This is a genomic window from Paucibacter sediminis, assembly GCF_030254645.1.
GTDB lineage: Bacteria > Pseudomonadota > Gammaproteobacteria > Burkholderiales > Burkholderiaceae_C > Paucibacter_B > Paucibacter_B sediminis.
The window spans coordinates 4324116-4437696 of the sequence record NZ_CP116346.1; the positions used below are offsets into that span (position 1 = coordinate 4324116).

Annotated in this window: 107 protein-coding genes, 1 tRNA gene and 1 other RNA gene (2 of these 109 only partly in view); 43 read left to right on the top strand and 66 right to left on the bottom strand. The window is 66.0% G+C overall.

The features are described 5' to 3' along the window. The 3 genes in view from PFX98_RS20030 to PFX98_RS20040 are tightly spaced (at most 12 nt apart) and all read left to right on the top strand, a layout consistent with a single transcriptional unit that may run on beyond the window. Positions 1-625, top strand: partial view of an O-acetylhomoserine aminocarboxypropyltransferase gene (locus PFX98_RS20030; RefSeq protein WP_285232245.1) — the 3' end only. The gene continues 680 nt to the left of window position 1, outside the view; the window shows 625 of its 1305 coding nt (coding positions 681-1305); its start codon lies off the left edge, out of view; its stop codon occupies positions 623-625. Between the two features lie 7 nt (positions 626-632). After that, positions 633-1433 (top strand): alpha/beta fold hydrolase, encoded by an 801-nt coding sequence (locus PFX98_RS20035; protein ID WP_285232246.1) that lies wholly within the window; start codon positions 633-635, stop codon positions 1431-1433. A 12-nt stretch (positions 1434-1445) separates the two neighbouring features. Continuing rightward, positions 1446-1766: an Mpo1-like protein gene (locus PFX98_RS20040; RefSeq protein WP_285232247.1), complete on the top strand. Its 321-nt coding sequence runs from the start codon at positions 1446-1448 to the stop codon at positions 1764-1766. Between the two features lie 4 nt (positions 1767-1770). Here the strand turns inward: PFX98_RS20040 and PFX98_RS20045 are convergent, their stop codons facing one another. Genes PFX98_RS20045 through kbl form a run of 3 tightly spaced genes read right to left on the bottom strand, consistent with a single transcriptional unit; the run spans position 1771 to position 4813 of the window. Continuing rightward, positions 1771-2598, bottom strand: a complete 828-nt coding sequence (locus PFX98_RS20045) for a MipA/OmpV family protein (protein ID WP_285232248.1) — start codon at positions 2596-2598, stop codon at positions 1771-1773. A gap of 38 nt (positions 2599-2636) precedes the next feature. Then, positions 2637-3578, bottom strand: a complete 942-nt coding sequence (locus PFX98_RS20050; RefSeq protein WP_285232249.1) for an NAD-dependent epimerase/dehydratase family protein — start codon at positions 3576-3578, stop codon at positions 2637-2639. 14 nt (positions 3579-3592) lie between these two features. After that, complete coding sequence (gene kbl / locus PFX98_RS20055) at positions 3593-4813, bottom strand: glycine C-acetyltransferase (RefSeq protein ID WP_425334630.1); 1221 nt, start codon at positions 4811-4813, stop codon at positions 3593-3595. 95 nt (positions 4814-4908) lie between these two features. Between kbl and PFX98_RS20060 the strand changes: the two genes are divergently transcribed. Further along, on the top strand, positions 4909-5487 hold the full coding sequence (locus PFX98_RS20060) for a helix-turn-helix domain-containing protein (protein WP_285232250.1): 579 nt from the start codon (positions 4909-4911) through the stop codon (positions 5485-5487). Between the two features lie 5 nt (positions 5488-5492). On the opposite strand, the gene PFX98_RS20065 is transcribed toward PFX98_RS20060, so the two are convergent. Next, positions 5493-6746, bottom strand: coding sequence for a YihY family inner membrane protein (locus tag PFX98_RS20065; protein WP_285232251.1), 1254 nt, complete (start codon positions 6744-6746; stop codon positions 5493-5495). Positions 6747-6765: 19 nt separating this feature from the next. Here PFX98_RS20065 and PFX98_RS20070 point away from each other — a divergent pair, with 19 nt between their 5' ends. Both PFX98_RS20070 and PFX98_RS20075 read left to right on the top strand, forming a co-directional pair. Then, on the top strand, positions 6766-7167 hold the full coding sequence (locus PFX98_RS20070; protein ID WP_285232252.1) for a DUF2069 domain-containing protein: 402 nt from the start codon (positions 6766-6768) through the stop codon (positions 7165-7167). Beyond that, a complete protein-coding gene (locus PFX98_RS20075; protein WP_285232253.1) occupies positions 7164-8570 on the top strand; it encodes an FAD-binding oxidoreductase in 1407 nt (468 codons plus the stop codon). The genes PFX98_RS20070 and PFX98_RS20075 overlap by 4 nt, the downstream gene beginning before the upstream one ends. A gap of 74 nt (positions 8571-8644) precedes the next feature. On the opposite strand, the gene PFX98_RS20080 is transcribed toward PFX98_RS20075, so the two are convergent. The 25 genes from PFX98_RS20080 to rpsO form a co-directional block, all read right to left on the bottom strand. Beyond that, the gene (locus PFX98_RS20080) at positions 8645-11857 is read right to left on the bottom strand and encodes an efflux RND transporter permease subunit (RefSeq protein WP_285232254.1); all 3213 of its coding nucleotides are present in this window, start codon (positions 11855-11857) and stop codon (positions 8645-8647) included. 3 nt (positions 11858-11860) lie between these two features. Next, entirely contained in the window at positions 11861-13015 is a 1155-nt protein-coding gene (locus PFX98_RS20085; protein ID WP_285232255.1) for an efflux RND transporter periplasmic adaptor subunit, read from the bottom strand. Positions 13016-13149: 134 nt separating this feature from the next. Beyond that, a complete protein-coding gene (locus PFX98_RS20090) occupies positions 13150-13578 on the bottom strand; it encodes a DUF1178 family protein (protein ID WP_285232256.1) in 429 nt (142 codons plus the stop codon). A 24-nt stretch (positions 13579-13602) separates the two neighbouring features. Next, positions 13603-14199: an NUDIX domain-containing protein gene (locus PFX98_RS20095; protein WP_285232257.1), complete on the bottom strand. Its 597-nt coding sequence runs from the start codon at positions 14197-14199 to the stop codon at positions 13603-13605. A gap of 1 nt (position 14200) precedes the next feature. Then, on the bottom strand, positions 14201-14509 hold the full coding sequence (locus PFX98_RS20100) for a DUF2818 family protein (RefSeq protein ID WP_285232258.1): 309 nt from the start codon (positions 14507-14509) through the stop codon (positions 14201-14203). A gap of 16 nt (positions 14510-14525) precedes the next feature. Further along, complete coding sequence (gene nuoN / locus PFX98_RS20105; protein WP_285232259.1) at positions 14526-16010, bottom strand: NADH-quinone oxidoreductase subunit NuoN; 1485 nt, start codon at positions 16008-16010, stop codon at positions 14526-14528. A 14-nt stretch (positions 16011-16024) separates the two neighbouring features. Then, positions 16025-17497 (bottom strand): NADH-quinone oxidoreductase subunit M, encoded by a 1473-nt coding sequence (locus tag PFX98_RS20110; RefSeq protein WP_285232260.1) that lies wholly within the window; start codon positions 17495-17497, stop codon positions 16025-16027. Positions 17498-17515: 18 nt separating this feature from the next. Next, positions 17516-19561, bottom strand: a complete 2046-nt coding sequence (gene nuoL, locus PFX98_RS20115) for an NADH-quinone oxidoreductase subunit L (protein WP_285232261.1) — start codon at positions 19559-19561, stop codon at positions 17516-17518. Between the two features lie 7 nt (positions 19562-19568). Further along, complete coding sequence (gene nuoK, locus PFX98_RS20120) at positions 19569-19892, bottom strand: NADH-quinone oxidoreductase subunit NuoK (RefSeq protein WP_285232262.1); 324 nt, start codon at positions 19890-19892, stop codon at positions 19569-19571. Further along, complete coding sequence (locus tag PFX98_RS20125; protein ID WP_285232263.1) at positions 19892-20533, bottom strand: NADH-quinone oxidoreductase subunit J; 642 nt, start codon at positions 20531-20533, stop codon at positions 19892-19894. The genes nuoK and PFX98_RS20125 overlap by 1 nt, the downstream gene beginning before the upstream one ends. Positions 20534-20592: 59 nt before the next feature. Then, positions 20593-21075 (bottom strand): NADH-quinone oxidoreductase subunit NuoI, encoded by a 483-nt coding sequence (gene nuoI, locus PFX98_RS20130; protein WP_285235655.1) that lies wholly within the window; start codon positions 21073-21075, stop codon positions 20593-20595. Positions 21076-21079: 4 nt separating this feature from the next. Continuing rightward, the gene (nuoH, locus tag PFX98_RS20135; protein ID WP_285232264.1) at positions 21080-22177 is read right to left on the bottom strand and encodes an NADH-quinone oxidoreductase subunit NuoH; all 1098 of its coding nucleotides are present in this window, start codon (positions 22175-22177) and stop codon (positions 21080-21082) included. Between the two features lie 4 nt (positions 22178-22181). Further along, positions 22182-24506 (bottom strand): NADH-quinone oxidoreductase subunit NuoG, encoded by a 2325-nt coding sequence (gene nuoG, locus PFX98_RS20140; RefSeq protein WP_285232265.1) that lies wholly within the window; start codon positions 24504-24506, stop codon positions 22182-22184. Between the two features lie 14 nt (positions 24507-24520). Next, the gene (nuoF, locus tag PFX98_RS20145; protein ID WP_285232266.1) at positions 24521-25888 is read right to left on the bottom strand and encodes an NADH-quinone oxidoreductase subunit NuoF; all 1368 of its coding nucleotides are present in this window, start codon (positions 25886-25888) and stop codon (positions 24521-24523) included. A gap of 15 nt (positions 25889-25903) precedes the next feature. Beyond that, positions 25904-26422 (bottom strand): NADH-quinone oxidoreductase subunit NuoE family protein, encoded by a 519-nt coding sequence (locus tag PFX98_RS20150; protein ID WP_285232267.1) that lies wholly within the window; start codon positions 26420-26422, stop codon positions 25904-25906. Then, positions 26419-27672, bottom strand: coding sequence for an NADH-quinone oxidoreductase subunit D (locus PFX98_RS20155; RefSeq protein WP_285232268.1), 1254 nt, complete (start codon positions 27670-27672; stop codon positions 26419-26421). The genes PFX98_RS20150 and PFX98_RS20155 overlap by 4 nt, the downstream gene beginning before the upstream one ends. Positions 27673-27676: 4 nt before the next feature. Continuing rightward, a complete protein-coding gene (locus tag PFX98_RS20160) occupies positions 27677-28270 on the bottom strand; it encodes an NADH-quinone oxidoreductase subunit C (protein ID WP_285232269.1) in 594 nt (197 codons plus the stop codon). Between the two features lie 12 nt (positions 28271-28282). After that, entirely contained in the window at positions 28283-28759 is a 477-nt protein-coding gene (locus PFX98_RS20165) for a NuoB/complex I 20 kDa subunit family protein (protein ID WP_046113908.1), read from the bottom strand. A 26-nt stretch (positions 28760-28785) separates the two neighbouring features. Then, positions 28786-29145: an NADH-quinone oxidoreductase subunit A gene (locus PFX98_RS20170; RefSeq protein WP_285232270.1), complete on the bottom strand. Its 360-nt coding sequence runs from the start codon at positions 29143-29145 to the stop codon at positions 28786-28788. Between the two features lie 245 nt (positions 29146-29390). Then, positions 29391-29475 (bottom strand) — tRNA-Leu (locus PFX98_RS20175). Positions 29476-29576: 101 nt separating this feature from the next. After that, complete coding sequence (secG, locus tag PFX98_RS20180; RefSeq protein ID WP_285232271.1) at positions 29577-29948, bottom strand: preprotein translocase subunit SecG; 372 nt, start codon at positions 29946-29948, stop codon at positions 29577-29579. A gap of 64 nt (positions 29949-30012) precedes the next feature. Continuing rightward, on the bottom strand, positions 30013-30753 hold the full coding sequence (gene tpiA / locus PFX98_RS20185) for a triose-phosphate isomerase (RefSeq protein WP_285232272.1): 741 nt from the start codon (positions 30751-30753) through the stop codon (positions 30013-30015). A 15-nt stretch (positions 30754-30768) separates the two neighbouring features. Then, positions 30769-31755 (bottom strand): NAD(P)H-quinone oxidoreductase, encoded by a 987-nt coding sequence (locus tag PFX98_RS20190; protein ID WP_285232273.1) that lies wholly within the window; start codon positions 31753-31755, stop codon positions 30769-30771. Between the two features lie 9 nt (positions 31756-31764). After that, entirely contained in the window at positions 31765-33930 is a 2166-nt protein-coding gene (gene pnp / locus PFX98_RS20195) for a polyribonucleotide nucleotidyltransferase (protein WP_285232274.1), read from the bottom strand. Positions 33931-34144: 214 nt separating this feature from the next. Then, entirely contained in the window at positions 34145-34414 is a 270-nt protein-coding gene (gene rpsO, locus PFX98_RS20200; RefSeq protein WP_285232275.1) for a 30S ribosomal protein S15, read from the bottom strand. A 429-nt stretch (positions 34415-34843) separates the two neighbouring features. On the opposite strand from rpsO, the gene PFX98_RS20205 reads away from it, so the two are divergent. Beyond that, positions 34844-35284 carry an Hsp20/alpha crystallin family protein gene (locus tag PFX98_RS20205; protein WP_285232276.1) on the top strand — a complete coding sequence of 147 codons (441 nt, stop codon included), beginning with the start codon at positions 34844-34846 and terminating at the stop codon, positions 35282-35284. 8 nt (positions 35285-35292) lie between these two features. On the opposite strand, the gene tsaD is transcribed toward PFX98_RS20205, so the two are convergent. The 9 genes from tsaD to uvrB all read right to left on the bottom strand — a co-directional run bounded on the left by tsaD (position 35293) and on the right by uvrB (position 44106). Beyond that, the gene (gene tsaD / locus PFX98_RS20210; RefSeq protein ID WP_285232277.1) at positions 35293-36324 is read right to left on the bottom strand and encodes a tRNA (adenosine(37)-N6)-threonylcarbamoyltransferase complex transferase subunit TsaD; all 1032 of its coding nucleotides are present in this window, start codon (positions 36322-36324) and stop codon (positions 35293-35295) included. Next, on the bottom strand, positions 36325-36663 hold the full coding sequence (fdx, locus tag PFX98_RS20215; protein WP_285232278.1) for an ISC system 2Fe-2S type ferredoxin: 339 nt from the start codon (positions 36661-36663) through the stop codon (positions 36325-36327). A 2-nt stretch (positions 36664-36665) separates the two neighbouring features. Beyond that, the gene (gene hscA, locus PFX98_RS20220; RefSeq protein ID WP_285232279.1) at positions 36666-38522 is read right to left on the bottom strand and encodes a Fe-S protein assembly chaperone HscA; all 1857 of its coding nucleotides are present in this window, start codon (positions 38520-38522) and stop codon (positions 36666-36668) included. Positions 38523-38526: 4 nt separating this feature from the next. Further along, positions 38527-39054, bottom strand: coding sequence for a Fe-S protein assembly co-chaperone HscB (gene hscB / locus PFX98_RS20225; protein WP_285232280.1), 528 nt, complete (start codon positions 39052-39054; stop codon positions 38527-38529). A 68-nt stretch (positions 39055-39122) separates the two neighbouring features. Then, entirely contained in the window at positions 39123-39446 is a 324-nt protein-coding gene (gene iscA, locus PFX98_RS20230; protein WP_285232281.1) for an iron-sulfur cluster assembly protein IscA, read from the bottom strand. Positions 39447-39463: 17 nt separating this feature from the next. After that, positions 39464-39850: a Fe-S cluster assembly scaffold IscU gene (gene iscU / locus PFX98_RS20235; RefSeq protein ID WP_285232282.1), complete on the bottom strand. Its 387-nt coding sequence runs from the start codon at positions 39848-39850 to the stop codon at positions 39464-39466. Positions 39851-39876: 26 nt separating this feature from the next. Next, positions 39877-41097 (bottom strand): IscS subfamily cysteine desulfurase, encoded by a 1221-nt coding sequence (locus PFX98_RS20240; protein WP_285232283.1) that lies wholly within the window; start codon positions 41095-41097, stop codon positions 39877-39879. 18 nt (positions 41098-41115) lie between these two features. After that, a complete protein-coding gene (gene iscR / locus PFX98_RS20245) occupies positions 41116-41649 on the bottom strand; it encodes a Fe-S cluster assembly transcriptional regulator IscR (protein ID WP_285232284.1) in 534 nt (177 codons plus the stop codon). A gap of 357 nt (positions 41650-42006) precedes the next feature. Beyond that, entirely contained in the window at positions 42007-44106 is a 2100-nt protein-coding gene (uvrB, locus tag PFX98_RS20250; RefSeq protein WP_425334707.1) for an excinuclease ABC subunit UvrB, read from the bottom strand. A gap of 168 nt (positions 44107-44274) precedes the next feature. Between uvrB and PFX98_RS20255 the strand changes: the two genes are divergently transcribed. From PFX98_RS20255 to rsxB, 3 genes are all read left to right on the top strand, one after another. Continuing rightward, the gene (locus tag PFX98_RS20255; RefSeq protein WP_285232286.1) at positions 44275-45477 is read left to right on the top strand and encodes an amino acid aminotransferase; all 1203 of its coding nucleotides are present in this window, start codon (positions 44275-44277) and stop codon (positions 45475-45477) included. 199 nt (positions 45478-45676) lie between these two features. Beyond that, entirely contained in the window at positions 45677-46990 is a 1314-nt protein-coding gene (locus tag PFX98_RS20260; RefSeq protein ID WP_285232287.1) for a polyhydroxyalkanoate depolymerase, read from the top strand. Continuing rightward, complete coding sequence (rsxB, locus tag PFX98_RS20265; RefSeq protein ID WP_285232288.1) at positions 46987-47661, top strand: electron transport complex subunit RsxB; 675 nt, start codon at positions 46987-46989, stop codon at positions 47659-47661. Before PFX98_RS20260 ends, rsxB begins: the two co-directional genes overlap by 4 nt. A 6-nt stretch (positions 47662-47667) precedes the next feature. On the opposite strand, the gene PFX98_RS20270 is transcribed toward rsxB, so the two are convergent. From PFX98_RS20270 to PFX98_RS20285, 4 genes are read right to left on the bottom strand one after another with little or no spacing between them, the layout of a single operon-like run. Then, positions 47668-48459, bottom strand: coding sequence for a ChbG/HpnK family deacetylase (locus PFX98_RS20270; protein WP_285232289.1), 792 nt, complete (start codon positions 48457-48459; stop codon positions 47668-47670). Next, entirely contained in the window at positions 48456-48833 is a 378-nt protein-coding gene (locus tag PFX98_RS20275; protein ID WP_285232290.1) for a GtrA family protein, read from the bottom strand. The genes PFX98_RS20270 and PFX98_RS20275 overlap by 4 nt, the downstream gene beginning before the upstream one ends. Beyond that, positions 48830-49834, bottom strand: a complete 1005-nt coding sequence (locus tag PFX98_RS20280; RefSeq protein WP_285232291.1) for a glycosyltransferase family 2 protein — start codon at positions 49832-49834, stop codon at positions 48830-48832. Before PFX98_RS20280 ends, PFX98_RS20275 begins: the two co-directional genes overlap by 4 nt. Continuing rightward, positions 49831-51273, bottom strand: coding sequence for an ArnT family glycosyltransferase (locus PFX98_RS20285; RefSeq protein WP_285232292.1), 1443 nt, complete (start codon positions 51271-51273; stop codon positions 49831-49833). Before PFX98_RS20285 ends, PFX98_RS20280 begins: the two co-directional genes overlap by 4 nt. Before the next feature lie 94 nt (positions 51274-51367). Here PFX98_RS20285 and nth point away from each other — a divergent pair, with 94 nt between their 5' ends. The 6 genes from nth (at position 51368) to PFX98_RS20315 (ending at position 54103) form a co-directional block, all read left to right on the top strand. Next, on the top strand, positions 51368-52027 hold the full coding sequence (nth, locus tag PFX98_RS20290; protein WP_425334631.1) for an endonuclease III: 660 nt from the start codon (positions 51368-51370) through the stop codon (positions 52025-52027). A 24-nt stretch (positions 52028-52051) separates the two neighbouring features. Beyond that, entirely contained in the window at positions 52052-52270 is a 219-nt protein-coding gene (zapB, locus tag PFX98_RS20295; protein ID WP_285232294.1) for a cell division protein ZapB, read from the top strand. Further along, the gene (locus PFX98_RS20300; protein WP_285232295.1) at positions 52267-52572 is read left to right on the top strand and encodes a cell division protein ZapA; all 306 of its coding nucleotides are present in this window, start codon (positions 52267-52269) and stop codon (positions 52570-52572) included. Before zapB ends, PFX98_RS20300 begins: the two co-directional genes overlap by 4 nt. Before the next feature lie 40 nt (positions 52573-52612). Continuing rightward, positions 52613-52795, top strand: a non-coding RNA gene (gene ssrS / locus PFX98_RS20305) — 6S RNA. A 25-nt stretch (positions 52796-52820) separates the two neighbouring features. Then, positions 52821-53288 (top strand): EVE domain-containing protein, encoded by a 468-nt coding sequence (locus tag PFX98_RS20310; protein WP_285232296.1) that lies wholly within the window; start codon positions 52821-52823, stop codon positions 53286-53288. 2 nt (positions 53289-53290) lie between these two features. Further along, the gene (locus tag PFX98_RS20315) at positions 53291-54103 is read left to right on the top strand and encodes a sulfite exporter TauE/SafE family protein (protein ID WP_285232297.1); all 813 of its coding nucleotides are present in this window, start codon (positions 53291-53293) and stop codon (positions 54101-54103) included. Positions 54104-54122: 19 nt separating this feature from the next. On the opposite strand, the gene PFX98_RS20320 is transcribed toward PFX98_RS20315, so the two are convergent. Beyond that, positions 54123-55079 carry a GGDEF domain-containing protein gene (locus tag PFX98_RS20320; RefSeq protein WP_285232298.1) on the bottom strand — a complete coding sequence of 319 codons (957 nt, stop codon included), beginning with the start codon at positions 55077-55079 and terminating at the stop codon, positions 54123-54125. A gap of 324 nt (positions 55080-55403) precedes the next feature. On the opposite strand from PFX98_RS20320, the gene PFX98_RS20325 reads away from it, so the two are divergent. The 6 genes from PFX98_RS20325 to PFX98_RS20350 all read left to right on the top strand — a co-directional run bounded on the left by PFX98_RS20325 (position 55404) and on the right by PFX98_RS20350 (position 60475). Then, a complete protein-coding gene (locus tag PFX98_RS20325; RefSeq protein WP_285232299.1) occupies positions 55404-56615 on the top strand; it encodes a BaiN/RdsA family NAD(P)/FAD-dependent oxidoreductase in 1212 nt (403 codons plus the stop codon). A gap of 204 nt (positions 56616-56819) precedes the next feature. Next, on the top strand, positions 56820-57032 hold the full coding sequence (gene rpsU, locus PFX98_RS20330; RefSeq protein ID WP_012346814.1) for a 30S ribosomal protein S21: 213 nt from the start codon (positions 56820-56822) through the stop codon (positions 57030-57032). A gap of 108 nt (positions 57033-57140) precedes the next feature. Next, the gene (locus PFX98_RS20335) at positions 57141-57587 is read left to right on the top strand and encodes a GatB/YqeY domain-containing protein (RefSeq protein WP_285232303.1); all 447 of its coding nucleotides are present in this window, start codon (positions 57141-57143) and stop codon (positions 57585-57587) included. 8 nt (positions 57588-57595) lie between these two features. Next, on the top strand, positions 57596-57937 hold the full coding sequence (locus PFX98_RS20340; RefSeq protein ID WP_285232304.1) for a protein tyrosine phosphatase family protein: 342 nt from the start codon (positions 57596-57598) through the stop codon (positions 57935-57937). Between the two features lie 158 nt (positions 57938-58095). Beyond that, positions 58096-58695, top strand: coding sequence for a TRAP transporter small permease subunit (locus tag PFX98_RS20345; protein WP_285232305.1), 600 nt, complete (start codon positions 58096-58098; stop codon positions 58693-58695). Between the two features lie 13 nt (positions 58696-58708). Then, a complete protein-coding gene (locus PFX98_RS20350) occupies positions 58709-60475 on the top strand; it encodes a TRAP transporter large permease (protein ID WP_285232306.1) in 1767 nt (588 codons plus the stop codon). Positions 60476-61247: 772 nt separating this feature from the next. On the opposite strand, the gene PFX98_RS20355 is transcribed toward PFX98_RS20350, so the two are convergent. Next, positions 61248-62330, bottom strand: coding sequence for a TRAP transporter substrate-binding protein (locus PFX98_RS20355; protein ID WP_285232307.1), 1083 nt, complete (start codon positions 62328-62330; stop codon positions 61248-61250). A 127-nt stretch (positions 62331-62457) separates the two neighbouring features. After that, positions 62458-63834, bottom strand: coding sequence for a metalloprotease PmbA (pmbA, locus tag PFX98_RS20360; RefSeq protein ID WP_285232308.1), 1377 nt, complete (start codon positions 63832-63834; stop codon positions 62458-62460). Between the two features lie 104 nt (positions 63835-63938). Here pmbA and yjgA point away from each other — a divergent pair, with 104 nt between their 5' ends. Continuing rightward, positions 63939-64517 (top strand): ribosome biogenesis factor YjgA, encoded by a 579-nt coding sequence (gene yjgA / locus PFX98_RS20365; protein WP_285232309.1) that lies wholly within the window; start codon positions 63939-63941, stop codon positions 64515-64517. Then, positions 64507-65088, top strand: coding sequence for a molybdopterin adenylyltransferase (gene mog, locus PFX98_RS20370; protein ID WP_285232310.1), 582 nt, complete (start codon positions 64507-64509; stop codon positions 65086-65088). Before yjgA ends, mog begins: the two co-directional genes overlap by 11 nt. Here mog and cysE read toward each other — a convergent pair. Both cysE and PFX98_RS20380 read right to left on the bottom strand, forming a co-directional pair. Continuing rightward, positions 65081-65839, bottom strand: coding sequence for a serine O-acetyltransferase (gene cysE / locus PFX98_RS20375; protein ID WP_285235656.1), 759 nt, complete (start codon positions 65837-65839; stop codon positions 65081-65083). The two genes, mog and cysE, sit on opposite strands and share 8 nt — an antisense overlap. Positions 65840-65884: 45 nt before the next feature. Then, positions 65885-66628: an RNA methyltransferase gene (locus PFX98_RS20380; RefSeq protein WP_285232311.1), complete on the bottom strand. Its 744-nt coding sequence runs from the start codon at positions 66626-66628 to the stop codon at positions 65885-65887. Positions 66629-66726: 98 nt separating this feature from the next. Here PFX98_RS20380 and PFX98_RS20385 point away from each other — a divergent pair, with 98 nt between their 5' ends. Continuing rightward, a complete protein-coding gene (locus PFX98_RS20385; RefSeq protein WP_285232312.1) occupies positions 66727-67686 on the top strand; it encodes an inositol monophosphatase family protein in 960 nt (319 codons plus the stop codon). Between the two features lie 16 nt (positions 67687-67702). Here PFX98_RS20385 and PFX98_RS20390 read toward each other — a convergent pair whose 3' ends face one another. Genes PFX98_RS20390 through PFX98_RS20430 form a run of 9 tightly spaced genes read right to left on the bottom strand, consistent with a single transcriptional unit; the run spans position 67703 to position 81437 of the window. Next, positions 67703-69148: a glycoside hydrolase family 30 protein gene (locus tag PFX98_RS20390; RefSeq protein ID WP_285232313.1), complete on the bottom strand. Its 1446-nt coding sequence runs from the start codon at positions 69146-69148 to the stop codon at positions 67703-67705. Further along, complete coding sequence (locus PFX98_RS20395; protein ID WP_285232314.1) at positions 69149-70675, bottom strand: tryptophan halogenase family protein; 1527 nt, start codon at positions 70673-70675, stop codon at positions 69149-69151. Positions 70676-70688: 13 nt separating this feature from the next. Then, positions 70689-71762, bottom strand: coding sequence for an ABC transporter ATP-binding protein (locus tag PFX98_RS20400; RefSeq protein ID WP_285232315.1), 1074 nt, complete (start codon positions 71760-71762; stop codon positions 70689-70691). Between the two features lie 4 nt (positions 71763-71766). Beyond that, a complete protein-coding gene (locus tag PFX98_RS20405) occupies positions 71767-72639 on the bottom strand; it encodes a carbohydrate ABC transporter permease (protein WP_285232316.1) in 873 nt (290 codons plus the stop codon). Continuing rightward, positions 72636-73514, bottom strand: coding sequence for a carbohydrate ABC transporter permease (locus PFX98_RS20410; RefSeq protein WP_285232317.1), 879 nt, complete (start codon positions 73512-73514; stop codon positions 72636-72638). Before PFX98_RS20410 ends, PFX98_RS20405 begins: the two co-directional genes overlap by 4 nt. Continuing rightward, entirely contained in the window at positions 73511-74764 is a 1254-nt protein-coding gene (locus PFX98_RS20415) for an ABC transporter substrate-binding protein (protein ID WP_285232318.1), read from the bottom strand. Before PFX98_RS20415 ends, PFX98_RS20410 begins: the two co-directional genes overlap by 4 nt. Positions 74765-74780: 16 nt before the next feature. Continuing rightward, positions 74781-76130, bottom strand: a complete 1350-nt coding sequence (locus PFX98_RS20420) for a GH1 family beta-glucosidase (RefSeq protein WP_285232319.1) — start codon at positions 76128-76130, stop codon at positions 74781-74783. Beyond that, positions 76127-78670, bottom strand: a complete 2544-nt coding sequence (locus PFX98_RS20425) for a glycoside hydrolase family 3 protein (protein ID WP_285232320.1) — start codon at positions 78668-78670, stop codon at positions 76127-76129. The genes PFX98_RS20420 and PFX98_RS20425 overlap by 4 nt, the downstream gene beginning before the upstream one ends. Position 78671: 1 nt before the next feature. Further along, positions 78672-81437: a TonB-dependent receptor gene (locus tag PFX98_RS20430; protein WP_285232321.1), complete on the bottom strand. Its 2766-nt coding sequence runs from the start codon at positions 81435-81437 to the stop codon at positions 78672-78674. 187 nt (positions 81438-81624) lie between these two features. Between PFX98_RS20430 and PFX98_RS20435 the strand changes: the two genes are divergently transcribed. The 9 genes from PFX98_RS20435 (at position 81625) to PFX98_RS20475 (ending at position 90667) form a co-directional block, all read left to right on the top strand. Further along, on the top strand, positions 81625-82302 hold the full coding sequence (locus PFX98_RS20435) for a response regulator transcription factor (protein ID WP_285235657.1): 678 nt from the start codon (positions 81625-81627) through the stop codon (positions 82300-82302). Further along, positions 82299-83780 (top strand): sensor histidine kinase, encoded by a 1482-nt coding sequence (locus tag PFX98_RS20440; RefSeq protein WP_285232322.1) that lies wholly within the window; start codon positions 82299-82301, stop codon positions 83778-83780. The genes PFX98_RS20435 and PFX98_RS20440 overlap by 4 nt, the downstream gene beginning before the upstream one ends. Positions 83781-83901: 121 nt before the next feature. Next, entirely contained in the window at positions 83902-85140 is a 1239-nt protein-coding gene (locus PFX98_RS20445) for an ABC transporter substrate-binding protein (protein WP_285235658.1), read from the top strand. Between the two features lie 11 nt (positions 85141-85151). After that, positions 85152-86027 carry a carbohydrate ABC transporter permease gene (locus PFX98_RS20450; protein ID WP_285232323.1) on the top strand — a complete coding sequence of 292 codons (876 nt, stop codon included), beginning with the start codon at positions 85152-85154 and terminating at the stop codon, positions 86025-86027. After that, on the top strand, positions 86024-86887 hold the full coding sequence (locus PFX98_RS20455) for a carbohydrate ABC transporter permease (protein ID WP_285232324.1): 864 nt from the start codon (positions 86024-86026) through the stop codon (positions 86885-86887). Before PFX98_RS20450 ends, PFX98_RS20455 begins: the two co-directional genes overlap by 4 nt. A gap of 6 nt (positions 86888-86893) precedes the next feature. Next, positions 86894-87973 carry an ABC transporter ATP-binding protein gene (locus tag PFX98_RS20460; RefSeq protein WP_285232325.1) on the top strand — a complete coding sequence of 360 codons (1080 nt, stop codon included), beginning with the start codon at positions 86894-86896 and terminating at the stop codon, positions 87971-87973. A gap of 8 nt (positions 87974-87981) precedes the next feature. Beyond that, a complete protein-coding gene (locus tag PFX98_RS20465) occupies positions 87982-88695 on the top strand; it encodes a response regulator (RefSeq protein WP_285232326.1) in 714 nt (237 codons plus the stop codon). Then, positions 88688-89800, top strand: coding sequence for an acyltransferase family protein (locus tag PFX98_RS20470; RefSeq protein ID WP_285232327.1), 1113 nt, complete (start codon positions 88688-88690; stop codon positions 89798-89800). The genes PFX98_RS20465 and PFX98_RS20470 overlap by 8 nt, the downstream gene beginning before the upstream one ends. Positions 89801-89818: 18 nt before the next feature. Then, complete coding sequence (locus PFX98_RS20475; protein ID WP_285232328.1) at positions 89819-90667, top strand: endonuclease/exonuclease/phosphatase family protein; 849 nt, start codon at positions 89819-89821, stop codon at positions 90665-90667. Here PFX98_RS20475 and PFX98_RS20480 read toward each other — a convergent pair. The 6 genes from PFX98_RS20480 to PFX98_RS20505 form a co-directional block, all read right to left on the bottom strand. After that, the gene (locus tag PFX98_RS20480) at positions 90664-91371 is read right to left on the bottom strand and encodes an SGNH/GDSL hydrolase family protein (RefSeq protein ID WP_285232329.1); all 708 of its coding nucleotides are present in this window, start codon (positions 91369-91371) and stop codon (positions 90664-90666) included. The two genes, PFX98_RS20475 and PFX98_RS20480, sit on opposite strands and share 4 nt — an antisense overlap. A gap of 15 nt (positions 91372-91386) precedes the next feature. Continuing rightward, complete coding sequence (locus PFX98_RS20485; protein ID WP_285232330.1) at positions 91387-93879, bottom strand: family 20 glycosylhydrolase; 2493 nt, start codon at positions 93877-93879, stop codon at positions 91387-91389. Next, a complete protein-coding gene (gene nagE, locus PFX98_RS20490) occupies positions 93876-95582 on the bottom strand; it encodes an N-acetylglucosamine-specific PTS transporter subunit IIBC (protein ID WP_285232331.1) in 1707 nt (568 codons plus the stop codon). The genes PFX98_RS20485 and nagE overlap by 4 nt, the downstream gene beginning before the upstream one ends. A 25-nt stretch (positions 95583-95607) precedes the next feature. After that, a complete protein-coding gene (gene ptsP / locus PFX98_RS20495) occupies positions 95608-98148 on the bottom strand; it encodes a phosphoenolpyruvate--protein phosphotransferase (protein WP_285232332.1) in 2541 nt (846 codons plus the stop codon). A 730-nt stretch (positions 98149-98878) separates the two neighbouring features. Further along, a complete protein-coding gene (locus PFX98_RS20500; protein WP_285232333.1) occupies positions 98879-99403 on the bottom strand; it encodes a hypothetical protein in 525 nt (174 codons plus the stop codon). A 4-nt stretch (positions 99404-99407) separates the two neighbouring features. Then, on the bottom strand, positions 99408-99701 hold the full coding sequence (locus PFX98_RS20505; protein ID WP_285232334.1) for a hypothetical protein: 294 nt from the start codon (positions 99699-99701) through the stop codon (positions 99408-99410). A 240-nt stretch (positions 99702-99941) separates the two neighbouring features. On the opposite strand from PFX98_RS20505, the gene PFX98_RS20510 reads away from it, so the two are divergent. The 3 genes from PFX98_RS20510 to PFX98_RS20520 all read left to right on the top strand — a co-directional run bounded on the left by PFX98_RS20510 (position 99942) and on the right by PFX98_RS20520 (position 102445). Then, positions 99942-101039: a nucleoid-associated protein gene (locus tag PFX98_RS20510; RefSeq protein WP_285232335.1), complete on the top strand. Its 1098-nt coding sequence runs from the start codon at positions 99942-99944 to the stop codon at positions 101037-101039. Next, the gene (locus PFX98_RS20515; protein ID WP_285232336.1) at positions 101036-102025 is read left to right on the top strand and encodes a GTP pyrophosphokinase; all 990 of its coding nucleotides are present in this window, start codon (positions 101036-101038) and stop codon (positions 102023-102025) included. Before PFX98_RS20510 ends, PFX98_RS20515 begins: the two co-directional genes overlap by 4 nt. 69 nt (positions 102026-102094) lie before the next feature. Beyond that, positions 102095-102445, top strand: a complete 351-nt coding sequence (locus PFX98_RS20520; protein ID WP_285232337.1) for an H-NS histone family protein — start codon at positions 102095-102097, stop codon at positions 102443-102445. A 70-nt stretch (positions 102446-102515) separates the two neighbouring features. On the opposite strand, the gene PFX98_RS20525 is transcribed toward PFX98_RS20520, so the two are convergent. Next, the gene (locus tag PFX98_RS20525; RefSeq protein ID WP_285232338.1) at positions 102516-103076 is read right to left on the bottom strand and encodes a pilin; all 561 of its coding nucleotides are present in this window, start codon (positions 103074-103076) and stop codon (positions 102516-102518) included. Positions 103077-103256: 180 nt separating this feature from the next. Next, positions 103257-103529, bottom strand: coding sequence for a hypothetical protein (locus PFX98_RS20530; RefSeq protein ID WP_285232339.1), 273 nt, complete (start codon positions 103527-103529; stop codon positions 103257-103259). Between the two features lie 537 nt (positions 103530-104066). On the opposite strand from PFX98_RS20530, the gene PFX98_RS20535 reads away from it, so the two are divergent. The 5 genes from PFX98_RS20535 to PFX98_RS20555 all read left to right on the top strand — a co-directional run bounded on the left by PFX98_RS20535 (position 104067) and on the right by PFX98_RS20555 (position 108824). Further along, the gene (locus tag PFX98_RS20535) at positions 104067-105116 is read left to right on the top strand and encodes a site-specific integrase (protein ID WP_285232340.1); all 1050 of its coding nucleotides are present in this window, start codon (positions 104067-104069) and stop codon (positions 105114-105116) included. An 81-nt stretch (positions 105117-105197) separates the two neighbouring features. Further along, positions 105198-105533: a hypothetical protein gene (locus PFX98_RS20540; RefSeq protein WP_285232341.1), complete on the top strand. Its 336-nt coding sequence runs from the start codon at positions 105198-105200 to the stop codon at positions 105531-105533. Between the two features lie 98 nt (positions 105534-105631). Continuing rightward, the gene (locus tag PFX98_RS20545) at positions 105632-106288 is read left to right on the top strand and encodes a hypothetical protein (RefSeq protein ID WP_285232342.1); all 657 of its coding nucleotides are present in this window, start codon (positions 105632-105634) and stop codon (positions 106286-106288) included. Between the two features lie 228 nt (positions 106289-106516). After that, the gene (locus PFX98_RS20550; RefSeq protein WP_285232343.1) at positions 106517-108100 is read left to right on the top strand and encodes an Eco57I restriction-modification methylase domain-containing protein; all 1584 of its coding nucleotides are present in this window, start codon (positions 106517-106519) and stop codon (positions 108098-108100) included. Continuing rightward, the gene (locus tag PFX98_RS20555; protein WP_285232344.1) at positions 108054-108824 is read left to right on the top strand and encodes a PaeR7I family type II restriction endonuclease; all 771 of its coding nucleotides are present in this window, start codon (positions 108054-108056) and stop codon (positions 108822-108824) included. The genes PFX98_RS20550 and PFX98_RS20555 overlap by 47 nt, the downstream gene beginning before the upstream one ends. A gap of 2 nt (positions 108825-108826) precedes the next feature. On the opposite strand, the gene PFX98_RS20560 is transcribed toward PFX98_RS20555, so the two are convergent. Beyond that, the gene (locus PFX98_RS20560) at positions 108827-109507 is read right to left on the bottom strand and encodes a hypothetical protein (RefSeq protein WP_285232345.1); all 681 of its coding nucleotides are present in this window, start codon (positions 109505-109507) and stop codon (positions 108827-108829) included. Beyond that, complete coding sequence (locus PFX98_RS20565; RefSeq protein WP_285232346.1) at positions 109504-111045, bottom strand: tyrosine-type recombinase/integrase; 1542 nt, start codon at positions 111043-111045, stop codon at positions 109504-109506. The genes PFX98_RS20560 and PFX98_RS20565 overlap by 4 nt, the downstream gene beginning before the upstream one ends. 348 nt (positions 111046-111393) lie before the next feature. On the opposite strand from PFX98_RS20565, the gene mutS reads away from it, so the two are divergent. Continuing rightward, a protein-coding gene (gene mutS, locus PFX98_RS20570; protein WP_285232347.1) for a DNA mismatch repair protein MutS crosses the window boundary here: on the top strand, positions 111394-113581 show its 5' portion. Its footprint extends 362 nt past the window's final position; 2188 of the gene's 2550 nt are visible here — the first part of the coding sequence; its start codon is at positions 111394-111396; the stop codon falls past the right edge of the window.

The following is a 113581-nucleotide window of genomic DNA, read 5'->3' on the forward strand; positions in this document are numbered from 1 at the left end:
CGCCTTCGACTGGCAGGCCGCGCACGCGCGCCACGGCCGCTTCCCCGAACTGTGCGAGCCCTACGCGGGCTTCCACGGCATGGTGTTCAGCGAGGAAAGCACGGTGGGCGCCTTCCTGCTGCGCGCGCGCCGCGAGGGCCTGCGCGATTTCGGCGCCTGCATGAGCCCGCACACCGCCTGGCTGATCCTGCAAGGCATCGAGACACTCTCGCTGCGCATGCAGCGTCACGTCGCCAACGCGCAGAAGGTGGCCGAGTTCCTGGAGGCCCAGCCCGGCGTGGCGCGCGTGGGCTACCCGGGCCTGGCCAGCCATCCCAGCCATGCGCTGGCGCAACAACTGTTGCCCAAGGGCTGCGGCTCGGTGTTCAGCTTCGATCTCAAGGGCAGCCGCGAACAGGGCAAGCGCTTCATCGAGGCGCTGAAGATCTTCAGCCATCTGGCCAATGTGGGCGACTGCCGCTCGCTGGTGATCCACCCCGCCAGCACCACGCATTTCCGCATGGACGATGCGGCACTGGCCCAGGCCGGCATCACGCCGGGCACGATACGCCTGTCGATTGGCCTGGAGGATGCGGATGACCTGATCGCCGACCTCAAGACCGCCCTCAAGATCGCTGCCAAGTAAGCCCCCCATGAAGCTGCAAGTCAACGCACAGACCGTCTACGCCTATACCGGCGGCAAGGACTTCGACCCCACCCTGCCCTGCATCGTGTTCGTGCATGGCGCCCTGCACGACCACAGCGTCTGGACCCTGCTGGCCCGCTGGTTTGCCCACCACGGCCACGGCGTGCTGGCCTTGGACCTGCCCGGCCACGGCCGCAGCGAGGGTCAGGCCTTGCCCTCGGTGGAGGCGCTGGGGGCCTGGCTCGTACAGGTGCTGGACGCCGCCGGCGTGCAGCAGGCCAGCCTGGTGGGCCACAGCATGGGCTCGCTGATCGCCCTGGAGGCCGCGGCACAGGCGCCGGCACGCGCCGGCCGATTGGTGATGGTGGGCACGGCCTACCCGATGAAGGTCTCCGAGGCCTTGCTGGAAACCGCGCGCACGGCGCCGCTCAATGCCATGGACATGGTGAATGTGTTCTCGCACAGCAGCCAGGCCAGCAAGCCCTCCTACCCCGGCCCCGGCGCCTGGTTGCATGGTGGCAATCTGCAGCTGATGCGGCGCGTGCAGGCGGGCTACACCCATGGCAATCTGTTCGAGCATGATTTCCGCGTCTGCGATGCCTATGCCCATGGCCTCGAGGCCGCGCCAGCGGTGACCTGCCCGGTGCACTTCATCCTCGGCGAGCGCGACCAGATGACCGCCCCCAAGCAGAGCCAGGCCTTGGCCGCGGCGCTGAAGGCGACGGTACATCGCGTGCCCGCCGGGCATTCACTGATGGCAGAGGCGCCGGACCCGGTATTGAATGCACTCCGCACCGCCATCGCCTAGGAGAAGCCCATCATGAGCAGCGCCAGCCAGGTCCAGGACTTCCGCAGCTTCGCCGAGTTCTACCCCTTCTACCTGGGCGAGCACCGCAACCCCACCTGCCGGCGCCTGCACTTCCTGGGCTCGAGCCTGAGCCTTGTTTGCCTGGCCCTGCTGCTGGCCACCGGCAGCTGGCAGTTCCTGCCGCTGGGCCTGGTGGCCGGCTATGGCTGCGCCTGGATCGGCCATTTCGGCTTCGAGAAGAACAAGCCCGCCTCCTTCAAGCGCCCGCTCTGGAGCTTCATGGGCGACTGGGTCATGTACAAGGACATCTGGACCGGGCGCATCCCCTTCTAGGGTCTCAGTTGCGGTAGGCCAGCCCCAGGCTCCAGCCGAAGGCGCTGCGGCGCTGGTCCAGCGGGCTGTCGGCCGCCGGCCCCAGCAGAGTGCTGAGGCTGGCGCCCGCATAGCCCACCCAATGGCTGCCGAAGGCGCGCGTGTAGTTGGCGCCCAGGGTGGCGTCGCGCAGGCCGGCACCGGGCTCGTAGGCGCGGCCATAGCGTTGTGCGGCCGGGCTGTCGGCCGGCACGCCAAAGTAGCTGAGCATGTGGCGGCGATCGCCCGCCGAGGCACTCACGAAGGCGTTCAGCTCGGCCATCGGGCTGCGATAGAGGCGGCGCGTCAGATCGATGGTGGCCACGGCACCGCCGCGTTTGCCCAGCAGATCCTGGCTCAGGGCACCTGAAAGCTGCCATGGCGGCGCCAGCGCATAGCTCGCGTAGAGGCGGCCGCGCAGGGTGCGCTGCACATCCGGCAAGCCCGCCGTGCTGCTGACGGCATCGCTGTTGCGGCCGCTGTCGAAGCGCAGGCCGAAGCCCACGCGCAGCGTGCTGCTGCGGAACAGCTCGCGGCTGGCGCCGGGGCCCGGGCCGACGGCCTCGTTGCCAAAGCCCATCAAGCCCCCCGCCCCCGAGGTGGAGATGCGCCAGCGCCCCCAGCGCAGCGCCCACAAGGGCTTCAGGCTGAGGCTGCGCTGCTCCGAGCCCCAGTAATCGGGGCCGGCGCGCAGGCCCAGGCCCAGCAGGTAGCGAAAGTCTTCCTCATCCGCCGGCAGGGTCTGGGCAGCGGCGGGGCCGGCACCAAGCAGCAGCATGGCGCCAAGAGTGAGCGCAGCAGGGGTCACACGCATGCTGCAAGCTTAGCAGCGCCACGCCGCCGTCCATGCACTCAGGTCAAGAGCGGACGCAATTCCTTGAGCATGTCGCCCACCATGGCGCGCAGGTCGTAGGCCAGCTGCCAGCCCCAGTCGGCCCTGGCCCGGCTGTCGTCGATGGACTGCGGCCAGCTGGCGGCAATCGCCTGGCGGAAATCGGGCGCGTAGCTGATCTCGAAAGCGGGGATCTCGGCGCGGATCGCCGCGGCAATCTCGGCCGGCGTGAAGCTCACGCCCGCCAGGTTATAGGAGCCGCGCTCGCGGATCGCCTCGGCGGGCGCTTCCATCAGCTCGATGGTGGCGCGCAGCGCGTCCGGCATGTACATCATCGGCAAGGCCTGACCCTCTTCGAGGAAGCAGCTGTAGCGGCCCGTCTTGAGCGCGGCGTGGAAGATCTCCACCGCGTAGTCGGTGGTGCCGCCGCCGGGCGGGGTCTTCCAGCTGATCAGGCCGGGGTAGCGCAGGCTGCGCACGTCCACGCCATGGTTGGCGTGGTACCAGCGGCACCAGCCCTCGCCGGCCAGCTTGGAGATGCCGTAGACGGTGCTGGGGTCCATCACCGTGTCCTGCGGCGTCGCCAGCTGCGGCGTCTTGGGGCCGAAGGCGGCGATCGAGCTGGGCCAGAACACGCGCTCGAGCTTCTGCACCCGCGCCAGCTCCAGCACGTTCAGCAGGCCCTTCATGTTCAGGTCCCAGGCCCACATGGGGTGCTTCTCGCCGGTGGCGGAGAGCGCCGCGGCGAGGTGGTAGACCTGGGTGATGCCATGGCGCTTGGCCACCGCGGTGAGCGCGGCGGCGTCGGTCACGTCCAGCATCTCGTGCGTCAGCGTGGGCACGCGGCCCTCGGGGGCCAGGTCGCTGGTGATGACGTTGGCATTGCCATGGCGCAGCGCCAGCTCTTGCGCCAGCTCGGTGCCGATCTGGCCGTTGGCGCCGATGATGAGGATCTTGGTCATACGCGTTGCTTTGTTCAGGCGGGAATCAAACCCAGCTCGCGGCCGGCCTGGGTGAAGGCGGCCACCGCCTTTTCGAGGTGATGACGCTCGTGGCCGGCCGAGACCTGCACGCGGATGCGCGCCTGGCCCTTGGGCACCACCGGGAAGAAGAAGCCCACGGCATAGACGCCCAGCTCCAGCAGGCGGGCGCTGAGCTGCTGGGCCTTCACCGCGTCGTACACCATGATGGGCACGATGGGATGGGTGCCGGGCTTGATCTCGAAGCCGGCGGCCTGGATGGCGGCGCGGAAGTAGGCGGTGTTGGCCTCCAGCTTGTCGCGCAGCGCGGTGGAGGCTTCCAGCAGGTCCAGCACCGCGATCGAGGCGCCGACGATGCTGGGCGCCACCGTGTTGGAGAACAGATAGGGGCGCGAGCGCTGGCGCAGCAGCTCGATCACTTCCTTGCGGCCGCTGGTGAAGCCACCCGAGGCGCCGCCCAGGGCCTTGCCCAGGGTGCCGGTGATGATGTCGATCTTGCCGAACACATTGCGGTACTCATGCGTGCCGCGGCCGGTCTTGCCCAGGAAGCCGCTGGCATGGCATTCGTCGATGCCCAGCAGCGCGCCGTATTGGTCGGTGAGCGCGCGGATCTTGTCGAGCTGGGCGATGGTGCCGTCCATCGAGAACACGCCGTCGGTGAACACCAGGACATGGCGCGCGCCCTTGGCGCGGGCGGCCTGCAGCTGCACTTCCAGGTCGGCCAGGTCGTTGTGCTTGTAGCGATAGCGCTGCGCCTTGCACAGGCGGATGCCGTCGATGATGGAGGCGTGGTTGAGCTCGTCGCTGATGATGGCGTCCTGCTCGCCCAGCAGCGGCTCGAACAGGCCGCCGTTGGCGTCAAACGCGGCCGCGTAGAGGATGGTGTCCTCGGTGCCGAGGAAGCGCGCCAGGCGTGCCTCCAGGGTCTTGTGCAGGTCCTGCGTGCCGCAGATGAAGCGCACCGAGGAGAGGCCGTAGCCATGCGTGCGCAGCGCCTCATGGGCGGCGGCGATCACGTCCGGATGCGAGGACAGGCCCAGGTAGTTGTTGGCACAGAGGTTGATGACGTCGCCGCCCTCGGCGGTGTGCACATCGGCGCCCTGCGGCGTGGTGATGACGCGCTCCTTCTTGAACAGGCCGGCATCGCGGATACCTTGCAGTTCCTGGCGCACATGCGCATAGAAGGCGTCGCCGCTGTTCACGCTGGTGGTCATCATGGGTCTCCTGGTGCACAATCCGTTAAATAGAACGCAGTTCGTTATATCGAACTTTCGTGCAGTATCCAGGATTAACCCCAACCGGTCAAGACAGCATGTCCGTTCCCAATCTCGATACCCTGGAGCCGCCGCGCGTCGGCGCCACCCTGCAAACGCTGCGCCAGGGCCAGGGCTTGTCGCTGGACGAACTCTCGCGCCGCGCCGGGGTCAGCAAGTCGATGCTCTCGCAGATCGAGCGCAACCAGGCCAATCCCACGGTGGCGGTGGTGTGGCGGCTGGCGAACGCGCTGCGCGTGGACCTCTCGGAGCTGCTGGGCGGCGAGCGACCCAGCGCGCCGGCCATCGAGGTGGTGCCGGCCCATGGCACGCCGGGCATGAGCAGCCCGGACGGGCTGTGCAAGCTGCGCATCCTCGGCCCGATCGACCTGGCGGGCCAGTTCGAGTGGTACGAGCTGACGGTGCAGCCGGGCGGCGCGCTGGAATCGGCCGCGCACGAGCCCGGCTCGCGCGAGCACCTCAGCGTGCTCAGCGGTGCGCTGGAGGTGAGCGCCGGCCAGGTGACGCAAAAGCTCAAGAGCGGCGAGACGGCGCGCTATGCGGTGGATGGCCCGCACGCGATCCGCAATCACGGCAAGCAGCCCGCCAGCGCCTTGCTGGTGGTGCTGCATCCGTGAAGCCATCAGCCCAGTAGCTCGGCCAGGCTCAGCCGCTCCCAGTCGCTGCGCCCCCACAGCGCCGCCAGGCTCTCGCTGCGCTCGGCCAGCAGCGCCTGGATGAGCGGCGCCGCGGCCACCTCGGCGGGCGCGCACAGCAGCACCAGGCGCTGCGCGCCGGCCTCTTCCAGGCGGCCCACCCAGTTCAGGTCCAGCAGGCTGTCGATCACCGGCTCCAGTTGCAAGGGATCGACGCGCAGCGCCTCCGCCAGCTGCAGGCCGTGTAAACCGCCCGCGCCGGTATCACGGGCGCGCAGCAGCTCGCGCAGGCTCTCCAGCGCCAGCTCGAAGGCCAGGCCCGGCGCCTCGGTGCGGCGCCGCATGCGCGTCGACAGGCTGGGCGCATTGGCCGCCAGGATCGCGCCCAGCAGCACGATGGCCCAGCCCAGATAGATCCAGATCAGGAAGATCGGCACGGTGGCAAAGGCGCCATAGAGGGTCGAGTAGGTCGGCACCTGCTTGACGTACCAGGCCAGGCCGCTCTTGGCGAGCGCGAAGGCGATGGCGACGAAGGCGCCGCCCATCAAGGCATGGCGCCAGCGCACATGGGTGTTGGGCACGTAGTGGAACAGGCCGGCCATGGCGGCGCCCAGCACCAGCATGTCCACGCTGTTGAGCAGCACGCTGAGGCTGCGCGGCAGATTGCTCACCAGGCCCTGGCCGGCCGAGATCGCGTAGCTGGTGAGCGTGAGGCTGGCACCCAGCAGCAAGGGCCCCAGCGTCAGCGCGGCCCAGTAGACCAACACCCGCTGCGCGATCGGGCGCGGGCGCTGCACGCGCCAGATCGCGTTGAGCGTGCGATCGATGGTGAGCATCAGCATCAGCGCGGTGAAGCCCAGCACCACCAAGCCCACCGTGCCCACCCGGTTGGCCTTGCTGGCGAACTGCGTCAGCGCCGCCAGCACGGGCTTGGCGATATTGGGCGGGATCAGGCTCTTCAGAAAATACTGCTCCAGCGCCGACTGGAAGGACGAGAACATCGGGAAGGCGGTGAACAGCGCCAGCATCACCGTCAGCAGCGGCACCAGCGAGATCAGCGTGGTGAAGGTGAGGCTACCGGCGGTGAGGCCCAGGCGCTCCTGCTTGAAGCGCTCGCGGAAGGTCAAGAGGGTCTGCCACCAGGGCCAGGCGAGCAGCTCGGTGATGAATGCGGACAGCAGCGCGATCGGGTTGCGGACGGGGACGCCGCTGGCGGCGCGCGGGGCTTTTGTTGTGGTCATGCTGGCTATGATGCCAAACATGTCAACAGTCCCCCCTCAGTCACCCGCCCTGCGCAGCCAACCGCGGCCGCAGGAAGCGCGCTCGCGCAACCTCGCCCTGGCCTGCGTGGCCGCGCTGTTCCTGCTCTGCCTGGCCTGGGAGCTGTGGCTGGCGCCCACCGGCCGCGGCACCTTGGCCCTCAAGGCCCTGCCCCTGCTGCTGCCGCTGCTGGGGCTGTGGCGCTACCGGCTCTACACCTTCCGCTGGCTCAGCCTGATGATCTGGCTTTACTTCGCCGAGGGCGCCGTGCGCGCCACCAGCGAGCATGGGCTCTCGCAGGCCCTGGCGGTGCTGGAAGTGCTGCTGAGCGTGGCCATCTTCGTCGCCTGCGCGATGCAGGTACGCCAGCGCCTCGCGGCCGCCAAGCGGGACCAGCCATGACGCAGGCCCTGCTGAGCGAGTTGCGCGCGACCCTGGGGCAGGCCCAGGTGCTCAGCGAGGGCGACCTGTCCGCCTACGAGCGCGATTGGCGCAAGCGCTATGCCGGCAAGGCGCTGGGCGTGGTGCGCCCCGGCAGCACCGCCGAGGTGGCCGCGGTGGTCAGGCTGGCGGCCGCGCATGGCGTGAGCATCGTGCCGCAGGGCGGCAACACCGGGCTGGTGGGCGGCGGCGTGCCCGACGCCAGCGGCGCGCAGCTGCTCTTGAGCCTGCAGCGCCTGAACCGCGTGCGCGAACTCGATGCCGCCAACCTCACGCTCACGGCGGAGGCCGGCTGCATCCTGCAGGCGGTGCAGGCCGCGGCCGCGGCGCAGCAGCTGCTGTTCCCGCTGAGCCTGGCCGCCGAGGGCAGCTGCACCATCGGCGGCAACCTCGCCGCCAATGCCGGTGGCACGCAGGTGCTGCGTTATGGCAATGCGCGCGAGCTGTGCCTGGGGCTGGAGGTGGTGACGCCGCAGGGCAAGATCTGGGACGGGCTCGGCGGCCTGCGCAAGGACAACACCGGCTACGACCTGCGCGACCTCTACATCGGCAGCGAGGGCACGCTGGGCATCATCACCGCGGCCACGCTCAAGCTCTATCCGGCGCCGCTGGCGCAGATGACGGCACTGGCCGCCTGCGCCAGCCTGGAAGCGGCGGTGGCGCTGCTGGGCCTGGCCCAGGCCCGCGCCGGCTCAAGCCTGACCGGCTTCGAGGTCATGAACGGCTTTGCGCTGAGCCTGGTGGCCAAGCATTTCCCGCAGCTCACCCAGCCGCTGGGCCCGCAGCCCTGGACCGTGCTGCTGGAGCTCTCCGACAGCGAAAGCGAGGCGCATGCCCGCGCGGTCTTCGAAGGCCTGCTGGAGGCTGCACTGGAGCAGGGCCTGATCCACGATGCCGCGGTGGCCGAGAGCCTGGAGCAATCGCATGCGCTCTGGCATCTGCGCGAGTCCATCCCGCTGGCGCAGAGCGAGGAAGGGCTCAATATCAAGCACGACATCGCCCTGCCCGTCTCGCGCATCCCCGCCTTCGTCGCCAGCACCGACGCCGCGCTGCGGGCGCGCTGGCCGGGCATCAGGCTGGTGGACTTCGGCCACCTGGGCGACGGCAATCTGCACTACAACGTGCAGGCGCCCGAGGGCATGGACGCGGCGGCCTTTCTGCGCAGCCAGGAGCGGGCCGTCAACGAGCTGGTGTTCGACGCCGTGCTGGCGCATGGCGGCTCGATCTCGGCCGAGCATGGCATCGGCCAGCTCAAGCGCGAGGAACTGGCGCGGCGCAAGCACCCGGTGGCGCTCGAACTGATGCGCGCCATCAAAAAGGCCCTGGATCCCCAGGGCCTGATGAATCCGAACCGGCTGATCTGACTCAGCCTCGGCGCTGGTATCGCGCCAAGGCCTTCGCCAGCCACAAAGCCCCTTCCGGGCCTTTGTGCGCGGGCTCAGTCGGCGCCGGCCGGCTGTACGCCGCGGCGGCCACGCACCAGCCCGCCCAGCTTGAGCAGCATGCGGAACACGAAGCGCAGCAGGGTCAGCGCGAGGATCGCCTCGACCAAGGTCATCACGAAGGCGACCAGGGTGTTCCAGCGCGCATCGCGGCGACGGAACTTGGCGAACATGCGGTCCTTGGCGATCTCGATGCTGTCGTAGAAGCTCGGCACCACCAGCAGGGTCAGCAGGGTCGAGGTGATGGTGCCGCCGATGATGGCTACCGCCATCGGGCGGTAGAACTCGCCGCCGTCGCCCACGCCGATGGCCACCGGCAGCATGCCGGCGATCAGCGCGAAGGTGGTCATCAGAATCGGCCGCAGGCGCTTGCGGCCCGCATGCATCAGGGCCTCCTCGCGGTCCATGCCCTCGGCCTCTTCCTGGCGCGCCGCATCCAGCAGCAGGATGGCGTTCTTGGCCACCAGGCCCATCAGCATGATGATGCCGATGAAGCTCATCAGGTTGAGCGTGCCCTTGGTGAGCAGCAGCGCCACCACCACGCCGATCAGCGACAGCGGCAGCGACAGCATCACCCCCAGCGGCGCGGTGAACGAGCCCATCTGCATCACCAGGATCAGGTACATCAGGCCGACGCCGCTGATCAGCGCGATGAACATGGCGCCGAAGACCTCGTTCTGGGTCTCCGAATCGCCGCCCAGCTCCAGGCCGAAGCCGGGCGGGAAGTCGATCGCCTTGGCGATCTTCAGCGCATCGGCGGTGACCTCGCCGGGCGAGCGCTCATGCGCATTGGCCGACACCGTGATGGTGCGCTTGCCATTGGCATGCTCGATCTGCGAGGGGCCGCGGCCCATGCGGATGCTGGCGATCTGCTCCAGCGGCACCATGCGGTTGGTGCCCGCCACCGACACCGGCAGGCGCTCGATATTGCTGAGGTCCACGCGGTCATCGGGGTGCAGGCGCACCGCCACGTCTCGGGTCTCGCCGGTGGGGTCGACCCAGTCGCCCACCTCCACGCCGGCAAAGGCCACGCGCAGGGCCTGGGCCGCATCGCCCACCGAGATGCCCAGCGAATTCGCCAGCCCGCGGTTCAGCTCGATCTGCAGTTCGTTCTGCGGATCCTGCTCGGACAGGCCCACGTCCACCGCGCCCTTGACCTCGCGCAGCTTGGCGATGAAGTCGTTGCTGATGTCCAGCAGCTTGCGCGCATCGGTGCCGTTGAACTGGATCTGCACCGGCTTCTGGCCGCCGTTGTTGAGGTTGTCCTGCACCGTGTACTCGGCGCCCACCAGGCGCGAGACCTTGCTGCGCAGATCCGCGGCAATTTCCTCGGCCGAGCGCTGGCGCTGCTTGGCCTTGCCCAGGTCCACATAGATGGTGCCGCCGCCGACGCGCACGCGGCTGTTGGTGGCCACCGTCTCGGGCAGGCCGCGCGCCAGCGTGGCGGCCGCCTCCAGCTTGAGCTTGGCGTATTCCAGGTTGGTGCTGGCGGGCGTGCGCACGTTCACCACCACCATGCCGGCGTCCGAGGTCGGCAGGAAGCTGGTGCCGAGGAATTTGCCGGCCAACACCACCGCGGCGACCAGGCTGCCGACCGCAAACACGGCCATCCAGCGGCGGTGATGCAGGGCCCAGGCGATCACGCGGCCATAGCGGTCGGACTGGTGGTCGAACCAGTTGTTGAAGCGCTGCAGCTGGCGGCTGATGCCGGTCTTGGGCTTGTGGTGCTCGCCCGGTGGGTCGCCCCAGAAGGCGGACAGCATCGGGTCCAGCGTGAAGGAGATCAGCAGGCTCACCAGCACCGAGGCCACCACGGTCAGGCCGAAGGGGCGGAACCATTCGCCCGACACGCCCGGCATGAAGGCCACGGGAATGAACACCGCGACGATGGAGAAGGTGGTGGCGGCGACGGCCAGGCCGATCTCGGCCGTGCCATTGAGCGCCGCGGTGCGGCGGTCGGCGCCGCGCTCCATATGGCGCACGATGTTCTCGCGCACCACGATGGCATCGTCGATCAGCACGCCGATGGCCAGCGAGAGGCCCAGCAGGCTCATGAAGTTGAGCGTGAAGCCGCACAGCCAGACGGCGATGAAGGCGGCGATCACCGAGGTCGGCAGGCTCAGCGCCGTGATCATGGTGGAGCGCCAGGAGTTCAGGAACACATAGACCACCGCAATCGTCAGCCCGGCGCCGAACACCAGGGCGTGGATGACGTTGTCGAGGTTCTCCTGCGATTCCTTGCCCTCGTCGCGCGTCACCTCCAGGGTCGTGCCCTTGGTGAGCGTGGGGGCCAGCTTGGTGACCAGCTTGTTGACCTCGGCCGCCACCGTGACGGTGGAGGCGTCGCGCGTGCGCGTGACCGAGATGCCCACATTGGGCCGGCCATTGCGCACGCTGAAGCTGCCGAGTTCGGCAAAGCCGTCACCGATCTGGGCCAGCTGACCCAGGCGGATCGACTCGCTGCCCATCTGCTTGACCACCACCTGCTGGAAGTCGGCGGGCGATTCGATGCGGCCCTGCAGGCGGATGCTCTGGTCCTCCATCTGGCCGCGCACCTTGCCCACCGGCACCGAGATGTTCTGCGCGCGCAGCGCCGCCACCACCTCGGTGACCGAGACGTTGTACTCGCGCAGCTTCTCGGCGCGTAGCAGCACGCTCAGCTCGCGGCGCAGCGCGCCGTTCACCGCCACCGTGGCCACGCCCGGGATGCTGCGGAACTTGTCGGCCAGCTGGTCCTCGGCCAGGCGGCTGATCTCGGCATGGCTCTGGCTGGTAGACGAGAGCGCCAGCTGCATCACCGGCTGTGCCGAGACGTCGAAGCGCTGCAGCACCGGCTCGCGCATTTCGACCGGCAGCTTGTAGCGCACCGTGGCGATGGCGTTGCGCACATCGTCGGCGGCCTCGATCAGGTTCTTGCTGAAGTTGAAGATCAGCTGGAATTCGGCCGCGCCCTCGCGCGAGGTCGAGTTGACCTTGCGCACACCCGACAGGCCCTGCAGCGATTTCTCGACGCGGTTCACCACCTCGCGCTCCACCGTGTCCGGCGAGGCGCCTGGGTAGGCGATGCTCAGGAACAGCATCGGCTCCTGCACATCCGGGATCGAGTTGACGCGCAGCTTCTTCAGGGCCATCAAGCCCAGGCACATCACCGAGATGATGATGACGATCGTGGCGATCGGCTTCTTGATGCTGAAGTCTGAAAGAAACATGGTTTACTTTCCGGTCGGGGAGGATTGCGCCGCCACCTTCAGCAGCTCGACGCTCTGGCCATCCTTGAGCGTGCTGCCGGGCTTGGCCAGCACCTGGTCGCCGGCCTTCAGGCCGGTCAGCACCGCGTAGTTGCCGGTGCGCACATCGCGTGCGCCCAGCTGCACTTCCACCTTGTTCAGCTTGCCGCCCTGCAGGCGCCAGGCATAGCTCTTGTCGCCCACGCGCTGCACGGCCGCGTCTTCCAGCAGCAGAGCCTGGCTGGCGCTGGACTCGACATGGCCCTCGGCATAGAGGCCGGCGGCCTTGGGCTTCTCGCCCTCGGCAAAGGCCACCATCACCTCGACCTGACGCGTGGTGGCGTTGGCCGCCACGTCCACGCGCTTGACCTTGCCGTTGAAGCCGGCAGCGCCATAGCCGTTGACGCGGAAATGCACGCCCTGGCCGACCTTCAGTTCGGCCAGGCGATCGGCGGCCACCAGGCCTTCGAAGCGCAGGCTTTGCGGATCGATCACCTTGACCAGCTCCTTGCCGACCTGGGCGGTGTCGCCGGCCGAGACCTTGCGCTCGCTCACCACGCCGTCGAAGGGCGCGCGCACCTCGGTGCGCTGCAGCTGCTGGCGCGCGGTGGCGGCGCGGGCCTTGGCCGCCACCAGATCGCTTTGCGCGTTGTTGCGGCGGATCTCGGCGTCCTCGGTGGCCTGGATCGAGCTCATGCCCTGGGCCTGCAGGGTCTTGAGGCGCTGGTACTGGCGCTCGGCCTGCTCGAAGCTCTGGCCGGCGGCGCGCGCCGACTCCTCGGCCGAGGCCAGGCTGTCGCGGATCGCGGTGTCGTCCAGGCGCACCAGCAGGTCGCCGCGTCGCACCGGCTCGCCGTTTTCCTTCAGCACCTGCAGCACGATGGCCGAGACTTCGGCGCGCAGATCGGCGCGGCGCTCGGGCTGGATCGAGCCGGTGATCACCGGGCCGCTGGCAAAGCTGCTCAGATCCAGGGCGCGCAGGTCTTCGGCGGCCACCAGCAGCGGCTTGCTGTCGGCGCCGGCCGCCACGGAGGCCGCCTTGGCCTCACCGGCACCGGCGGGCTTGGCAGCATCGTTGGAGGGTTTGCTGCAAGCCACCAGGGCAAGGGCGATGGCAACAGCGAGCAGGGACTCACGCATGTGGGCTCCGAGAGTTCTAGTGAGAGGCAAAGAGTCGCCCGGGCCGGACGGCCAAGGCGCGGGGGGCAGCTTACGTGCGATCGGGAATATAGCCGCAGGTCATGGTGGGGCGGATCCCAAACATGTCAGCAGTGCTACTGCAGGGTGCCCTTGAGCACGTCGGCCATCGGCAGGGGCAGCACGGCGATGCCCTCCTCCACCAGCTCGCGCGTCTGCTCGGCGGTGGCACGGCCACGGATGCCGCGCTCCTCGGTCTCGCCATAGTGGATGCGGCGCGCCTCTTCGGTGAAACGCTCGCCCACGTCCTCGGTATTGGCCATCAGCTGCCGCACCGCCGCCATCACCCTGGCCTGCTCGTCCTTCATGCTGCTGGCCGGCTTGGGCTCGGCACGCAGATGGGAGACATTCAGCCGCGCCGCGGTGGGCAGGCGCTGCACCTGCTGGCTGCCGCACAGCGGGCAGGCCACCAGCCGGCGCTCCTGCTGCGACTCATAGTCCGCCGCGGAGCCAAACCAGGCTTCAAAGCGATGGCCATGTTCACAGGCGAGGTTCAGGACAAGCATGCTCGAATGATAGGCAGATGCCGTTCAACGCGCTGAGCGCGCCGGCTGCCAGTCCAGCGCCCATTGGCCCGCCTGCCAGCGCGCCAGCCAGAGCATCGCCACCAGGGTCTTGGCGTCGGTCAGCGCGCCGGCCTGGGCCAGCGCGTCCAGCTCGGCCGGGCTGTGCGTCACCAGGTCGAGGAACTCGCCCTCGTCGAGCTGGCGCGCGCCCGCGCTGAGGCCGCGCGCGAAGAAGATCTGGATGCCTTCGTCCGAATAGGCGATGGCGTTGTGCAGCACGCCGGCATGGGCCCATTCGCGCGCCTGGTAGCCGGTCTCCTCGCGCAGCTCGCGCTGGGCGCAGGCCAGCGCGCCCTCGCCCGCATCCAGCTTGCCGGCCGGAAACTCCAGCATCACGCGGCCCATCGGGTAGCGGTACTGGCGCTCCAGCAGCAGGCGGCCGTCGTCCAGCAGGGGCACGATCATCACCGCGCCGGGATGGCGGATGTATTCGCGCGCGGCCTCCCTGCCATCGGGCAGGCGGATGCGGTCGCGCCGCACGCGGAGGAAGTGGCCCTCGTAGACCGGCTGGGAGTCGAGGCACTGCTCGCGCAGATGCCCATCGTCGTCCTCGGCCTGCATCTCAGTCCTGGTGCCGGCCGCGGCGCAGATAGCGCCACACAAAGCCCGGGAAGCCCAGGGTGATGAAGAGGCACAGGCCGGCGGCATAGAATTCCCAGCCTTGCGGCTGGCGCTGGCCCATGCGGGCCTCCAGCGCAAAGCCCAGGCCCAGGGTCAGGCAGGCCATCAGCAGCAGTTCCAGCAGGCGCCAGCCCACCGCCTTGGGTTGGCGCCTGGGGCCCAGCAGCAAGATACGCGAACTGAAATACGGCAGGTTGGCCGAGACCAGCGCCACCAGCAGCACCAGCCAGACGGCTGCGGTCTGATTCATCGAACGGACCTGGGGATCAGCTCGCCAGCGTGCGCACGATGGCCTGGGCGCACATATTCATCAGGCCGCCGGGCAGCAGGCCGAACACCAGCACCGCGGCGCCGTTCAGCGACATCACCAGGCGCACATCGGTGGGCGCGGTGAGCGCCGAGCGATCGCTGGGTTCGTCGAAGAACATCACCTTGATGACGCGCAGGTAGTAGAAGGCGCCGACCAGGGACACCAGCACCGCCGCCACCGCCAGCCACAGATAGAGCTGCACATTGGTGGACACCAGGGCCTGCAGCACCGACAGCTTGGCGTAGAAGCCGGCCGTGGGCGGAATGCCCGCGAGCGAGAACATGAAGATGGTCATCACCAGCGCATACCAGGGGCTGCGCTTGGCCAGGCCGGCCAGATCGCTGATCTGCTCGGACTCATGGCCCTGGCGCGACAGCAGCATGATCATGCCGAAGCTGCCCAGCGTCGTCAGCACATAGGTCACGGCGTAGAACATCGCCGAGCTGTAGGCATTGGCGGCCGAGAGCGTGTTGTTGTTGACCACGCCCGAGGCCAGGCCCAGCAGCATGAAGCCCATCTGCGCGATGGTGGAATAGGCCAGCATGCGCTTGAGGTTGGTCTGCGCGATGGCGGCCAGATTGCCCACCAGCAGCGACATCACCGCCAGCACGATCAGCATCTGCTGCCAGTCCACCGCCAGGCCCAGCATGCCCTCCACCAGCAGGCGGATGGTGATGGCAAAGGCGGCCAGCTTGGGCGCACCGCCCAGCAGCAGCGTGGCGGCCGTGGGCGCGCCCTGGTAGACGTCGGGCACCCACATGTGGAAGGGTGCGGCGCCGAGCTTGAAGCCCAGGCCGGCGACCACGAAGACCACGCCGAAGATCAGCACGGACTTGTTGGGGGCGCCGGTGCTGATGACCTCGAACACGCGCGGGATCGACAGCGAACCGGTGGCGCCGTACATCATCGACAGGCCGTAGAGCAGGAAGCCGCTGGCCAGCGCACCCAGCACGAAGTACTTCATCGCGGCCTCGGTCGACACCGCATGGTCACGGCGCAGCGCCACCAGGGTGTAGAGCGAGAGGCTCATCAGTTCCAGGCCGAGGTAGATGACCAGGAAGTTGTTGGCCGACACCATGATGCAGATGCCCAGATAGGTCAGCAGGCTGAGCGTGAACAGCTCGCCCTTGAGCATCTCGCGCGACTCGGCGTAGGGGCGCGCATAGACCAGGGTGACGATGGTGGCAACGGCCGCGAAGGCCGCCAGCAGATGGCCCATGGGGTCGGACACCACCATGCCCTGCATCGCATAGACGGTGCCGCCAGCGTTGAAGTAGCTGAAGTGCATGCCGGCCAGCACCGCCAGCGTCAGCTGGGTCAGCCAGTAGGTCGGCGTGCGGCGCGGGTCGGTGACGAACAGGTCCACCAGCGCCACCAGGCAGGACATGCCCAGCAGGACGATTTCGGGGTAAACCGCGAGCCAATTCATTTGGGTGTTCATTTGCTTATCGGCCCTCAGAGCTTCGAGATGGCCACATGCTTGAGCAGCTCGGTGACCGAGACATGCATCACATCGGTGAAGGGCTTGGGATACACACCCATCCACAGCACCGCCGCGGCCAGCAGCGCCATCATCAGGAACTCGCGGCCGTTGATGTCCTTGAGTTCACGCACATGATCGTTGCCAATGGCGCCGAAATAGACGCGCTTGTACATCCACAAGGTGTAGGCGGCGCCGAACACCAGGGCGGTGGCGGCGATCGCGCCGAGCCAGAAGTCGGCCTTCACCGTGCCCAGGATCACCATCCACTCGCCGACGAAGCCGCCGGTGGCCGGCAGGCCGCAGTTGGCCATGGCGAAGAACAGCGCGAAGGCAGCGAACTTGGGCATGGTGTTGACCACGCCGCCGTAGTCGGCGATCTCACGCGAATGCACGCGGTCGTAGAGCACGCCGATGGAGAGGAACATCGCGCCGGAGACAAAGCCGTGCGAGATCATCTGCACGATGCCGCCGGACACGCCCAGCTCGTTGAAGATGAAGAAGCCCAGGGTCACGAAACCCATGTGGGCGATGGACGAGTAGGCCACCAGCTTCTTCATGTCCTTCTGCACCAGCGCCACCAGGCCGATGTAGACCACCGCGATCAGCGAGAGCGCGATGATGAACCAGGCGTATTCGCGCGCCGCGTCGGGGGCGATGGGCAGCGAGAAGCGCAGGAAGCCATAGGCCCCCAGCTTCAGCATGATGGCCGCCAGCACCACCGAACCGCCGGTGGGCGCTTCCACGTGGGCGTCCGGCAGCCAGGTGTGCACCGGCCACATCGGCACCTTCACCGAGAAGGCCGCCAGGAAGGCGAAGAACAGCAGGGTCTGCGCGTTCAACGGCAGCGGCAGCTTGTGCCAGCTCAGGATGTCGAAGCTACCGCCCGACTTGTAGTACAGGTAGAGCAAGGCCACCAGCATCAAGAGCGAGCCGGCCAGCGTGTAGAGGAAGAACTTGAAGGCCGCATAGACGCGCCGCGGGCCGCCCCAGACGCCGATGATGATGTACATCGGGATCAGCGTGGCCTCGAAGAACACATAGAACAGCATGCCGTCGAGCGCGCAGAACACGCCGATCATCAGTCCCGAGAGCACCAGGAAGGCGCCCATGTACTGGTTCACGCGCGACTGGATCACCTCCCAGGCCGCCAGCACCACGATCACGGTGATGAAGGCCGTCAGCGGCACGAACCACATCGAGATGCCGTCCACGCCCAGGTGGTAGCGGATGTTGAAGCGATCGATCCAGGGCAGGTTCTCGCCGAACTGGGCAGCGGCCGTGCTGGTGTCGAAGCCGGTGATGAGCGGCAGCGTCACCAGGAAGCTGGTGACGGCGGCCACCAGGGCCAGCCAGCGCACGGTCTTGGCCTGGTCGTCACGCCCCAGGGCCAGCAGCACGAGGCCGCTGACGATGGGCAACCAGATGGAAATACTAAGCAAGGACATTCTTGTTCTCCGCCCGGATCAGAAACCCGCCAAGGCTCTGAATTGGGGCCCGATGTAAGGCCACAGCTGCCAGGTCATCAAGCCGATGACGCCCAGAATCATCACCAGGGCATACCAGTACAGGTGGCCGGTCTGGACGCGCCGCACGAGGCCGGCAATGCCGCCCACCGCCCTGGCCGAGCCATTGATCAGCACACCGTCGATCAGCGCGGCATCGCCGCCCTTCCACAGGCCCACGCCGATGGCGCGCGCCGCGGCGGCGAAGATGTTCTCGTTGATCCAGTCCATGTAGTACTTGTTCTCCAGCACGTTCACGACGGGCTTGAAGACGCGCGCGATGGTGGCCGGGATGCTCGGCACCACCATGTAGAACACATAGGCCGTCACCACGCCGCCCAGCGCCAGCCAGAACGGCAGCGCCGTCAGGCCATGGGTGGCCATCGCCACCGCGCCGTGGAACTCATGGGCCAGCTCCTCCATCGCGTGGTGGACCTCGTGGTTCACGAAGATCGCATCCTTGAAGAAGTCGCCGAACAGCATGGGCTGGATGGTCAGGTAGCCGATCACCACCGAGGGGATGGCCAGCAGGATCAGCGGTGCCGTCACCACCCAGGGCGACTCGTGCGGCTCGTGGTGGGCGCCGTGGTCGTCGTGGTGGTCATGCTCGCCCGGGAAGGGCTTGTGATGGAAATGTTCCTTGCCGTGGAAGACCAGGAAGTACATGCGGAAGGAATAGAAGGCCGTCACGAACACGCCCACGATCACCGCAAAGTACGCGAACTGCGCACCCGGCAGGTGGCTGGCGTGCACCGCCTCGATGATCGAGTCCTTGGAATAGAAGCCCGAGAACAGCGGCGTGCCGATCAGCGCCAGCGAACCCAGCAGCGAGGTGATCCAGGTGATGGGCATGTACTTGCGCAGGCCGCCCATATTGCGGATGTCCTGGTCGTGGTGCATGCCGATGATGACCGAGCCCGCGCCGAGGAACAGCAGCGCCTTGAAGAAGGCGTGCGTCATCAGGTGGAACACCGCCACCGAGTAGGCCGAGGCGCCCAGCGCCACCGTCATATAGCCCAGCTGCGACAGCGTCGAGTAGGCCACCACGCGCTTGATGTCGTTCTGGATGATCCCCAGGAAGCCCATGAAGAGCGCGGTGATGGCACCGATCACGAGCACGAAGTTCAGCGCCGTGTCGGACAGCTCGAACAGCGGGCTCATGCGGGCGACCATGAAGATGCCGGCCGTCACCATGGTGGCGGCGTGGATCAGCGCCGAGATCGGGGTCGGGCCCTCCATCGAATCGGGCAGCCAGACATGCAGAGGGAACTGCGCCGACTTGCCCATCGCGCCGATGAACAGGCAGATGCAGGCCACGCTCAGCATCATCCAGTCGCTGCCCCACAGCGGCGCCGGGAACTTGATCTGCGCGAGCTCGCCCGCCTTGGCAAAGGTCTCGGCATAGCTCAGCGAGCCGCCATAGGCGACCAGCAGGCCGATGCCCAGGATGAAGCCGAAGTCGCCCACGCGGTTGACCAGGAAGGCCTTCATGTTGGCGAAGATCGCCGTCGGCTTGGTGTACCAGAAGCCGATCAGCAGGTAGGACACCAGACCCACCGCTTCCCAGCCGAAGAACAGCTGCAGCATGTTGTTGCTCATCACGAGCATCAGCATGGAGAAGGTGAACAGCGAGATGTAGGCGAAGAAGCGCTGGTAGCCGGGGTCTTCCTCCATGTAGCCGATGGTGTAGATGTGCACCATCAGCGAGACGAAGGTCACCACGCACATCATCATGGCGGTGAGGCCGTCGACCAGGAAGCCGACTTCCATCTTCAGGCCGCCCAGCACCATCCATTCGTAGACGGTCTGGTTGAAGCGCGCGCCGTCGATGGCCACCGACTTCAGCGTCATCGCCGAGATGATGAAGGCGATCAGCACGCCCAGGATGGTGAGCGTGTGGGCGCCGCGGCGGCCGATCTGCTTGCCGAAGAAGCCGGCCGCGATGGCACCGGCCAGGGGCGCCAGCGGCACCGCCAGCAGCAGGTTCTGTGAGAGTTGTGCGGACATGTTCTTATCAGCCCTTCAAGGCGTCCAGTTCTTCCACATTGATGCTGGCGCGATTGCGGAACAACACCACCAGGATCGCGAGGCCGATCGCCGATTCGGCGGCCGCCACGGTCAGGATGAAGAACACGAAGACTTGGCCCGCCATGTCGCCCAGGTAGTGCGAGAAGGCCACGAAGTTCAGATTCACCGCCAGCAGCATCAGCTCGATCGCCATCAGGATGACGATCAGGTTCTTGCGGTTCATGAAGATGCCGATCACCGAGAGCGCAAACAGCAGCGCGCCCAGGGTGAGGAAATGTCCCAGCGTGAGACCGGTAGCTACGGCACCCATCATGCGGCTCCTTCGTTCTTGTCGGCAGCGGGGGCTGCGGGCAGTTCCACCGTGGGCTGCATCTTCAGCACGCGCAGGCGGTCGGCCTTCTGGACCTTGACCTGCTCGGCCGGGTCCTGGTAGCGCGAATCCTTGCGGCGGCGCAGCGTCAGCGCGATGGCGGCGATGATGGCCACCAGCAGCAGCACGGCTGCGATCTCGAGCGGATACAGGTATTGCGTGTAGATCGCAATGCCCAGCATCTTGCTATTGCCCAGCTGGGCCGAGACCGGATCCAGCGCCGGTGCCTCGCTGAGGCGGAAACCGCTCATCAGCACCGCGGCCATTTCCAGCGCGATGAAGGCGCCCACCAGGCCCGCCAGCGGCAGATGCTTCCAGAAGCCCTGCCGGATGCTGTCGGTGTTGATGTCCAGCATCATCACGACGAACAGGAACAGCACCATCACGGCGCCGATGTAGACCAGCACCAGGGCGATCGCCAGGAACTCGGCCTTCAGCAGCATCCAGATGCAGGAGCCGGTGAAGAAGGCCAGGATCAGGAACAGGGCCGAATGCACGGTGCTCTTGGCCGTGATGACACGGAACGAAGAGGCCAGCAAGATGGCCGAGAAAACGTAGAACAGCGCAGTGGTTGTTTGCATGGGAATCCTGCAAGCGTCAGCTGTGTGAGGGGCCAGGCGCAAGACCTGACCCTCAGCCATCAGCGGTACTTGGCGTCGGCCTCCTTGGTGGCTGCGATCTCTTTTTCATAACGGTCGCCAACGGCCAGGAGCATGTCCTTGGTGAAGTACAGGTCGCCGCGCTTTTCGCCGTGGTATTCGAAGATCGGCGTCTCGACGATCGAATCCACCGGGCAGCTCTCCTCGCAGAAGCCGCAGAAGATGCACTTGGTGAGGTCGATGTCGTAGCGCGTGGTGCGGCGGCTGCCGTCCTCGCGCACGTCCGACTCGATGGTGATCGCCATCGCCGGGCAGACCGCCTCGCAGAGCTTGCAGGCGATGCAACGCTCTTCGCCGTTCTCGTAGCGGCGCAGCGCGTGCAGACCGCGGAAGCGCGGCGACAGCGGCGTCTTCTCTTCCGGGAACTGCACCGTGATGTTGCGCGAGAGGAAATGCCGGCCGGTCAGGGCCATGCCCTTGAACAGCTCGGTGAGCAAGAAGCTCTTGAGGAAATGTTTGACCATCACGTCACTTCCAGATGTTCAGCGGCGACTGGATCCACAGTCCGACCACAACAAGCCAGATCAGGGTCACGGGAATGAAGATCTTCCAGCCCAGACGCATGATCTGGTCGTAGCGGAAGCGGGGGAATGTGGCGCGCACCCACAGGAACATGGTGACGACGACGAACATCTTTGCGAACAGCCAGAACCAGTTCCAGAACGGCAGCGTGGCTTTGATGAGGGCCGGCGTTTCCATGCCCAGCAGGCTCCAGGAAATCGGTGCCGACCAGCCGCCCAGGAACATCACCGAGGCCATCGTGGAGACCAGGATCATGTTGGCGTATTCGGCCAGGAAGAACATCGCGAACGCCATGCCCGAGTACTCGATCATGTGGCCGGCCACGATCTCCGACTCGCCTTCCACCACGTCGAAGGGGTGACGGTTGGTTTCGGCCAAGCCCGAGATGAAGTAGACGACGAAGATCGGCAGCAGGGGCAGCCAGTTCCACGACAGGAAGTTCATGCCCATCGCAGCGAAGCGGCCGGTCTCCTGCGAGATCACGATCTGGCTCATGTTCATGCTACCGGTGACCATCAGCACCACCACCAGCGCGAAGCCCATCGCGATTTCATAGGACACCATCTGGGCCGAGGCGCGCAGCGCGCCCAGGAAGGCGTACTTCGAGTTGGAGGCCCAGCCGGCGATGATGACGCCGTAGACCTCCAGCGAGGTGATGGCCATCAGGAACAGCAGGCCGGCGTTCACGTCCGCCACCGCGGCCTGCGGGCCGAAGGGCACCACCGCCCAGGCCGCCAGGGACGGCATGATGGTCATGATGGGGCCGAGGAAGTACAGGCCTTTGTTGGCCGCCGTCGGGATGATGATCTCCTTGAAGATCAGCTTCACCGCATCGGCGATCGGGGTCAGCAGGCCGTAGGGGCCGACGCGGTTCGGGCCCGGGCGGATCTGCGACCAGCCGATGGCCTTGCGCTCCCAGAGCGTCAGGTAGGCGACGAACAACATCAGCGGTGCCACCACCGCGATGATCTTGAGCAGGCTCCAGATGACGGGCCAGAAGCCGCCCAGGAGCGCGTTGCCGGATTGATAGAGGCTGTCGATCATGGGTTCACACCTTGGCAATCGTCAGGCTGCCGAACGCGGCGCCGAGGGCGGCCGTTTCGGGCAGGCCGGCCGGCACACGCACCACATTGGCAGGCAGGCCGGCATCCAACTTGGCGGCCAGTTGCGCCGTGCCGGCGCCGTCCTGGCTCACGCTGATGCGGCCGCCCTCGGCCAGGCCGAGTTGCTCCCACAGTGCCTTGGACACGCGGGCCACGGCGGACTGGCGCGCGTCGGTGGTCAGCTGCAGCGAGCTGGCGCGGCGCACCAGGGCATCGGTGGCGTAGATGGGCAGGTCGGCGATGCGCTCGATGGCGGCCGGCTGGCCGAACACCACGGCGGCCTGGCCGGCATTGCTCAGACGCGCACTCAGATCGGCATCCACACCCAGCGCCTCGGCGCGCACCTGCTCGGAGCTCTCATGGCCAAAGCCCTGCAGGCCCAGCAGATTGCCCAGCACGCGCAGGATCTTCCAGCCCGGGCGGGTTTCACCCAGCGGCTTCACCACGCCCACAAAGCTCTGCAGGCGACCTTCGGCATTCACGAAGCTGCCCGAGGTCTCGGTGAACGGCGCGGTGGGCAGCAGCACGTCGGCGTAGTCCATGCCCGACTTGAAGGGGCTCAGCACCACCACCATGTCGGCAGCGTCCAGGGCCTTGGCGGCGGCGGCCGGGTTGGCGGCGTCCAGCAGCGGATCGGTGTTCAGCAGCAGCAGCGCCCGGGCGCCCTTGGCACCCAGGATTTCGGCGGCGTTCGCACCGCCCTGCCCCGGCATCGCCTTCACCAGCTGCGCACCTACCGTGTTGGCGGCGGCCGTCAGGTAGCCGACGCTGGCGCCGGTCTGCGCGGCAATCCAGTTGGCCAGGCTCAGCAGGCTGGCGGCCTGCGGATGCTCGGCGGCGGCGTTGCCCAGCAGCACGGCCTTGCGCGAGCCGCTCAGCAGCGCCGTGGCGATGGCCTTGGCGGCCGCGGTGGCCTGGCCGGCGGCCGGCGCCTGCACGCCCACGCTCTCGGCGATGGCGGCGGCCACATTGGCCAGCTCCTGCACCCAGGCGCTGGGCGCCGCGGTGATGCGCGCGGCCACCGGCAGCAGCCAGTCATCCTCGCTGGCATGCAGGCTCAGCACCTGGGCGCCGTGGCGGGCCGCCTGGCGCAGGCGCTGCGCAAACAGCGGGTGGTCCTTGCGCAGGAAGGAACCGATCACGAAAGCGCGGTCCAGCTCGCTCAGGGACGCAATCGGGGTACCCAGCCAATGCGCCTTGCCGGCCTCGGCCACGTTGTCGAAGGCAGCATGACGCAGGCGATGGTCGATGTTCTCGCTACCCAGGCCGCGCACCAGCGAGGCCAGCAGGTGCAGCTCTTCGACCGTGCTGTGGGCCGAACCCAGGGCGGCGATGCTGGCGGCGCCATGCTGGCTCTTGATGCCTTGCAGGCCCTTGGCCACGTACTCGAGCGCCACGCTCCAGTCGACTTCCTTCCACTGGCCGCCCTGCTTGATCATGGGCTGGGTCAGACGGGCGTCGCTGTTGAGGGCCTCGTAGGAGAAGCGGTCGCGGTCGGCGATCCAGCATTCGTTGACGTCTTCGTTCTCCAGCGGCACCACGCGCATCACCTGGTTGCCCTTGACCTGCACGATCAGGTTGGCACCGGTGGAGTCATGCGGGCTGACGCTCTTGCGGCGCGACAGCTCCCAGGTACGGGCGCTGTAGCGGAAGGGCTTGCTGGTGAGCGCGCCCACCGGGCAGATGTCGATCATGTTGCCGGACAGCTCGGAATCCACCGTGCGGCCGACAAAGGTCTGGATCTCGCTGTGCTCGCCGCGGTGGGCCATGCCCAGTTCCATCTGGCCGGCGATCTCCTGGCCAAAGCGCACGCAGCGGGTGCAGTGGATGCAGCGGCTCATCTCCTCCATGGAGACCAGCGGGCCGACGTTCTTGTGGAACACCACGCGCTTTTCTTCGGTGTAGCGCGACTTGCCGGCGCCATAGCCCACCGCCAGGTCCTGCAGCTGGCACTCGCCGCCCTGGTCGCAGATCGGGCAGTCCAGCGGGTGGTTGATGAGCAGGAACTCCATCACGCCCTGCTGGGCCTTGATTGCTTTCTCGCTCTTGGTGCGCACGATCATGCCCTGCGTCACCGGCGTGGCACAGGCGGGCATGGGCTTGGGCGCCTTCTCCACATCCACCAGGCACATGCGGCAGTTGGCAGCGATGGAGAGCTTCTTGTGATAGCAGAAATGCGGGATGTAGGTGCCGGCCTTCTCGGCCGCATGCATCACCATGCTGCCTTCCAGAACCTCTACCTTCTTGCCGTCGAGTTCGATTTCAACCATATCTCTTCCTGCGCTCAGGCAGCGGCCGGCACCAGGGCCGTCTTGTGTTCGATCAGGTGCACGAACTCGTGCTTGAAATGCTTGATCATGGCGCGCACCGGCATCGCCGCGGCATCGCCCAGGGCGCAGATGGTGCGGCCCTGGATGTTGTCGGCGACCGAGTTCAGCAGCTCGATGTCTTCGGGCTTGCCATGGCCGTTGGCGATGCGCTCGACCACGCGGTGCATCCAGCCCGTGCCTTCGCGGCAGGGTGTGCACTGGCCGCAGCTCTCATGTGCGTAGAAGTAGGACAGGCGCAGCAGGCTCTTCACCATGCAACGGCTGTCGTCCATCACGATCACCGCACCCGAGCCCAGCATGGAGCCGGCCTTGGCGATGGAGTCATAGTCCATCGTGCATTCCATCATCGTCGCGGCCGGCAGCACCGGCGCCGACGAGCCGCCGGGGATCACGGCCTTCAGCGTGCGGCCCTTGCGCACACCACCGGCCAGTTCCAGCAGCTTGGCGAAGGGCGTGCCCAGCGGAACCTCGTAGTTGCCGGGGCGCTCAACGTCGCCCGAGACCGAGAAGATCTTGGTGCCGCCGTTGTTGGGCTTGCCGATCTCGAGGTAGGGCTGGCCACCGTTGCGGATGATCCAGGGCACCGCCGCGAAGGTTTCGGTGTTGTTGATGGTGGTGGGCTTGCCGTAGAGGCCGAAGCTGGCCGGGAATGGCGGCTTGAAGCGCGGCTGGCCCTTCTTGCCTTCCAGCGATTCCAGCAGCGCGGTTTCCTCGCCGCAGATATAGGCGCCGAAGCCATGGTGGGCGTGCAGCTGGAAGCTGAAGTCCGAACCCAGGATGTGGTCGCCCAGCAGGCCGGCGGCGCGCGCCTCTTCCAGGGCCGCTTCGAAGCGCTCGTAGACCTCGAAGATCTCGCCGTGGATGTAGTTGTAGCCCACCTTGATGCCCATCGCGTAGGCGGCGATCGCCATGCCTTCGATGACGATGTGGGGGTTGTACATGAGGATGTCGCGGTCCTTGCAGGTACCGGGCTCGCCCTCGTCGGAATTGCAGACCAGGTACTTGGCGCCCGGGAACTGGCGCGGCATGAAGCTCCACTTCAGGCCGGTGGGGAAGCCCGCACCGCCGCGGCCGCGCAGGCCCGAGGTCTTCACTTCGGCGATCACCTGATCGGGGGTCAGGCCCGCGACCTGCTGGTCGCCTGACGGCTCTGCGCCATCCTTGCCCAGGATCTTGCGCAGCGCGGCATAACCGCCGCGCGCTTCGTAATCCTTCAGGCTCCAGTTGCTGCCGTTCAGGCCGGCATAGATCTGCGGGCCGAGGTGGCGGTCGTGGAAACAGGTTTCGACGCCCTTGGCTTGAAACTTGGAGAGATCCAGCATGCTATTTCTCTTCCCTCAGTTCTTGGCCGAGTTGTTGGAATTGGCCTTGAGCACGTCGACCAGTTCGTCGAGACGCTCATGGCTCATGAAGCTGCACATCTGGCGATCGTTCACCAGCATCACCGGCGCATCGGCGCAGGCGCCCAGGCACTCGCATTTCTGCACGGTGAAGAGGCCATCGGCGGTGGTGCCGCCCTCTTCCACGCCCAGCTTCTGGCACAGATGGTCCAGCGCCTGCTGGCCGTTGCGCAGCAGGCAAGGCAGGTTGGTGCAGACGTTGAGCTTGAACTTGCCCAGCTGCCGCTGGTTGTACATGTTGTAGAAGGTCGTGACCTCGTACACCGCGATGGCCGGCATGCCCAGGTAGGCGGCGATGGCGTCTTCGCTCTCGCGCGACACATAGCCCTGCTCCTGCTGCACGATGGACAGGCAGGCCATCACGGCCGACTGCTTCTGCTCGGCCGGGTACTTCGCGACTTCGCGGTCGAAGCGAGCGCGCGTGGCCTCGCTGATCACATAGGTGGTGGCGCTCATCGATCGATCTCACCAAAAACGATATCCATGGTGCCGATCACGGCAACAGCGTCGGCAATCATGTGGCCCTTGGCCATCTCATCCAGCGCGGCCAGATGCGAGAAGCCCGGCGCACGGATCTTCAGGCGGTAAGGCTTGTTGGCACCGTCGCTGACGATGTAGATGCCGAACTCGCCCTTGGGATGCTCGACGCCCACATAGGCCTCGCCCTCGGGCACGCGGAAGCCTTCGGTGAAGAGCTTGAAGTGGTGAATCAGCTCTTCCATGTTCGACTTCATGTCGACACGGGCGGGCGGTGCCACCTTGTGGTTGTCGGTGATGACCGGGCCGGGGTTGGCGCGCAGCCAGTCCACGCACTGCTTGATGATGCGGTTCGACTGGCGCATCTCTTCCATGCGCACCAGGTAGCGGTCGTAGGTGTCGCCGTTGGTGCCCACCGGGATGTCGAAATCCATCTGGGCGTAGACATCGTAGGGCTGGGTCTTGCGCAGATCCCAGGCGATGCCGGAGCCGCGCAGCATCGGGCCACTGAAGCCCATGTTCAGTGCGCGCTCGGGGCTGACGACGCCGATGCCCACGGTGCGTTGTTTCCAGATGCGGTTGTCGGTCAGCAGGGTTTCGTAGTCGTCGACGTTCTTGGGGAAGCGCGCGCAGAAGTCGTCGATGAAGTCCAGCAGCGTGCCCGAACGGTTCTCGTTCAGCATCGCGATGGTCTTGGCGTTCTTGATCTTCGAGACCTGGTACTGCGGCATGCTGTCCGGCAGGTCGCGGTAGACGCCGCCCGGACGGAAATAGGCCGCGTGCATGCGCGCACCCGACACCGCCTCGTACATGTCGAACAGATCCTCGCGCTCGCGGAAGGCGTAGATGAGGATGTTCATGGCGCCGCAATCGATGCCATGCGCGCCGATCCACAGCAGGTGGTTCAGCAGGCGCGTGATCTCGGCAAACATCACGCGGATGTATTGCGCGCGCAGCGGCACGTCCACGCCCAGCATCTTCTCGATCGCCAGGCAGTAGGCATGCTCGTTGGCCATCATCGACACATAGTCGAGCCGGTCCATATACGGCAGCGACTGGATGTAGGTCTTGGTCTCGGCCAGCTTCTCGGTGGCGCGGTGCAGCAGGCCGATATGCGGATCGGCGCGCTGGATCACTTCGCCGTCCAACTCCAGCACCAGGCGCAGCACACCGTGCGCGGCCGGATGCTGAGGCCCGAAGTTGAGGGTGTAGTTCTTGATATCGGCCATGGTTTTACAGCCCGCCGTAGTTGTCTTCGCGGATGACGCGCGGCGTGATCTCACGCAGCTCAATCGTCACCGGCTGGTAGATCACGCGCTTCTGCTCGGCGTCGTAGCGCATTTCCACATGCCCCTGGGTCGGGAAGTCCTTGCGCATCGGGTGACCGATGAAACCGTAGTCGGTCAGGATGCGACGCAGGTCCTCGTGGCCTTCAAAGATGATGCCGTAGAGGTCGAAGGCTTCGCGCTCGAACCAGTTGGCCGAATTCCAGATCGGCGTGACGGCCGCCACGCAGGGGAAATCGTCGTCGGCGCAGAACACCTTCAGGCGCAGGCGCCAGTTCTTGTTGACCGACAGCAGGTGCGAGGCAACCGCATAGCGCGGGCCTTCATAGCCACCGTCGCCGTAGGCGCTGTAGTCCAGGCCGCACAGGTCGATCAGCTGTTCGAAGCGCAGCTCCGAATGGTCGCGCAGCGTCTTGGCCACGGCCAGGTAGTCGACGGGCGAGACGCGGATGGTGATTTCGTCGAACTCGCGCTTGAGTTCCAGAATCTGGCCGGCCAGCACCTTCTCCAGTGCGGCCTGCAAGGTATCAAGTTTGCTCATTGATGGCAGCCTTCAGCGTGCGATGGTGTTCTCACGGCGGATCTTGGCCTGCAGCTGCAAGATGCCATAGAGCAAGGCCTCGGCGGTGGGCGGGCAACCGGGCACGTACACGTCCACCGGCACGATGCGATCGCAGCCGCGCACCACCGAATAGCTGTAGTGGTAGTAGCCGCCGCCGTTGGCGCAGGAGCCCATCGACAAGACCCAGCGCGGTTCGGCCATCTGGTCGTAGACCTTGCGCAGCGCCGGCGCCATCTTGTTGCACAAGGTGCCGGCCACGATCATCAGATCGGACTGGCGCGGGCTCGGACGGAACAACATGCCGAAGCGGTCGATGTCGTAGCGCGCCGCACCGGCATGCATCATCTCCACCGCACAGCAAGCCAGACCAAAGGTCATCGGCCACAGTGAACCGGTCTTGGACCAGTTGATCAGCTTGTCCACCGAGGTGGTGACGAAGCCTTCCTTCAAAACGCCTTCGATACCCATGGGGCGTGCCTTCGCGTCAGAGCAGTTTATTCCCAGTCCAGGGCGCCTTTTTTCCACTCGTAGGCAAAGCCCACGACCAGAATGCCCAGGAAAATCATCATGGCCCAGAAACCCGTGGCTCCAATTTCGCGCAGGGCCACGGCCCAGGGAAACAGGAAGGCGATTTCCAGGTCAAACAAAATGAAGAGAATGGCCACGAGGTAATAGCGCACATCGAATTTCATGCGCGCGTCTTCAAAGGCCTCGAAGCCACATTCGTAAGGGGAGTTTTTGGCCTGATCCGGCCGATTGGGTCCCAGCAGGAAGCCCAGAACCTGGGGCGCTATACCTACCGCTGCGCCGACCAAGATAAAGAGGATGACGGGGAGGTACTGTTCCAGATTCACAGTTTTTGCTCTCGGTTGCGCTGCCCTGCGGCCTCCAGGCCCAGCAGCAACATATTCGACAAAAGCAACGGGCGCGCCGTTGGCGATGGAGTATCGCTCACGGACTGCGCCCGCCTAGTCCCTTCGCAGCTTTCGGCATGACCTTCGTCAAACCTTCACCACTACAGGGCGCCACAACCAACATCACCAACACATCGTCGGGCTCCAACCCTGGGATGTTAACTGACGATCTCGATCGCATTGTTTGGTGCCGACGGCGAGACTCGAACTCGCACAGCTTTCGCCACTACCCCCTCAAGATAGCGTGTCTACCAATTTCACCACGTCGGCGCTTGCCTGTTATTCGGTTGCTTGAGGATTGCTTCCGAGACAGCCTTGAATTCTATACCGAAATTTCAAGGCTCCAGCGAGATTCGCTGTATTTTTGCGACTCAGTTCGAGGCTGCGGAAGCCGGTGCCGCGGGCAGGCTGGTCGGCACCGCAGCCGCGCCGGATGCGGGTGCCGCAGGCGCCGTCGGAGCGGCACGGTCCAGCACGCTTTCACCCCCCGCCGGAGCCGCGCTGCCGCGGCTGCCCAGATAGGCCAGGCCCAGGGTGCAGACAAAGAACAGCGTGGCGCACACCGCCGTGCTGCGCGACAGGAAGTTGGCGCTGCCGGTGGCGCCGAACAGGCTGCCCGAGGCACCGCTGCCGAACGAGGCGCCCATATCGGCACCCTTGCCATGCTGCACCAGCACCAGGCCGATCATCGCCAGGGCGCTCAGCAGTTGCACGATCAGTACCAGATTCATCAACACTTGCATCTCAAACTCTCCAGGAAATCATTCGCGATCGCGGCCGCCTTGGCCGCATCGCCTTGTTATGGGCTCAGCCGGCAGCGCGGCAGATGGCCGAGAAGTCAGCCGCCTTGAGGGCGGAGCCGCCGATCAAGCCGCCGTCGATATCGGGCTGGGCAAACAGTTGCACCGCGTTGTCGGGCTTGACGCTACCGCCATACAGAATGCGCATCGCGTCGGCCTTCTGCGTCGCGGCGGCGAGCTGCTTGCGCAACACGGCGTGCACCGCCTGCGCCTGTTCGGGCGAAGCAGTGAGGCCAGTGCCGATCGCCCACACCGGCTCATAGGCCAACACGATCTCGCCAATGCAATGCGTCAGCGTATGGATCACCGCGGCCAGCTGGCGCTTCACCACCGCCTCGGTCTGCCCCGCCTCGCGCTCGGCCAGGGTTTCACCCACACAGACGATGGGCGTCACGCCATGCGCGAGCGCAGCCTTGGCCTTGTCGGCCACCAGCTGATCGCTCTCATGGTGATAGGCGCGACGCTCGGAGTGGCCGACGATGACATAGCGGCAACCGATGTCGGCCAGCATGGCCGACGAGACCTCGCCGGTGTAGGCGCCCTGCTCATGGGCCGAGCAGTCCTGCGCACCAAAGGCCACCGCCTGGCCGGTCAACGCCAGGGCGGTCTCGGTGATGTAGGGAAACGGCACGCAGACCGCCACATCGGCGTTCCACGGCCCCGCCTCCTTCAAGCCGGTCAGCAACAAGGCATTGGCAGCACGGCTGCCGTGCATCTTCCAATTGCCCACCACCAACTTCTTGCGCATCGCTAACACTCCAACTTACCAGCTCAGCACGATCTTGCCCACATGCTCGCCCGACTCCATGAGTGCGTGCGCGGCAGCGGCCTGATCGGCTGGCAATTGTTTGTAGATCACCGGCGCAATGGTGCGCGCCGCCAGCAAGGGCCAGACATGCGCGCGCAGCGCGCGCGCAATGCCGGCCTTGAACTCGAGCGAGCGCGGCCTGAGCGTCGAGCCACTGATGGTCAGACGCCGGCGCAAGACCTGACCCGCATCGAACTCGGCCTTGACGCCACCCTGCACCGCGATGATGACGGCCCGGCCGTCGTCGGCCAGGCACTGCACGTTGCGGGCCACATAGTCGCCCGCCACCATGTCGAGGATCACATCCACGCCACGGCCCGCAGTGGCCGCCTTGATCTCGGCCACGAAGTCCTGCGTGCGATAGTTGATCGCCACATCGGCACCCAGCTTCAGGCAGGCCGCAGCCTTCTCGGCATTGCCCACCGTCACCAGCACCTTGGCGCCAAAGGCCTTGGCCAACTGGATCGCCGTCACCCCGATACCGCTGCTGCCGCCATGGATCAAGATGCTTTCGCCGGGCTGCAGACGCGCCCGCTCGAACACATTGCTCCAGACGGTGAAGAAGGTCTCGGGCAGGCTGGCCGCCTCGGCCATGCTCCAGCCATCCGGCACCGGCAGGCATTGCGTCACGGGGGCCGTGCAAAGCTCGGCATAGCCACCGCCCGCCACCAGCGCGCAGACCGCGTCGCCAATGTGCAGGCCGGCCGCAGCCAGAGCCTGACCATCGCCCGCAACAATGCGCCCCGCCACTTCCAGGCCAGGCAGATCGCTGGCACCGGGAGGCGGCGGGTAAGCACCCTTGCGCTGCAGCACATCCGGGCGATTGATGCCATAGGCCTGCACGCCGATCAGGCACTCCCCTGCCCCGGCGACGGGGTCGGGTCGGCTGACCAGCTGCAGCACCTCGGGCGCGCCCGGCTGCGTGATGGCGATGGCCTTCACTGCCAGGCCTTACTCGGCCGCGCCTTCTTCGGCTACCGGGGCGGCGACGGGCGCTGCCTGCGGTGCGAATGCGGGCGCGGCGTCGCGGTCGATCAGGGCCTTCATCGACAGCTTGATGCGACCCTTCTCGTCGGTCTCCAGCACCTTGACCTTGACGATCTGGCCTTCGGTCAGGAAGTCGGTGACCTTCTCGACGCGCTGGTGGGCGATCTGGCTGATGTGCAGCAGACCGTCCTTGCCGGGCAGCAGGTTCACGAGGGCACCGAAGTCCAGGATCTTGGTGATCGGGCCTTCGTAGACCTTGCCCACTTCCACTTCGGCGGTGATCTCTTCGATGCGCTTCTTGGCGTGTGCGGCCTTGTCGGCGTCGGTCGAGGCGATGGTGATGGTGCCGTCTTCACCGATGTCGATGGTGGTGCCGGTCTCTTCGGTCAGCGCACGGATGGTGGCGCCGCCCTTGCCGATCACGTCACGGATCTTCTCGGGGTTGATCTTCATGGTGTACAGACGGGGCGCGAACTCCGACACCTCGGTCGAGGCGCCGGCCACCGCTTCCACCATCTTGCCCAGGATGTGCAGACGCGCCTCCTTGGCTTGCGCCAGTGCGACCTGCATGATTTCCTTGGTGATGCCCTGGATCTTGATGTCCATCTGCAGGGCCGTGATACCGGTGGTGGTACCCGCAACCTTGAAGTCCATGTCGCCCAGATGATCTTCATCGCCCAGGATGTCGGTCAGCACGGCGAAACGGTTGGCGTCCTTGATCAAGCCCATGGCGATACCGGCCACATGCGCCTTCAGGGGCACGCCGGCGTCCAGCAGCGAGAGGCAGCCGCCGCACACCGAAGCCATCGACGAGGAGCCGTTGGACTCGGTGATTTCCGACACCACGCGGATCGAGTAGGGGAAGTCTTCCTTGTTCGGCAGCACCGCCACCAGGGCGCGCTTGGCCAGACGGCCGTGGCCGATTTCGCGGCGCTTGGGGCTGCCCACGCGACCGGTTTCGCCGGTGGCGAACGGAGGCATGTTGTAGTGCAGCATGAAGCTCTCGCTGAACTCGCCGGCGAGCGCGTCGATGGTCTGCGAATCGCGGTCGGTGCCGAGGGTCGCGGCCACCAGGGCCTGGGTCTCGCCACGCGTGAACAGCGAGGAACCGTGGGCGCGCGGCAGCACGCCGGCGCGGATCTCGATCGGGCGCACGGTGCGGGTGTCGCGGCCGTCGATGCGGGGCTCACCGGCCAGGATCTGGCCGCGCACGATGCGGGCTTCGATCTCGAACAGCAGGCCGTCGACCTCGACACCGTCGAATTCCACGCCCTCGGCCTTCAGGGTCTCCTTGACCTTGGCATAGGCCTCGCGGCAGGCCACGGTGCGGGCTTGCTTGGAGCGGATCTGGTAGGCGGCGCGCAGCGCCTCTTCGGCCAGGGCCGTGACCTTGGCGATGAAGGGTTCGTTCTTGGCCGGAGCCACCCAGTTCCAGCTCGGCTTGCCGGCGTCGCGCACCAGTTCATGGATCGCGTTGATGGCGATCTTGCCTTGCTCATGGCCGAACACCACGCCACCCAGCATGATGTCTTCGCTGAGCTGGTCGGCTTCGGATTCCACCATCAGCACGGCGGCCTCGGTACCGGCCACCACCAGGTCCAGCTTGGAGTCCAGCAGCGCGGTCTTGCCGGGGTTCAGCACGTATTCGCCGTTCACATAGCCCACGCGCGCAGCGCCGATCGGGCCATTGAAGGGGATGCCGGAGATGGCCAGCGCGGCACTGGTGGCGATCAGGGCAGCGATGTCGGCCTGCACCTCGGGGTTCAGCGACACCACATGCACCACCACCTGCACTTCATTGAAGAAGCCTTCGGGGAACAGCGGGCGGATCGGGCGGTCGATCAGGCGCGAGGTCAGGGTTTCCAGCTCGCTGGGGCGGCCTTCACGCTTGAAGAAGCTGCCGGGGATCTTGCCGGCGGCATAGGTCTTCTCGAGATAGTCGACGGTCAGCGGGAAGAAGTCCTGGCCGGCCTTGGCCTCACCCTTGGCCACCACGGTGGCCAGCACCACGGTGTCCTCGATATTCACCAGCACGGCGCCGGAAGCCTGGCGTGCGATCTCGCCGGTTTCCATGATGACCTGGTGGTTGCCCCATTGGAAGGTCTTGGTGACTTTGTTGAACAAGCTCATGTTCATCTCCTCTAGTGTTTGGGCGCTTGCGGTGCGCCTGCGAACCGGGAGTGGGGCTGGGTTTGGCCGGATGCCATTCCAGGGGGCCTCGGGTGAAACACCTTGGAATGACACATCTCAACCACGTCAGCTCAACTCCAAAACGTTGAACTACAAAGACAAAGAGCCTGTGCTGGCAGTAGTTCCAGACAGGCTCCTTGATCGCGACAGCTGCTTACTTACGCAGACCCAGCTTCTGGATCAGTGCGGTGTAACGCGCAGCGTCCTTGCGCTTCAGGTAAGACAGCAGGCTCTTGCGGGCGTTGACCATCTTCAACAGACCGCGGCGGCCGTGGTGGTCCTTGGCGTGCAGCTTGAAGTGGGGGGTCAGCTCGTTGATGCGAGCGGTCAACAGGGCCACTTGGACTTCCGGCGAACCGGTGTCGTTGGCGCTGCGAGCGTTCGACTTGACGATGTCTGCTTTGTTCAGATCGGCGACTGCCATGGTGCGTTCCTAGCTATCGGAATCCGCCGGGCAGCGCCCCCATGAAGGGACTAAAGCGTCGCTCTCAGACGGTTTCCAGGTTTTCAACTTGCGGTCACAGGTGAAACCGACCCGTGCCGTGCCTTGTTCCACGTCACCAAGCAATGCCTGGCGGCGCAAAACCTGCGGATTGTAGACCAAAACCGGACGCAGGCGCAGCACACAGACCGATTCGGATGCACAAGCGGCCGCATATGGCAGCGCATGCGGACGGTTTCAAGAGCCTTGTGCAAGCGATGCGGACGCATGTCACCTGAATTTGACGGCCGGCAAGGCGGCCGCTGCCGCAGCTCTTGAAAGCGCCCGCCCTGCACCTAAGTTCGGGCCATGGGTACTGATCGCTCCGTTGCCGGCAGGCCCGTTGTTCCACCGATTCCGCAAGGAGGCTCTATGTTTCTCGTTCCCGTGAACCGCAATGCATCCGAACTCTCACGCAGCCTGGAGCGTCTGTTTGACGACGGCCTGAGCAACTTCTTCGGCGACGTCCGCGAGCTCGCCAGCCAGTTGCGCAGCCCGGCGCTGGATGTCAGCGAAACCGAGCAGGGCTACACGGTCAAGCTGGACATGCCCGGCGTGCCCAAGGAAGCCGTGAAGATCAGCATCGACGGCCGCCGCATCAGCGTGGACGCCGAGACCCGCAAGGACGAAGAGAAGAAGGACGGTGAGCGGCTGCTGTACCGCGAACGCTCCAGCTCGCGCTTCTCGCGCAGCTTCAGCCTACCCGAGGAAGTGAGCCAGTCCGACTCCAGCGCCAAGATGGACCATGGTGTGCTGACGCTGAATCTCGCCAAGCGCCAGGCCAAGGGCGCCGCACAACTGACGGTGAGTTGAACGCGTCGTCAGGCCGCCGCCAAATCCCAGCGCGGCCTGACTTCGAAGCTGCCATCGCGCCTAAGCTGGCCCATGCCGCGCTGCAAACGCATGGCGGCGGCCATCGCGATCATGGCGCCGTTGTCGGTGCACAAGCTGAGTTCGGGATAGTGCACACGCACGCCGCGCTTGGCACAGGCGCTGTTGAGTTGCTCACGCAGGGCGCTGTTGGCACCCACGCCGCCGGCCACCACCAGGCGCTTGAGGCCCGAGGTCTTGAGCGCCAGCAGCGACTTCTTCACCAGCACCTCGACGATGGCGGCCTGCGTGGCGGCCGCCAGATCAGCACGCTGCTGTTCGGTCGGCGATTCGCCCAGGCGCTTCACCTGGGTCAGCACCGCCGTCTTCAGGCCCGCAAAGCTGAAATCCGGCTTGCCGCTGTGCAGCAGCGGCCGTGGCAATTCGAAGGCCTTGGGGTCGCCCTGCAGGGCCAGCTTGGCCAGATGCGGACCGCCCGGGTAAGGCAGGCCCAGCAGCTTGGCGCTTTTGTCGAAGGCCTCGCCGGCCGCATCGTCGATGGTTTCGCCCAGGATCTCGTAGCTGCCCACATCGTCCACCCGCATCAGCTGCGTGTGCCCGCCCGAAACCAGCAGGGCCACGAAGGGAAACTCGGGCGCATCCGTCGAGAGAAAGGGCGAGAGCAAATGGCCTTCCAGGTGATGCACGCCGAGGCTGGGCTTGCCCAGCGCGGCGGCCAGCGCCACCGCCACGCCGGCCCCCACCAAGAGGGCGCCGGCAAGACCTGGCCCCTGGGTATAGGCAATCACGTCCACGTCCGCCAAGCCCAGCTGCGCCCCGGCCAGGACCTCGCGCGTGAGCGGGATGACACGGCGGATATGGTCGCGCGAGGCCAGTTCGGGCACCACACCGCCATAGGCCTGGTGCATGCTGATCTGGCTGTGCAGGCCCTGCGCCAGCAAGCGCGGCGCGCCCTGCTCGGGCACCTCGACCAGGGCCACCCCGGTCTCGTCACAGGACGACTCGAAGCCCAGCACGCGCATTCAGTGCTTTTCCTTGGCGTGGTTGATCGAGTACTTGGGGATTTCAATGGTGACGTCCTGATTCGCCAGGATGGCCTGGCAGCTCAGGCGCGAATCGGGTTCCAGCCCCCAGGCCCGATCCAGCATGTCTTCCTCGCCCTCCTCCATCTCGGACAGCGAACGCTGGCCGGCGCGCACGATCACGTGACAGGTGGTGCAGGCGCAGACCTGGTCGCAGGCGTGCTCGATGGGAATGTCGTTGTCCAGCAGGGCCTCGCAGATCGAGGTGCCGGAGGGTGCCGTCACCTCGGCGCCCTGCGGGCAGTACTCGGGATGGGGAAGAATCTTGATGATGGGCATGGTCAGAGCTGCTCGATGTTGCGGCCCGCCAGCGCCTGGCGTATGCCTTTGTTCATGCGTGCGGCCGCGAAGGCCTCGGTTCCCTTGGCCAGGGTCTCGACGGCGGCATTGATGCGATCGGCGTCTTCGCCGATCGCCGCGGCCTGCATCTGCTCCAGCAAGGCGTCGATCTCCGCATGTTCGCCCGCCGTCAGCAGGTCGGCGTCGGCCGCCAGCGCCGACAGGGTGGCCAGGCGCATGCGCTCGGCCTCCACCCGCGCCTCGCGCAGGGCGCGTGCCTGCATATCGGTCTCGGCACTGGCAAAGCCATCCTTGAGCATGCTGGCGACCTGCTCGTCCGAGAGCCCATAGCTGGGCTTGACGCTGATGGCGGCCTCCACGCCCGAGCCCAGTTCGCGTGCCGACACGCTCAGCAAGCCATCGGCGTCGACCTGGAAGCTCACGCGGATGCGCGCCGCACCGGCCACCATGGGCGGAATGCCGCGCAGCTCGAAGCGCGCCAGCGAGCGGCACTCGCTCACCAGCTCGCGCTCGCCCTGCAGCACATGGATGGCCATGGCGGTCTGGCCGTCCTTGAAAGTGGTGAAGTCCTGCGCCTTGGCCACCGGAATGGTAGCGTTGCGCTCGATCACGCGCTCCACCAGGCCACCCATGGTCTCCAGCCCCAGCGACAGCGGGATCACGTCCAGCAGCAAGATCTCGCCATCGGCCGCGTTGCCGGCCAGTTGGTTGGCCTGGATGGCGGCCCCCAGGGCCACCACCTCGTCCGGGTTCAGATTGGTCAGGACCTCGCGGCCGAACAGCTGGCCGACGGCCGCGCGCACGCAGGGCATGCGGGTCGAGCCGCCCACCATCACCGTGCCTTGCACCTCGTCGGCCTTGATCTTCGCGTCACGCAGCACGCGGCGCACCGCGACCAGGGTCTTGTCCACCAGCGGCTTGGCCAGCGCTTCGAACTGCTGGCGGCTGACGCTCACGCCGACGCGCCCCGCGTCCAGCTCGCAGGCCAGCTCGGTGGACTCGGCCGCGGACAGCGCCTCCTTGGCGCGACGCGCGGCGACCAGCACGGCGCGCTTGTCGTGCGCGCTGGCGGCTGCCAGGCCCACCTGGGCCAGCGCCCAGTCGGCCAGCAACTGGTCAAAGTCGTCACCGCCCAGGGCGGCATCGCCGCCGGTGGCCACCACCTCGAAGACGCCGCGCGTCAGGCGCAGCAACGAGATGTCGAAGGTGCCGCCGCCCAGGTCATAGACCGCGTAAAGCCCCTCGGACGCGTTGTCCAGCCCGTAGGCGATGGCCGCCGCGGTGGGCTCGTTGATGAGGCGCAGCACCTTGAGGCCGGCGAGCTGGGCCGCATCCTTGGTGGCCTGGCGTTGGGCGTCATCGAAGTAGGCCGGCACGGTGATCACGGCACCGAACACGTCGTCGGCAAAGCTGTCTTCGGCGCGATAGCGCAGCGTCGCCAGGATCTCGGCGGAGATCTCCACCGGCGACTTGACGCCCGCACGCGTGTTCACGCTCAACATGCCCGGCGTGTCCTCGAAGCGGTAGGGCAGCTTGTCGCGGCCGCTGATGTCCGCCAGCGCGCGCCCCATGAAGCGCTTCACCGAGACGACGGTGTGCTCGGGGTCGTCGGCCTGCGCCGCCAGCGCTTCGGCACCGATCTGGCGACCGCCACCCTCGAGGTAGCGCACCGCCGACGGCAGGATCACGCGACCCTGCGCATCGGGCAGGCACTCGGCCACGCCATGGCGCACCGAGGCCACCAGCGAATGGGTGGTGCCCAGGTCAATGCCGACGGCGATGCGCCGTTCATGCGGATTGGGCGACTGGCCCGGTTCGGAAATCTGCAGCAATGCCATGTTCTTATTGTCCCAGCCCGTCCAGGGCGTCCAGGCGCTTGTCGATATCGGCGCGGAAGCGTGTCACGAACATCAGCGCGCGCACGCGCTGGGCCGCAGCGGCCGCATCCTGCTTGTCGTCCAACAGCGTGCCGGCCTCCGCCAGCAAGGCGCGTTCGCGCGCCGCCACCAGATCGTCCAGCGCCTGCACCGCCGCCACGCCCTCGGCCTCGTCGAGGGCCTCGCGCCATTCCATCTGCTCCATCAGGAAGCCGGCCGGCATGGCGGTGTTGTCATGCTCTTGCAGCGGCGCGCCGCGCAGTTCGCACAGGTAGGCGGCGCGCTTCATCGGGTTGCGCAGGCGCTGGTGGGCCTCGTTGACACGCACCGCCCATTGCATCGCCAGACGCTGTGCGGCCGCGCCGTCGGCGGCGAATTTGTCCGGGTGCACGCGGGCCGCCACCGCCTTCCAGCGCGCGTCGATGTCGGCCAGCTCCTGCGCAAAGCGCTGGGGCAGGCCAAAGAGGCTGAAATCGTCGTCGGCGAGATTCATGAAGCGTGGTCAGCGAAGCAACAAAAACGCGGCCAGGGTTGGCCGCGCCTCGTCATCGGAGCATGGGCTCAGACGCGGAAAGACTCACCGCAACCGCAGCGATCCTTCTCGCGCGGGTTGCGGAACTTGAAGCCCTCGTTCAAACCCTCGCGCACGAAGTCCAGCTCGGTGCCATCCAGGTAGGGCAAGCTCTTCGGATCGATCAGGATCTTGACGCCATGACCCTCGAACACGATGTCCTCCGGCGCCACGTCATCGGCGTATTCCAGCTTGTAGGCCAGCCCCGAGCAACCGGTGGTCTTCACCCCCAGGCGCACACCCACACCCTTGCCGCGCTTGGTGATATAGCGCGTCACATGGCGCGCCGCGGCTTCCGTCAAGGTCACTGACATCCTGAACTTCCCGCGGCTTACTGAACGTGCTTGGCGCGGTAGTCATCTACCGCGGCCTTGATGGCGTCTTCGGCCAGGATGGAGCAGTGGATCTTCACCGGCGGCAGCGCCAGTTCCTCGGCAATCTGGGTGTTCTTGATGTCCAGGGCCTGGTCCAGGGTCTTGCCCTTGACCCACTCGGTCACCAGCGAGCTGGAGGCGATGGCCGAGCCGCAACCATAGGTCTTGAACTTGGCATCCTCGATCAGCCCGGTGGCGGGGTTGACCTTGATCTGCAGCTTCATCACATCGCCGCAGGCCGGCGCACCCACCATGCCCGTGCCAACGCTGTCGTCACCCTTTTCGAAGGCGCCGACGTTGCGGGGGTTCTCGTAGTGATCAACAACTTTTTCGCTGTATGCCATCTTGTTCTCCTGCTAGTTCCGGCCGCTCAGTGCGCGGCCCACTGGATGGTGCTGAGGTCAATACCATCCTTGTACATATCCCACAGCGGCGAGAGCTCGCGCAGTTTCGCCACCCTGTCCTTCAGCGTGCTGACGGCATAGTCGATCTCCTCCACCGTGGTGAAGCGGCCGATCGTCATGCGCAGGGATGAATGCGCCAGCTCATCGCTGCGGCCCAGGGCGCGCAGCACATAGCTGGGCTCCAGGCTGGCCGAGGTGCAGGCCGAGCCCGACGACACCGCCAAGCCCTTCACGCCCATGATCAGGGACTCGCCCTCCACATAGTTGAAGGACATGTTCAGGTTGTGCGGCACGCGCTGCTTCAGATCGCCATTGACGAACACCTGCTCGATGCCCGACAGGCCATCCAGCAGGCGCTGGTGCAGCATGCGGATGCGCTCGCCCTCTTCCTTCATTTCCAGCTTGGCGATGCGATAGGCCTCGCCCATGCCGATGATCTGGTGCGTGGCCAGCGTGCCCGAGCGCATGCCGCGCTCATGGCCGCCGCCGTGCATCTGCGCTTCCAGGCGGATGCGCGGCTTGCGGCGCACGAACAGCGCGCCGATGCCCTTGGGGCCATAGGTCTTGTGCGAGGCCAGGCTCATCAGGTCGACCGGCAGGCTCGCCAGGTCGATCTCCACCTTGCCGGTCGCCTGCGCGGCATCGACGTGGAAGATCACGCCGCGTTCGCGGCAGAGATTGCCGATCGCCACGATGTCCTGGATCACGCCGATCTCGTTGTTGACGAACAAGACCGAGGCCAGGATGGTGTCCGGCCGCAGCGCGGCCTTGAACGCTTCCAGATCCAGCAGGCCGTTCTCCTGCACATCCAGGTAGCTGACGTCGAAACCCTGACGCTCCAGCTCGCGGCAGGTGTCCAGCACCGCCTTGTGCTCGGTCTTGAGGGTGATGATGTGCTTGCCGCGGGTCTTGTAGAACTGCGCCGCACCCTTGATCGCCAGGTTGATGGACTCGGTGGCGCCCGAGGTCCAGACGATTTCACGCGGATCCGCATTCACCAGCGACGCGACCTGCTCACGCGCCTTCTCCACCGCGGCCTCGGCCTCCCAGCCCCAGGCATGGCTGCGGGAGGCGGGGTTGCCGAAATGCTCGCGCAGCCAGGGCACCATCACATCCACCACGCGCGGGTCCACCGGGGTGGTGGCGCCGTAGTCCAGGTAGATCGGGAAATGCGGGGTCATGTCCATGGTTGAGAAACTGCGGGTTTACTTGTTGAAGGCGTTGCCGAGCGCGAACACCGAGTTCGGCGCGGTGATACGGATGGGTTTGACGACGGGGGTCGAGGAGATCGCACGCTTGATCGGCGCCTCCTCGATCGTGACGCCCTTGGCGAGCTGGTCTTCCACCAGCTTGCGCAGCGACACGGAGTCCAGATACTCGATCATCTTGGCGTTCAGGCTGGTCCAGAGTTCGTGCGTGATGCAGCGGCCGGTGTCCTCGCCCATGCAGTTTTCCTTGCCACCGCAGCCGGTGGCGTCGATGGGCTCATCCACCGCCACGATGATGTCGGCCACCGTGATGTTCTCGGACTTGCGCCCCAGCGAATAACCGCCGCCCGGGCCGCGCGTACTCTCCACCAGCTCATGGCGGCGCAACTTGCCGAACAGCTGTTCCAGATAGGACAGGGAGATCTGCTGGCGCTGACTGATGGCGGCCAGGGCCACCGGGCCGCTGTTTTCACGCAGCGCCAGATCGATCATGGCCGTGACGGCGAAACGCCCTTTGGTGGTCAAACGCATGGAATTCTCCTTCGGCCTCGAGGGGCCCTGAGCCAGCACGAACTAAACGAACACTGGAAAACCCTGCTTGCTCAATGCAAGTCATCGACAGCCTGGGTTTACCCTCGCCTATGTCCGAGCATTTTACTCAATTATCGCCAAGCTTGCTTGGCACGCGTCCCGCGCGGCGCAAGGCCCTGCTGGTGTCAGGTCTTGCGTAGCCGCTGTCGCAGCGCTTGCGCCAGCGGCGCGCAGTCCGCTGCGCCCAGGAACAGGGCCAGCTTGCATCGCGTAGATGAGATCGAAGTGATCGAAATCAAGCACCCTGGGCTGTAGCGCCCGCCGTGCCGACAGGTCGCAGCCGCGCGCCAGCGCGCCTCACTTGCCTGGCTTGAAGGCGCTGATCGGCACGATGTTGTCGTGCACGGCCGCGCCAAAGGCCTGCTCGCGCAACTCGGCCAGCTGGTCGCGGATGCGTGCCGCCTTTTCGAACTCCAGGTTGCGCGCATGCTCCAGCATCTGCTTCTCGAGCTGGGTGATGCGCTTGCTGAGGTCCTTCTCCGACAGCACTTCCACCTCGGCGGCGTGGATCAGCTTCTGGTCGTCGCGACCCGGCTTGTCGGAATAGACACCGTCGATCAGATCGCGGATGCGTTTGTTGACGCCGCGCGGCGTGATGCCATGCTCCAGATTGAAGGCCACCTGCTTGGCGCGGCGCCGCTCGGTCTCGCCGATCGCCTTCTTCATCGACTCAGTCATGCGGTCCGCATAGAGGATGGCCTTGCCGTTCAGGTTGCGCGCGGCCCGGCCTATGGTCTGGATCAGGCTGCGCTCGGCGCGCAGAAAGCCTTCCTTGTCGGCATCCAGGATCGCCACCAGCGAGACCTCGGGGATGTCCAGGCCTTCGCGCAGCAGGTTGATGCCCACCAGCACATCGAACACCCCCAGGCGCAGGTCGCGCAGGATCTCCACACGCTCCACCGTGTCCACGTCCGAGTGCAGATAGCGCACCTTGACGCCGTTGTCGCTCAGATAGTCGGTGAGCTGTTCGGCCATGCGCTTGGTCAGCGTGGTGATGAGCACGCGCTCGTTCACCTTCACGCGCTCGTGGATCTCCTGCAGCACGTCGTCCACCTGGTGGGTCGCAGGCCGCACCTCCACCGTCGGATCCACCAGGCCGGTGGGCCGCACCACCTGCTCCACCACCTGCCCCGAGTTCTGCTGCTCGTAGGCGGCCGGCGTGGCCGAGACAAACACCGCCTGGCGCATCTTGCGCTCGAACTCCTCGAACTTGAGCGGCCGGTTGTCCAGCGCCGAGGGCAGGCGAAAGCCATATTCCACCAGCGTGGTCTTGCGCGCCCGGTCGCCGTTGTACATGCCGCCGAACTGGCCAATCAGCACATGGCTCTCGTCCAGGAACATCAGCGCATCTGGCGGCAGATAGTCCACCAGGGTCGGCGGCGGCTCGCCCGGCGCGGCCCCGGAGAGATGGCGGGTGTAGTTCTCGATGCCCTTGCAATGCCCCACCTCCTGCAGCATCTCCAGGTCGAAGCGGGTGCGCTGCTCGACGCGCTGCGCCTCCACCAGCTTGCCCTCGGCCACGAACTGGCCGACGCGCTCGCGCAGCTCGGCCTTGATGGTGTCCATCGCGGCCAGCACGCGATCGCGCGGCGTGACGTAATGGCTGCTAGGGTAGACGGTGAAGCGCGGGATCTTCTGGCGGATCTGGCCGGTAAGCGGGTCGAACAGCTGCAGGGCCTCGACCTCGTCGTCGAACAGCTCGATGCGCAGGGCCAGCTCCGAATGCTCGGCCGGGAACACGTCGATGGTGTCGCCCCGCACGCGGAAATGCCCGCGCACGAACTCCATCTCGTTGCGCTGGTACTGCATGCGTATCAGCTGGGCGATCACATCGCGCTGGCCCATCTTGTCGCCCACGCGCAGCGTCATCACCATCTGGTGATAGTCGGCCGGGTTGCCGATGCCGTAGATGGCCGACACCGACGCCACGATCACCACGTCGCGCCGCTCCATCAGGCTCTTGGTGCAGGACAGGCGCAACTGCTCGATCTGCTCGTTGATGGCGCTGTCCTTCTCGATGAAGAGATCGCGCTGCGGCACATAGGCCTCGGGCTGGTAGTAGTCGTAGTAGCTGACGAAATACTCCACCGCGTTCTTGGGAAAGAAGTCGCGGAACTCGCTGTAGAGCTGCGCCGCCAGAGTCTTGTTGGGCGCAAAGATGATGGCAGGCCGCCCCAGGCGCGCGATCACATTGGCCATCGTGAAGGTCTTGCCCGAGCCGGTCACGCCCAGCAGGGTCTGGTAGCTGAGGCCATCGTTGATGCCCTCCACCAGCTGCGCGATCGCGGTCGGCTGGTCGCCCGCCGGCGGAAAGGGCTGGAAAAGCTGGAACGGCGAGCCTTCGAAAGAGACGAACTCGCCCTTCGGGGCGTTGGTGTCTTCCTCGGCAATAGGCATCACGGCAGGTGCATCTGGCATGGGGGATTCCCTGAGATCGGCCCGCGTCCCCGCCTAAAATGGCGGCGCTGTCGCGGGCTGCGAACCCGACAGCGTAGCGCAGCCGGCGCTGGCTCGCCGGCGCCACTCCCTCCCGCTCTTGCCACCGTCCTGTCAGGAAAGACGCCCATGTCCTTGTTTGCCGCCGTCGAAATGGCCCCCCGCGACCCCATCCTGGGTCTGAACGAGCAATTCAATGCCGACACCAATCCCGCCAAGGTGAACCTGGGCGTCGGCGTGTATTACGACGAGAACGGCAAGCTGCCCCTGCTGCGCTGCGTGGCCGAGGCCGAGGCGCAGATGCAGGCCGCCCCCAAGGCGCGCGGCTATCTGCCCATCGACGGCATCGCCGCCTATGACCAGGCGGTGCAGGGCCTGGTGTTCGGCGCCGACAGCGCCGCGGTGCGCGAGGCCCGCGTGGCCACCGTGCAGGCCCTGGGCGGCACCGGTGGCCTGAAGATCGGCGCCGACTTCCTCAAGCGCCTGAGCCCCGATGCCCAGGTGCTGATCTCCGACCCGAGCTGGGAGAACCACCGCGCGCTGTTCACCAACGCCGGCTTCAAGGTCTCGACCTACCCCTATTACGACGCCGAGCAGCGCGGCATCCATGTCGCCGGCATGCTGGCCACGCTGCAGGCCGCCGCACCCGGCACCATCGTCGTGCTGCACGCCTGCTGCCACAACCCCACCGGCTACGACCTCAGCGCCGAGCAATGGGCCCAGGTCGTCGAGGTGGTGAAGGCGCGCGGCCTGGTGGCCTTCCTGGACATGGCCTACCAGGGCTTTGGCGAAGGCATCGCCGAGGACGGCGCGGTGGTGCAGCAGTTCCTGGCCGCCGGCCTGGACTTCTTCGTCTCCACCAGCTTCTCCAAGAGCTTCTCGCTCTACGGCGAGCGCGTCGGCGCGCTGAGCGTGGTGTGCGTCTCGCCCGAGGAGGCCAAGCGCGTGCTGAGCCAACTCAAGATCGTCATCCGCACAAACTACTCCAACCCGCCCACCCATGGCGCCCAGGTGGTGGCCATGGTGCTGTCCACCCCCGCCCTGCGCGCCATGTGGGAAGAGGAACTGGCCGGCATGCGCCTGCGCATCCGCGAGATGCGCCAGGCCCTGGTGGCCGAGTTGAAGGCCGCCGGCGTGAGCCAGGATCTGAGCTTCGTGACGCGCCAGAAGGGCATGTTCAGCTACTCGGGCCTGAACGCCGCCCAGATGCAGCGCCTGCGCAGCGAGTTCGGCATCTATGGCGTGGACTCCGGCCGCATCTGCGTGGCGGCGCTGAACGGCAAGAACCTCAAGGCCGTGGCGGCCGCCATGGCCGCCGTCATCGCCGGCTGATTGGCGGGCTGATTTGTCCCTTGCGCGACAGCAGCGCCGGGTAATTACCGGCGCTGTGCGCACTATTTCGGGGATTCATAGGTAATTGACACAAGGCAGGAGTCAGTCTGGGCTCGTAGAATGCTGCAATGCACAAATGAGCAAGCCGCTGCCACTCGCAGCGAACTAGCAGCCCAGTTCCTGAACCAAGAGGTCCGCCATGCTGTACCAGCTCTATGAAACCCAACGCGCGCTGATGAGCCCCTTCGCGGAGTTCGCCAGTGCCTCGGCCAAGCTCTACAGCCACCCGCTTTCGCCCTTCACGCACACGCCGCTGGCGCAACGCGTGTCGGCCGGCCTGGACTTGATGCATCGCCTGGCCAAGGAGTACGAGAAGCCCGAGTTCGGCATCCGCGGCGTGGATGTGGACGGCGTCGAGGTCGCGGTACAGGAGCTGGTGCCCATCACCAAGCCCTTCTGCCGGCTGCTGCGCTTCAAGCGCTACACCGACAACCTGCAGGTGCTGGCCAAGATGAAGGAGCAGCCCACCGTGCTGGTGATCGCGCCGCTGTCCGGCCATCACAGCACCCTGCTGCGCGACACCGTCAAGCAGTTGCTGAAGGACCACAAGGTCTTCATCACCGACTGGACCGACGCCCGCATGGTGCCGCTGGAGGCCGGCCCCTTCCACCTGGACGACTACATCGCCTATGTGCAGGAGTTCATCCGCCACGTCGGCCCCGATGTGCATGTGATCTCGGTCTGCCAGCCCACGGTGCCGGTGCTGGCGGCGATTTCGTTGATGGCCTCGAATGGCGAGATCACGCCGCGCTCCATGACCATGATGGGCGGCCCCATCGACGCGCGCCGCAGCCCCACGGCGGTGAACAACCTCGCGATGAACCGCAGCCACAGCTGGTTCGAGAACAACGTCATCTACCGCGTGCCCACCAATTTCCCGGGCGCCGGCCGTGCCGTCTACCCGGGCTTTCTGCAGCACACCGGCTTCGTGGCGATGAACCCCGACCGCCACCTCAGCTCGCACTACGACTACTTCCTGGACCTGGTGCGCGGCGACGATGACAGCGCCGAATCGCACCGCCAGTTCTACGACGAGTACAACGCCGTGCTCGACATGCCGGCCGAGTACTACCTCGACACCATCAAGACGGTGTTCCAGGACTTCGCACTGGTGAACGGCACCTGGGAGGTCGATGGCCAGCTGGTGCGCCCGCAGGACATCCAGGGCACCGCCCTCTTGACCGTGGAAGGCGAGCTGGACGACATCTCCGGCGCCGGCCAGACCCGTGCCGCCCACGAGCTGTGCAGCGGCATCCCCACCGCGCATCAATACCATTACGACGCCATCGGCGCCGGCCATTACGGCATCTTCTCGGGCCGCCGCTGGCGCGAGAAGGTCTATCCGGTGGTGCGCGACTTCATCCTCAAGTACAACCACGCGGCCGAGCGCCCGGCCCATGCCGATGGCAGCAAAGTGCGCAAGCCGCGCAGCAAGAGTAAGACGACGGCTTGATTGCAGCGCTGACGCCTCTTGAGGACCTGACCCAACGCATTGATCAGGCCCTGCCCCAGACCCAGTGCACGCGCTGCGGCTACCCGGACTGCCGCAGCTATGCGGCCGCGGTGGCCGGCGGCGCGGCGGGCCTCAATCAATGCCCGCCCGGCGGCGCCGAGGGCGTCGCGCGCCTGGCCGAGATCACCGGCCGCCCGGCGCTGCCACTGAGCGCCTCGCATGGTGTGGAGGGGCCGCGCACGCTGGCGGTGATCGACGAAGCCTGGTGCATCGGCTGCACCCTTTGCATCAAGGCCTGCCCGGTCGATTGCATCGTCGGTGCGCCCAAGCAGATGCATGTGATCGTGGACGCGCAATGCACCGGCTGTGAGCTCTGCATCCCGGCCTGTCCGGTGGACTGCATCGCGCTGGTGGATGCCAGCACCGGCCGTAGTGGCTGGGACGCCTGGAGCCAGCCGCAGGCGCTAGAGGCGCGTGAGCGCTACCAGTTTCACCAGCTGCGCGTGGTGCGCGACAAGCAGGAAAACGACGCACGCCTGCAGGCCAAGGCCGAGCACAAGCTCGCGCACCTGGCAGAGATCAGCAAGCTCAGCGATCCATCCGAACTCGACAAGAAGCGCAGCGTGATCGAGGCCGCACTGGCGCGCGCGCGCGCCAAGCGTGGCGTTTAGCGCCGCCTAGCGCCAGTCGGCACACAGGCCCAGCTGCACCCCCTGCCGTGCCAGCAGCTCGCCGGCCTCGGTGCTGAGCCAGAAGGCATGCTCGCGCACGCGCGCCGCACGGATCGGATCGGCACGGGTTTCGGTGCCGCCGGCCCGGCCCGGGTGGGTCATCAACAGGCCGCCGTCGGGCAGGCCGGCCAGCCAAGCCGCCACCAGTTCACCGAACCGCGCCTCGGGGCCGAAGTCGTAGACACCGGCGAAGTCGCGGTTCATCGCCAGGCCCTGCGCCTGCGCCAGGCCTTGCAAGCGGCCCGCGCCCAGGGCCGCGATCACCGCCGCCTTGGGGCCGCGCCAGCGCCGCGCACGCGTGTTGCGCAACGCGCAGCCCCGGCCATAGCGGCGCGCCAGCGCCGCCACCACGGCCTCGCGCAGCACCGGCAACTGATGCACGTGCTGGTGACCATCCAGATAGTCGGGCGCCCGGCCCAGCGTGGCCTCGAAGGCGTCCAGCTGGCTGGCCACCCAGGCGTCAGCATCGCGGCGCGCAATCGCGCCCAGATAGGCGGCCGCGATCCAGCCCGACAGGCTGCGCCTGGCGTAGCCGGCGAACTCGTTCACGTCCAGGTGCAGGCCGACATCGGCCGCGCCGGCACGTTCGCGCAAGGCCGGTGCCCATTGCGCCCAGGCGGGCGACAGCACCATGCAGCTGGTGGCGCTAAGGCGGCCGGCGTCGATGCCGTCGAGGATGCCCTGGCTGACGGCGGCGTCGAAGCCGTAGTCGTCGGCACAAATCTGCACCCGCTTCATGCCGCCCGCCGCTTGAAGGCCCAATGCCGGCTCAGCAGCCAGGTCATCGCCGCCACCGCCAGCAGCACCAGGAACAGCGCGAGGCGGTACTCCACGCCCAGGCCGAGCAGGACGGCGTACATCAGCTCATTGCTGGCAAAGCCAAGCAGCGCCACCAGCGCAAAGCGCGGCAGGGCCTGGCGGCCGCTCGCCTGCTGGGCCGCGAAGCTGAGCCGGTGATGGCCGACGAAGCTGACGCAAAAGGCCAGCATGAAGCCCAGCACATTGGCCAGCAGGGGCGCCAGGTCCAGCAGCTTCACCGCCAGTACCACCACGCCGAAGTGCACCGCGGCGGCACTCGCCCCCACGGCGCCGAACCACAGCAGTGACCTCACGGTTCGCCGTCCCGGCCGGCCAGCGGCGGGGTCAGGTCTTGCGTCACATAGAGCGGGCGGCGCTTGACTTCGTCGAACACCCGGCCCAGGTACTCGGCGATGATGCCCAGGCACAGCAGCTGCACGCCGGCCAGGAAGGTGATGGACGCCGCCAGCGTGGCAAAACCCGAGATGTCGTTGCCCAGGAAGAGCTTCTCGAACACGATCCAGAGGCCAAACACCACCGAGGCCACCGACACCATGATGCCCAGCGCCGACACCAGGCGCAGCGGCACCTTGCTGAAGGCGGTGATGCCGGTCACCGCCAGCGACAGCAGCCGCATGAAGCGGAAATGGCTCTCGCCATGGGCACGCTCCTCCGGCACGAAGGGGATTGCCTGGGCCTTGAAGCCCACCCAGGCGAACAGGCCCTTCATGTAGCGCGCGCGCTCTGGCAACTGGCGCAGGGCCAGCACCACGGCACGATCCAGCAGGCGGAAGTCACCCGCGTCGGCCGGCAGTTCGAAGCGCGAGCCCTTTTGCATCAGCCAATAGAACACGCGCGTGTAGCTGCGCCGCGCCCAGGACTGCGAGGCGCGCCGCCCGGTCTGCACGCCGTAGACGACGTCGAAACCGGCGCGCCAGCTCTGCAGCATCTCCAGCACGCAGACGATCGGATGCTGACCGTCGGAGTCCATGCTGACGACCACCTGGCCCTCGGCGGCATCGAGGCCGGCGGTGAGCGCCGCCTCCTTGCCGAAGTTGCGCGAGAGGCGCAGCAAGCGCACCGGCAGGCCCGCATGGATCAGGCCCTGCACCACCAGCACGGTGTCGTCGCGGCTGCCATCGTCCACCACCAGCAGCTCCAACCGATCCGCCTGCGCGCTCAGGCGCGCCTGCAGTTCCGGCAGCAGCCAGGCCAGGTTGGCGGCCTCGTTGTAGGCCGGCAGCACCACCGACAGCAGGGCAGGTCGCAGCCGCGGTGCAGCAGCGGGCTGAAGGGTCTGGGGCAAGGAACTCATCGGGCTGAATTGTGCGACAGAGCCGGCTCGGCCACGAGACAGGCGTCCTTGTTGCAAGCCAGTGCCCGGTCGGCGGGCACCTCCGCGCGCGGCAGGACCGCGAAGGCGGGCGCACCGGGCTCGCCCGGCATGCCCTCGTACAGGCGTCCGGCGGTGTAGAAGTAGGCCGAGTAGGGAGGCTTGGCCTGGTAGCGCAACGCACAGCGCTGGCCCGCACAGGCCCTCTCGTAGGCGGCGATCAGCCCCTGGTCGGAATTGCGCTGCACCGCCTGCGGCAATTTGTAGAGATAGGCCCAGGCCGTCAGCGCCAGCACCAGCAGCACATAGACGCGCAGGCGGCGCCCCGCCAGGCTGGCCTCGGGCAACAGGCCCAGCGCCAGGATCACCAGGCCCGGCATGGCCGTCAGCGCATAGGTGGCGATGATGTTGCGTGCGCCCGTGAAGACCAGCAGCGGTGCGAGCAGCAGGCAGGCGGCATAGCTGATCAGCTCGGGCTCGAGCTGGCTGCGCAGTTGCCGCCCGACCGCGCCGCGGCCCTCGCGCCAGCGCAGCCAGGGCAGGCGCGCCAGCGCCAGCAGCACCCAGGGCAAGGCGGCGACGAGAGTGAAGAGCCAGATCATGCCCAGCGGCTGGGCGTGGGCGAAGCCATAGCGGTCGCCCTTCCAGCCCGGCTGCAGGAAGCGCATCACATGCTCGCCCAGCACGAAGTACTGCAGGAAGCCGGGCGTCTTGAGCTCGGCGATGACGAACCAGGGCAAGGCCACCGCCATCCAGATCAGCCACACCCAGGGGTCGCGCATCACGGCCCAGACCAGGCGCCAGTGCCGTCGCCAGCCCGCATGCATGAGGATGGGCAGCAGCGCCAGCACGGCCGCGGCCGGCCCCTTGGTCAGCAGCGCCAGGCCCAGACCCAGCGCCAGCACGCGCGCGGCACGGCGGCGCCCCGCGCCCTCGTCCTTGAGCACCCGCCACCAGGCGGCCTGCACCAGCAGCACGGTGGCGCCCAGAGTGGCGTCCGTCATCACCGCACCGGCGCACAGGAAGAACAGCGGGCTCAGCATCAGCCCCGTCAGCATGGCCGCGCGCTGCAGCGCCGACACACTGCCCTTGAGCATCCAGTGCATGCTCCACAGGGCCAGCAGCGCCCACAGCAGCGCAGCCAGACGTCCGGGCCAGGCGTGGGCGCCGAACAGCTCCATCAGCAGGGCCTGGCTCCAGGTCGACAGCGGCGGCTTGGCCCAGAACACCTCGCTGGGCGTGATGTGCGGGCTGACCCAGTCCTGCAGCACCACCATCAGGCGCGCGATCTCGGCGTAGCGCGCCTCGGTATGGTCGGTCAGCACCGCCAGCGGCAGGCTGGACAGGCGCAGCAGCAGGGCGGCGGCAAGCACCAGCCACCAGACCCGGGTGGCAGCAACGTGAGGAAGCGGTTTGGTCATCGAAGCGGGGCGAAGCAATGAAGCGCCGAAGCAGGTGCCGCATTCTCCTTGAGGCGCGCGGCGCAGCAGCGACAATTCACGCATGAACTCGCAAATGATTCAGCACTTCTTCGAAACGCTGCAGCGCGCCAACCCCGCGCCACAGACCGAGCTGGAGTACGCCAGCGTGTTCGAGCTGCTGGCGGCGGTGCTGCTGTCGGCCCAGGCCACCGATGTGGGCGTGAACAAGGCCACGCGCCGGCTGTTCGTGGTGGCCAACACGCCGGCCAAGATGCTGGCGCTGGGCGAGCAGGGTCTGAGCGAGTACATCCGCACCATCGGCCTGTACCGCACCAAGGCCAAGAATCTGATCGCCACCTGCCAGATCCTGCTGAGCCAGCATGGCGGCCGGGTGCCGCGCACGCGCGAGGCGCTGGAGGCTCTGCCCGGCGTGGGCCGCAAGACCGCCAACGTGGTGCTCAACGTCGCCTTTGGCGAGGCCACCATGGCGGTGGACACGCATATCTTCCGCGTCGCCAACCGCACCGGCCTGGCGCCGGGCAAGACACCGCTGGCGGTGGAACTGGGCCTGCTCGAACGCATTCCACCGGCCTTCATGGTGGACGCGCACCACTGGCTGATCCTGCATGGACGCTATGTCTGCCAGGCGCGCAAGCCGCTGTGCGGGCAATGCCAGGTGGCGAGCGATTGCGACCACGGGCGCCAGCTCGCGGCCGCTGCCAAGCCCCACCCTACAATGGCGGCCGCCCAGTAGGCGTCTGAATCACCACAGGAAGCCATGCCTAGCATCACCGACCTCGTTGACCGGGTGGAGCGACTGCTGTTGCGCCATGAAGAACTGACGCGCACCAATGCCTTGCTCGAAGAGCAGGTGCAAGCGCTCAGCCAGGAGCGCGACAGCCTGCGTTCGCGCCTGCATGCCGCGCGCGCGCGCATTGATGCGCTGCTGGACCGACTGCCGCTGGAATCCTCCGAAACCGGAAAGAACACCCCATGAAGCAAATGGAAGTCACCATCATGGGCCAGAGCTATTTGCTGGGCTGCCCGGATGGCGGTGAGGCCGCGCTGACCAAGGCCGTGGCCCAGGTCGACAAGGAGATGTGCGCCATCCGCGACGCCGGTCGCGTCAAGGCGCGCGAGCGCATCGCGGTGTTGGCGGCGCTCAACCTCGCCTATCAGCTCGCCGAAGCCCCCAGCAAACCCGCTGCCAAGACCGGTGCAGCGGTGGATGCCCCGGAGCTGGAGGCCTTGATGCGCCGCCTCGATGAAGCGCTGGCGCAGGACGGCCAATTACTCTGAGCCTACGGCGCGCGCGGGCATCGGGCCGGCCTTAGAATCCAGCTGTCCGCTGCGTTCGCGTGAGTTCTATATTTCCTTGAACCGATGCTCTCTGAGCAAGGGCTTGGAACATTGCTCGGCTGGTGTGATCGTCTCGCGTCAGATGAACCCGAAGTCCTGCTGACCTCGCCCACCTGAATCCCTGGGTTCAGGAATGCGGCTCACGGCTCGCGGTGGACACCTTCTTACCCACCCTCCCCGATCGTGCCTTGAACTACTGGCTGATGAAGTCCGAGCCCGACGAGTGCTCGATCGATGATCTCGCAAGCGCGCCCGGCCAATGCCTGCCCTGGATCGGCGTGCGCAACTACCAGGCCCGCAACTTCATGCGCGACGCCATGCGCATCGGCGACGGCGTGCTGTTCTACCACTCCTCCTGCCCGCAACCCGGCATCGCAGGGTTGGCCGAAGTGGCCAGCCCCGCCTACCCGGATGCCAGCCAGTTCGATCCCGCCAGCCCTTACTACGACCCCAAGTCCAAGCCCGAGCAAGCGCGCTGGCTGCATGTGGACGTGCGGTATCGACGCAAGACGCGCCTGCTGAGCCTCACCGAGATGCGCGAGCGGCCCGAGCTGGCCGGCATGCGCGTGCTGCAGGCGGGCAACCGGCTCTCCATCACGCCCGTGCTGGCCGAGGAATGGCAACGCGTGCTGCAGCTGCTGGAAGGCCCGACCTGAGCATGATGGATCCCTTGCTGTTCGCCGAGTTGCTGAGTCTGGGACTTTGCTCCGGCTTCCTGGCCGGCCTGTTGGGCATCGGCGGCGGCATGCTGATGGTGCCCTTCCTGACCATCATCCTGTCGGCGCGCGGCGTCGACGCCGGCATGGCGGTGAAGATGGCCATCGCCACCTCCATGGCCACCATCATGTTCACCTCGCTGTCCAGCGTGCGCGCGCACCACAAGCGCGGCGCGGTGCGCTGGGATCTGGTGCGCGGCCTCGCGCCCGGCATCGTGCTGGGCGGGCTGCTGGCCGGCGCGGGCATCTTCGCCCTCATCAAGGGGCAGGCTCTGGCACTGGTGTTTGCGGCCTTCGTCGGCTTTTCGGCCACGCAGATGCTGCGCAACAAGAAGCCGGCGCCCAGCCGGCAGATGCCCGGTACGGCCGGGCAGTTGGGTGCCGGTGCCGGCATCGGTCTGCTGTCGGGTTTGGTCGGGGCCGGTGGCGGCTTTGTCTCGGTGCCCTTCATGACCTGGTGCAACGTCGCCATGCACAGCGCGGTGGCCACCAGTGCGGCACTGGGCTTTCCGATCGCGCTGGCCAACACCCTGGGCTATGTGCTGGGTGGCTGGCAGCTGCAAGCCGCCCTGCCCGGCGCACTTGGTTATCTGTACCCGCCGGCCCTGGCCGTGATTGCGAGTGCCAGCGTGCTGATGGCGCCGCTGGGCGCGCGCGCCGCCCACGCGATGAATGTGCAGCAGCTCAAGCGCGCCTTCGCCCTGCTGCTCTACCTGCTGGCGGCCTATATGCTCTACAAGGGCCTGCTGCGCTGAGCCGGCCTGCGCTGGCCGATTAGGTTCCGAACGGAATCGACGCCAGCACCACCTGATTGCCGCCGCGCCGTTGCGCCTCGTGCACCGCAGCCTCGCTGGCATGCAGCAACTCGTCCTGCTTGGAGGCGGTGTGCGGGAAGCTGGCCACACCCATCGACAGCGACAGCCCCAGGTCATGGCCGTTCAGCACCACGATCTGCGCCGTGCATTGCTTGCGCAGCTGCTCCATGCGCGCATGCGCCGTTGCCAACCCCACGCCCGAGAGCAGCACGGCGAAGTGATGCTCGCCGACGCGGCAGGCCGCATCCATGGCGCGGGTGTTGGCGCGCAGCATGCGCCCCAGGCCTTCCAGCAGGCGCTGCTGCGCCTCGGCGCCCAGCGATTGCGCCGCCGCCGGCAGCGGGTCCAGGGCAATCAGCACCAGCGCGAACTCTCGATGCTCGCGCGTGGAGAGGTCGATTTCGCGCAGCAATTGATCGTCGAACTGCGCACGCAGGTAGAGCCCGGAGACATCGTCGCGGCCCGACCCCGCCTGCAATTCGCGCCTCAGCTGCTCGATGGCCTTCTGCTGCTGCTCGATCTGCGCCAGCGCGCGCTGCAGATGCGACTCACGGTGACGCTCTTCGGTGCGCTCCGCCCACAAGGCCATCACGAACTCGCTGCCGAGCGCGGCGCGCGTCACGGAGAACTCGCGGCGCCGGCCCGCCAACTCCAGCCGGTGCTCGCTGACGACGACGCTGCGCTGCGCCATCGCCGCCTGCTCGACCCGCCGCATCGCCTGCACCTCGTCGCTGCGCATCAGGTCGGTATCCAGACTGCCGACGATGCTGGATTCGGTGCGCTCGAACAAATCGTCCAGTCCGGGGCTGGCATAGACATAGCGCCCGGTGGCCAGCGACTTGACGGCCACAAAGCTGCCGTGCGGCTCGGCCAGGCCCAGCAAGGCGGCGGCCACATCGGCATCGGCCAGGCCCACGCTGCTCAGCCATTGACCGAATCGTTCCCTCTCGGGCTTTGCTCCTGCTGGGGCTGCCGACTGGTTGTCCATTTTTTTCTAATGTCGAAGCAAGGTGGCGAGCGATGCGCGCCTGCCTTGCATGTTGGTATGCGTCGAATGTAGATGGGCTGCCACCAGCCTAGCAATAGCCTGGATCGGGGCCACCCCACATAACCCCTAGCTTGTGGAAGTTTCGGCACAAGCCCGTGCGGCCGGGCAATATAACCCGAGCCGTATACTCGGCCGCCCTCCCCCGGGGCATTCCCGGCCTGCTCCGTGCGCCCTGCGCAGTACCCCATTCCCATGCAAGACTTTGACCTCGTCGTGGTCGGCGCCGGCGCTGCCGGCCTGTTCTGCGCTGGCATCGCCGGCCAGCGCGGCCTGCGCGTGCTCCTGAGCGATCATGCGCCCCGCCTCGCCGAGAAGATCCGCATCTCCGGCGGCGGCCGCTGCAACTTCACCAACCGCGACGTCGGCCCAGCCAATTTCCTGTCGGAGAACCCGGCCTTCTGCCGCTCGGCGTTGGCGCGCTACAGCTCACAGGACTTCATCGCCCTGGTGCAGAAGCATGGCATTACCTTTCATGAGAAGCACAAGGGCCAGCTGTTCTGCGACGACAGCAGCGAACGCATCATCCAGATGCTGTTGCGCGAATGCGAGTTGGGGCAGGTGGAGCGGCGCCAGCCCTGCACCGTGCACGAGTTGCGCACCGCGGCGGGCGGCTTCGAACTCGAAACCTCGTCCGGCCCCTTGCGCAGCCGGCGCGTGGTGGTGGCGACCGGCGGGCTGTCGATCCCCAAAATTGGCGCCAGCGACTGGGGTCTGCGGCTGGCCAAGCGCTTCGATCACGCCATCGTCGAGCCACGCCCGGCGCTGGTGCCGCTGACCTTTGACACCCAGGTCTGGGCGCCCTTCGCCGAACTCTCGGGCCTGTCCCTGCCCGTGGCTGTCAGCGTGGGCCAGGGCAAGACCAGGGCGCGTTTCCTGGAGGACCTGCTGTTCACGCATCGCGGCCTGAGCGGCCCGGCCATGCTGCAGATCTCCAGCTACTGGCGCGAAGGGCAGGAGCTCGAACTCGACCTGCGCCCGGATGCCGACCTGGCCGCGCTGCTGAAGGCCGCCAAACAGAGCTCCAAGCGCCTGCTGGGCAACGAGCTGGCGGAGCATCTGCCCAGCCGCCTGGCCCAGACCTGGCTGGCCCGGCTTGCCATCGCCCCCAATCGGCCCATGCCGGAATGCAAGGACAAGGACCTGCAGACCCTGGCCCAGCATCTCAAGGCCTGGCGCCTGCTGCCCGACGGCACCGAGGGATGGCGCAAGGCCGAGGTGATGCGCGGCGGCGTCGACACCCGCGAACTCAACTCGCAGAACATGGAAAGCAAGCGCGTGCCGGGCCTGCACTTCATCGGCGAGGTGGTCGATGTGACCGGCTGGCTGGGTGGCTACAACTTCCAATGGGCCTGGGCCAGCGCGGCCGCCTGCGCCAGGGCCATGGAGCCCTCCGGCGCGGGCTGAATGGGGCCTTGCAGCATTTACCGTGCCGCAATTTGTCAAACCCCTTTGATTCCGGCTATACTCACTCTCTTTGCTGGCAAACCCTGCGCGTCGATTCGGAAGCGGAATCCGGATACCCCGCTTCAGAGGCGGTCTGCTCAAGCCCTTAAAAGCTGCAGCCGTTTCGGGCGAACACCGAGCGCAACTTGAAGGAACCACTGTTTCATGACCACGATTCGCGTCAAAGAAAACGAGCCGTTTGATGTGGCACTGCGCCGTTTCAAGCGCACCATTGAAAAGCTGGGCTTGCTCACCGAGCTGCGTGCTCGCGAGTTCTACGAAAAGCCCACGGCTGAGCGCAAGCGCAAGAAGGCTGCGGCCGTCAAGCGCCACTACAAGCGCGTGCGCAGCATGCAGCTGCCGAAGAAGCTGTACTGATCGGTCTCGATTAGTCGCTTCGGGAAAGGCCTCGGCCTCTCCGATCAAGCCCGCGCAGGACGCTGCCGCGGGCTTTTTCCATTCTGGAACAGCCAACAAGGAATTCTGATGAGCCTGAAAGATCGCATTACCGAAGACATGAAGGCCGCCATGCGTGCCAAGGAGATGGACAAGCTCTCCACCATCCGCATGCTGCTGGCCGCCGTCAAGCAAAAGGAAGTGGACGAGCGCGTGGTGGTGGATGATGCCGCCCTGATCGCCATCGTCGACAAGCTGATCAAGCAGCGCAAGGATTCGATCAGCCAGTTCAGCGCCGCCGGCCGCCAGGATCTGGCCGACAAGGAAAGCGCCGAACTGCCGGTGCTGGAAGCCTATCTGCCGCAGCGCCTGAGCGCGGAGGAAATCAAGGCCGCCGTGCTCGCCATCGTCGCCGAGCTGGGCGCCAAGGGTCCCGGCGACATGGGCAAGGTGATGGGCGCGGTGAAGGCACAATTGGCCGGCAAGGCCGACATGTCCCTGGTCTCGGCCGCCGTCAAACAAGCCCTCAGCAACTGAATCACACCATGAGTCTGCCCGCCCAAGCCCTGACCCCCGAGCTCAGCGTCGCCCCGCAGCTGGATCCCTCCGCCATGGCGGCGGCGGCGGCGGCGGGCTTTCGCAGCGTGATCAACAACCGGCCGGACTTCGAGGGCGGCCCCGAGCAACCCACCGCGGCGCAGATGGAAGCAGCGGCGCTGGCCGCCGGCCTGGCCTACGCCTACCTCCCGGTCAACGGCGCCTACCAGTCGCCCGAAGAGATCGCGCAGTTCAAGCAGTTGCTGGAGCGCCTGCCCAAGCCCGTGCTGGCCTTCTGCCGCTCGGGCGCGCGCTCGACCAAGCTCTTCATGGCCGCCACGGCCCCCTGAGTCTGCGCCCCAAGGGAATACGCGCCTAGGACTTGCCCTAGGTCCGGCGTCCCGTTCAGGCAAGTTTCAGGCCTGGGCTCTTACATTGCGACAAACACTCGCGGCAGGCGCTTTTGCGCCTGCCGCGTGCGCTCGCATCAAGAACTCAGGAGGCATTCGTGTCCTTACTCCTCAAGCTTTCCGGCCTGATCGATGGCCTCAACCGCTTCGTCGGCCGTTGGGTCATCTGGCTGATCCTCGGATCGACCGCCATCAGCGCCATCAACGCCGTGGTGCGCAAGGCCTTCAACTACAGCTCCAATGCCTTTCTCGAAGTGCAGTGGTATCTGTTTGCCGCCTCGTTCCTGCTGGCAGCCGGCTACACCCTGCTGAACAACGAGCATGTGCGCATCGACGTGGTGGTGGGCCGCTTCTCCAAGCGCGTGCAGACCTGGGTCGATATCTTCGGCTTCGTGGTGTTCCTGCTGCCGCTGTGCTTCACGGTGCTCTACCTCGGCATCCCCTTCTTTCTGCAGGGCTACCACTCCAATGAGGTGTCCTCCAACGCCGGCGGCCTGACGCTCTGGCCGGTCTACTTGCTCATGCCTCTCGGCTTTGGCCTGCTGCTGCTGCAAGGCCTGAGCGAGCTGATCAAGCGCTTCGCCTTTTTGCAGGGCCTGATTCCCGACCCGACCCTCAAGGTCGCCGCCATGACGCCGGAAGAGGAGTTGGCAGAAGCCATCCGCCTGGCGGCCGAACAGAAGAAGAACCAGGCCTGAGGGAGCTGCATCCATGGAATTTCTAGCCAACAACCTGGCCCCCATCATGTTTGCGGGGCTGATCGTGTTCCTGCTGATGGGCTTTCCGGTCGCCTTCAGCCTGGGCGCCTGCGGCCTTTTCTTCGGCTTCATCGGCATCGAGCTGAACGTGCTGCCGGCCTCGCTGATGCAGGCCCTGCCGCTGCGCATCTTCGGCATCATGAAGAACGACACGCTGCTGGCGATCCCGTTCTTCACCCTGATGGGCCTGATATTGGAACGCTCGGGCATGGCCGAGGATCTGCTCGACACCATCGGCCAGCTGTTCGGCCCGATTCGCGGCGGCCTCGCCTTCGCGGTGATCTTCGTGGGCGCGCTGCTCGCCGCCACCACCGGCGTGGTGGCCGCTTCGGTGATCTCGATGGGCCTGATCTCGCTGCCCATCATGCTGCGCTACGGCTATGACCGCCGGGTCGCCTCCGGCGTGATCGCCGCCTCCGGCACGCTGGCCCAGATCATTCCGCCCTCGCTGGTGCTCATCATCCTGGCCGACCAGCTCGGCAAGAGCGTGGGCGACATGTACAAGGGCGCCTTCGTGCCCGGCTTCGTGCTGACCGGCCTCTACACCCTCTACATCATTGGCATCGCCATCTTCAAGCCCAAGTGGGTGCCGGCGCTGCCGCTGGAGGCACGCTCGATCCGCGAAGACAACGGCAAGAGCGGCCTCGCCTCGCTGGGCATCCTGACCCTGGTGTCGGTGGGCGTGGCGGTCTACTTCGGCGAACACTACGGCCAGGTGCTGGGCTACTTCAAGGGCGAAGCCGTCAGCAACGTGCCGCTGGACGAAACCATCGTCGTCTCGATGTCGGTGGGCGTCGGCCTGGCCTTCCTGGCTTCGGTCGTGAACAAGCTCACCGGCCTGGGCCTGCTCTCGCGCATGGCCGAGCGTGTCACCTTTGTGCTGATCCCGCCGCTGGCGCTGATCTTCCTGGTGCTGGGCACCATCTTCCTGGGCATCGCCACCCCCACCGAGGGTGGCGCCATGGGTGCCATGGGCGCGCTGCTGATGGCGCTGGCGCGCGGGCGCCTGAGCGGCAAGCTGCTGACGCAGGCGCTGACCTCCACCACCAAGCTGGCCTGTTTCGTGGTGTTCATCCTGATCGGCTCCACGGTGTTCAGCCTGTCCTTCCAGGGCGTGGACGGCCCCAAGTGGGTCGAGCATCTGCTTACCAGCCTGCCCGGCGGCCAGCTGGGCTTCCTGATCTTCGTGAACCTGCTGATCTTCGTGCTGGCCTTCTTCCTGGACTTCTTCGAACTCAGCTTCATCGTCGTGCCGCTGCTGGGGCCCGTCGCGGAGAAGCTGGGCATCGATCTGATCTGGTTCGGTGTGCTGCTGGGCGTCAATATGCAGACCAGCTTCATGCATCCGCCCTTCGGCTTCGCCCTCTTCTACCTGCGCAGCGTCGCGCCGCTCACCGATTACATCGACAAGCTCACCGGCCGCAAGATCGCGCGCATCACCACGGGCCAGATCTACTGGGGTGCGGTGCCCTTCGTGGTGATCCAGATCATCATGGTCGGGCTCATCATCGCCTTCCCCAACCTGGTCTCGGGCGGCATTGGCAAGCATGAGGCGCTGGACACCAGCAATGTGCAGTTGGACGTGCAGCCCGCCGACGACAACTCGGCCAAGGAGATGGACGCCAACGCCCTGTTCGGGCCGGGCGACGGCGCCGCCTCGGCGCCCGTCAAGCCGGCCTCGGCGAGCAGTGATCCGCTGGAAGCGGCGGCCGGCAAATAAGGCTGCTCCACTAAGCTCCAAGGGCCGCCGCTGGCGGCCCTCTTTTTTGGTTCTTCGCCGATGTGTGGGGAAGCTTCCAGAAGTACTGGCAGCGAGTGAGTTCGCGCCGCGGCCCAGGCCGGCAGGCACTCGGCCCCAGAGGCGGAGGCCTTCACTGCGTTCAGGCCCCCCTCGCTGCTCACCAAACCGGGACTCGCGCAGAACTCGCCCTCGCACCCCTGCGGGCCGTTGTCCGCCTGCGGCGGCCAACTGTGCTCGGTGCTCAAACAAGCTGCGCTCGACGCATCGCCTGGAGCGATGCGCAACCCGGTTTGGCTGCGCGGCTCGGCACCACCAATGGGGCCTCGCACCTACCGGCCTGGGCCGCTCGAAGCACGCTCGTGGCACGAGGAGCGCGCACAAGCAGCGGTGTTGGCACAGCCCTGGGCGGGTGGTTGCGAAGGCCCTTTGCGCTGCCGAGCAGCGCAGCGCCTTGTGGCCGCGCGCGTATTCGCGCGCTTCAAGCTCTGGATTGGCGCAGCCTGTCTGAGCGCAATGAGCGCAGCGAATGCAGCGAGTTCTGCGCCAGGCCGCAAGGCGCGAGCAGCGCAGGGGAGCCCGAGCGTAGCGAGGGCCTGCGCAGCCGGGCCGCAGCGGCCACCCGCCCAGGGCTTTGCCGTCCGCCCCACCTTGATAGAGGCTTCCCCGCACATCGGCGATGAACCTTTTTTTGCGCGCACAAAAAGGCCCGACAGGTTGTGAAACCTGCCGGGCCTTGCGAGCGCCGCGCTGCTTAGAGCTTCTGCGCCTGCATGAAGTCGTCGAACCCGGCCTCGGCAAAACGGAACCAAAGGTTCTGCTCGCGGCGGAACTTGGACCAGTCCTCGTAGACCTTCTTCCAGTTCGGATTCTTGGCCGAGAGCTCGCTGTAGAGCGCCTGCGATTCCTTAAAGGCCGCCTCCATCACGTCCTTGGGCATGCGGAACAGCTTGGTGCCGCCGGCCACCAACTGGCGCAGGGCATCCGGGTTCTTGGCATCGTACTTGGCCTGCATGTCGGTGTGCGCCATCGCGGTGGCGGCCTCGACGATCGCCTTGTACTCGGCGCTCAGGCCCTCATAGGCCTTGGTGTTGATGAAGAAGTCCAGCTGCGGGCCGCCTTCCCACCAGGCCGGGTAGGCATAGTACGGGGCCACCTTGTTGAAGCCCAGCTTCTGGTCGTCATAGGGGCCCACCCACTCGGCCGCATCGATGGTGCCCTTCTCCAGCGATTGGTAGATTTCTCCGCCGGGAATGTTCTGCGGCACACCACCGATGCGCTCCAGCACGCGGCCGGCAAAACCGCCGATACGCATCTTCTGGCCCTTGATGTCGGCCAGGCTCTTCACTTCCTTGCGATACCAGCCACCCATCTGCGCACCGGTATTGCCGCCCAGGAAGTTGATGATGTTGTAGTTGCGATAGAACTCGCGCATCAGCTTCAGGCCATTGCCCTCGATCATCCAGGCGGTGTTCTGGCGGCTGTTCAGGCCAAAGGGAACGGCGCAGCCCAGCGCGAAGGTCTCGTCCTTGCCGAAGAAGTAGTAGGGCGCGGTATGTGCAATCTCGACCGTGCCGTCCTTCACCGCATCAACCACGCCGAACGGGGGCATCAACTCGCCACCAGCGTGCACCGAAATCTGGAACTTGCCGCCGGTCATCTCGCCGACCTTCTTGGCGAACACATCGGCCGCGCCAAAGATGGTGTCCAAGGACTTTGGGAAACTCGAAGCCAGGCGCCAGCGGATATTCGCTTGTGCCTGCACGATGGCAGGCGCAGCGCCCGCGGCCAAGACCCCGGCCAAACCTGCCTGACGGACGAAGGAACGACGTTCCATAAGCTTGCTCCTAGTAATTGAAATGCACAGAGATGCGCGCAAATTCTAGGAGTGGCGAAATGCCAGCTTCACGGGTACAAACCCCTGCGAAATAGGCTAGTAAATCGACCGCCCCTGCAGCGAATCGTCAGCTGCCCGCAAGCTTCATGCGATCGATCAGCACCGAGCCCACGGTCTTGCTGCCCAGGGTGTACTGGTCGTTGCCGATGCCGACGATGCCCTTGAGCATGTCCTTCATATTGCCGGCAATGGTGACCTCATGCACCGGGAAGGCGATCTCGCCGTTCTCCACCCAGTAGCCGCTGGCGCCGCGCGAATAGTCGCCGGTCACATAGTTGACGCCCTGCCCCATCAGCTCGGTGACGAACAGGCCGCGCCCCATGCGCCGCAGCATGGTGTCGAGGCTGTCGCCGGGCGCGGTCAGGCGGCTCGTCATCACCAGATTGTGCGAGCCACCGGCATGGCCCGTGGTGCGCATGCCCAGCTTGCGCGCCGAGTAGGTGGAGAGGAAATAGCCCTGCAGCACGCCGGCCTCGACGACGCTGCGCGCATGCGTGGCCACACCTTCGTCGTCGAAGGGCGCGCTGCCCTTGCCCTTGAGCACATGCGGGTCCTCGTGCACGTCGATATGCGAGGCCAGCACGCTCTGGCCCAGGCTGTCGAGCAGGAAGCTGGCCTTGCGGTAGAGCGCGCCACCGCTGGTGGCCTGCACCAGCGCGCCCAGCAGCCCAGCCGCCACCGTGCTTTCGAACAGCACCGGCACCTCGGCCGTCTTGACCTTGCGCGACTTCAGGCGCGAGAGCGCGCGCTCGGCGGCATAACGGCCCACCGCCTCGGGCGAAGCCAGCTCGGCGGCATCGCGCATCGAGCTGTACCAGGAATCGCGCTGCATGCCGGCGCCGCGGCCAGCAATCGGCGCCACCGAGAGCGAATGCCGCGAACTGGCGTAGCCGCCGCGGAAGCCGCGCGTGTTGCCGGAGAAGAAATGCGATTGCTGGGCCGACACCGCCGCGCCCTCGGAATTGGTGATGCGTGCATCCACCGCGAAGGTGGCGGCCTCGCAGCGCAGCGCCAGCTCGGCGGCCTGCTGGGCGTCGATGTCCCAGGCGTGGAACAGGTCCAGCTCGGGGCGGGCCGCGACGTCGAGCGAGAGGTCCTGCTCGTCGGGCAGGCCGGCCACCGGATCCTCGGCGGTGAAGCGTGCGATATCGAAGGCGGCGCGCACCGTGTCGTGCAAGGCCTTGGCCGAGAAGTCCGAGGTGCTGGCATTGCCGCGGCGCTGGCCCACATAGACCGAGATGCCCAGCGACTTGTCGCGGTTGCGCTCCACGTTCTCCAGCTCGCTCCGGCGCACCGAGACCGAGAGCCCGCAGCCCTCGGACACCTCGGCCCCCGCATCGCTGGCACCCAGGCGTCTGGCCTCGGCGAGCACCTCGTCGATCAACTGGCGAAAACGCTCCTGGCTGTAGGCGAAACCGTGGTCAGTGTTGCTGCTTGCTGTCATGGATGCTGATGCTGTTCTGTGGGGCGAGGAACGCCGGACGACTATCATACGGGGCCGTGCCCCCGCCCCGAAGTACACCACCGCGGCCACCCAGCAGCAGCCAGATGCCACAACATTACGAAGAACAAGCCGCGGACGACGAGTTCGATCGTCCCAGCAAGAGCCAGAAGAAGCGCGAGATGCATGATCTGCAGTCGCTGGGCGAAGACCTGCTGGCCCTGCCCAGCAGCCGCCTCGCGCCGCTGGACCTGCCCGAGATTCTTTTCGACGCCATCAAGGCCGCCAAGAAGATCACCAATTTCGAGGGCAAGCGCCGCCAGGTGCAGTACATCGGCAAGCTGATGCGCAAGGTCGACCCCGAGCCGCTGCGCCAGGCGGTGGCCGATTTCAAGCTGGGGCGCGCCAAGGACAGCCTGGCCCTGCACCAGAGCGAGCGCTGGCGCGAGCGCCTGCTCGACAACGACGAAGCCCTGCAGGCCTTCATCGCCGAGCATGGCGGCACCGACGTGCAGCAGTTGCGCAGCCTGGTGCGCGCCGCGCGCAAGGACGCCGCCAACGAGCCCGAGAAGCGCAGCGGCCGCGCCTTCCGCGAACTGTTCCAGTTCATCAAGGCCGAGAACCTGCGCGTCAATGGTCCCGGTGAGCAGGCCGACGACATCGAGCCCGAAGACGATGACGAGTGAAACCGTACGCATCGGCATCGTCTCGATCAGCGACCGTGCCTCCACCGGTGTCTACGAGGACAAGGGCCTGCCCGCGCTGCAGGACTGGCTGAGGCGGGCGCTGCTGAACCCGATCGAGTTCGTGCCGCGCCTGATCCCGGACGAGCGCGTCGGCATTGCCGCCACCCTGCGCGAGCTGGTGGACGAGGCGCGCTGCGACCTGGTGCTGACCACCGGCGGCACCGGGCCGGCGCCGCGCGATGTCACGCCCGAAGCCACGCTGGACGTGGCCGAGCGCGAAATGCCCGGCTTTGGCGAGCAGATGCGCCAGATCTCGCTGCACTTCGTGCCCACCGCCATCCTGTCGCGCCAGGTGGCGGTGATACGCGGCAAGAGCCTGATCATCAATCTGCCCGGCCAACCCAAGGCGATTGCCGAGACCCTGGAGGGCCATGCCGCCGCCAGCGGCATCTTCGCCGCCGTGCCCTATTGCATCGACCTGATCGGCGGCCCGTATCTCGAAACGCGCGATGCGGTGATCAAGGCCTTTCGGCCCAAGTCGGCGCAGCGCCCGGCACGCCCGGCTACTTGACCAACTGGCTCAGCGAGGCCGCGTCAAAGCTCTCGCTTTGCTGGGCATCGACCGGCACGCAATTGCCCACCGGCTCGCGCGTGGCCGCCGAGAGCTTGCACACCGCCTGCCAGAGCAGCGCGATCTGGTGTTCATGGCCGGCAGCGTTGTCGATCAAGCCCTTGAGCGCCTGTGCGGTGGGGTCGTCGCCCAGCTTGACCCCGTAGGCCGAGAAGCCCGGCTTGGCCGGGGAAGCCTCGGCCTCGATGATGCGCGCCGGATTGCCCACCGCGGTGGCGCCCGCCGGCACCGGCTTGGTGACCACCGCCCCCGAGCCGATGCGCGCACCGGCGCCCACCGTGAAGCCACCCAGCACGCAGGCGTTGGCGCCGACGATCACGCCGGCCTCCAGCGTGGGATGACGCTTGGCGCCCTTCACCAGCGAGGTGCCGCCCAGGGTCACGCCCTGGTAGATGGTGCAGCCCTCGCCGATCTCGGCCATCTCGCCGATCACGATGCCCATGCCATGGTCGATGAAGACGCGGCGTGCGATGGTGGCGCCGGGGTGGATCTCGATGCCGGTGAGAAAACGCGCCAGGTGCGAGACGAAGCGGCCCAGCCATTTGAAGCCATGGGTCCAGCAGGCATGGGCCCAGCGGTGCATCACCAGCGCATGCAGGCCCGGGTAACAGCTCAGCACCTCCCAGGCCGAACGGGCGGCGGGGTCGCGTTCCTGGATAAGGGCGATGTCTTCACGAAGGCGCTGGAACAACATGGGGCTGCGGATCAAAAGGGCTGGCCAGTTTAGCCAGACCTATCAACCCTTGCCGGCCTGCTGCTTCGCCAGCATGGCGCGGGCGATGCCACGCCAGATATGCACTTCCTCGGCGGTCAGCTGGGCGCGGTTGAAGAGCTGGTTGAGGCGCGGCATCAGCTTCTTGGGCGCGGCGGGGTCCAGGTAGCCGATGCCCTCCAGCGCCTGCTGCAGGTGCGTGAGCAGGCCCTGTACCGCCTGCGCGTCGGCCAGCTGCGGGTCGGGCGTGCGCGGCGCCACCAGGTAGCCACCCAGGGCCTGGCGCAGATCGTAGGCCAGCAGCTGCACCGCCTGGGCCAGGTTCAGCGAACCGTAGTCGGGGTGGGTGGGGATGGAGAGCACCGCATGGCAGCGGTACACGTCCTCGTTGCTCATGCCGTAGCGCTCGGAGCCGAACAGCAGGCCGATCTTGTGCTGTTGCTGCTGGGCCAGCTCGGCGAACAGGCCGCGCGGCTCGCGCGTGGGCGGGCCGAAGTCGCGCGGCGTCATCGCGGTGGCGCAGGCAAAGGTCACGCCATCCAGGGCCTCGGCGACGGTGTCGACTATGCGCGCGCGCGCCAGGATGTCGGCGGCGCCGCTGGCCATGGCCACGGTCTCCTCCTGGCACAGCACGTCGGCAAAACGCGGCCGCACCAGCACCAGCTCGGCAAAGCCCATCACCTTCATGGCCCGCGCGGCGGCGCCCACATTGCCGGGGTGGCTGGTCTCAATCAGGACAAATCGTGTGGAATCCACGCTGGCAGACATGCAAGGCTCGGCTAAAATGCGCGATTATCCGCGGGCACCCTGCCCGCCACCGCTCTTTTCCTTCGCCAGTCCACCCCTACACCCTTGCAGGTTCCAGCATGACGCAGCAAGTCGCACTCCATCCCATGCTCAACGTGGCCATCAAGGCCGCGCGTGCAGCAGGTTCCATCATCAACCGCGCGTCCCTGGACCTCGACATTCTCAAGATCAACACCAAGTCGCCCAATGACTTCGTGACCGAGGTGGACCAGGCGGCCGAGCAGGTCATCATCGAGACCCTGCTGCAGGCCTATCCCGACCATGCCATCCTGGCCGAAGAATCCGGCCGCACCCATGGCGCCAAGCATTCCGAGTTCCAGTGGATCATCGACCCGCTGGACGGCACCACCAACTTCATCCACGGCTTCCCGGTCTATTGCGTGTCGATCGCGCTGGCGCACCGCGGCGTGGTGCAGCAGGCGGTCGTCTACGATCCGACCCGCAACGACCTCTTCTACGCCACGCGCGGCCGCGGCGCCTATCTGAACGACCGCCGCCTGCGCGTCTCCAAGCGCACGCGCATGAGCGACGCGCTGATCGGCACCGGCTTCCCGTTCCGTCGCGGCGACAACTTCAAGCGCTATATGAAGATGTTCGAGGACGTCATGACCCAATGCGCCGGCCTGCGCCGCCCGGGTGCCGCGGCCCTGGACCTCTGCTATGTGGCCGCCGGCTATTACGACGCCTTCTTCGAAACCGGCCTGAACCCCTGGGACGTGGCCGCGGGCTCGCTCATCATCACCGAGGCCGGTGGCCTGGTGGGCAACTTCACCGGCGAATCGGACTTCCTGCACCAGCGCGAGATCGTCGCCGGCAGCCCCAAGATCTACGGCCAGATGGTGCAGATCCTGACGCCCTACACGCGCGTGATCAAGGCCGAGGAAGAAGCAGCCGCGGCAGCCGCCGAGGCCAAGCCCAGCGCCGCCGACGCGGTGGCCGAGGCGGCCCAGGCCGATGCCGCGCCCAAGAAGCGCGCCGCGGTGCGCATCAAGAAGCCGGTCGACGGCCAGGCCGAGTAAGCCGCGGCGGTGCCACCTAGCGCGGCGCCTGCCAGACAAAGGTGGCCACGCTGGACGCCGGCAGTTCGTAGGCAAAGCGCTGGCCCTGCGCGGTGACCGAGAAGCGGCGCGGCTGCGCCGCCGAGTTGCAGACGATCAGCACCTCGCGGCCATCGTCGGCATGGCGGAAGGCCACGCTGTCGAGCCCGTCCATGCCACTGCTGGAGGCAATGCGCTGCGCGCCCTGGCGCACGAAGCGGCTCGCGTGGCCGAAGGCGTAGTACTCGATATTGCGCGTCACCGCCCCGGTCTTCGAGTCGATGGTGACGACGCCGCGGCAATCCTTGCAGCCGCCCAGGTGCGGGCCATGGTTCTCGTCCAGCGCCAGATTCCACATCAGCACGCCGCGCGCCCAATGGCGGGTGGCGCCGATGATGAGGTTGCGCGTCAACCAGGGCAGCGATTCGTCGAAGCGCGGCGCCCATTCGCCGCCCGAGCATTCGGTGAACCAGACCTCCTTGTCGGGATAGGCATCATGCACCCGGCCCTGCGCCGCCACATCCCCGGCATAGCAATGCCAGGCCACGCCCTGCACAAAGCCGCGCGCCTGCGCATCGCCCAGCATCGCCAGCGGTGATTGCGGCTCGTCCCAGTTGTGGTCCCAGTCGAACAGCTGGGTCTTGAGGCCGTGGCTTTGCAGCAGCGGACCCAGATGCTGGCCGATCAGCGCCGCACGCGCCGCCGGGTCCAGGCGCATGCCGGGATAGTCGGGCGGCTCGAAGTGCGGCTCGTTCTGCAGGGTGAGCGCAAAGATCGGCACGCCCTCGGCCGCATAGGCCTGCACATAGCGCAGCAGGTACTCGGCGAACACGCCATACATCTCGGGCTTGAGCGCGCCCTGGATCAGGCTGTCGCTGGTCTTCATCCAGCCCGGCGCGCTCCAGGGCGAGGCCATCACCTGCAGCTGCGGATTGATGGCGCGCGCCGCCTTCAGCACCGGCAGCAGCTCGGCGCGGTTCGGCTCGATCGAGAAGCGCGCCAGGCCGGGGTCGGTCTGGCCGCGCGGCATGTCGTCGAAGGAATAGTGCTGGCGCGAGAAGTCGGAGGCGCCGATGGTCAGGCGCGCGAAGTCGAAGCCCAGGCCCTGCGGCCCGCGGCCGAACAGTTCCTCCAGCAGGGCCTGGCGCTGGCCGGCGCTCATGCGCTGCTGGATCAGCCAGGCCGAGGCATCGGTGATCGAGGCGCCGAAGCCCACCATGGTCTGGTAGCGCTGGCCGGCGTCGACGACGATGTCCAGCGCCTGCGCCGGCTGGCTGCCGAAGGCCAGATCCGGCGCACGCGCCAGCAGCCGGCTCTGGTCGCCGGTGGTGATCCAGGCCTGCACCGCGGCGCCCGCGGCCGGGCCGGGCGGCGCACCGGTACCGCAGGCGGTCAGCAGGCCGGCGCAAAGCAAGGCAATCGTGGCAGCGACAGGTCTTCTCATTCAATGGCTCTCATCGGGATGGGTGGCCGCGCAATGCGCGGCAATGAACTCGGCGTGGCCGGGCATCACGGCCACGCAGCGCTGGATCACGCTGCGCGTGTCGTCGACCATGGCCTGCACCTCGGCGAGCGGACGCTGGTCGACAAAGGGGTGATAGCCGGCCGGCAGCAGGCCCTGGCCCACCATCACCTGCAGCCAGCTCATCTCGGTGAAGAGCTCGGTGCCCTCGCGGAACAGGCGGCCGTTGGCACGGAACAGCTCGATCTTGTGGCGCAGCGTCTCGGGCACCTGCATATGGCGGCAATAACGCCAGAACTCGCTGTCCTCGCGCGCGCTGGCCTTGTAGTGCAGGATGATGAAGTCGCGGATGCGCTCGTACTCGAACTGGGTCTGGCGGTTGTATTCGGCTATCTCCACCGCCTCCAGCCCGGCATGCGGGAAGAACTGGATCAGCCGCGTCACCGCCGACTGGATCAGGTGGATGCTGGTGGACTCGAGCGGCTCCATGAAGCCGCTGGCCAGGCCCACGGCCACGCAGTTGAGCTTCCAGAACTCCTTGCGTCGGCCGGTCAGGAACTTGACCAGGCGCGGCTCGGCCAGCGGCGCACCGTCCAGCTGGGCCAGCAGGGTGCTGCGGGCCTCGTCCTCGCCGATGAAGCGGCTGCTGAACACATGGCCGTTGCCGACGCGGTGCTGCAAGGGGATGCGCCATTGCCAGCCGGCCGCGTGCGCGGTCGAGCGCGTGTAGGGCAGCAGCGGCGGCGCCGCGGCGCTGGGCACGGCCAGCGCGCGGTCGCAGGGCAGCCAATGCGACCAGTCCTCGTAGCCGGCCTTCAGGGTCTGCTCGATCAGCAGCGCGCGCATGCCTGAGCAGTCGATGAAGAAGTCGCCCTCCACCAGCTCGCCGCTGGCGAGGCGCAGGCCCTTGATGCGGCCATCGTCCGCGTGGCGCAGCACCTGCTCGATGCGGCCCTCGATGCGCTGCACGCCGCGCTGCTCGGCATGGTGGCGCAGGAAGCGCGCGTACAGGCTGGCATCGAAGTGATAGGCATAGCCGATGTCGGCCAGCGGCGACTCGGCCATGTCGGGCCGCGGCCGCAGGAACTTGCATTCGCGCGGTGCCGCGGTGTTGATCGAATAGTCGCCCAGCTCGCCCGCCCTGCCCTCGCGCCGCAGGCGCAGCCAGTAATGGTGAAAGGGCACGGCGCCGAGTTCGCGGCCCACCTTGCCGAAACCGTGGATATAGCGCTCGCCGCGCGCGCCCCAGTCGACGAACTCGATGCCCAGCTTGAAGCTGCCCTGGGTGGCGCGCAGGAACTCGTCCTCGTCGATGCCCAGGGCCTCGTTGAAGGCGCGGATATGCGGGATGGTGGCCTCGCCCACGCCGATGATGCCGATCTCGTCGGACTCGACCAGGCGTAGCTCGTAGGGCGGGCCCAGCAGCTTGGCGAGCGCCGCGGCGCTCATCCAGCCGGCGGTGCCGCCGCCGACGATGACGATGCGGCGCAGGGGGGCAACAGCAGTCATGTCCTGACTCCCATCAGAGGCGTTGCTCGCTGCCGGCATCGAACAGCGACAGGCGGCTGGCGTCGAGGTCGAACTCGACGACCTGGCCGGCGCGCAGCACCAGGGCCTCGTGCACCAGCGCGGCCAGGCTGTGGCCGGCGCTGGCAATCCACACCACCTGGTGGTTGCCCATCGGCTCGACCAGCTCGACCTGGCCGCTGAAGGCGCCGCCCTGGCGCAACAGCACATGCTCGGGCCGGATGCCGGCCACCACCGCCTGGCCATGCACCGGCGCGGCCAGGAATTCATAGCCGCCCAGGTCCAGCTCGAAGGGCTGGAGCAGGCGCACCGGCGCGCCCGGCTTGCAGCTCAGCTGGGCCGGCACGAAGTTCATGCCCGGCGCGCCCAGAAAGCCCGCCACGAAGAGATTGGCCGGCCGCTCGTAGACCTCGCCCGGCGCGCCCACCTGCTGGATCACGCCGCCCTTCATCACCACGATGCGGCTGGCCAGGGTCATGGCCTCCACCTGGTCGTGGGTGACGTAAATCATGGTGGCGCCGAGCTGCTGGTGCAGCAGCTTGAGCTCGCGGCGCAGCTCGGCGCGCAGCTTGGCATCGAGGTTGGAGAGCGGCTCGTCGAACAGCAGCACCGCCGCCTCGCGCACCAGCGCACGCCCGATCGCCACGCGCTGGCGCTGCCCGCCGGAGAGCTGGGCCGGCTTGCGCTGCAGCAGCGGCTCCAGCTGCAGCATCTGCGCGGCGCGCTGCACGCGGCGCGCGATCTCGGCCTTGGGCACGCCGGCCACGCGCGGGCCGAAGGACATATTGCGCTCCACCGTCATGGTCGGATAGAGGGCGTAGGACTGGAACACCATGCCGATGCCGCGCTCGCTGGGCTCGGCATCGGTCATGTCGGCGCCGCCGATCTCGATGCGGCCGCCGCTCACCTCGATGAGGCCGGCAATGCTGTGCAGCAGGGTGGACTTGCCGCAGCCCGAGGGCCCCAGCAGCACCAGGAACTCGCCCTCCTGCACCGCCAGGTTCAAGCCCTGGATCACCGCATGGCTGCCGAATGAGATATCTAGATCGCTGACCTTCACGGCACTCATGCCTTCATCCCTTCACCGCGCCGGCCGCAATGCCGCGCACAAACCAGCGCCCGGAGGCGAAATACACCAGCAGCGGCACCAGCGAGGTCAGGATGGTGGCCGCCATATTGAGGTTGTAGAGCCGCTCGCCGGTGGTGGTGTTGATGACGTTGTTGAGCTGCACCGTCATCGGCAGGTTGTCGCGGCCGGCGAACACCAGGCCCAGGATGTAGTCGTTCCACACCCCCGTCACCTGCATGATGGTGGCGACGATGATGATGGGCGGCGACATCGGCAGCATCAGCTGGAAGAAGATGCGCCAGAAGCCGCCACCATCGATGCGCGCGGCCTTGAACAGCTCGGCCGGGATGCCCGCGTAGTAGTTGCGGAACAGCAGCGTCATCACCGGCATGCTGAAGATCAGGTGCACCAGCACGATGCCGGGCAGCGAGCTGTAGAGCGCCACCGCGGCCAGCATCTTCACGAGCGGATAGATCATCACCTGCACCGGGATGAAGGCGCCCAGCATCAGCAGGCCAAACAGCGCATTCGCGCCGCGCGGCCGCCAGAAGCTCAGCGCATAGCCGTTCACCGCCCCCACCAGGATGGGCAGCACGGTGCTGGGCACGGTGATCAGCACCGAGTTCCAGAAGCCGGCGCTGACGCCCTCGCAGGCCACGCCGGTGCAGGCCTCGCTCCAGGCGGCGCGCCAGGGCTCCAGCGTCAGCGCCATCGGCCAGGCGAACAGCTGGCCCAGCCGGATCTCGTCCATGCTTTTCAGCGAGGTGACGATCATGATGTAGAGCGGCGCCAGGAAGAACAGCGCGGCGCTCAGCAGGAAGGCATAGATGCCCAGGCGGCCGATATTCATGCGGCGGCGTTTGCTGGCGAGCCTCATGCGCCCTCCCGCGCCCGCGCACGGCTGCGCGCATAGAGCAGCGGCGCCACCAGCACCACCACGGTGAGCAGCAGCACGATGGCGCCGGCCGAGGCCAGCGCGATATTGGCGCGGCCGAACAGATGGTCCATGATGAACTTGGCCGGCACGTCGCTGGCGGTGCCGGGGCCGCCCTGGGTCATCGCCACCACCGCGTCGAACACCTTCACCACCGCGGTGGACAGCAGCACGAAAACGGTGGCCAGCGTCGGCGCCAGCATCGGCAGCACGATGCTCAGGTAGACGCGCCAGGCCGGGATGCCGTCCATGCGGGCGGCCTTCCAGATGTCCTCGTCGATGCCGCGCAGCCCGGCCAGCAGCATCGCCATCACCAGACCCGCGGCCTGCCAGACGCTGGCGATCACCACCGTGTAGATGACCTTGTCCTGGTCGATGATCCAGTCGAAGGTGAAGTCGCTCCAGCCCAGCTGCTGCAGCGCCGGCTGCAGGCCCGCGCCGGGGTTGAGCACCCATTGCCAGACCAGGCCGGTGGCGACGAAGCTCATCGCATAGGGGTAGAGAAAGGCGGTGCGCAGCAGGCCCTCGCCGCGCACCTTCTGGTCGATGAAGACCGCCAGCGCAAAGCCGATCACCATGCAGGCCAGCATGAACAGCAGGCCGTAGACCGCCAGATTGCCCAGCGACTGCAGCCAGCGCTCGTTCTCGAACAGGCGCTGGTACTGGGCCAGGCCGACGAAGTCATCGCGCGGAAAGGTGCGCGAGCTGCTCAGCGAGACGCGCAGCGTCCACAGCGTCGTGCCCAGATAGGCCAGCAGCACGGTCAGCGCCATCGGCAGCAGCGCCAGCCAGGCCATGCCCCAGCGGCGCCGCTTCATCCGCCCTCCCGCAGCGCCGCCAGGATGTCCTTCTGCACCTTCTCGACCGGAATGTTGCGGTTCCAGTAGGCCGTCAGCACATCGCTCAGCGCGCCGTTCTGGTCGGGGCTCAGATAGACCTCACCATTGCCGAGCTGGCGGCTCTTGTCCTTCATGATGGCCAGGCCCTGCTGGGCGCAGGCGTCGAGCTTGCTGGCATCGACATCGGTGCGGATCGGGATCGAGCCCTTGCGCTGGCTGAAGGCCACCTGCGCGGCCGGCGCGGTGATCACGCTGGCCAGCAGCTGCTGGGCCTTCAGCGCATCGGGCTTGTCGGTCTTGGGGAAGACGAACACATCGCCCTGGATGATGTAGGGCGAGGCAGGGCCGAAGCCGGCGATGCAGCCATAGTCACGCCCGGGCTCCTGCCGCGCCAGCGCGAACTCGCCCTTGGCCCAGTCGCCCATGAACTGCACGCCCGCCTTGCCGCTGATCAGCATCGCGGTGGCGTCGTTCCAGTTGCGCCCCGGCGAGCCCTTGTCCACATAGCCCTGCAGGCGCTTGAAGCTCAGCAGCACCTGCTTGAAGGGCTCGCCCAGGATGGCCTTGGGGTCGCGGTCGCGCAGCACCTTGAGGTAGAGCTCGCGCCCGCCCTGGTTGGCCAGCACCGCGGTGAAGACGATGTTGTCCTGCCAGGTCTGGCCGCCATGGGCCAGCGGCACCAGGCCCGCCGCGCGGAGCTTGTCGAGCGCGGCGAACAGCTCGTCCATGCTGCGCGGGTCGGCGGCAATGCCGGCCTTCTTGAACGCCGCCTTGGAGGTCCAGATCCAGGCGGGCATGTGGATGTCCACCGGCGCGGCGTAGTAATGGCCCTTGACGCGGATCACATTGAGCACGGTCTCGGGCAGGAACTTGTCCCAGCCGTCGCGCTGCGCCACCGCGTCGACGTTGTTGAGCAGGCCCTGCTCCACCACGTCGAGGAACTGCTTGGAGGTGTTGAACTGGGCCGCGGTGGGCGGGTTGCCGCCGACGATGCGGTTGATCGCCACCGCGCGCGCCTGCTCGCCCAGCGCGATCGCGGTGTCCACCCAGGTGCCGCCGGCGGCACGGTAGGCGTCCGCCAGGGTCTTGACCGCGGCCGACTCTCCGCCGGCCGTCCACCAGTGGATCACCTCGGCCTTCAGGGGTGCCGGCTGCGCCCGGCTGGCGCCGGGCAGCGTCAGCGCCAGCGCGGCGGCCATGGTGGTGATCAGCATGCGGGATGGGGTCATGTCTTGCCTTCGCATCTCAGGACTTGAGAAAGTCACGGTACCAGAGGCCGCTGGCCTTGAGCGTGCGGCGCTGCGTCGGGTAATCCACATAGGTGAGGCCGAAGCGGCGCAGATAGCCCTCGGCCCATTCGAAGTTGTCGAGCAGGCTCCAGGCGAAATAGCCCTGCAGCGGCACGCCCTGGGCGCGCGCCTGCCAGGCCGCCTCGAGATGGCGCGCAAGATAGCGGCGGCGTTCGATGTCGAGCACGCTGCCGTCGGGCAGCGGCTGGTCCTCGTAGGTGGAGCCGTTCTCGGTCAGATAGACGCGCGAGGGGCCGTAGTCGCGCTGGATGCGGTTCAGCAGCGTCACCATGCCCTCGGGCGAGACCTGCCAGCCAAAGGCGGTGCGTTCCACGCCGGCCGGCTCCACCACGCGCGTGGCGATCGGGCCGCTGCCGGGCGCGTCCTCCACCACCTCGGGGAAGTAGTAGTTCACGCCCAGGAAGTCGGTGGGCGTGGCGATCGCCGCCAGGTCGCCGTCCAGCACCTGGGGCGCCTGCGCGCCCAGCAGGGCCCAGATGTCCGAAGGGTAGCCGCGGCCATGCAGGGGGTCGAGGAACCAGCGGTTGCGCGAGCCGTCGTGGCGCAGGTGCGCGGCGGCGTCGGCGGCGCTGTGGCTGGCGGCTTCGATCGGGTGCAGGCTGAGCGTGATGCCGGCCTGGGCGCCGGGCGCGTTGCGGCGTATCACCGGCAGGGCCAGGCCATGCGAGAGCAGCAGGTGGTGGCAGACCTGCAGCGCGGCTGCGTAGTCGCGGATGCCCGGCGCATGGTTGCCCTCGTGGTGGCCCAGAAAGGCGCTGCACCAGGGCTCGTTGTGGGTGATCCAGTGCTTGACGCGATCGCCCAGCGCGCGCGTCACGAGCTCGGTGTATTCGAGAAAAGCGTCCACGCAGGCACGCTGCTGCCAGCCGCCCTGCTCCTGCAGGGCCTGGGGCAGATCCCAGTGGTAGAGCGTGGCCCAGGGCTGCAGGCCGCGCTCCAGCATGCCGTCCACCAGACGTGAATAGAAGTCCAGCCCACGCTGGTTCACCGCGCCGCGGCCCTGCGGCAGGACGCGCGGCCAGGCAATCGAGAAGCGGTAGGCATTCACGCCCAGGCTGCGCGCCAGGTCCAGGTCCTCGGGCCAGCGGTGGTAATGGTCGCAGGCCACCGCGCCGCTGGAGCCGTCGCGGATATGGCCCGCGCCGGCACAGAAGCGGTCCCAGATCGATTCGCCGCGGCCGTCCTCCGTGGCCGCGCCTTCGATCTGGTAGGAGGAGGTGGAGCAACCCCAGACGAAATCGGCCGGGAAGTCGCTGCGACGGATGTGGGGCAAGGAGTCTGTCATGGCAGAAGGGGCTGGAGTTGCTCGCAGCGCAGCGCGTCGGCATGCCTGGCGGCGCCGGCCTGCACGCGGATATGGGCGATGGCGGCGGCAAAGGGTGCGTCGGCGCTGAGCATGAAGGGTTGCTCGACGCGGTCCAGCACCACCCCCAGGGCGGCAAAGCAGGCGAGCGGAATCTTCAGGCTGAGGCGATCGCCCACCGCCAGCGGCCGCAGCAGCGGGCGCAGGTCGAACTGGCCGAACTTGCCCCCGCAGCCCGCGCCGCAATCCATGCCCAGGCCCACCGCGCCGCTGGGCGCCTGCGCGAGCCGGAGGTCGAACAGCAGCGCGGCGTCCGGGTAGGCGCTCAGCAGCGCCGGCTGGGCCGACCAGGCCACCAGCCGCGCCGGGCCCTGCCAGCGCAGCAGCTTGGCGTCCTGCTGGGTGTTGATCTGCACCGTGCTGACCAGCAGCTCGGGCCGGCCGGCCGGGATTTCCTCGGTGCCGTTGAGATCGTCGCTGAGCTTGCGGGTGGGCCAGCGCTGGCCCGGGCTGATGGCCAGCAGCTCGTAGGGCGCCTGCGCGACGCGCTCGAAGATCGCCATCTCGGTGCGCGCACCGCAACCGCCGCTGGCCGGCGCATCGAGCGCCAGCTGGCCGAGCCGGGCCGGCCGCGCATAGCTCAGGCCATGGCCCAGCGCGAACAGCGGCTGGCCGCCGTCCCCTGCATTGAGCGGGGTCTGGCAGGCGCCGCGCGGCCACGAGAAGGGCAAGCGGCCCTTGAAGTCATGGCCGACCCGGCCGTCCGCGCGGCGCAGCAGCAGATCGGCAATGCCGCCGCCCTCGCTACCGGGCAGCCAGGCGGCGACAAAGGCGTCGGAGAGGTTCAGCAGATCGTTGACGTAGAGCGGCCGGCCGGACAGGAACACCGTGATCACCGGCCGCCCCCGGCCCGCAAGGCCTTGCAGCAGGCGCAGCTCCTCGGGGTGGCGGGCGCTGTGGCGCAGCGTGCCCGAGGGCGGGATGTCGCCATTGCCCTCGGCATAAGGCGTCTCGCCCAGCACCGCGACGACGGCGTCGAACTCGGCCGGGTTCACGCCCGCGCCATCGGGGCTGTAGACCACGCGCGCCTCGCCCAGCGCCGCGCGCAGGCCGGCCAGCACCGTCTCGCCCGCCGGAAAGTCGCTGTTGCGGTTGCCGGTGCCCTGCCAGCTCAGCGTCCAGCCGCCGGTCTGCTGTTCCAGGCTGTCGGCCGCCCGCCCCACCACCAGCACGCGACGCTGGCGCGCCAGCGGCAGCACGCCGCCATCGTTCTTCAGCAGCACCAGGGATTCGCGCACCGCGCGCCGCGCCAGGGCGCGCGCCTGCAAGGCCTCGGTGCGGCCGGCATAACGGCCGTCCTGGGGCGCCTGGCCGAACAGGCCGGCGCGCAGCTTGACGCGCAGGATGCGCGTGACGGCATCGTCGATGCGTGCCAGCGGGATCTCGCCGCGCTGCACCTGGGCCACGGTGTTGGCGATGAAGGCCTGCCAGTCCTCGGGCACCATCACCATGTCGATACCGGCATTGATGGCCTGGGGGCAGCTGGCATTGCTGCAGCCGGGCAGCTGGGCGATGCCGTTCCAGTCGGAGACGATGAAGCCGTCGAAGCCCATCTGCTGCTTCAGCACGCCGCTCAGCAGCGCCTGGCTGCCATGCAGCTTGCCGTAGTCCTGGCCGGCGGCGCGGTCGTGCCAGCTGTTGAAGGAGGCCATCACGGTCTGCGCGCCGGCCGCGAGCGCGGCGTAATAACCCTGCGCATGGATGGCCAGCATCTCGGCCTGGCTGGCCTCGTTGACGCCCTGGTCCTTGCCCTGGGCGGTGCCGCCGTCGCCGATGAAATGTTTGGCGGTGGCCAGGATGGCGGCATCGCCGCCGAGCCCGTCCTGCAGTCCGCGCACATAGGCGCCGCCCAGCCGCGCCACCACGGCCGGGTCCTCGGCATAGCTTTCGTACGTGCGGCCCCAGCGGTCGTCGCGCACCACCGCCAGCGTGGGCGCAAAGGTCCACTGGATGCCAGTGGCGCGCACCGCGCGCGCGGTGGCCCGGCCGATCTCCCTCAACAGGCCGGCGTCGCGCGTGGCGCCCAGGCCGATGTTGTGCGGGAACAGGGTCGCGCCGAACACATTGTTGTGGCCGTGGACCGCATCGGTGCCCCAGATCACCGGCACCGGCTGGGCCATGTCGGTCTGCATCGAGGCCTCGTGATAGGCCTGGGCCAGCCGCAGCCAGTCCGCCACGCTGGCGTACTTGTTGTTGCCGGGCCAGGAGCCGCCGCCGTTGAGCACCGAGCCGATGTAGAAGCGCCGCACCTCGTCGGGCGTGATGTGGCGGATCTCGGGCTGGGTCATCTGCCCGACCTTCTGCGCCAGGCTCATGCCGGCGACGATGCGGGCGATGCGGGCCTCGTCGGCCGGCAGCCGCTGGAAGGGGCTGCCGGCCGCGGGCCAGGCCGGCGCCGCGCCAGCGGCGCCGGCGCACAGCAGCGTGGCCGCGGCCAGCCAGGGTGTGAGCGCGTGTTTCAACTTAGAACTTGTAGTTCACGCCCAGCAGGTACTGGCGGCCGTACTTCTCGTAGGTGCCCGGGTAGAGCAGATTGGGCACGGTGCCGCTGTTGTCCGACACCGTCATCATGGTGCGGTAGGCCTCGTTGGTGACGTTGTTGACCTGGAACAGCACCGACACCCCCTTCAGCGGCCCGCTGTCCCAGCCATAACCCAGCTGCAGATCGGTGATGTGCTCGGGTTCGATGGTGGTGTAGGAGGTATCGCCCCAGGCATTGCGCACCGCCGCCATATAGCGCGAGCGATAGCGCTGCGCCACACGCGCCTGCAGGCCGCTCTTCTCGTAGTAAAGCACCCAGCTCGCCACCGTGCCCGAGAGGCCCTCGAGCGGATTGCTGAGGTCGTTGTTCTGGTGGATGCTGCTCTTGGTGAAGGAGGCCGACAGGATCGCGCCGAAGCCGTCCAGCATGGGGCTGAGCTTGGCGCCGTCGATGGCGGCGCTGAACTCGGTGCCGCGCACATAGCCGCCATCGCCGTTGGCCATGGCGTTGAGCTTGCCGGTGTAGGTCAGGATCGGGTAGCGCGGATCGCCCTTGAGCGGGTCGGGATAGCCCGAGAAGTCATAGCCCAGGATGTCCTGCTTGTAGACGGTGGACTTCAGCTCCTTGTAGAAGCCGGCCAGCGAGATGTAGCTGCGCTTGCCGTAGTACTTCTCCAGCGCCAGGTCCACCGCGTCGGCGCGCCAGGGGTCCAGCGTGGGGTTGCCGCCGCTGGCCGACCATTCGCCCTTGCCGGTGGTGGCACGGCTGATGTTGGTGACGCCGGCGCGCATGTCTTCCATGTTCGGGCGCGCCAGCACGCGGGCGGCGCCGAAGCGCAGCATGGTGTTGCTGCCCAGATCGGCCGCCAGGTTCAGGCTGGGCAGCACATCGGTATAGCTCTTGCCGCCGCTCACCGGCTGGGTGCTGTTGTCAATCCAGGCCAGGCCATGACCCTCCTGCTTGGCATGCACGACCTGCAGGCCGATATTGCCGCGCACCGGCACGCCGGCATTGAACTCGAGGCTGAACTTGCCAAACGCGGTGCTGACCTTCTCGCGCACGCCCCACTCGCGATTGGGCGCGCTGCTGAGGTCGTCGGCGCGCGCGCTGAACAGGCCGGTGTCCAGCAGCGCCTGCACGTCGAAGTTGGCCACCGCGGGAATGCTGCCGAAGCCCAGCGTGGCCGGCGCCATCAGGATGCCGTTCGGAAAGGCCAGATTGGTCTTGCCGGTCTTGAGGTCGTAGGCCTCCTTGACGGCGCGATAGTCCTTGCTGCGCTCGCTGTAGTTGAAGCCGCCCTCGAACTGGTGCACCGCGCCCCAGTCGAGCTCGCGCTTGGCCGAGAGGCGCAGGCTCTTGAGTTCATCGCTGACCTTGAAGTGGCGCGCCGCGCCCATCTGGCCCCAGAACTGCTGCAAGCTCATCACCGCCGGATCGGCCCAGTTGATGCTGGGCACGAACTGCGAGAAGCCGGTCATCGAGATGGCCGTGCTGGTGAAGCCCGAGGGCAGGCTGGAGCCCGCATACATCTCGGCGGTGGTCTCGTCGCGGTCGGCCTTGGAGTAGCTCAGGTCGGCCACGGTGGTCCAGCCGCCCAGCTTGAGCTCGTTGTTCAGGCCGATCGCCTTGATGGTGTCGTCGCGCTGGTTGCGGCGCGAGAGCAGCTTGCCGGCGATGTTGTCGATCGCGCCCCCCACCGTGACCTTCTCGCCGCCGAAGTTCTCGTAGCTGGTGCCGTGGTAGGTGACGCCGTTCCAGGTGTTCATCTCGCCCTGGAACTCGCGCCCGACAAACTTCTTGCTGAAGTTGGAGTAGTACAGATCCAGCACGGTGTGCAGCTGGTCGTTGGGCTTGTACTCGAACACGCCCATCAGGCCGTTGCGCACCTGGTTGGTGGAGAAGGCGGTGGCCTCGAAACCCTGCAGCGAGACGGCGTCGCGGTCCACACCCTTGAGGCCGCAGTCGCCGCCACACCAGTCGGGCGGGTAGGACTTGGTGTTGGCGGTATTGGCCCACCACCAGTTGGCGTAATGCTGCTGCTGCTCGGGGCTGTCCAAGTGCGCATAGCCCAGCGCGACGCCGATGGTGCGATCGGCAAACTGGTCCACATAGCTGGCGCTCAGGCGCTTGCCCTGGCTGCTCAGGCCGGGGATCTGCTCGCCGTTGGAGTTCTTCTCCATGCGCGCATTCAGGTTGCCCTGGCGGCCGCGGAAGTTCAGCGGCCGGATCGACTGCATATTGACCGTGCCCGACAGGCCTTGCGCACCCAGCGCCGCGTCGGGGGTCTTGTAGACGGTGGCGCCCCCCATCAGCTCGGCGGGAAACTGGTCGAACTCGACCGAGCGGTCCGAGCCCGAGCTGACCATCTCGCGGCCGTTCAGCAGGGTCACGCCGTACTTGGGCGACATGCCGCGGATCGACAGCACCTGCGCATTGCCGTTCACGCGCTGGGCCGCCAGGCCCGGCAGGCGCGCCAGCGATTCGGCAATGCTCAGATCGGGCAGCTTGCCCAGGTCCTCGGCGGTGACCGCTTCGACGATCGAATCGGCATTGCGCTTGACCGAGATCGAGCTCTCGATGGCCGAGCGTATGCCCGTCACCACCACCGTCTCCAGTTGCTGCGGGGCCTGCTGCGCATGCGCCGCCCCCATCAACAGCACCGCGCCCGCGCAGGCCGCGGCGATCGGGAGGACTTGCGGAGGGGTGGCGCAGCGGCGCTGGGCCGGCTGCTTGGCGTGGGTCTTCATGGACTGTCTCCTGTGGCTCGTTTTGAACAAGGCTCTGGGTCAGTGCGGCCGGGCTACACTGGATCGTGTTAACTGTCGTTAAGGTTCGGTGCTGTCAATTCTTAATGAATCCATAACGCTGTTAATAGAACGTTAACCCTTAGAGTGCGGTTTGCGCCACAGGCCACGATTGCCCATGCCCTCACAAATGAACCTGCTGCTCGCCGAAGACGATGCCATCCTGGCCGATGCACTCTCGGCCCAGTTGCGCCGTGCCGGCTTTGTGGTGGAGCACGCACCCAATGGCGCGGTGGCCGAGTACCTGCTGCTGAAGCAGAACTTCAACGTCGCCATCCTCGACCTCGGCCTGCCCATGGTGGACGGGCTGACGGTGCTGAAGCGGCTGCGTGCGGCGCGCCGCCAGCTGCCGGTGCTGGTGCTGACCGCGCTGGACAGCCTGGACGACCGCGTGGCTGGGCTGAACGCTGGCGCCGACGACTACCTGACCAAGCCCTTCGACTTCCCCGAGCTGGAGGCGCGCCTGCATGCGCTGATGCGGCGCGGCCGCCCGCCCACCGCCAGCGCCGCGCTGGGTGACCTGGTGTTCGACCGCGACACGCGCCGCGCCTCGGTGCGCGGCGAGCCGCTGGAGCTGAGCCCGCGCGAGGCGATGCTGCTGGATCTGCTGCTGTCACAGCGCGACCATGTCGTCACCAAGGAGCAGATCACCCAGGCCTGGGCGCAGGACGGCTCGGACAACAGCGGCACCGGCTCGATCGAGGTCTATATCCATCGCCTGCGCCGCAAGCTTGAGCAGTCCGGCCTGGCGATACGCACGGTGCGCGGCCTGGGTTACCTGCTCGAGAACGAGGCCGCCGCGGCATGAACCATCCGGCCGGCCGCCGCCCGCATTGGTTCACGGCCGTGCCGGGGGCGCGCTCGCTGCATCGGCAGCTGTTCGTGTGGCTGCTGCTGCCGCAGATCATCCTGTGGCTGGCGGCCGCGCTGTTCACCTACAACCTGGCGGCGCGCTATGCCAATGCCGCCATCGATGCCAGCCTCTCGCAGGCCTCGCGCGCGCTGGCCCGCCAGGTCAAGCCCCAGGGCAACGGCCTGCTGATCGATTTCCCGCGCGCCGCCCAGGACATCCTCGAGGCCGACCCCAGCGACCGCGTGCTCTACACCGTCAGCACCCCGCCCGGCCAGTTCATCCTCGGCAACCAGAACCTGCCACCGGTGCCGGCGCTCGCCGCGCCGGCGCTGGGCGAGCCCTACTTCTACGATGGCGTGCTGCGCGAGCCCGGCAGCGACGGCGAGCCGGCGCGCAGCGCCCGCGTGCGCATGGTGGCGCTCTACCTCAACTATGGCGAGGACGGCGGCACGCCGCAGACCATGCTGGTGCAGGTGGCGCGCTCCAGCGCCAACCGCGAGGAGCTGGCGCGCCAGATCCTGCTCGACACGGTGCTGCCGCTCTCCGGCCTGATCGTGCTGATGACCATGATCGTCTGGGCCGGCATCCGCGCCGGCCTGGCGCCGCTGGCCCTGCTGCAGCGCCAGGTGGAGGGGCGCGCCGCCAACGATCTGGCCCCCATCAAGCTGGACGCCGCACCGCCCGAGGTGCGCTCGCTGGCGCAGGCCATCAACACCTTGCTGGGCGAGGTCAGCCACAACGTGGTGGCACAGAAGCGCTTCATCTCCGACGCGGCCCACCAGCTGCGCACGCCGCTGGCCGGCCTCAAGAGCCAGGCCGAGCTGGCGCTGCGCGACGTCAGCGATCCGCTGCTGACCGCGCGGCTCAAGCTGGTGCACGAGGGCGCAGCGCGCAGCGCCCATCTGGTGAACCAACTGCTGACGCTGGCGCGCGCCGAGCCCGAATCGGCGGTGCGCCAGGACCGCGTGCCGGTGGACATGCTGAAGCTGGCGCGCGAGGTCACCGCCGAGCTGGTGCCCAAGGCCCTGCATGCCGGCATAGACCTGGGTTTTGACGAGCCCGATCCCGAGGGTGCGAGCGCGCCCATGCCGGTGCTGGGCATCGCCCTGCTGCTGCGCGAGGCGCTCGCCAACCTGATCGACAACGCGATCCGCTATGCCGGCCGCGGCGCCAGCGTGACGGTGCGCTGCCATGGCAGCGCCGGCCAGCTGGTGCTGGAGGTGGAAGACAACGGCCCCGGCATCGCGCCCGAGGAGCTCGAGCATGTGTTCGAGCGCTTCGTGCGCGCCACCCACGACGGCAGCGGCTGCGGCCTCGGCCTGGCGATCGTGCGCGAGATCGTCGAGCGCCATGCCGGCAGCGTCAGCCTGAGCCCGACCCAGCCCCATGGCCTGCTGGCGCGGGTGCGCCTGCCACTGGCAAGCAAGGGTTAGTACTTTCTCGCCAAGCGTTAATGTTTCGTTAAACTTGCCGGACCGAGCCCACGACGGGCCGTACCGGAGACAAGACGACATGACGCATCCGCGCGCCCCGGGCCGCCGCCCCATCGCTGCCATGGCCCCGCTGCTCACGGCCCTAAGCCTGAGCCTGGCGGCCCAACTGGCCACCGCTGGCGAGGTCGAGGTGCTGCACTGGTGGACCAGCGGTGGCGAGGCCAAGGCCGCGCAGGCGCTCAAGGCCAGCCTGCAGGCCAAGGGCCACAGCTGGAAGGATTTCGCGGTGGCGGGCGGCGGGGGCGACTCCGCCATGACGGTGCTGAAGTCGCGCGTGGTCTCGGGCAATGCGCCCGCCGCGGCGCAGATCAAGGGCCCCTCGATCCAGGACTGGGCCCGCGAGGGCGTGCTGGCCTCGATCGACGAGGTGGCGCGCGCCGACAAATGGGACGAGCTGCTGCCCAAGGTGGTGAGCGAGCAGATGAAATACCGCGGCAGCTATGTCGCGGTGCCGGTGAACGTGCACCGCGTCAACTGGCTCTGGATCAATGCCGATGTCTTCAAGCGCGCCGGGCTCAAGCCGCCGCTCAGCTGGGACGATTTCTTCAGCGCCGCCGACGCGCTCAAGAAGCTGGGCATCACGCCACTGGCGCATGGGGGCCAGAACTGGCAAGACCTGACCCTGTTCGAGGCGGTGGTGCTGGGCGTGGGCGGCGCCGATTTCTACGCCAAGGCGCTGGTGCAGCTGGACCAGAGCAGCCTGACGAGCGACACCATGGAGCGCGCGCTCGCCACCTTCAAGCGCCTCAAGCCCTATACCGACAAGAACGCCCCGGGGCGCGACTGGAACCTTGCCACCGCGATGGTGATCAAGGGCGAGGCGGCGATGCAGATCATGGGCGACTGGGCCAAGGGCGAGTTCGTCGCGGCCGGCAAGCAGCCGGGCAAGGATTTCCTCTGCGTGGCCGCGCCCGGCAGCGCCAAATCCTTCAGCTACAACATCGACTCCTTCGCGATGTTCAAGCTCAAGAACGAGGCCAACAGCCGCGCGCAGAAGGACCTCGCCGCAGCCATCATGGCGCCCGAGTTCCAGGAGCTCTTCAACCTCAACAAGGGCTCGATCCCGGCGCGCCTGGGCATGAAGATGGACCGCTTCGACGACTGCGCCAAGACCTCGGCGCAGGACTTCGCCAGCAGCGCCAAGGCCGGCTCCCTGCTGCCCTCGATCGCCCATGGCATGGCGGTGCCGAGCGCGGCCGAGGGCGCCATCAAGGACGCCATCAGCCAGTACTGGAACAGCGACCGGCTGAGCGCCCGCGATGCCATGAAGAAGCTCGCCGCAGCCGCCCGCAGCAAGTAAGCCCAGCCGCCATGCCAAGCCGCGCCCGCACCCTGTGGTTGCCCAAGCTGGTGATTGCGCCTTCCTTCGTGCTCTCGCTGCTGTTCATCTATGGCCTGATGGCCTGGAACGGGGTGCTCTCGCTGTCGGCCTCGCGCATGCTGCCCAACTACGAGTTCGTCGGGCTGGCGCAGTACGAGGCGCTGTTCGAGTCGGAGCGCTGGTGGGTGGCGCTGCGCAATCTGGGCATCTTCGGCGGCCTGTTCGTGGGCGGCGGCATGGCGCTGGGCCTGCTGCTGGCGATCCTGCTGGACCAGAAGATCCGCCTGGAGGGCCTGCTGCGCACCATCTACCTCTACCCGATGGCGCTCAGCTTCATCGTCACCGGCACGGCCTGGAAATGGATACTCAATCCGGGCCTGGGCCTGGAGCATCTGGTGCAGGAATGGGGCTTCGCCGACTTCAGCTTCGGCTGGCTGGTGGACCCCGACATGGCGATCTACTGCGTCGTCATCGCCGGCATCTGGCAGAGCGCGGGCTTCGTGATGGCGCTGTTTCTGGCCGGCCTGCGCGGCATCGACGACAGCATCATCAAGGCCGCCCAGGTGGACGGCGCCAGCCTGCCTCGCATCTACTGGCGCATCATCATCCCCAGCCTGCGGCCGGTGTTCTTCTCCACCCTGATGGTGGTGAGCCATCTGGCGATCAAGAGCTTCGACCTGGTGATGGCGCTCACCGCCGGCGGCCCCGGCTATGCCACCGACCTGCCCGCCACCTTCATGTACACGATGGCCTTCTCGCGCGGCCAGATCGGCCTGGGCGCGGCCAGCGCCACCATCATGCTGGCCACCGTGGCGGCCATCGTCGTGCCCTACCTCTACTCCGAGCTGCGTGGGACGCGTCGATGATGGCTCGGCCGCGCCTTTCGCCCGCCCGCCTGCTGCTGCTGGGCGCTTTGCTGTTGTTCGCGCTGTTCTTCCTGGCGCCGCTCTACGTGATGCTGAGCGCCTCGCTGAAGAGCATGGACGAGATCCGCAACACCAGCCTGCTGGCCCTGCCCGCCAGCCCCAGCCTGCAGGCCTGGGCCACCGCCTGGTCGGCGGCCTGTACCGGCACCGACTGCGGCGGGCTCAAGCCCTTCTTCCTCAACTCGCTGCTGATGGTGCTGCCCGCCGTCGGCATCTCCACCTCACTGGGCGCGCTGAACGGCTATGTGCTGAGCAAGTGGCGCTTCCGCGGCAGCGAGCTGCTGTTCGCGCTGATGCTGTTCGGCGTCTTCATGCCCATGCAGGTGGTGCTGCTGCCGATGAGCCAGGTGCTGGGCTGGCTGGGCCTGGCCAGCTCGGTATGGGGGCTGATCCTGGTGCATGTGCTGGCCGGCATCCCCTCCACCACGCTGTTCTTCCGCAACTACTACGCCGGCCTGCCCGACGAGCTGATCAAGGCTGCCACCCTGGACGGGGCCTCGTTCTGGCAGATCTTCCGCCGCATCGTGCTGCCGCTCTCCGCGCCCATCCTGGTGGTGACGCTGATCTGGCAGTTCACCAATATCTGGAACGACTTCCTCTACGGCGTGGTGTTCTCGGGTGCCGACAGCAAGCCCATCACCGTGGGGCTCAACAACCTGGCCAACACCTCGAGTTCGGTGAAGGAATACAACGTCGACATGGCCGCCGCCATGATCGCCGGCCTGCCCACCCTGCTCGTCTACGCGCTGGCCGGCAAGTATTTTGTGCGCGGGCTCACCGCCGGCGCCGTGAAGGGATAGGCAGCAATGGGTGCACTGAGCATCAGGCAGGTCCGCAAGACCTATGGCAGCAACGAGATCCTCAAGGGCATCGACATCGAGATCGAGCCCGGCGAATTCCTCATCCTGGTGGGGCCCTCGGGCTGCGGCAAGAGCACCCTGCTTAACATGATCGCCGGCCTGGAGCAGCCCAGCAGCGGCAGCATCCACATCGGCGCGCGCGAGGTCACCCACGCGCCCAGCCGCGAGCGCGACATCGCCATGGTGTTCCAGAGCTATGCGCTCTACCCGAACATGAACGTGGCGCAGAACATCGCCTTCGGCCTGGAGATGCGCAAGGTGCCCAAGGCCGAGCGCGCGGCCGCAGTGGCGCGCGTCAGCGCCATGCTGCAGATCGAGCATCTGCTGGACCGCAAGCCCGGCCAGCTCTCGGGCGGCCAGCGCCAGCGCGTCGCGATGGGCCGCGCGCTGGCGCGCCAGCCGGCGCTGTTCCTGTTCGACGAGCCGCTCTCCAACCTCGACGCCAAGCTGCGCGTGGAGATGCGCGCCGAGATCAAGCTGCTGCACCAGCGCACCCGCACCACCACCGTCTATGTCACGCACGACCAGGTCGAGGCCATGACCCTGGGCGACCGCATCGCGGTGATGCGGGACGGGCTGGTGCAGCAATTCGGCACGCCCGACGAGATCTACGGCCGGCCGGCGAACCGCTTCGTGGCCGAATTCGTCGGCTCGCCGGCGATGAACTTCATCGATGCCCAGGCCAGCGCCGCCGGCCTGAGCGCCCAGGGCGTGGCCCTGCCGCTGAGCGCCGCGCAGGCCCAGGCGCTGCGCGACAGCCCGCACCGGGCGCTCAGCTACGGCCTGCGCCCCGAGGACCTGGCGATCGCGCCGGACGCCACCGAAGACGGCGGCCTGCCCGGCACGCTGCGCATGCTGGAGCCCACCGGCCCCGAGACCTACGCCATGGTCGACACCGCGATCGGCTGCCTGACCGCCAGAGTGCCCGGCCGCCTGAGCCAGCGCATCGGCGACCCCCTGCGCCTGCAGTGGCAGGCCGGTGCCTCGCATCTGTTCGACCGCGGCACCGGTCAGCGGCTCGCCTGAAGCACGCCATGGCACGCAAGATCCTGATCGTCGACGCCGATCTCCGCACCCGCCTGCTGCTGAAGGCCTATCTGGAGAAGAACCACTACGAGGTGGTGGCGGCGCCGGATGGTGCCGGCTTTCTGGCCGAGTACCAGCGCCATGCCGAGGAGCTCTCGATGGCCATCATGGACGTGATGCTGCCCGACACCGATGGCTTCGCGCTGTGCCGCATGGTGCGCGCGCGCTCCGACCTGCCCATCATCATGCTGACCGCCAGCGCCGACGAGACCGACCGCGTGGTCGGCCTGGAGCTGGGTGCCGACGACTACATCGCCAAGCCCTACAGCCCACGCGAGCTGCTGGCCCGCATCAAGGCGATCCTGCGCCGCTGCGGCCAGGAGCTGCGCGCGGCGGCGCGCTACCGCCGCTTCGATGCCTTCACCCTCGACCTGCTGGAGCGCCGCGTGACCGATCGCCAGGGCACGGAGGTGGCGCTGACCGGGCTGGACTTCCAGCTGCTGAAATGCTTTGTCGAGCATCCCGGCGAGATCCTCGACCGCAATGTGCTGGCCGAATACACGCGCGGCCGCGACATCGGCCCGCTGGACCGCTCGCTGGACGTGCAGATCAGCCGCCTGCGCCTGCGCCTGCAGGACGATGGCAAGCAGCCGCACCTGATCAAGACGGTACGCGGCGCCGGCTATGTGTTCTCGGCCGACGTCGTGGCCTCGCATGGCTGAGGCGCAGCGCGCGCGTGCGCTCGACGTGCTGCGCGGCGCCACGCTGGCGCTGATGATCGTCGTCAATATGTCGATCAGCGAGGCGCTCTCCTACGGCCCGCTGCTGCATGCGCCCTGGCATGGCCTGACCCTCACCGACGTCGTGTTCCCGACCTTTCTGTTCGTGGTCGGCGCCGCCCTCAGCTTCACCCTGCCGCGCTACGAGCGCCTGGGCGAGGCGGCGCTGCTGATGAAGCTGTGCAGGCGCAGCGCGCTGATCTTTCTGTGCGGCTATCTGCTCTCCTGGTTCCCCTTCGTGCGCGTCGGCCCCGATGGCGGGCTCGCCCTGCTGCCGCTCGCCGGCACACGCATCCTCGGCGTGCTGCAGCGCATCGCCCTGGCCTATGCCATCGCTGCCCTGCTGCTGCACTACGGCCGTGCGCGCGCCGCGCTTATCTACAGCGGCGCCGTGCTGCTGCTGTGCTGGTGGGTGCTGGCGCAATGGGGCGATCTGAGCCTGGCCGGCAATGCCGCGCGCAAGCTGGACCTGTGGCTGCTGGGCGCGGCCCACCTCTACCAGGGCGAGGGCCTGGCCTTTGACCCCGAAGGCCTGCTGGGCACCCTGCCCGCGGTGGTGCATGTGCTGGCCGGCCATGCCGCGGCGGGCTTGGTACAGCGCCGCGGCCCCGGCTACGAGAGCATCGCCAAGCTGCTGATGGCGGGGCTGCTGGCGATCGCGCTGGCGCTGGCCTGGCATGGCGTGCTGCCCATCAACAAGAAGCTCTGGACCGGCTCCTATGTGCTGTGCACCGTGGGCATCGACCTGTGCCTGCTGGGCCTGCTGGTGTGGGCCGTCGACCTGCGCGGCTGGCGCCGCGGCTGCGCCTTCTTCGAGGTGTTCGGCCGGAACACGCTCTTCATCTACCTGCTGGCCGAGGTGGCGATGAGCCTGCTGTGGCTGCTGCCGCTGCGGGGCCGCCCGCTGTTCGAGCAGCTCTATGCGCACGGCTTCCAGTCCTGGGCGGGCGACAAGCCCGGTTCGCTGCTGTTCGCGCTCTGCTTCATGCTGGTCTGCTGGGCCGTCGCGGCCTGGATGGACCGGCGGCAGCTCTACATCAAGCTCTAAACCGACGAGACCGCCACCATGCGATTGCTGCCCATCCTCGCCCTGCTCACGGCCATGCTCGCATCCCTGCCCGCCTGGGCCGGGCCGCCGCTCAATGTGGCCAGCTACAACCTGCGCCTCAACACCCCCGACGACGGCCCCAATGTCTGGGCCCAGCGCGTCGAGGCGGTGAAGGCGCTGATCCGCTACCACGAGTTCGATCTGTTCGGCACCCAGGAGGGCCAGCCCGAGCAGATCCGCGACCTGGAGGCGCTGAGCGAGTTCGAGCATGTGGGCGTGGGCCGCGACGATGGCCGGGACGCCGGCGAGCATTCCAGCATCTTCTACCGGCGCGCGCGCTTCCAGCGCCTTGCGCATGGCGACTTCTGGCTCAGCGAGACCCCCGACCGCCCCTCCAAGGGCTGGGATGCGCGCTGCTGCAACCGCCTCGCCAGCTGGGTACGGCTGCAGGAGCGCCGCGGCGGGCAGCGCCTGCTGGTGGTGTCGGTGCATTTCGACCACGAGGGGCCGATCGCGCGCCGCGAATCCGCCCAGCTGCTGCTGCGCTGGCTGGCCGAGCAGCGGCGCCAACACCCCGGCGACCATGTGATCGCGCTGGGCGACTTCAACTCGACGCCGGACACGGTGCAGATCCAGGCCATGCGCGGCCAGCTGCGCGATGCCCGCCTGGTCTCGCTGACGCCGCCCTATGGCCCGCCGGCCAGCTTCAATGATTTCAAGTTCGGCAGCGCGCCGGAGCTGCTGATCGACTACATCTTCCTCAGCCCGCGCATCCGCGTGCTCAAGTACGCGGTGCTGACCGACTCCAACGGCCAGCGCTACCCCTCCGACCATTTCCCGGTGCTGGCGCGCCTGCAGCTTGACTAGGGCTTCAGCGCCGCCTCGATCTCGCGCTCCAGCAGGGGCGCCATGACGCGGTAGCCGGCGGCATTGGGGTGCACGCCGTCCTCGGAGTACTTGAGCGGCAGGCCGCCCCGTTCATCGGCAAGGGCGGCGTGGTAATCGACCCAGCGGTGGCCGCCCTCGCGCGCCAGTTCGCGCAGGCGCTGGTTCAGCGCGACGATGGTGGCCGCCGGCTGGACGGCCGGGTTCCAGTAATAGGCCGCCGCGGGCAACACCGCGCACAGCACCACGCGGATGCCATGGGCCCGCGCCAGCTGCGTCATCGAGCGCACATGGCCGGCGATCATCTCGACCGAGCTGGGCCCGCTGTTGCCGGCGATGTCATTGGTGCCGGCCAGTATCACCACCGCGGCCGGCTGCAGCTCGATCACGTCCTGCCGGAAGCGCAGCAGCATCTGCGGCGTGGTCTGGGCGCTGATGCCCCGGTTCACATAGGGCTTGCCGGGGAAGGCCTGGGCCAGCGCCGGGCTCCAGAACTCGGTGATCGAGTCGCCCATGAAGACCACGCGGCGCTCGCCGCTGGCGGGCGCCGGCAGGCTCGCATTGGCGGCGCGGTAGCGCCCATGGCCGGCCCAGTCGCCCGCGGCGGGCTGGGCCGACGCCAGCGCCCAGCCTCCCAGCAGAAGATGGGCGGCGAGAAGCTTGAGGCCGAGTCGGCGTGCGTGCATGAGAGTGATCCTTGCTCAGGGGTTGTCGATCCATGAAGGCCGGCCGGCGCGACCGTTGCGGTCGAAGGCGGCCACGCCGATGCGCCCGCGCGCCGTGATCGGCCCCTGCACCAGCGGGCTGTCGGGCCGCGGCGGGCTGCCGTCGCTGGTGTAGCGCAGCGTCATGCCGGGCAGCTGGGCGCGCGCCAGCACGCGATCGCCCTGCCTCAGCAGGCCGGGCGGCGCGATGCGGTAATGCAGCGCCGGCGCCTCGGCATCCAGGCGCGGCAGCAGCTGGCTGCCAAGCTGCTGCATGAACTGGGCGCGCGCCCGCGCCTGGGCGGCCGGGTCGGGCAGGCGCTCCCAGCCGGGCTCGGCGGCCCAGGCGCGCTCGGCCAGGCCCAGCAGGCGTGGCATCAGCATCTGGGCCAGGCGCTCGGGGCCGCGCACGGTCTCGGAGAACAGCGTGGCCTCCAGCCCGATGAGGTGGCGGCGGCCTTCGGCACTCAGGCCCTGGCGGCCCGGCATGCGCGTGGGCATGAAGTCGAACACCTGGTCGAGGTCCAGAAAGGCCGCCCAGTCGTGGCCGGGCTCGGTCGGGTCCTTCTGATGCGCCATGTCGAAGTAAAGCCGGGTGGCCGGCGCCAGCACGGTGGCATAGCCCGCGTTGGCGAGCCGGTAGGCGAGGTCCGCGTTGGCGCCGGTGTTGTTCCAGACATGCAGGCGGATGTCGCGCCCCAGGAAATGCGCATTTGGCGCCAGCCCGGGCTCACCCGCCAGCATGGCCTTGCGTGCGCCCAGCTCCTCCCAGCCCGCCGCCGCGATGCCCTGACGCCGCAGCAGGGCCTGCACGCGGTCGAAGAAGTGATCCCAGAGCGCCTCGGTATCGCTGGCCCCCAGCTGCTTGAGCAGGGCCTGGCAGGCGGGCGATTGTTCCCAGGCGCCCGCCGGCAGTTCGTCGCCGCCGACATGCAGGCGCCGCAGCGGCATGCCGGCCTCGGCGTGCATGGCCTTGAGCGCGCCCACCACCTGCTCGACAAAGGCGTAGGTGGAGGGCAGCGCCGGGTTCATCACATGGTCGGTGTAAAGCTGGGCCGAGCGATAGACCGAGCGGTCGCCCGGCTCGCTCAGGAGGAACTCGTCCGCGCCGGCGGCACCGCTGCGCAGGCGGCGTTGCCAGCGACTTTCCATCGCCTTCACCGCGGCGCGCGCATGCGCCGGCATGTCGATCTCGGGGATCACCTCGATCTGCAGCGCCGCCGCATGGCGCAGGATCTCCAGATAGTCGGCGCGGCTGTAATGGCCGCTGCCATAGGGGTCGGCCAGATCCGGCCCGGAGCCATAGGCGGGCGGCAGATGCGCGAGCGGATCGGCCTGCTGGCCGCGGCGCCCGCCCACCTCGGTGAGCTCGGGCAGGCCAGGGATCTCGAGCCGCCAGCCTTCGTCGTCGCTGAGGTGCAGGTGCAGGGTGTTGAGCTTGTAGCGCGCCATCAGGTCCAAGGTCGACAGCAGCGTGGCCTTGCTCTGGAAATTGCGCGCCACGTCCAGCATCAGGCCGCGGTAGGCGTAGCGCGGCGCGTCGACGATGTGCAGCGCCGGCAGGTCCACGCCCTGCCGCGCCAGCACCGCCGTGGGCAGCGGCAGCAGCATGCGCAGGCTCTGCAGCCCGCGCGCCAGCCCGGCCGGGCTGGCCGCCCGGAGGCGCACGCCCTGGCGCGCGCCGATGCTCAGCGCATAGGCCTCGGGCGAGCGCAGGCCGGCCACCGGCCCCAGGCTCAGTTGCACGGCGGGCTGGCCACGCCGCACCTGGCCGCTCGGGAACAGCGGGCGCAGCCAGGACTGCAGTTGCTCGGCCTGCGCCGCCAGCGCGGGCGCGGCGCGTACCTCGGGCAAGCCGTCCCAGTGCAGGGTGCCGGCCAGCCTGCGGTATTGCAGCGGCGTCGGCAACAGCGGCGGCAGCTCGGCCGGCACTGTGGCCTGGGCATAGCGCTGGTAGAGCGATTGCGGCGTCGCCAGCGGCAGAGCAGCGCCGGGCGGCAGCTCGGTCTGCTCGGGGCGGCTGGGCGGCAGCAACTGGTAGTCGCGGATCGCCAGGCCGCGCCCGGGCGCCTCGTCCAGCACCAGATAGGGCGCTTGCGGTGCCTTGTCCGGCATCAGCACCAGCTCCGGATGGAGCAGCACGATGCGCAGGGTCTGGCCGCTGTCCAGCGGCTGGAAACCTGCCGCGGGGCGCAGGCGGAACAGCGTGGCGACGACGCGCTCCAGCAAGACCTGACCCTCCAGCGCCGGGCCCAGCTCGACGCCGGCCATGGCGCTGAAATAGATGGACCAGCCCTGCGCCGGCAGGGGCCGGCGGTCCAGATTGGTGAGCGTGAACAGCGCGCGCGAGCGGCCTTCGGGATGCTCGGCCGAGAACTGGCTGCGCTCCAGCTCCCAGCGCAGGCGCAGCGGCGCGCCCTCGCCTGACGGCCCTGCACTCGCGCCCGAAAGCAGCAAGCCCAGCAGCAAGCTCGCCAGCAGCGCCCTCATGGCCCCGCCCTTTCGGCCAGCAGGGCCGCATGCGCGGCGGCGGCGTCGGCCAGCAGCACATGCACCAGCGCCGGCGAGAAGCTCTGCAGGCCCAGCGCGCCCAGGCCCAGCAGCGCCGCCTCGTCGACGCGCGCGGCATCGCCCAGCACCACGCGCAGCCGCGTGCCGGCCACCGCCTCGATGCGCTGCACATTGGCCTCCCCGCCCAGCGCCAGCAGCCAGGCCCTGCGGTCCAGGCGCAGCTCGGCCGGCGGCACTGGCGGCACTGGCGGCGGCGGCATGGCCGCGGCGGGCGGCTGCGGCGCCTGACCCTGCAGCGCGCGCAGCTCGTCGGCCACCTGGTCGGCCTCGGGGCCCAGCACCACCTGCACGCTGCCGGGCGCCGGCATGATGACGCCGCGGGCACCGAGGGCGCGCAGCGCGGCCGCGTCGATGGCGCCGTTGTCGGCCACCTGCAGGCGCAGGCGCGTGGTGCAGGCGTCCACCGAGCGCAGATTGGCGGCCCCGCCCAGCGCCACCAGCAGGCCCTGCGCACGCGCGCTGCCGCGGCCACTGGCGCTAACGGTGGGCGCCGGTCCCGCGCCGCCCTCCTCGCGCCCCATGGTCGGCAGCTTGAAGCGCCGGATGAAGAAGCTGAACAGCAGGTAATAGACCAGGCCATAGGCCAGGCCCACCGGCAGCAGCAACAGGCCGTTGTGGCCCTTGCCGAAGGACAGCAGGTAATCGAACAGCCCGGCCGAGAAGGTGAAGCCCAGGCGCACGTCGAGCGCGTGCATCAGCGCCATCGACAGCCCCGTCAGCAGGGCATGGATCGCATACAGCAGCGGCGCCAGGAACATGAAGGAGAACTCCACCGGCTCGGTTACGCCGGTGAGCATGGCGGTGAGGCCCATGGAGAGCAGCAGCCCGCCCACCGCGGCGCGGTTCTCGGGCCGCGCCGCGCGGTAGATCGCCAGGCAGGCGGCGGGCAGGCCGAACATCATCACCGGGAAGAAGCCGGTCATGAAGCTGCCGGCCGTAGGGTCGCCGGCAAAGAAGCGATTCAGGTCGCCGGTGGCGATCTTGCCGGCCACCAGCGGGTCCGGGAAGCTGCCGAACACGAACCAGGTGAGCGAGTTGAGGATGTGGTGCAGGCCGGTGACGATCAGCAGCCGGTTCAGCACGCCGTAGATGAACAGGCCCAGCCCGCCGGCGCCGATCAGCCAATGGCCCAGCGCGTCGATGCCCTGTTGCACCGGCGGCCACAGCAGGCTCAGCAGCACGCCGGCCAGCAGCATCGCAAAGCCGGTGGCGATGGGCACGAAACGCTTGCCGCCGAAAAAGGCCAGGTAGGACGGCAGGGCGATGTCCTTGCAGCGGTTGTAGAGCAGGCCGGCGGAGAGCCCGGCGGTGATGCCGGCCAGCACGCCCATATTGATCTTGGCATCGCTGGCCTTCAGCACCGCCGTGAGCACCAGGTAGCCGATCGCCCCCGCCAGCCCGGCCGTGCCGTTGTTCTCCCGCGCGAAGCCCACCGCCACGCCGATCGCGAAGATCAGCGCCAGGTTGGCGAAGATGGCATCGCCCGCCTGCGCCATCACCGCGATGTCCAGCAGGTCGGGCTGGCCCAGGCGCAGCAGCAAGCCCGCCACCGGCAAGACCGCGATCGGCAGCATCAGGGCGCGCCCGAGCTGCTGGATGCCGGCAAATCTGCTTGGTTTCATGCTGAAGTTCCTCGGGCTTGCTTGATCATTGGGCCTCCATGGGCCAGCGTGCGCGCGCCGTGGCGCGCACCGCCTCGGCGGACTCCAGGCGCAGCAGCGCCTGCACATCGGCCCGGCACTGCACGCGCGAGAGCGTGCGCAGCCTGGCCTTCACGCCGGGCACCAGCGGCGGGCTGACGGAGAGTTCGCTCACCCCCAGGCCCAGCAGCAGCGGCACCGCCTCCAGGTCGGAGGCCATGCCACCGCACAGGCCCACCCATTTGCCATGCTGGGAGGCGCCCTCCACCGTCATCGCGATGAGGCGCAGCAGGGCCGGGTGCATCGGGTCCAGGCGTGCCGCCAGGCCGGCATGGCAGCGGTCCATCGCCAGCGTGTACTGGCTCAGGTCGTTGGTGCCGATGGAGAAGAAGTCGACATGACGCGCCAGCTGGTCGGCCAGCAGCGCGGCCGAGGGCACCTCGATCATCACGCCCAGCTGCGGCCGCTCGGCCAGCCCCATCTCCTCGGCCAGGGCCTCGATGCGTTCGCGCACCCGCAGCACCTCGCCCACCTCGGCCACCATCGGGATCAGGATGCGCAGGCTGGCGAGCGGGCGCACCGCCAGCAGGCCGCGCAACTGCGCGTCCAGCAGCTCGGGCTGGGCCAGGCCGGAGCGGATGCCGCGCAGGCCCAGCGCCGGGTTGTCCTCGCTGGGCAGGCTCAGATAGGGCAGCGACTTGTCGCCGCCCACGTCCATGGTGCGGATGATGGCGGGCCGGCCCTGCATCGCATCGATGACCGCCTGGTAGGCACGCGCCTGCTCGGCGGCGTCGGGCATCTCGTTGCGGTCGATGAAGAGGAATTCGGTGCGCAGCAGCCCCACCCCGTCGGCGCCGCAGCGCAGCGCCTCACGGGCATCGGCCTCGTTGGCGATATTGGCGGCCACCTCGATGTGCTGGCCGTCCAGGGTCTGCGCGGGCCGATCGGCGCTGCGCAGCATCTCGGCGCGCTGGGCGGCCTGCGCGGCCAGCTGCGCCTGCGCGGCGCTCAGCTGCGCGGCGCTCGGCTCGGCGCAGAGCCGGCCGCGGTCGGCGTCGAGCAGCACCTGCTGGCCGTTGCGCAGCCCCAGCAGGGCCGGCCCCATCGCCACCAGGGCCGGTATGCCCATGGCGCGCGCCAGGATCGCCACATGGCTGGTGGCACCGCCATGCACGGTGGCCAGCCCCGCCAGCAGGGCGCGCGGCAGGCCGGTCAGATCGGAGGGGGCGAGATCGTCCGCCACCAGGATCGAGGCGGGGCCCAGGCTGGGCTGGCCCGCGGCCCGGTGGCCCAGCGCCGCCAGCAGGCGCCGCTCCAGATCCTGCAGATCGTTGACGCGCTCGGCCAGCAAGGCATTGCCCAACCCGCCCAGCAGCTCGCATTGCGCGCCGATGGCCTGGCGGAAGGCATGGCCGGCGCTGTCGCCCCGCAGCACCGCCTGCTCGGTGGCGGCGATCAGCTCGGGATCGTCGGCCAGGGCCAGATGGGCGCCGTAGATGTCGCGCTCCTCGTTGGCCTGGCGCTCGGCGGCCTCCGCCATCGCCGCGCCAATCTCCTCGCGCGTCTGCTTGAGCGCGCTGGCCAGGCGGGCAAACTCGGTCTCCAGCCCCAGCCCCTGCTGTGGCACCTCGGCCACCTGCCGATCCAGCCGCAACACCTGGCCCAGGGCCAGGCCGGGCGCGGCGCAGACGCCGCGCAGGCCCGGGCCGCCATCGCCGTCGCCAGCGCCATCATCAGGCCCTGCGGGAGCCGGCTGCGGGGCCGGCGGCGCGCTCACCGGTGCCGCGCCGCTGCAGCTTTGCAGCGCCTGCACCACCGCCTGCAGCGCGGCCTCGGCATCCGCGCCGCGGGCGCAGACCAGCACCTCGTCCAGCTCGCCCACCGCCAGGCCCATCAGCGCCGTCATGCTGCGGGCATTGGCAGCGCGCCCGCGGAACTCCAGCTGCACCTCGGCGGCGAAGGCGCGCGCGGCCGCCTGCACCAGGGCCGAGGGCCGGGCATGCAGGCCGTTGCGATGCAGCACCTGGGCGCGGGCGCGCAGCGCGGCCGCGGCTGGGCTAACCAAGCCGGCCGCATTGGCCGTCGGCCGGGCCGGCGCTAACTGCAAGAACTGATCTCGCCCGGCCCTGAGCCTGCCGCTGGCGCGGCCGGCGATCTGGAAGCCGCCGCCGGTGAGCACCAGCATGGTCTGCAGCGAGGGCGCGCGCCGCGCCACCCAGTCCAGGTCCACCACGATCAGCGGCTGGCCGCGGCGCACCGCGTCGCCCTGGCGCACCAGGGCATTGAAGCCCTGGCCTTGCAGTTGCACGGTGTCGATGCCGATGTGCAGCAGCAGCTCGGCGCCATTGGGCGCCGTCAGCGTGAGCGCATGGGCGCTGCGCGCCAGGTGGCTGAGCACGCCGTCGCAGGGCGCCAGCAGCGTGGCCGAGAGCGGCTCGATCGCCAGGCCGTCCCCCAGCACCAGGCCGGCGAACACCGGGTCGGCCACCGCCTGCAGAGGCATGGCGATGCCATCGAACGGTGCCAGCAAGGACAGGGCCTCGCTCATGGCAGCAGCCGCCGCGCCGGCGGGGGCATGGGACGGCCTTGCTGGCCCAGATTCATAGGGGTCTCGCTCGCGTTGCAGGGGGATGGATCGGTCTACAAACGATGCTAGCAGCGGGCCTCTGTGACAGCGCCGGCGCGACGGCGCGGCCGCGGCCCGGCGCCAGGGGGTGGCGCTTACAAAACATTACCGAGGCCGCGCGCGGCCTAGGCCACGCCTCGGTGGGCGCGGTGGGCCGGCGCTTACCGGGCCACAGACTGGCTTACCGTAAATAACCAAAAAGCCGCCGCGCCTGTTGCGCGCCCGCCGCGACGGCCGCGCCGCAGCCAACAAGTAAGATGCGCCGCTGCCCGCGGCAAGGGCCCGCCCGCCCGGGCGCCGACATCACCTGTACGAATCGATACCCATGGGTCACCCAGACAACGCCCCGGCCACGGCACGGGCTCAGCCCGCTGACTATTCAGCCCATACGCCGATGATGCAGCATCATGTCGGTGTTTAGGTTTTTCCCTCTGTACAGCGCACGTTTTTGAACTTGTAGCCCAGCACTGAGCTACACAGACGCTACAGTTTTTGCGGCTCACTTGGGCGCACTTTGCACCACGCCGCGAGCACAAAACGGCTCTCCAAGAGGCCTGTTTTCGGGGCTCAAACAGGCCCTCTGATGGGCCTTCACACATGCTGTTTTGGGGCTCGTGGAGAGCTGCAAAAATCACCAGCCGAGGAACCCTGATCAGTCCTTGTTTTGCGAATCGGAAGCCGGTGGTTGTGCAGAGGGCAGACTCAGCCGCCTAGGCTTCACCGTAACGATTGTGGCGACCTTCGGAGCCGCAGCAACATGGGTGGAAGCCGAGAGCTTTCCAGGTGGCAGATGGGTCTCAATCATCTTCAAGACCTGAGCTTCGAGTGCTTTCGGGAGCCGCCCCCGTGCCAACGTGTGGGTGTCAGCAGGAAACCAAGGCTCTTCCACCTTCAAGGCCACGTGCTTCTTGAAATGGAATCGCGTCTGCTCCGCGAGGCCTGTGCTCGGGTTCGCATCCACGTCGATCTGATCGCCAGAGCACGCATCACCTCCTTTGTCAGCAGTTCCCTGCCCTGTGCCAAAAACGACATGAGCCCATTGGCTGCCATCGGCTTCGTTCAGGGTGCGAATCACAAGCACACGGTGGTACGGAGCGGGCTTGGTAGCGTCGCTATGCGTACTGGCGTGTGGAAAACGGCATCGAACGATGTCCAGCGCGTTGAGTCGAATTGCCACGATGTCAGACGCGTGGTGTGCGCTTTGCCTGATCCACCTTGGCATAGCCAAAGGCCTCACGAACGCTCTCGGGCACCTGCTCCCAAGCTGCGGCCAACGCCTCATCGGAGGGAAGCTCTACCGCATCTACGATCTGAGGTGCAGCTCCTCGCTGTGGCACAACCTTCTTAGGAGCCGTGGACTTCTGAACCCCGTCAGCAGGTGTGGTCCCATGAGCCGAGCTCAACCGCTTCCCAAGATCACTGGAAGTCATGAAACCGATGGTGATGCGATCGTCGTTAGGTTTTTTTGTGGCCATACGCTGCAAACTCCTTCCTTATACCGATATCACACCATCATCATGCGAGTCAAGGCACTTGGGCGGGAGCCTTCCTGATCGACCTGAGGCTCACATCGTAAGCCCCAGTTCAAGTCCCGATCCCTTTGGTCGATGATGGCTCACGCCATGAGCCATCAAGGCAGTAAGGTATTGCCTGTACGATGTGTTTTGGCGGTGCAATTTCGATTGCACTCGGGAGCATAAAAAACAAACTGCACTATGGCATTTGAAAACCTCACCATTGGCCGAATCATCATCCATGAGATTTTCCGTCTTAATGAAGACCGGACCATGGCAGACCCTCACTACGGGAATGGGCTGATTCAGCTTGATGCTGAGGCCAAAGATGCCCTTCAAAAGCGCATCACTGAGGCTTTGGGCAGCTCGTCGCATGGCGTTGAAATGAGCATCCATGACTCTGGGGCCCAAAGCGCTTGGATGGCAGCGAAAAATATTATTGACGCTGCGGGCAACAACGCTCAGTTCATCCAGCTTTCACAAACCATCACAGCAAAGCTCGCCGCCTCGCAAACCACAAAGGTTGTACCTGGCGGCATCGTGGTGGTGATTGATGGCACTGCGGGGCACCCTGCACGTCCGTTTGTGTGTGCAATCAAAGCAGAGCCGCATCCGGGCTTCATTAAGAAGGAAGAAAACGGTCAGCTTCTTTTGGAGTACCTCAAAGAGCTCATCCTCACCCCCGAGGCCAAGCTCTACAAAATCGGGGCCTTCATTCATGCTGACCCTGCACAAGTGGACCCCCAACAGCCTACGGCTGGATGGCGTGCATTTCTGTTTGATGACCTGATCACCAAGGGCAACCGCTTGGGGGCCGCTCATTATTTTTACTCCACATTTTTGGGTTTGGTGTTCCCGTCCAACAGTGCCTTTCAGACCAAAGAATTTCACACGCTCACCAAGACCTTCATCAAGTCGGCCAACATTGATGAAGAGCGACGCAGCGACCTCTTGAACGCCCTGACTGCGTACCTTAAAGCCGAACAAATTGCGACCATTCAGGTGGGCGTGTTTTCGGACACGTACCTTGGCACACCAGAACTCAAAGACGCTTACACGCACTACATGGAACAAAACGAGTTCCCCGTGCAAGCCATTCACAAGGATCTGAGTGAGGTTGCTCCTGCCCTCAAAAAGCGCAAGATCACGTTTGGGCACAACATTAGCCTGACCGCCCCTCCTGAGGAATTTGAGGGGCTTGTGCGTATCCAAGCCATTGATGGTGAAGCCGATGAGCATGGGCAAGTGCCCAAGTGGACCCAAATCACCATCAGGGACCGCATTCGGGAACAGGAATGAAAGAAGCTGAGCTTCTTGCTAGGTGGAGAGCGGAGAAGCCTCTGTACGAGGCTTGGTCTGACTTCATCAGCCAGAAAGTACACGAGGGCTTGCTTGCCAGCATTGCCCCGGTGTCGCTCGACTATTTCATCAAGGTGCCAGTGAAGCCGAGGCTCAAAGTCGATAGCACACTGGTTGATAAGGCCCTGCATCGCAAGAAGTACGCAAACCCCTACGAGGACCTCACCGACAAGGTGGGCATGCGGTTTGTCGTGCTGCTCACCACGGATATCAAGAAGGTCTGTGAGGTCATTGACGCGGGCGTTGGGCAAGGCTTCTGGGAGGCCTCAAAGGATCGGGACTACGAAAAGGAGCGGCTTGAAAAGCCCTTGGAGTTCTCCTATCAGTCGGTGCATTACGTCCTTCGGGCAAAGGCGGGCATCACTCATCAAGGGCACAGCATCCCCGAAGGTGCCCCCTGCGAAGTCCAGATTCGCACCCTGCTGCAACACGCTCACAGTGAGCTGACGCACGACACGCTCTACAAGCCCAAGACCACAGCACAGCCTGAGGTCAAGCGCACGGTCGCAAAGAGCATGGCCCTCATCGAGGCCACCGATGAATTTTTCGAGAAGGCCATCAAGGACCTTGATGAAGCCGCACGACCTGGCCGAGAGCTTCTAGCGTTTTTGGCCAAGCTGTATGAGAGCGGCACCAAGGTTGCACCCGGCCATGAGCTCTCCAATCAGATCGTCATAGACACCTGCTTTGAGTTGGCCCCACAGGCTCCGTACAAGGAAATTGGCGACTTCTTACAGGCCAAGGGCTTTGTCTTCGACAAGATCAAAGAGCGACTCACCACGAGACACTTTTTCACCCAGCCTGTGGTGCTTCTTGCCTACTACCTGGCTCACGCAAAGCCTGCACAAGTCAAAGACATTTGGCCTTTGGATCGGGACGATTTGGCCCTCGTGTTCAGTGATCTTGGGAAGAAGTTCGAGGACTGATAGCGCACTGCTCAGTTGCCGCTTTCTGCGCTAGCATTGCGCCTCCCCTCACTTGGCAAAAGGAAGATCATGGCAAAGCCCACGTACCACGAGCTCAAAGCACAAGCCGAAAAGCTCATGGCACAAGCCGAGCAGGTTCGCAAAGAGGAAGTCGCTTCTGTCGCCAAAGAAGTAGTAGCCAAGCTCAATGAATACGAAATCAGCCTAGCCGACCTGAAAGCTGCAGGCTACGCCTTTGCATCGCAAGACACAGGCCCCAAGTTCGGAAAACCCAAGAAAGCGGGCACGGGACACGTAGCGATGAAATATCGCGACCCCAAAAACTCTGCCAATGAATGGTCTGGTCGTGGCCGCTCCCCTAAGTGGATGCAGGACTATCTTGCCGTCGGCAAGAAAAAGGATGACTTTCTGATTAATTGATAGAAGTATTTTTTCTTCGCCAATGAAAAAAGGACCCATCCGGGTCCTTTTTTGTTTTCCAGTTAATGGATTAGCAGATCGCACCACCGCTCTTCTTCTTGCAACCGGAGTTTGCATCAATGTTGTAGGAAACATTGCCCTGCGCATCAACAGTCGCATTGAAGATTAGAGTGTCAGTAGCCGCAATTCCACCGACAGCTTGAGGCGTGCCTGTAATTGTCAACGTGTTTGTACCGTGGCCAGTTACGTTCCATTGAGCGGGAACCAAGGCACCAGAGGCATCATATGCAGTCTGAACAACTTTTCCGTTTGCCGTTGGCAAAGGGATGGTCAATTCAGACAAAACAAAGTTTGTCTCAACAGCAGGAGTATTTGGATCATCACCCAACACAGCCAAACGGTCAGCACCAGTACCTTGTGGATTCCATGCACCTGCCGTTACACCCGAGCCGTCCTGAGCAGCAACCGATAGAGCCGTCTTGATAGGCGAAACAGCCATAACCATTTCACTATAACGCGCTTTATTCGTGTAATTATTGTAAGCCGGCAAAGCTACTGCGGCCAAAATACCAATGATCGCCACCACGATCATCAGCTCGATTAAGGTAAAACCTTTTTGTAATGCTTTCATATTTATCTCCTATGTGTTTATTCAAGCAGCTTATCTATTTGTCTACTTCGACCCGCCAGGAATGTTTCAACTGACTAGGGCAGGCAAGTGGATGTGAAAATAAATTCAGTCCATTGCTGACAAATACATTCGCAAATCAAAAACACATAGTCAAGCAAAAAGCAAGGTTTTATCTCCCGTCTATCGCTTATTGGACTTACTCAAAGCAGAGCACCCGCTTTGAACGTACCAAGCCGCCAAATCATCCAAATCCACCAAAGGTGTTCGATTGATGTATCTGCACGGCACAAAAAGCATGCCCTCTCTTGCATGTAGATAAAGTGTCGCCTTTTTTACTCCGACGATTTTTGCCAGCACTGGCAATTGAATGAGCTGCGACTCAATCCTAAAACGCCGCCTTAAAAGGTCCACCACCTCCGATTTGTCAACCGTTGCCAAATCTATTGTTTCCATAGAACACCTCCCTTTTGGTCCATAACCTTACTTTCACTTCAAAAGGCAAATTTGGACGCGGCGGCGATGAATGGAAAAGCGCAAATAAATCAGCACTGAATTAATTCAGCAGCAATGTTTGGCGAGGCTTTTTGAGGAGGAGGAGGAGGCTACCGTTCGTCGGTCGCAGGGATTTTTTCATGTTGCAGTAATCCACACTGCCAATTTTTCGGTTTTACCGATTTGAACGACCATCTACACAATTTAGGTGTTTTGTCGTTCAGAAAGTGATGTTTTGTATTACAGAAAGGTGTTTTCAGGCATTAGCCGTGCCGTTATTGTAGGCTGGCAGTTCCATTGTTATAGGCTGGCAGTGCGTCCAAAATAAACCATCGTCATCCGAGGTATTGCACTCGTACAAAGCATGTGATTCTTTACTCCAAGTTGCAGCGCGAAGTCTGCCAATCCACAGTTGCAAATGTGGATTGAAGATTAGCCGCTCAACCGGCCACCGTCCAAAACGATCTGGTCGGCCGAAAAATAACACGGAGGAAAATCATGGCAGCAATTAGAAAACGAGAAAACAAAGATGGAACAGAGTCCTGGCTTGTTCAGATTCGCATCAAAGGATCGACACCAATAAACCGATCTTTTCCAACGTATCCAGAAGCTGAGCAATTTGTCAGAGGCGAGGAGTCAAGACTTCGGCGCGATCAAAATCAAAAGATCAAAGGCGACCCGAGACAGTTTAGCAACGAGATTTTTACAGACACGATTCGCGCATGGATCGAGAAAAATCCTGACAAAAAGAAAAGGATATTTCGGCTACAAACCGTACTCAGGTACTTCGGCGACATCCGAATTGGGATGATTGATGAAGATTATGTTCAGGAATACATAAACAAGATGCTGAAAACCAAGAACCGGAATGGGTACGAATTCGCACCAGGCTCCATAAATCAGCACTTCGCTGCAATGAGTGTCATATACAAGTGGAGAGCCAAGCAGCTTCGCGTACCGGCAGGAGATTTACCTTTCAAAACTTCACTTTTGCCCAAAGGATGGAACGAAGGTCGAGATAGGCGTCTTGAACCATCCGAAGAACAATGTCTTCGCGCCCGAATGCGCCGCGCCAGAGACAATCGGCACCATTGGCGTTTGCTTTTAAACCTTGCGCTGGAATCTGCGGCTCGTTATCAGGAACTCCTTCTTGCCGAATGGAAACACGTCTCCATAGACAGAAGAAATTGGCACATTCCAAAGGAGAACTGCAAAACTCGCAAGGCACGCGACGTACCCATGAGCAAGAAGATGATTCGGACATTCAAGATGCTTGAACTACTTCGTGATCCAAATGATCCGAGAGTTTTTCACCCCTTCAAATCAAAAGATGGCACGTCTTCATCATTCTTCTTTTTTCTTGAAGAGTGCAAAATCAAGGGCTTCCGCTTTCATGACTTGCGACACGAAGCCATTTCACGAATGGTTCTCTACAAGCGCGATTTAAACATGTTTGAGATTATGCGCATCGTCGGACATTCGAGCATCAAGATGCTAGATCGGTACGCAAACCTCAGAAGCCACGAATTAGCAGACCGAATGGGATAGGCCTTTTGTCGGGTTGGCGTCCAAAAGGGCCTTGTCGGGTGAAGTGATGGATGTGCATCAATTGCACGCAAAGGAGACCTTATGAAAACAATCACAACACCCACAGATCAATCCGACTTCATTTTTATACTATCACCAGAAACAATGGCAGCATTCAACAGTGCCGCCGCTTACGCCAATTGCACCCTGGATGAAATATTGGACTCGCAAGTCATTGAATGCTTGGGGCCATTAACAATCTGCATGCCGCACCTCATAGCCGCTGCAAACGATATGGGCATGAAGCCCGCCAATGTATTGAGATGCATTCTGGCAAATGCATTGGAATACGCCCGCCATGATCCGGCAGCTATTGCCAAGTTTTCCCTTCGTAAACACAAGCATGATGCTAAGCGTGGCGGGCTTACACCTCGGTGATCCTCAAACCATGGGGCGTATGCCAGCACAAAAAATGTGCTGGCATTTCAACGCTCTCTCGCTACCAACAACAAAAAATAAAACAAGGAGACGTTCCCATGACCACAACGAACACCAAGGCGGATAAAAAGCTCTCGCTCTATCTGTCCACCAAACGCCTGGCCGTATTGACGCGACATGCCAATGGGCAAGGCCTTACTCATTCCCAATGCCTTTACGAGCTCATTGACGCATTGGATGACCCGTTGCCCAGCATTGGAGACGCTCTCCAAGCTGATATGCGACGCATTGAGAGCTTGGTACAACTGTCCGTCGAGAGCACCTGCAATCTCACGGAGGTTTTTACACAGGCCATGGAGGGACAGCCACGAGAGCCGGCACAGGCCGTCCAATCGACCTTAGCGGCATGGCTCGCGGCAGTGCTTGGAGGCCGACCCGTGAGCGATGTTGCCGCTGTCGTGATTCCGAACCAGGCAACCTCAACGGGTGTGCGCCTCACGGTTCACTCGCTGATGGTGGGCCAAGAGCGGTCAGGCACCCACCCCAACGAGCTCACCCTCTCCCGAGAGCAAGCGGGGCCAGCGCTCTGCGTTGCTGCCAACCAGGCCAAACCTCAGTCCGTAGCTCTGGTAGGTAAGCGAGTGGAAGGCACCCACTGGCATTTTCGCTTTCTGGTCAAAGACGCTCAGGGCAAGTGGAGCCACCAAATTCATACGTTTTCGCACCCCTCCCGAGACATTCAGGAGGCCTCTTGAATGTCTCCCACCACTTTGGTGCGTAAGGTGTATACATCTTCCTCGACTGCGGCCTCGGTCCACTGTCCAGAGACTCAGGTGGGGCACAATCCGTTGATGCCCCCCGCCCTCCAAGCCCCTCTTTTTGAGGATCATTGCCCCGTCCAACAGGCTCATGACAGCCTTGCACATGCGTCGTCTGTGGATGAACGGGGAGCGATCTACACCCGAAAAGAGGTAGTCGATTGCATGCTCGATTGGGTGGGCTACACCAGCGACAAGAATCTCAAATCCGTTCGGATTTTGGAGCCCTCGTGTGGAAGCGGTGAATTTTTGCTCGCTACTATCGAGCGGCTTTTGAAGTCGTGCGAAAAGAAAGTAAAAGCCAAAGAGCTATCCGGCTGCATTCGTGCCGTTGAGCTTCACAAGTCTTCGTTTGATCACGCGACCCATTCCGTTAAAGCGCTTCTAGGCCGCTTCGGATATTCCGTAAAAGATCAAGATGAGCTTTGTGCCAGTTGGCTCGTTCATGGCGATTTTTTGCTCACGAACCTTCCGGGCTCTTTTGACATTGTTATCGGCAATCCGCCTTATGTGCGCCAAGAGCTCATTCCAGCGGCCTTATTGTCCGAATACAAAAAACGATTCACCACGCTCTACGATAGGGCCGACCTGTACGTGCTCTTTATCGAAAGAAGCTTAGAGCTGCTATCAGACAACGGGCAACTGTGCTTCATCTGTGCTGATCGCTGGATGAAGAACAAGTACGGCCAACCACTGCGCCAATACGTGTCCCAAGGCTTTGGTTTGAAGGCCTACATGGACATGACCCATATCGACGCCTTCCACTCGGAAGTTGCGGCCTACCCTGCCATCACGCTCATTGAGCGGGCCTACACCGGCCCTACTTTCGTGGCTCATGCCAAGAGCGTTGAGGCCCTTCCCAAGCTGTTGTTTGAAGCCGATGCAGTCCACGCACCGGATATCAGACTGGCTCGGGGTGTTGTCCAAGGCTCTGAGCCATGGCTACTTGATGCGAGTGATCTACTGGCCCTTGTGCGTCGCTTGGAAGAGCGCTTTCCCACACTAGAAGAAGACGGCTGCAAAGTCGGCATTGGTGTTGCGACGGGGGCAGATAAGGCCTTCATTGGCCCCATGGACGAGTTGGACGTAGAGCCCTCTCGAAAGCTCCCACTTGCGACCACACGAGATTTGGACTCGGGCCACGTGGAGTGGCGAGGCCTTGGGGTCGTGAATCCGTTTGAGGAAGACGGGAGCCTTGCGAGCTTCAAAAAATATCCGAAGTTCGCGGCCTACCTGATGGAGCGTCAGGAACAAATCGCCAAGCGACACGTAGCCAAGCGAGACCAGGCACGCTGGTATCGGACCATTGACCGCATCACGCCAAGCCTGGCTCAGTGCCCCAAGCTGCTGATACCAGACATCAAGGGCGAGGCCCTTGTCGCCTATGAGCCTGGCCGCCTGTACCCGCACCACAACCTCTACTACGTGGTCAGTGATACGTGGGACTTGGAAGCCCTGCAAGCCATTTTGCTATCCGATGTGGCACGGCTTTTCGTCGCCACCTACTCCACCAAGATGCGTGGTGGCTTCCTGCGGTTTCAAGCTCAGTACCTTCGTCGCATTCGCATCCCTGCTTACCTAAGCCTCAGCGTCAAAGACAAGAAAGCGCTGATATCAGCCGCACGAAGCTTGGACAAAGAGAAGGCCAACGCTGCCGCCTTCAAGGTGTACGGAATCAGCGACGATGAGGCTATGCTCTTGCGTGAACACTTTAAAAAACCTGATCAGGAGGAAAAAGGTGGGGCTTGATTTAGCAGACTATGACAAGCGTGCTCGGGAAGTCGTCAAAGGTTTTTGGCAAGCCCGATTTGACGCCAAAGAGAAGCAGATTCGAGAAGGCAAACAGGATCAAGGCGAGCGCGCAGGCGTTACGGGCGGGAAGAACCTTGATGGCTTCACCAAGCTGATTGTGGAGCTCGTGCACGCCAATGGCCTTGGGCATGCTCAGATTTATCAAGAGCGTGCAGTCGTGGTGTTGCCCGGCTACTTTCGCCCCACCAAGCTGTGGGACTTGCTGGTGATCAATGAAGGTCGCCTGATAGCAGCCATCGAGCTCAAAAGCCAAGTTGGCCCATCTTTCGGAAATAATTTTAATAATCGTACCGAAGAAGCCATTGGCACTGCTCATGACTTTGCAGTGGCCTATCGCGAGGGTGCTTTGGGCAAGCAAAACCCGCCATTCATGGGCTGGCTGATGCTGGTTGAAGATGCGCCAGAATCTCGCAAGCCCGTCAAAGACAAGAGCCCTCACTTCAAGGTCTTCCCAGAGTTCAAGGATGCGAGCTATCTGAAACGCTACGACATCCTGTGCGAGCGACTGATGAAGGAGAAGCTTTACACGGCTGCAAGCGTGATGGCGTCTCCCCGGTCTGCTATCAGCGACGGCCAATACAGCGACATGTCGGAATTCACCAGCCTATCGAACTTTGTGAGGCAATTTGCAGCCCACATTGCGGCAGAAGCTGCCCGCTGATATCAGTCGGACAGAGGGCTTGGTTGGTGGGCCACTTCTTTCATAGCCCCAATCACACTCGCAGCCACACGCCCTGTCTGGGCGGCCTCCAAAGCTCCGGTGAGAAGCGATGTGTAGTGGGCCTCAAAGACCTGGCGCTGTGCCACGCCCAGCCATGCCCTTCTCATTGCCTCGGGCCAATCGAACCACTCGATGTGCGCCGCCTCGCCTGATATCAGTTCTGGGGTCAGAGGGGTTGCAAGCACGTGCCCTAAGATCGCATCCACACCCTTGCTCTCGGTGATCCAGAAGGGCTCTTCCACGCCAAGGCTGTGAAGCGTGGCGAACATCGTGCCGCGCCTTTGAGCTGCATGAATCGTGGAGGTGGTGCGCTGCGAAGCGAGCCAGTCTTTGAGGTCGCCCAAGCGGTACGTGATCTTCTGATTGCGCGCGGTCGAGTCGGTTTCTGGCTGCGTGTAGGCAGGGCCACTCTTGGTGCCGCGAAGCTCTCGAAGGTTGCGTTCCGAGCGACCAATGAAGACGGCTGCAAGACCTGGCGTGAGCTCTGTGTCGTCATGCAAAGCTGCGATCTGTGAGCGCACTTTGGCTTCTTCAAGCTGCTTGCGAACGTCCAGAAGCTGCGCCTTCTCCCAAGCCTCGTATTCGCTTTGGACAGCCTCCCCCAAGGTGATGTCGTCGCTCATGGCTGGGTCCCCCTGCCTTGTGATTTACGGGCACTCTTGGGCTCCTTGCCGCGCAGGGGCTTGGGCGTCCAAGGCTTCTCTTCCATCGGCTGCATGTGCAAAGGCCGAAGGGCATTCCAAGCCCGAGGGCACCTAGACACAAACGCTTGCTCCAAGCGCTGCATGTGCTCGGCAAACCTTGCCCACTCAGCATCGGTATAGCGATCTGTCACGCTTTTGACGCCGTGATTGAGGATGCGCTTTGTCATCTTCTCCGAGAAGTCCAAAGACTCGCACATGCGGCCCGTGGTCCGTCTAATGTCGTGCATGGAAAACTTCTCGACCCCTGCATCCACGCGGATGCTCTCCAAGAGTTCATCAGGCGACGAGTAGTGGCCAGTTTTGGACATGGGACTCTCGGCTGGAAAAACAAACAGTCTGCGCTTTCCAAGGTCTTGCGACTCTTCCAATTCGGCAAGCCACTCTTGCCGTTCTTGAAGTATTTTCTTCGCAAAGTCGCCCAAAGGCAGTCGATGGGAAAGTCCGTTTTTGGTCTTGTAAAAGAAAACCATGCCAGCCTTCAAGTCCACCCACGAATTCACGGGCACTTCATCGGGGGACAAAAGCTCCTTCCATTTGAGTCCTGCGTGCTCGCTCTTGCGGCAACCCCACCAGAAATTCAATAGCAAATAGTCGCAGCCTGTGCGGCGCATCGAGCGCTTGTCCCAAATCGTGTTCAAAAACGCCGTAAGGTTTTCGTTTTCGCCCGCCTGCACGTTCAATGGATTTCTTGCTCGGCTTTCCTCATACGCCTCTTCCAGCTCTTTGCGGCTGCGGTACATGTTGTTGACTTTGAGGATGTGAAACGGATTGGAGACGATGGCAGGGCGCTCCCCCCTGCTTCCTGTGGCCAAGAGGTCGTTGTCGATTTTTCGACTCACCGCAGAAGAGGCCCAACGAAACGCCGCCTCTGTGGCTGTGGGGGCCTTCTCGTACAGCTCGTTAAAGCGTGCTTTGATGTCGTCCGTAGTGATGTCCACCACGCGCCGCGAAAGCCACGGCTCAAACTTGGCAATGCCTTTATCGAGCGACAAGATGCTGTTGGGCTTGGCTCGTGGCTTTCGCTCCGTGGTGAGGTAGGTCTTGTAGGCTGCAAAGACCTCTGCCAAGGTGTACTCCCCAAGCTGGCGATGGCGCCTGAGGGTGTTGGGGTTGCGGGACGTTTCCCGAATGGTTTTGAGCGATTTGAAGGCCGCCTCATAGGCGTCATTCATCGTCTCAAATTCGCTGATGTCCCCCACCTTGGTCTTGATGACCCGCGTGCCTTGCCGCACTTGCACGATGAAGGATTTGCCCCTCGGGCTCACTTTGACGGCAAAGCCTTTTGGAGCATCCCGATGCTCATCAAATACCATGTATGGCTTGCGGTCCTTGTTCTCTTCAAAGAGCACAGCCTTCTTGCCGTCGCGTAAGACCTGCCCGGTCTTCTCGTCTACCTGAGGGCGCTTGTCGATGGTGAGCGCTACGCGAACAAGAGTACGGTCTAGCTGGGTGTGCATGCGTGTAGCCTAGTGGGCACAAGAGCCGAAAATGACGGGGGGGTTGACCCCGCCTTGTAGCCCAGTGGCCTTGTGTGCCGCAGAGCACCGAGCTACAAGTAAAATCAACAAGTTAGCGCAGTGTAGCTCAGTCTTTTTTCCGCGCATAGAGGACTAGGCTACACGCTACAATCGAGCTACAAAGTCTGTGTCTCACATCGGCTCAAAACGGCCCACAAAGACGCAGACGGCGAAGCTGGCAGGACGGACAACAACGATAAGTCATTGATTTTGAAAGAAACAGCCGCAAATCTTGCCGACGTGAAGAACTCTCCCGGAGGTCCAGAAGGGGTGCAAAATCACACCCCTATGATGGCCCAGTACCTGCGCATCAAGGCCGAATTCCCCGAGACCCTGGTGTTCTACCGCATGGGCGACTTCTACGAAGTCTTCTTCGACGATGCGCGCAAGGCCAATGCCCTGCTGGACATCACCCTGACGGTGCGCGGCCAGAGCGCCGGCCAGCCGGTGGTGATGGCCGGCGTGCCGGTGCATTCGCTGGAGTCCTACCTCGCCAAGCTGATCAAGCTGGGCGAGGCGGTGGCGATTGCCGAGCAGGTGGGCGATGTGGCCACGGCCAAGGGGCCGGTGGAGCGCAAGGTGGTGCGGGTGGTGACGCCCGGCACCGTCACCGATACCGAGCTGCTGGCCGACAAGCAGGACTCCATCCTGCTGGCTGTGGCCACGCAGGGTAAAAAACTGGGCCTGGCCTGGCTCTCGCTCACCCAGGGCCAGCTGGGCCTGGCCGAATGCAGCGAGCGCGAGCTTTCCTCCTGGCTGGCGCGCCTCGCGCCGGCCGAGGTACTGGTGGACCGCGAGCGTCAGCCCGCCGGCGTGCTGGCCGCACGCCTGCCCATCACCAATCGCCCCAGCTGGCAGTTCGACAGCATGCTGGGCGCGCGCAAGCTCTGCGAACAGCTGGGCGTGGCCAGCCTGGCAGGCTTCAATGCCCAGGAGTTCACGGCCGGCCATGCCGCCGCCGCCGCGCTGCTGAGCTATGCCGAGCACACCCAGGGCCGGGCGCTGGCGCATGTGAAGAGCCTGCAGGTGCAGCGCAGCAGCGAGCTGATGGACCTGCCACCGGCCACCCAGCGCAATCTGGAGTTGACCCTGACGCTGCGCGGCGAGACCACGCCCACCCTGCTCTCGGTGCTCGATACCTGCCGCTCCGGCATGGGCAGCCGTGCGCTGCGCCACTGGCTGCTGCACCCCAGGCGCGAGCGTGGCGAGGCGCTGGCGCGCCATGGCGCGATCGCGGCGCTGCTGCAGGGCGGCTTCGAGGGCCTGCGCGATGCCCTGCGCGGTGTCTCCGACGTGGAGCGCATTGCCGCCCGCATCGCGCTGCGCCAGGTACGCCCGCGCGAGCTCACCGGCCTGCGCGCCACCTTGCAGCTGCTGCCCCAGCTGCAGGGCACCGTGCCCGCCGGCAGCGCCCTGCTGGACGAACTGGCCAGCGGCCTGCTGGCCTCGCCGCATATCGAGGAGCTGCTGCGCCGCGCGATCGCCGATGAACCGGCGGTGCTGCTGCGCGACGGCGGCGTGATCGCCCCCGGCTTCGACGCTGAGCTCGACGAGCTGCGCGCGATCCAGCAGAACTGCGACAGCTTCCTGCTGGACCTGGAAACGCACGAACGCGCCCGCACCGGCATCGCCAATCTGCGCGTGCAGTACAACAAGGTGCATGGCTTCTACATCGAGGTCACGCAGGGCCAGGTGGACAAGGTACCGCTGGACTACCAGCGCCGCCAGACGCTCAAGAACGCCGAGCGCTACATCACGCCCGAGCTGAAGGCCTTCGAGGACAAGGCGCTCTCGGCCCAGGAGCGCGCGCTGGCACGCGAGAAGCTATTGTTCGACGCGGTGCTTGACCACTTGATCGAGGAGCTCGCCGCGCTGACCCAGCTGGGCCGTGCGCTGGCCAGCCTCGACGCGCTGGCGGCGCTGGCCGAGCGCGCCGCCACGCTGCGCTGGTGCAAGCCGGAATTCGTCGGCCAGCCCTGCATCGAGATCGCGGGTGGCCGCCACCCGGTGGTGGAGATGCGCTTGCGCGAAACCGGCGCCGGCGAGTTCATGGCGAATGACTGCCGGCTCGACGCACGCACCCGCATGCAGGTCATCACCGGCCCCAATATGGGCGGCAAGAGCACCTTCATGCGCCAGGTGGCGCTGATCTGCCTGCTCGCCGCCATCGGTTCCTATGTGCCGGCCGCGGCCTGCCGCCTGGGGCCGATGGACGCGATCCACACCCGCATCGGCGCGGCGGACGACCTGGCCAATGCGCAGTCGACCTTCATGCTGGAGATGACCGAGGCGGCCGCCATCCTGCACAGCGCCACCGACCAGAGCCTGGTGCTGATGGACGAGATCGGCCGCGGCACCTCCACCTTCGACGGCCTGGCCCTGGCCGGCGCGATCGCCAGCCATCTGCACGACAAGTGCCGCGCCTTCACGCTCTTCGCCACCCATTACTTCGAGCTCACCGAGTTCCCGGCCAAGC

Coding starts and splice junctions, on each gene's coding strand:
- PFX98_RS20035 (WP_285232246.1), top strand. CDS start 633: ATGAAGCTGCAAGTCAACGCACAGACCGTCTACGCCTATACCGGCGGC.
- PFX98_RS20040 (WP_285232247.1), top strand. CDS start 1,446: ATGAGCAGCGCCAGCCAGGTCCAGGACTTCCGCAGCTTCGCCGAGTTC.
- PFX98_RS20045 (WP_285232248.1), bottom strand. CDS start 2,598: ATGCGTGTGACCCCTGCTGCGCTCACTCTTGGCGCCATGCTGCTGCTT.
- PFX98_RS20050 (WP_285232249.1), bottom strand. CDS start 3,578: ATGACCAAGATCCTCATCATCGGCGCCAACGGCCAGATCGGCACCGAG.
- kbl (WP_425334630.1), bottom strand. CDS start 4,813: ATGATGACCACCAGCGTGAACAGCGGCGACGCCTTCTATGCGCATGTG.
- PFX98_RS20060 (WP_285232250.1), top strand. CDS start 4,909: ATGTCCGTTCCCAATCTCGATACCCTGGAGCCGCCGCGCGTCGGCGCC.
- PFX98_RS20065 (WP_285232251.1), bottom strand. CDS start 6,746: ATGACCACAACAAAAGCCCCGCGCGCCGCCAGCGGCGTCCCCGTCCGC.
- PFX98_RS20070 (WP_285232252.1), top strand. CDS start 6,766: ATGTCAACAGTCCCCCCTCAGTCACCCGCCCTGCGCAGCCAACCGCGG.
- PFX98_RS20075 (WP_285232253.1), top strand. CDS start 7,164: ATGACGCAGGCCCTGCTGAGCGAGTTGCGCGCGACCCTGGGGCAGGCC.
- PFX98_RS20080 (WP_285232254.1), bottom strand. CDS start 11,857: ATGTTTCTTTCAGACTTCAGCATCAAGAAGCCGATCGCCACGATCGTC.
- PFX98_RS20085 (WP_285232255.1), bottom strand. CDS start 13,015: ATGCGTGAGTCCCTGCTCGCTGTTGCCATCGCCCTTGCCCTGGTGGCT.
- PFX98_RS20090 (WP_285232256.1), bottom strand. CDS start 13,578: ATGCTTGTCCTGAACCTCGCCTGTGAACATGGCCATCGCTTTGAAGCC.
- PFX98_RS20095 (WP_285232257.1), bottom strand. CDS start 14,199: ATGCAGGCCGAGGACGACGATGGGCATCTGCGCGAGCAGTGCCTCGAC.
- PFX98_RS20100 (WP_285232258.1), bottom strand. CDS start 14,509: ATGAATCAGACCGCAGCCGTCTGGCTGGTGCTGCTGGTGGCGCTGGTC.
- nuoN (WP_285232259.1), bottom strand. CDS start 16,010: ATGAACACCCAAATGAATTGGCTCGCGGTTTACCCCGAAATCGTCCTG.
- PFX98_RS20110 (WP_285232260.1), bottom strand. CDS start 17,497: ATGTCCTTGCTTAGTATTTCCATCTGGTTGCCCATCGTCAGCGGCCTC.
- nuoL (WP_285232261.1), bottom strand. CDS start 19,561: ATGTCCGCACAACTCTCACAGAACCTGCTGCTGGCGGTGCCGCTGGCG.
- nuoK (WP_285232262.1), bottom strand. CDS start 19,892: ATGGGTGCCGTAGCTACCGGTCTCACGCTGGGACATTTCCTCACCCTG.
- PFX98_RS20125 (WP_285232263.1), bottom strand. CDS start 20,533: ATGCAAACAACCACTGCGCTGTTCTACGTTTTCTCGGCCATCTTGCTG.
- nuoI (WP_285235655.1), bottom strand. CDS start 21,075: ATGGTCAAACATTTCCTCAAGAGCTTCTTGCTCACCGAGCTGTTCAAG.
- nuoH (WP_285232264.1), bottom strand. CDS start 22,177: ATGATCGACAGCCTCTATCAATCCGGCAACGCGCTCCTGGGCGGCTTC.
- nuoG (WP_285232265.1), bottom strand. CDS start 24,506: ATGGTTGAAATCGAACTCGACGGCAAGAAGGTAGAGGTTCTGGAAGGC.
- nuoF (WP_285232266.1), bottom strand. CDS start 25,888: ATGCTGGATCTCTCCAAGTTTCAAGCCAAGGGCGTCGAAACCTGTTTC.
- PFX98_RS20150 (WP_285232267.1), bottom strand. CDS start 26,422: ATGAGCGCCACCACCTATGTGATCAGCGAGGCCACGCGCGCTCGCTTC.
- PFX98_RS20155 (WP_285232268.1), bottom strand. CDS start 27,672: ATGGCCGATATCAAGAACTACACCCTCAACTTCGGGCCTCAGCATCCG.
- PFX98_RS20160 (WP_285232269.1), bottom strand. CDS start 28,270: ATGAGCAAACTTGATACCTTGCAGGCCGCACTGGAGAAGGTGCTGGCC.
- PFX98_RS20165 (WP_046113908.1), bottom strand. CDS start 28,759: ATGGGTATCGAAGGCGTTTTGAAGGAAGGCTTCGTCACCACCTCGGTG.
- secG (WP_285232271.1), bottom strand. CDS start 29,948: ATGCAAGTGTTGATGAATCTGGTACTGATCGTGCAACTGCTGAGCGCC.
- tpiA (WP_285232272.1), bottom strand. CDS start 30,753: ATGCGCAAGAAGTTGGTGGTGGGCAATTGGAAGATGCACGGCAGCCGT.
- pnp (WP_285232274.1), bottom strand. CDS start 33,930: ATGAGCTTGTTCAACAAAGTCACCAAGACCTTCCAATGGGGCAACCAC.
- rpsO (WP_285232275.1), bottom strand. CDS start 34,414: ATGGCAGTCGCCGATCTGAACAAAGCAGACATCGTCAAGTCGAACGCT.
- PFX98_RS20205 (WP_285232276.1), top strand. CDS start 34,844: ATGTTTCTCGTTCCCGTGAACCGCAATGCATCCGAACTCTCACGCAGC.
- tsaD (WP_285232277.1), bottom strand. CDS start 36,324: ATGCGCGTGCTGGGCTTCGAGTCGTCCTGTGACGAGACCGGGGTGGCC.
- fdx (WP_285232278.1), bottom strand. CDS start 36,663: ATGCCCATCATCAAGATTCTTCCCCATCCCGAGTACTGCCCGCAGGGC.
- hscA (WP_285232279.1), bottom strand. CDS start 38,522: ATGGCATTGCTGCAGATTTCCGAACCGGGCCAGTCGCCCAATCCGCAT.
- hscB (WP_285232280.1), bottom strand. CDS start 39,054: ATGAATCTCGCCGACGACGATTTCAGCCTCTTTGGCCTGCCCCAGCGC.
- iscA (WP_285232281.1), bottom strand. CDS start 39,446: ATGTCAGTGACCTTGACGGAAGCCGCGGCGCGCCATGTGACGCGCTAT.
- iscU (WP_285232282.1), bottom strand. CDS start 39,850: ATGGCATACAGCGAAAAAGTTGTTGATCACTACGAGAACCCCCGCAAC.
- PFX98_RS20240 (WP_285232283.1), bottom strand. CDS start 41,097: ATGGACATGACCCCGCATTTCCCGATCTACCTGGACTACGGCGCCACC.
- iscR (WP_285232284.1), bottom strand. CDS start 41,649: ATGCGTTTGACCACCAAAGGGCGTTTCGCCGTCACGGCCATGATCGAT.
- uvrB (WP_425334707.1), bottom strand. CDS start 44,106: ATGCCTATTGCCGAGGAAGACACCAACGCCCCGAAGGGCGAGTTCGTC.
- PFX98_RS20255 (WP_285232286.1), top strand. CDS start 44,275: ATGTCCTTGTTTGCCGCCGTCGAAATGGCCCCCCGCGACCCCATCCTG.
- PFX98_RS20260 (WP_285232287.1), top strand. CDS start 45,677: ATGCTGTACCAGCTCTATGAAACCCAACGCGCGCTGATGAGCCCCTTC.
- PFX98_RS20270 (WP_285232289.1), bottom strand. CDS start 48,459: ATGAAGCGGGTGCAGATTTGTGCCGACGACTACGGCTTCGACGCCGCC.
- PFX98_RS20280 (WP_285232291.1), bottom strand. CDS start 49,834: ATGAGTTCCTTGCCCCAGACCCTTCAGCCCGCTGCTGCACCGCGGCTG.
- PFX98_RS20285 (WP_285232292.1), bottom strand. CDS start 51,273: ATGACCAAACCGCTTCCTCACGTTGCTGCCACCCGGGTCTGGTGGCTG.
- nth (WP_425334631.1), top strand. CDS start 51,368: ATGATTCAGCACTTCTTCGAAACGCTGCAGCGCGCCAACCCCGCGCCA.
- zapB (WP_285232294.1), top strand. CDS start 52,052: ATGCCTAGCATCACCGACCTCGTTGACCGGGTGGAGCGACTGCTGTTG.
- PFX98_RS20300 (WP_285232295.1), top strand. CDS start 52,267: ATGAAGCAAATGGAAGTCACCATCATGGGCCAGAGCTATTTGCTGGGC.
- PFX98_RS20315 (WP_285232297.1), top strand. CDS start 53,291: ATGATGGATCCCTTGCTGTTCGCCGAGTTGCTGAGTCTGGGACTTTGC.
- PFX98_RS20325 (WP_285232299.1), top strand. CDS start 55,404: ATGCAAGACTTTGACCTCGTCGTGGTCGGCGCCGGCGCTGCCGGCCTG.
- rpsU (WP_012346814.1), top strand. CDS start 56,820: ATGACCACGATTCGCGTCAAAGAAAACGAGCCGTTTGATGTGGCACTG.
- PFX98_RS20335 (WP_285232303.1), top strand. CDS start 57,141: ATGAGCCTGAAAGATCGCATTACCGAAGACATGAAGGCCGCCATGCGT.
- PFX98_RS20340 (WP_285232304.1), top strand. CDS start 57,596: ATGAGTCTGCCCGCCCAAGCCCTGACCCCCGAGCTCAGCGTCGCCCCG.
- PFX98_RS20350 (WP_285232306.1), top strand. CDS start 58,709: ATGGAATTTCTAGCCAACAACCTGGCCCCCATCATGTTTGCGGGGCTG.
- PFX98_RS20355 (WP_285232307.1), bottom strand. CDS start 62,330: ATGGAACGTCGTTCCTTCGTCCGTCAGGCAGGTTTGGCCGGGGTCTTG.
- pmbA (WP_285232308.1), bottom strand. CDS start 63,834: ATGACAGCAAGCAGCAACACTGACCACGGTTTCGCCTACAGCCAGGAG.
- yjgA (WP_285232309.1), top strand. CDS start 63,939: ATGCCACAACATTACGAAGAACAAGCCGCGGACGACGAGTTCGATCGT.
- mog (WP_285232310.1), top strand. CDS start 64,507: ATGACGAGTGAAACCGTACGCATCGGCATCGTCTCGATCAGCGACCGT.
- PFX98_RS20380 (WP_285232311.1), bottom strand. CDS start 66,628: ATGTCTGCCAGCGTGGATTCCACACGATTTGTCCTGATTGAGACCAGC.
- PFX98_RS20385 (WP_285232312.1), top strand. CDS start 66,727: ATGACGCAGCAAGTCGCACTCCATCCCATGCTCAACGTGGCCATCAAG.
- PFX98_RS20390 (WP_285232313.1), bottom strand. CDS start 69,148: ATGAGAAGACCTGTCGCTGCCACGATTGCCTTGCTTTGCGCCGGCCTG.
- PFX98_RS20395 (WP_285232314.1), bottom strand. CDS start 70,675: ATGACTGCTGTTGCCCCCCTGCGCCGCATCGTCATCGTCGGCGGCGGC.
- PFX98_RS20400 (WP_285232315.1), bottom strand. CDS start 71,762: ATGAGTGCCGTGAAGGTCAGCGATCTAGATATCTCATTCGGCAGCCAT.
- PFX98_RS20405 (WP_285232316.1), bottom strand. CDS start 72,639: ATGAGGCTCGCCAGCAAACGCCGCCGCATGAATATCGGCCGCCTGGGC.
- PFX98_RS20410 (WP_285232317.1), bottom strand. CDS start 73,514: ATGAAGCGGCGCCGCTGGGGCATGGCCTGGCTGGCGCTGCTGCCGATG.
- PFX98_RS20415 (WP_285232318.1), bottom strand. CDS start 74,764: ATGACCCCATCCCGCATGCTGATCACCACCATGGCCGCCGCGCTGGCG.
- PFX98_RS20420 (WP_285232319.1), bottom strand. CDS start 76,130: ATGACAGACTCCTTGCCCCACATCCGTCGCAGCGACTTCCCGGCCGAT.
- PFX98_RS20430 (WP_285232321.1), bottom strand. CDS start 81,437: ATGAAGACCCACGCCAAGCAGCCGGCCCAGCGCCGCTGCGCCACCCCT.
- PFX98_RS20435 (WP_285235657.1), top strand. CDS start 81,625: ATGAACCTGCTGCTCGCCGAAGACGATGCCATCCTGGCCGATGCACTC.
- PFX98_RS20440 (WP_285232322.1), top strand. CDS start 82,299: ATGAACCATCCGGCCGGCCGCCGCCCGCATTGGTTCACGGCCGTGCCG.
- PFX98_RS20445 (WP_285235658.1), top strand. CDS start 83,902: ATGGCCCCGCTGCTCACGGCCCTAAGCCTGAGCCTGGCGGCCCAACTG.
- PFX98_RS20450 (WP_285232323.1), top strand. CDS start 85,152: ATGCCAAGCCGCGCCCGCACCCTGTGGTTGCCCAAGCTGGTGATTGCG.
- PFX98_RS20455 (WP_285232324.1), top strand. CDS start 86,024: ATGATGGCTCGGCCGCGCCTTTCGCCCGCCCGCCTGCTGCTGCTGGGC.
- PFX98_RS20460 (WP_285232325.1), top strand. CDS start 86,894: ATGGGTGCACTGAGCATCAGGCAGGTCCGCAAGACCTATGGCAGCAAC.
- PFX98_RS20465 (WP_285232326.1), top strand. CDS start 87,982: ATGGCACGCAAGATCCTGATCGTCGACGCCGATCTCCGCACCCGCCTG.
- PFX98_RS20470 (WP_285232327.1), top strand. CDS start 88,688: ATGGCTGAGGCGCAGCGCGCGCGTGCGCTCGACGTGCTGCGCGGCGCC.
- PFX98_RS20475 (WP_285232328.1), top strand. CDS start 89,819: ATGCGATTGCTGCCCATCCTCGCCCTGCTCACGGCCATGCTCGCATCC.
- PFX98_RS20480 (WP_285232329.1), bottom strand. CDS start 91,371: ATGCACGCACGCCGACTCGGCCTCAAGCTTCTCGCCGCCCATCTTCTG.
- PFX98_RS20485 (WP_285232330.1), bottom strand. CDS start 93,879: ATGAGGGCGCTGCTGGCGAGCTTGCTGCTGGGCTTGCTGCTTTCGGGC.
- nagE (WP_285232331.1), bottom strand. CDS start 95,582: ATGAAACCAAGCAGATTTGCCGGCATCCAGCAGCTCGGGCGCGCCCTG.
- ptsP (WP_285232332.1), bottom strand. CDS start 98,148: ATGAGCGAGGCCCTGTCCTTGCTGGCACCGTTCGATGGCATCGCCATG.
- PFX98_RS20505 (WP_285232334.1), bottom strand. CDS start 99,701: ATGGCCACAAAAAAACCTAACGACGATCGCATCACCATCGGTTTCATG.
- PFX98_RS20510 (WP_285232335.1), top strand. CDS start 99,942: ATGGCATTTGAAAACCTCACCATTGGCCGAATCATCATCCATGAGATT.
- PFX98_RS20515 (WP_285232336.1), top strand. CDS start 101,036: ATGAAAGAAGCTGAGCTTCTTGCTAGGTGGAGAGCGGAGAAGCCTCTG.
- PFX98_RS20520 (WP_285232337.1), top strand. CDS start 102,095: ATGGCAAAGCCCACGTACCACGAGCTCAAAGCACAAGCCGAAAAGCTC.
- PFX98_RS20525 (WP_285232338.1), bottom strand. CDS start 103,076: ATGAAAGCATTACAAAAAGGTTTTACCTTAATCGAGCTGATGATCGTG.
- PFX98_RS20530 (WP_285232339.1), bottom strand. CDS start 103,529: ATGGAAACAATAGATTTGGCAACGGTTGACAAATCGGAGGTGGTGGAC.
- PFX98_RS20535 (WP_285232340.1), top strand. CDS start 104,067: ATGGCAGCAATTAGAAAACGAGAAAACAAAGATGGAACAGAGTCCTGG.
- PFX98_RS20540 (WP_285232341.1), top strand. CDS start 105,198: ATGAAAACAATCACAACACCCACAGATCAATCCGACTTCATTTTTATA.
- PFX98_RS20545 (WP_285232342.1), top strand. CDS start 105,632: ATGACCACAACGAACACCAAGGCGGATAAAAAGCTCTCGCTCTATCTG.
- PFX98_RS20550 (WP_285232343.1), top strand. CDS start 106,517: ATGCTCGATTGGGTGGGCTACACCAGCGACAAGAATCTCAAATCCGTT.
- PFX98_RS20560 (WP_285232345.1), bottom strand. CDS start 109,507: ATGAGCGACGACATCACCTTGGGGGAGGCTGTCCAAAGCGAATACGAG.
- PFX98_RS20565 (WP_285232346.1), bottom strand. CDS start 111,045: ATGCACACCCAGCTAGACCGTACTCTTGTTCGCGTAGCGCTCACCATC.